The 88,016-nt window shown below is 73.6% G+C and carries 75 protein-coding genes, 8 tRNA genes and 1 riboswitch (1 of these 84 only partly in view); of the genes, 42 read left to right on the top strand and 41 right to left on the bottom strand.

The features are described 5' to 3' along the window. Both L1785_RS13290 and L1785_RS13285 read right to left on the bottom strand, forming a co-directional pair. Positions 1–571, bottom strand: a 571-nt coding sequence (locus tag L1785_RS13290; RefSeq protein WP_236089747.1) for a hypothetical protein, incomplete at its 3' end; no start/stop codon positions are given. Positions 572–691: 120 nt separating this feature from the next. After that, positions 692–1,558 carry an alpha/beta fold hydrolase gene (locus L1785_RS13285; protein WP_236089746.1) on the bottom strand — a complete coding sequence of 289 codons (867 nt, stop codon included), beginning with the start codon at positions 1,556–1,558 and terminating at the stop codon, positions 692–694. A gap of 69 nt (positions 1,559–1,627) precedes the next feature. Here L1785_RS13285 and L1785_RS13280 point away from each other — a divergent pair, with 69 nt between their 5' ends. Continuing rightward, positions 1,628–2,239 carry a TetR/AcrR family transcriptional regulator gene (locus L1785_RS13280; RefSeq protein ID WP_236089745.1) on the top strand — a complete coding sequence of 204 codons (612 nt, stop codon included), beginning with the start codon at positions 1,628–1,630 and terminating at the stop codon, positions 2,237–2,239. Between the two features lie 7 nt (positions 2,240–2,246). Here L1785_RS13280 and L1785_RS13275 read toward each other — a convergent pair whose 3' ends face one another. Beyond that, the gene (locus L1785_RS13275; protein WP_236089744.1) at positions 2,247–3,137 is read right to left on the bottom strand and encodes an aminoglycoside phosphotransferase family protein; all 891 of its coding nucleotides are present in this window, start codon (positions 3,135–3,137) and stop codon (positions 2,247–2,249) included. A 336-nt stretch (positions 3,138–3,473) separates the two neighbouring features. Between L1785_RS13275 and L1785_RS13270 the strand changes: the two genes are divergently transcribed. After that, positions 3,474–3,830 (top strand): helix-turn-helix domain-containing protein, encoded by a 357-nt coding sequence (locus L1785_RS13270; protein ID WP_236089743.1) that lies wholly within the window; start codon positions 3,474–3,476, stop codon positions 3,828–3,830. 209 nt (positions 3,831–4,039) lie between these two features. On the opposite strand, the gene L1785_RS13265 is transcribed toward L1785_RS13270, so the two are convergent. Continuing rightward, a complete protein-coding gene (locus L1785_RS13265; RefSeq protein WP_236089742.1) occupies positions 4,040–4,720 on the bottom strand; it encodes an NUDIX hydrolase in 681 nt (226 codons plus the stop codon). An 85-nt stretch (positions 4,721–4,805) separates the two neighbouring features. Next, positions 4,806–6,263 (bottom strand): GMP reductase, encoded by a 1,458-nt coding sequence (guaB1, locus tag L1785_RS13260; RefSeq protein WP_236089741.1) that lies wholly within the window; start codon positions 6,261–6,263, stop codon positions 4,806–4,808. Between the two features lie 180 nt (positions 6,264–6,443). Here guaB1 and dxs point away from each other — a divergent pair, with 180 nt between their 5' ends. After that, on the top strand, positions 6,444–8,333 hold the full coding sequence (dxs, locus tag L1785_RS13255; RefSeq protein ID WP_236089740.1) for a 1-deoxy-D-xylulose-5-phosphate synthase: 1,890 nt from the start codon (positions 6,444–6,446) through the stop codon (positions 8,331–8,333). A gap of 25 nt (positions 8,334–8,358) precedes the next feature. Here dxs and L1785_RS13250 read toward each other — a convergent pair whose 3' ends face one another. Beyond that, positions 8,359–8,838 carry a MarR family winged helix-turn-helix transcriptional regulator gene (locus L1785_RS13250; RefSeq protein ID WP_236089739.1) on the bottom strand — a complete coding sequence of 160 codons (480 nt, stop codon included), beginning with the start codon at positions 8,836–8,838 and terminating at the stop codon, positions 8,359–8,361. An 84-nt stretch (positions 8,839–8,922) separates the two neighbouring features. Between L1785_RS13250 and L1785_RS13245 the strand changes: the two genes are divergently transcribed. Genes L1785_RS13245 through L1785_RS23235 form a run of 6 tightly spaced genes read left to right on the top strand, consistent with a single transcriptional unit; the run spans position 8,923 to position 16,129 of the window. Beyond that, positions 8,923–10,320: an MFS transporter gene (locus tag L1785_RS13245; RefSeq protein WP_236089738.1), complete on the top strand. Its 1,398-nt coding sequence runs from the start codon at positions 8,923–8,925 to the stop codon at positions 10,318–10,320. Between the two features lie 13 nt (positions 10,321–10,333). Further along, positions 10,334–11,695, top strand: a complete 1,362-nt coding sequence (locus L1785_RS13240; RefSeq protein WP_236089737.1) for a cytochrome ubiquinol oxidase subunit I — start codon at positions 10,334–10,336, stop codon at positions 11,693–11,695. After that, positions 11,692–12,720, top strand: coding sequence for a cytochrome d ubiquinol oxidase subunit II (locus tag L1785_RS13235; RefSeq protein ID WP_236089736.1), 1,029 nt, complete (start codon positions 11,692–11,694; stop codon positions 12,718–12,720). Before L1785_RS13240 ends, L1785_RS13235 begins: the two co-directional genes overlap by 4 nt. Beyond that, complete coding sequence (locus L1785_RS13230; protein WP_236089735.1) at positions 12,698–12,946, top strand: hypothetical protein; 249 nt, start codon at positions 12,698–12,700, stop codon at positions 12,944–12,946. The genes L1785_RS13235 and L1785_RS13230 overlap by 23 nt, the downstream gene beginning before the upstream one ends. Beyond that, the gene (locus L1785_RS13225; protein WP_236089734.1) at positions 12,918–14,600 is read left to right on the top strand and encodes an ATP-binding cassette domain-containing protein; all 1,683 of its coding nucleotides are present in this window, start codon (positions 12,918–12,920) and stop codon (positions 14,598–14,600) included. The genes L1785_RS13230 and L1785_RS13225 overlap by 29 nt, the downstream gene beginning before the upstream one ends. Then, positions 14,597–16,129 (top strand): ATP-binding cassette domain-containing protein, encoded by a 1,533-nt coding sequence (locus L1785_RS23235; protein WP_236089733.1) that lies wholly within the window; start codon positions 14,597–14,599, stop codon positions 16,127–16,129. Before L1785_RS13225 ends, L1785_RS23235 begins: the two co-directional genes overlap by 4 nt. Before the next feature lie 38 nt (positions 16,130–16,167). On the opposite strand, the gene L1785_RS13215 is transcribed toward L1785_RS23235, so the two are convergent. The 3 genes from L1785_RS13215 to L1785_RS13205 all read right to left on the bottom strand — a co-directional run bounded on the left by L1785_RS13215 (position 16,168) and on the right by L1785_RS13205 (position 18,109). Continuing rightward, a complete protein-coding gene (locus L1785_RS13215) occupies positions 16,168–16,572 on the bottom strand; it encodes a type II toxin-antitoxin system VapC family toxin (RefSeq protein ID WP_236089732.1) in 405 nt (134 codons plus the stop codon). A 1-nt stretch (position 16,573) separates the two neighbouring features. After that, a complete protein-coding gene (locus L1785_RS13210; protein WP_236089731.1) occupies positions 16,574–16,849 on the bottom strand; it encodes a type II toxin-antitoxin system Phd/YefM family antitoxin in 276 nt (91 codons plus the stop codon). Between the two features lie 177 nt (positions 16,850–17,026). Then, positions 17,027–18,109, bottom strand: coding sequence for a carboxylate-amine ligase (locus L1785_RS13205; protein WP_236089730.1), 1,083 nt, complete (start codon positions 18,107–18,109; stop codon positions 17,027–17,029). A gap of 257 nt (positions 18,110–18,366) precedes the next feature. Between L1785_RS13205 and L1785_RS13200 the strand changes: the two genes are divergently transcribed. Next, the gene (locus L1785_RS13200; protein WP_236089729.1) at positions 18,367–19,005 is read left to right on the top strand and encodes an HAD family hydrolase; all 639 of its coding nucleotides are present in this window, start codon (positions 18,367–18,369) and stop codon (positions 19,003–19,005) included. A 400-nt stretch (positions 19,006–19,405) separates the two neighbouring features. On the opposite strand, the gene L1785_RS13195 is transcribed toward L1785_RS13200, so the two are convergent. Beyond that, positions 19,406–20,038, bottom strand: a complete 633-nt coding sequence (locus tag L1785_RS13195) for an MSMEG_1061 family FMN-dependent PPOX-type flavoprotein (RefSeq protein ID WP_236089728.1) — start codon at positions 20,036–20,038, stop codon at positions 19,406–19,408. A 126-nt stretch (positions 20,039–20,164) separates the two neighbouring features. Here L1785_RS13195 and L1785_RS13190 point away from each other — a divergent pair, with 126 nt between their 5' ends. The 4 genes from L1785_RS13190 to L1785_RS13175 all read left to right on the top strand — a co-directional run bounded on the left by L1785_RS13190 (position 20,165) and on the right by L1785_RS13175 (position 28,341). Continuing rightward, complete coding sequence (locus L1785_RS13190) at positions 20,165–22,390, top strand: DEAD/DEAH box helicase (protein WP_236089727.1); 2,226 nt, start codon at positions 20,165–20,167, stop codon at positions 22,388–22,390. 68 nt (positions 22,391–22,458) lie between these two features. Next, positions 22,459–25,179: a tetratricopeptide repeat protein gene (locus L1785_RS13185; RefSeq protein WP_236089726.1), complete on the top strand. Its 2,721-nt coding sequence runs from the start codon at positions 22,459–22,461 to the stop codon at positions 25,177–25,179. Between the two features lie 72 nt (positions 25,180–25,251). Beyond that, positions 25,252–25,353: riboswitch (SAM riboswitch) on the top strand. 163 nt (positions 25,354–25,516) lie between these two features. Next, the gene (gene metE / locus L1785_RS13180; RefSeq protein WP_236089725.1) at positions 25,517–27,868 is read left to right on the top strand and encodes a 5-methyltetrahydropteroyltriglutamate--homocysteine S-methyltransferase; all 2,352 of its coding nucleotides are present in this window, start codon (positions 25,517–25,519) and stop codon (positions 27,866–27,868) included. Between the two features lie 248 nt (positions 27,869–28,116). After that, positions 28,117–28,341 (top strand): helix-turn-helix domain-containing protein, encoded by a 225-nt coding sequence (locus L1785_RS13175; RefSeq protein WP_236089724.1) that lies wholly within the window; start codon positions 28,117–28,119, stop codon positions 28,339–28,341. Positions 28,342–28,384: 43 nt separating this feature from the next. On the opposite strand, the gene L1785_RS13170 is transcribed toward L1785_RS13175, so the two are convergent. Further along, positions 28,385–28,969 (bottom strand): TetR/AcrR family transcriptional regulator, encoded by a 585-nt coding sequence (locus L1785_RS13170; protein WP_236089723.1) that lies wholly within the window; start codon positions 28,967–28,969, stop codon positions 28,385–28,387. Between the two features lie 112 nt (positions 28,970–29,081). On the opposite strand from L1785_RS13170, the gene L1785_RS13165 reads away from it, so the two are divergent. Continuing rightward, positions 29,082–29,924: an alpha/beta fold hydrolase gene (locus L1785_RS13165; protein WP_236089722.1), complete on the top strand. Its 843-nt coding sequence runs from the start codon at positions 29,082–29,084 to the stop codon at positions 29,922–29,924. A gap of 114 nt (positions 29,925–30,038) precedes the next feature. Continuing rightward, positions 30,039–31,445 carry a MocR-like pyridoxine biosynthesis transcription factor PdxR gene (gene pdxR / locus L1785_RS13160; RefSeq protein WP_236089721.1) on the top strand — a complete coding sequence of 469 codons (1,407 nt, stop codon included), beginning with the start codon at positions 30,039–30,041 and terminating at the stop codon, positions 31,443–31,445. Here pdxR and L1785_RS13155 read toward each other — a convergent pair. Continuing rightward, the gene (locus L1785_RS13155) at positions 31,390–32,721 is read right to left on the bottom strand and encodes an APC family permease (protein WP_236089720.1); all 1,332 of its coding nucleotides are present in this window, start codon (positions 32,719–32,721) and stop codon (positions 31,390–31,392) included. The two genes, pdxR and L1785_RS13155, sit on opposite strands and share 56 nt — an antisense overlap. Positions 32,722–32,871: 150 nt before the next feature. Then, positions 32,872–33,333: a MarR family winged helix-turn-helix transcriptional regulator gene (locus L1785_RS13150; RefSeq protein ID WP_236089719.1), complete on the bottom strand. Its 462-nt coding sequence runs from the start codon at positions 33,331–33,333 to the stop codon at positions 32,872–32,874. Between the two features lie 110 nt (positions 33,334–33,443). Here L1785_RS13150 and L1785_RS13145 point away from each other — a divergent pair, with 110 nt between their 5' ends. Further along, complete coding sequence (locus L1785_RS13145; protein ID WP_236089718.1) at positions 33,444–34,832, top strand: FAD-binding oxidoreductase; 1,389 nt, start codon at positions 33,444–33,446, stop codon at positions 34,830–34,832. Positions 34,833–34,836: 4 nt separating this feature from the next. Here the strand turns inward: L1785_RS13145 and L1785_RS13140 are convergent, their stop codons facing one another. Together L1785_RS13140 and L1785_RS13135 are read right to left on the bottom strand one after the other, a co-directional pair. Next, entirely contained in the window at positions 34,837–35,475 is a 639-nt protein-coding gene (locus tag L1785_RS13140; protein WP_236089717.1) for a metallophosphoesterase, read from the bottom strand. 55 nt (positions 35,476–35,530) lie between these two features. Continuing rightward, on the bottom strand, positions 35,531–37,063 hold the full coding sequence (locus L1785_RS13135; protein ID WP_236089716.1) for a tetratricopeptide repeat protein: 1,533 nt from the start codon (positions 37,061–37,063) through the stop codon (positions 35,531–35,533). 225 nt (positions 37,064–37,288) lie between these two features. Between L1785_RS13135 and L1785_RS13130 the strand changes: the two genes are divergently transcribed. Continuing rightward, positions 37,289–38,821: a family 43 glycosylhydrolase gene (locus L1785_RS13130; protein WP_236089715.1), complete on the top strand. Its 1,533-nt coding sequence runs from the start codon at positions 37,289–37,291 to the stop codon at positions 38,819–38,821. 23 nt (positions 38,822–38,844) lie between these two features. On the opposite strand, the gene L1785_RS13125 is transcribed toward L1785_RS13130, so the two are convergent. From L1785_RS13125 to L1785_RS13075, 11 genes are all read right to left on the bottom strand, one after another. Continuing rightward, entirely contained in the window at positions 38,845–39,729 is an 885-nt protein-coding gene (locus L1785_RS13125) for a carbohydrate kinase family protein (protein WP_236089714.1), read from the bottom strand. Next, entirely contained in the window at positions 39,726–40,664 is a 939-nt protein-coding gene (locus L1785_RS13120; RefSeq protein WP_236089713.1) for a pseudouridine-5'-phosphate glycosidase, read from the bottom strand. The genes L1785_RS13125 and L1785_RS13120 overlap by 4 nt, the downstream gene beginning before the upstream one ends. Positions 40,665–40,732: 68 nt before the next feature. Next, the gene (locus L1785_RS13115) at positions 40,733–42,625 is read right to left on the bottom strand and encodes a hypothetical protein (protein ID WP_236089712.1); all 1,893 of its coding nucleotides are present in this window, start codon (positions 42,623–42,625) and stop codon (positions 40,733–40,735) included. A 106-nt stretch (positions 42,626–42,731) separates the two neighbouring features. After that, positions 42,732–43,745: a LacI family DNA-binding transcriptional regulator gene (locus tag L1785_RS13110; protein ID WP_236089711.1), complete on the bottom strand. Its 1,014-nt coding sequence runs from the start codon at positions 43,743–43,745 to the stop codon at positions 42,732–42,734. 24 nt (positions 43,746–43,769) lie between these two features. Further along, positions 43,770–45,140 carry a glycoside hydrolase family 16 protein gene (locus tag L1785_RS13105; RefSeq protein ID WP_236089710.1) on the bottom strand — a complete coding sequence of 457 codons (1,371 nt, stop codon included), beginning with the start codon at positions 45,138–45,140 and terminating at the stop codon, positions 43,770–43,772. A gap of 104 nt (positions 45,141–45,244) precedes the next feature. Further along, positions 45,245–46,915 (bottom strand): potassium channel family protein, encoded by a 1,671-nt coding sequence (locus tag L1785_RS13100; RefSeq protein ID WP_236089709.1) that lies wholly within the window; start codon positions 46,913–46,915, stop codon positions 45,245–45,247. A gap of 97 nt (positions 46,916–47,012) precedes the next feature. Continuing rightward, complete coding sequence (locus L1785_RS13095; protein ID WP_236089708.1) at positions 47,013–49,142, bottom strand: 3-hydroxyacyl-CoA dehydrogenase NAD-binding domain-containing protein; 2,130 nt, start codon at positions 49,140–49,142, stop codon at positions 47,013–47,015. Between the two features lie 3 nt (positions 49,143–49,145). After that, positions 49,146–50,390 carry a thiolase family protein gene (locus tag L1785_RS13090; RefSeq protein WP_236089707.1) on the bottom strand — a complete coding sequence of 415 codons (1,245 nt, stop codon included), beginning with the start codon at positions 50,388–50,390 and terminating at the stop codon, positions 49,146–49,148. Positions 50,391–50,619: 229 nt separating this feature from the next. Continuing rightward, positions 50,620–51,699, bottom strand: coding sequence for a lipid II:glycine glycyltransferase FemX (locus tag L1785_RS13085; RefSeq protein WP_236089706.1), 1,080 nt, complete (start codon positions 51,697–51,699; stop codon positions 50,620–50,622). Between the two features lie 10 nt (positions 51,700–51,709). Next, complete coding sequence (locus tag L1785_RS13080) at positions 51,710–52,981, bottom strand: HRDC domain-containing protein (protein WP_236089705.1); 1,272 nt, start codon at positions 52,979–52,981, stop codon at positions 51,710–51,712. Next, positions 52,978–53,625, bottom strand: a complete 648-nt coding sequence (locus L1785_RS13075) for a DUF3000 domain-containing protein (RefSeq protein WP_236089704.1) — start codon at positions 53,623–53,625, stop codon at positions 52,978–52,980. The genes L1785_RS13080 and L1785_RS13075 overlap by 4 nt, the downstream gene beginning before the upstream one ends. Before the next feature lie 195 nt (positions 53,626–53,820). On the opposite strand from L1785_RS13075, the gene gnd reads away from it, so the two are divergent. The 4 genes from gnd (at position 53,821) to zapE (ending at position 58,433) form a co-directional block, all read left to right on the top strand. Further along, positions 53,821–55,257 carry an NADP-dependent phosphogluconate dehydrogenase gene (gene gnd, locus L1785_RS13070; protein WP_236089703.1) on the top strand — a complete coding sequence of 479 codons (1,437 nt, stop codon included), beginning with the start codon at positions 53,821–53,823 and terminating at the stop codon, positions 55,255–55,257. Next, on the top strand, positions 55,254–56,558 hold the full coding sequence (locus L1785_RS13065) for a carboxylate--amine ligase (RefSeq protein WP_236089702.1): 1,305 nt from the start codon (positions 55,254–55,256) through the stop codon (positions 56,556–56,558). Before gnd ends, L1785_RS13065 begins: the two co-directional genes overlap by 4 nt. A gap of 1 nt (position 56,559) precedes the next feature. Beyond that, a complete protein-coding gene (locus L1785_RS13060) occupies positions 56,560–57,279 on the top strand; it encodes an SDR family oxidoreductase (protein ID WP_236089701.1) in 720 nt (239 codons plus the stop codon). 83 nt (positions 57,280–57,362) lie between these two features. Continuing rightward, positions 57,363–58,433, top strand: a complete 1,071-nt coding sequence (zapE, locus tag L1785_RS13055) for a cell division protein ZapE (protein ID WP_372461865.1) — start codon at positions 57,363–57,365, stop codon at positions 58,431–58,433. Positions 58,434–58,444: 11 nt separating this feature from the next. Here the strand turns inward: zapE and L1785_RS13050 are convergent, their stop codons facing one another. Genes L1785_RS13050 through glgX form a run of 3 tightly spaced genes read right to left on the bottom strand, consistent with a single transcriptional unit; the run spans position 58,445 to position 63,382 of the window. Further along, positions 58,445–59,305, bottom strand: a complete 861-nt coding sequence (locus tag L1785_RS13050) for a PPK2 family polyphosphate kinase (RefSeq protein WP_236089700.1) — start codon at positions 59,303–59,305, stop codon at positions 58,445–58,447. Positions 59,306–59,331: 26 nt separating this feature from the next. After that, positions 59,332–61,188 carry an alpha-amylase family protein gene (locus L1785_RS13045; protein WP_236089699.1) on the bottom strand — a complete coding sequence of 619 codons (1,857 nt, stop codon included), beginning with the start codon at positions 61,186–61,188 and terminating at the stop codon, positions 59,332–59,334. A gap of 10 nt (positions 61,189–61,198) precedes the next feature. Continuing rightward, positions 61,199–63,382 carry a glycogen debranching protein GlgX gene (gene glgX / locus L1785_RS13040; protein ID WP_236089698.1) on the bottom strand — a complete coding sequence of 728 codons (2,184 nt, stop codon included), beginning with the start codon at positions 63,380–63,382 and terminating at the stop codon, positions 61,199–61,201. 147 nt (positions 63,383–63,529) lie between these two features. On the opposite strand from glgX, the gene L1785_RS13035 reads away from it, so the two are divergent. Then, positions 63,530–63,772 (top strand): hypothetical protein, encoded by a 243-nt coding sequence (locus L1785_RS13035; RefSeq protein WP_236089697.1) that lies wholly within the window; start codon positions 63,530–63,532, stop codon positions 63,770–63,772. A gap of 24 nt (positions 63,773–63,796) precedes the next feature. Here the strand turns inward: L1785_RS13035 and L1785_RS13030 are convergent, their stop codons facing one another. The 3 genes from L1785_RS13030 to L1785_RS13020 form a co-directional block, all read right to left on the bottom strand. Beyond that, positions 63,797–64,075: a hypothetical protein gene (locus L1785_RS13030; protein WP_236089696.1), complete on the bottom strand. Its 279-nt coding sequence runs from the start codon at positions 64,073–64,075 to the stop codon at positions 63,797–63,799. Between the two features lie 101 nt (positions 64,076–64,176). Then, complete coding sequence (locus L1785_RS13025) at positions 64,177–64,500, bottom strand: DUF2277 domain-containing protein (protein WP_236089695.1); 324 nt, start codon at positions 64,498–64,500, stop codon at positions 64,177–64,179. 47 nt (positions 64,501–64,547) lie between these two features. Beyond that, entirely contained in the window at positions 64,548–65,981 is a 1,434-nt protein-coding gene (locus tag L1785_RS13020) for an aromatic amino acid ammonia-lyase (RefSeq protein ID WP_236089694.1), read from the bottom strand. 179 nt (positions 65,982–66,160) lie between these two features. Between L1785_RS13020 and L1785_RS13015 the strand changes: the two genes are divergently transcribed. Genes L1785_RS13015 through L1785_RS12970 form a run of 10 tightly spaced genes read left to right on the top strand, consistent with a single transcriptional unit; the run spans position 66,161 to position 76,612 of the window. Continuing rightward, the gene (locus L1785_RS13015; RefSeq protein WP_236089693.1) at positions 66,161–66,841 is read left to right on the top strand and encodes an IclR family transcriptional regulator; all 681 of its coding nucleotides are present in this window, start codon (positions 66,161–66,163) and stop codon (positions 66,839–66,841) included. Further along, positions 66,838–67,941, top strand: a complete 1,104-nt coding sequence (locus L1785_RS13010; protein ID WP_236089692.1) for an ABC transporter ATP-binding protein — start codon at positions 66,838–66,840, stop codon at positions 67,939–67,941. Before L1785_RS13015 ends, L1785_RS13010 begins: the two co-directional genes overlap by 4 nt. Continuing rightward, positions 67,938–68,588: an ABC transporter permease gene (locus tag L1785_RS13005; RefSeq protein ID WP_372461864.1), complete on the top strand. Its 651-nt coding sequence runs from the start codon at positions 67,938–67,940 to the stop codon at positions 68,586–68,588. The genes L1785_RS13010 and L1785_RS13005 overlap by 4 nt, the downstream gene beginning before the upstream one ends. Beyond that, on the top strand, positions 68,585–69,337 hold the full coding sequence (locus tag L1785_RS13000; RefSeq protein ID WP_236089691.1) for an ABC transporter permease: 753 nt from the start codon (positions 68,585–68,587) through the stop codon (positions 69,335–69,337). Before L1785_RS13005 ends, L1785_RS13000 begins: the two co-directional genes overlap by 4 nt. After that, the gene (locus L1785_RS12995; protein WP_236089690.1) at positions 69,334–70,248 is read left to right on the top strand and encodes an ABC transporter substrate-binding protein; all 915 of its coding nucleotides are present in this window, start codon (positions 69,334–69,336) and stop codon (positions 70,246–70,248) included. The genes L1785_RS13000 and L1785_RS12995 overlap by 4 nt, the downstream gene beginning before the upstream one ends. A gap of 51 nt (positions 70,249–70,299) precedes the next feature. Then, the gene (hutU, locus tag L1785_RS12990; RefSeq protein ID WP_236089689.1) at positions 70,300–71,958 is read left to right on the top strand and encodes a urocanate hydratase; all 1,659 of its coding nucleotides are present in this window, start codon (positions 70,300–70,302) and stop codon (positions 71,956–71,958) included. Further along, positions 71,955–73,175: an allantoate amidohydrolase gene (locus L1785_RS12985; protein ID WP_236089688.1), complete on the top strand. Its 1,221-nt coding sequence runs from the start codon at positions 71,955–71,957 to the stop codon at positions 73,173–73,175. Before hutU ends, L1785_RS12985 begins: the two co-directional genes overlap by 4 nt. Then, entirely contained in the window at positions 73,172–74,521 is a 1,350-nt protein-coding gene (locus tag L1785_RS12980) for a formimidoylglutamate deiminase (protein ID WP_236089687.1), read from the top strand. The genes L1785_RS12985 and L1785_RS12980 overlap by 4 nt, the downstream gene beginning before the upstream one ends. After that, entirely contained in the window at positions 74,518–75,690 is a 1,173-nt protein-coding gene (hutI, locus tag L1785_RS12975) for an imidazolonepropionase (RefSeq protein WP_236089686.1), read from the top strand. Before L1785_RS12980 ends, hutI begins: the two co-directional genes overlap by 4 nt. A gap of 25 nt (positions 75,691–75,715) precedes the next feature. Next, positions 75,716–76,612 carry a CHAD domain-containing protein gene (locus tag L1785_RS12970; protein ID WP_236089685.1) on the top strand — a complete coding sequence of 299 codons (897 nt, stop codon included), beginning with the start codon at positions 75,716–75,718 and terminating at the stop codon, positions 76,610–76,612. Between the two features lie 87 nt (positions 76,613–76,699). Here the strand turns inward: L1785_RS12970 and L1785_RS12965 are convergent. From L1785_RS12965 to L1785_RS12935, 8 genes are all read right to left on the bottom strand, one after another. Further along, positions 76,700–76,774, bottom strand: a tRNA-Val gene (locus tag L1785_RS12965). A 1-nt stretch (position 76,775) separates the two neighbouring features. Beyond that, positions 76,776–76,846: transfer RNA gene (locus L1785_RS12960), tRNA-Cys, on the bottom strand. 44 nt (positions 76,847–76,890) lie between these two features. Further along, positions 76,891–76,962, bottom strand: a tRNA-Gly gene (locus L1785_RS12955). 155 nt (positions 76,963–77,117) lie between these two features. Then, a tRNA-Val gene (locus L1785_RS12950) sits at positions 77,118–77,191 on the bottom strand. A gap of 91 nt (positions 77,192–77,282) precedes the next feature. Continuing rightward, positions 77,283–78,134, bottom strand: a complete 852-nt coding sequence (locus L1785_RS12945) for an aminotransferase class IV (protein ID WP_236089684.1) — start codon at positions 78,132–78,134, stop codon at positions 77,283–77,285. Positions 78,135–78,198: 64 nt separating this feature from the next. Next, complete coding sequence (locus L1785_RS22850; protein WP_268915231.1) at positions 78,199–78,321, bottom strand: hypothetical protein; 123 nt, start codon at positions 78,319–78,321, stop codon at positions 78,199–78,201. Between the two features lie 44 nt (positions 78,322–78,365). Next, the gene (locus L1785_RS12940; RefSeq protein ID WP_236089683.1) at positions 78,366–78,968 is read right to left on the bottom strand and encodes a dihydrofolate reductase family protein; all 603 of its coding nucleotides are present in this window, start codon (positions 78,966–78,968) and stop codon (positions 78,366–78,368) included. A gap of 107 nt (positions 78,969–79,075) precedes the next feature. After that, a complete protein-coding gene (locus tag L1785_RS12935; RefSeq protein WP_236089682.1) occupies positions 79,076–80,263 on the bottom strand; it encodes a chorismate-binding protein in 1,188 nt (395 codons plus the stop codon). 105 nt (positions 80,264–80,368) lie between these two features. Here L1785_RS12935 and L1785_RS12930 point away from each other — a divergent pair. The 5 genes from L1785_RS12930 (at position 80,369) to L1785_RS12910 (ending at position 82,660) form a co-directional block, all read left to right on the top strand. Continuing rightward, positions 80,369–80,440, top strand: a tRNA-Gly gene (locus L1785_RS12930). A 46-nt stretch (positions 80,441–80,486) separates the two neighbouring features. Further along, positions 80,487–80,557 (top strand) — tRNA-Cys (locus L1785_RS12925). A 10-nt stretch (positions 80,558–80,567) separates the two neighbouring features. Then, a tRNA-Val gene (locus L1785_RS12920) sits at positions 80,568–80,642 on the top strand. Between the two features lie 19 nt (positions 80,643–80,661). Further along, positions 80,662–80,738: transfer RNA gene (locus L1785_RS12915), tRNA-Val, on the top strand. Positions 80,739–80,851: 113 nt separating this feature from the next. Next, on the top strand, positions 80,852–82,660 hold the full coding sequence (locus L1785_RS12910) for a cation:proton antiporter (RefSeq protein ID WP_236089681.1): 1,809 nt from the start codon (positions 80,852–80,854) through the stop codon (positions 82,658–82,660). A 12-nt stretch (positions 82,661–82,672) separates the two neighbouring features. Here L1785_RS12910 and L1785_RS12905 read toward each other — a convergent pair whose 3' ends face one another. Continuing rightward, on the bottom strand, positions 82,673–83,548 hold the full coding sequence (locus L1785_RS12905; protein WP_236089680.1) for a sigma-70 family RNA polymerase sigma factor: 876 nt from the start codon (positions 83,546–83,548) through the stop codon (positions 82,673–82,675). Between the two features lie 87 nt (positions 83,549–83,635). Here L1785_RS12905 and L1785_RS12900 point away from each other — a divergent pair, with 87 nt between their 5' ends. The 4 genes from L1785_RS12900 to L1785_RS12885 all read left to right on the top strand — a co-directional run. Further along, on the top strand, positions 83,636–84,457 hold the full coding sequence (locus L1785_RS12900; protein ID WP_236089679.1) for an SDR family oxidoreductase: 822 nt from the start codon (positions 83,636–83,638) through the stop codon (positions 84,455–84,457). Next, positions 84,454–85,272 carry a tyrosine-protein phosphatase gene (locus tag L1785_RS12895; RefSeq protein ID WP_236089678.1) on the top strand — a complete coding sequence of 273 codons (819 nt, stop codon included), beginning with the start codon at positions 84,454–84,456 and terminating at the stop codon, positions 85,270–85,272. Before L1785_RS12900 ends, L1785_RS12895 begins: the two co-directional genes overlap by 4 nt. Positions 85,273–85,674: 402 nt before the next feature. Beyond that, the gene (gene thrS, locus L1785_RS12890; protein ID WP_372461863.1) at positions 85,675–87,708 is read left to right on the top strand and encodes a threonine--tRNA ligase; all 2,034 of its coding nucleotides are present in this window, start codon (positions 85,675–85,677) and stop codon (positions 87,706–87,708) included. Continuing rightward, positions 87,708–88,016 carry the 5' portion of an HIT family protein gene (locus tag L1785_RS12885; RefSeq protein WP_236089677.1) on the top strand. 240 nt of this gene lie beyond the right edge of the window, so only the first 309 of its 549 coding nucleotides appear in the window; the start codon lies at positions 87,708–87,710; its stop codon lies off the right edge, out of view. The genes thrS and L1785_RS12885 overlap by 1 nt, the downstream gene beginning before the upstream one ends.

Below are 88,016 nucleotides of genomic sequence, written 5' to 3'. Positions count from 1 at the left end.
GGGGGGGGGGCGCCGCGCGGCCCCCGGGGGGCGCCCGGGCGGGGGGGGCGGGGCCCCCGACCAGGAGCGCGACGGCGGTGACCACGAGGACGAGGCCCGTCGCGAGGCCCGTCGCGGCCTGGCCGTCGCCGCGCACGAGGCGGACGACCGGTCCGGCCGTGAGTGCGACCGCCACGCCGGCGATCGCGGCGTGGTAGAGGAGCGGGACCTGCAGCGCCTCCGCGAGGAGGAAGCCGTGCAGGGCGGTCCCCACCGCGACGATCACCGGGACGCTCGTCGCGCGGCCGTTGCGGGAGGCGTACCCCGCGATCAGGCGGAACAGCCCGGCGTGCAGCGCAAGGGCGAGCAGGTAGAAGCTGACGGCCCCGGCGTCGAGCACCGTGGGCCCGGACCATGTGCGCGCGACTGTGCCGCCCGCCACCACCGTGACGACGCCGGCGCCCGCGGTCAGCGCCCAGACGAGCGGCCGCCAGAGCCGGGCCGCGTGCGGCGACGCCCAGGCGAACCAGAGCGTTCCGAGGAAGCCGAGTGCTGTCGCGGCCGTGGCCGCGTCACGAAGGTGCTCCGCCATGTGTCCCCCCTGGACGATCCGGCACGAAACGGACACCATGGTAATGGACTGGCAAAGTAATTTGGCTGCTCTGTGATATTTCGTCCGTGATTCACCCGGTGGGCCCGCGCCCGGCGAGGCTCAGCTCGTGGCCGGGTGGAGCGACGACGTCACGTGCTCCACGATCATCGCGCGAACTTCCGGTGCGTCGAGAACCCGGTTGTGCCCCAGCCCGGACGTGACCACCAGGCGGCTACCCGGGTGTGCCGCATGGAGGCGGTGGGCGTGGGCGTGCGTCACCTCGCGGTCGCCGGCGTCGTGGACGAAGAGGGTGGGCACGGCCTCCGGAGCCGGGTTGAGCAGCAGGTCGAAGCGGGTCCGCGGGTCGGGCTCGCCGGGGAACGCGCCGCTCGAGATCCGGCGGGCGAGCGGTTCGCGAAGCCGGTCGGGCAGGCCGACGGCGCCGGCGAAGCTGCTGGTCAGGTGGTCGAAGCCGGGCACCGCCGCGACGGCGGTGAAGTTGCGCGCCGGCAGGCCTTCGTGCAGGGCGACGCCTGCCGCGAACGCGCCGAACGAGTGGCCCACGACGGCGGCGAGACCAGCGGGCCGGTCGGCGATCCGGTTCAGGATCTCGAGGTGGTCGAGGATCGTGGTCGTCCTGCCCGCGGAGCTGCCGTGGGCCACGCCGTCGAAGGCGAGGACCTGGAGGCCGGCCGCCTCGAGGTCGGCGGTCAGGGCGGCGAACCGTGACGCGCGCGACTTCCAGCCGTGGACCAGAAGCACCGGGGGAGCGGCCGGGTCGCCCCAGGCGTACGTGACGACCTCGTGGCCGCGCACGTGCAGCGTGCCGCGGCGTGCGCGCTCGTGCACGGCGCGGTCCTGATCGCGCACGCGGCCGGGCGGCCCGACCCGGCGGAACGCCGCGAAGGCGGCCTCGACCGCCAGCGGCGGCGCGACAGTGGCGAGCGTGCGGAAACCGGCGCGCACGGCGGCGTGGACGCGGGGCATGGGGACCTCCTTGATCGGAAAACTGTACGACCGTTCGCACACTATACGAACGGTCGTACACTTGTCATCATGTCTTCATCCACCGTCGACGGTCGTCGGGTCCGCGGTGACCGCACCCGCCGCGCCGTCCTCGACCGCGCCGTCCAGGAAGCCTCCGTGCGCGGCCTCGACGCGCTGAGTCTGGGCGGCCTCGCGGCGGCCGCCCCCGTGAACAAGAGCGGAATCGCGGGGCTCTTCGGGAGCAAGGAGAAGCTGCAGCTCGCCGCGGTGGAGCGCGCGTGGGAGATCTACGCGGAGACCGTCGTCGAGCCGGCACGGGCCGCGCCCGCCGGCCTGCCGCGTCTGCTGGCCCTGGTCGAGACCTGGATCGCGTACTCGCGCGGCCGCGTCTTCGAGGGTGGCTGCTTCTTCCGCACCGTCTCCGTGGAGTTCGACGGGCGGCAGGGCCTCGTGCGCGACGCGATCGTCGCGGCCCAGCGCGACTGGGACTCGTACCTGCGGCACCACGTGGAGGTCGCCCTGGCGGACGGCGCACTGCCCGCCGGCACCGACCCCGACCAGGTCGTGTTCGAGGTGACCGCGATGCTGGAGGGGGCGAACGACCGCTCGCTCCTGTACGGCGACGACGCCGTGTACGAGCGGGCGGCGCGCGGGATCCGGGCCGTGCTCGGGCGGTCCTGAACCCCCGTCAGCCGAAGAGCTGCTCCAGCGTGTGCTCGCCCACGCGGGCCATCAGGGGGTGCTCGTCCGGGAACGAGAGGAGCACCGCTGAGTACAGCAGCGCCCAGCCCTCGGCTCGGTCCCACATGCCCGCGTCCCAGCCGCGGCCGTCGCGTGCGACGGCGTCCACCGTCGCGCGGAAGATCTTCCGGCCCTCGGCGTCGAAGGTGAGCCACGCGGTGCCGAGGTCGCTCGCGGGGTCGCCGCTGGTGACGTCGCCGAAGTCGATGATGGCGGCGAGCCGGTCGCCGTCGACCACGAGGTTGCCCGGGTGCGGGTCGCCGTGCAGCCAGACGGGCTCGCCGTCGTACGCGGGGGCCTCGAGCACCTTGGTCCACAGGGCGCGGGCGGGCTCGTGCAGGTGCTCCGGGAGATGGTGGAGCCGCTCCGCGAAGGCCTCCGACCGCACGTACAGCGGGATGCCGCGGAACCGGTTCTCGGGCGCGTCGGCGGGCGCCGGCCGGTGCAGGGCGACGAACGCGTGCGCCAGGTCGGCGGCCCACGGGGTGCGGGCGGCCGCGGGGACGGCCGCGGCGACCGTCCCGCCGACCCACGGCACCACGCTCCAGGCCCAGGGGTAGCCGAGCGCCTCGCTCGGCGCCCCGGTGCGCACCGGCAGCGGTGTCGGCACGGGCAGGCGCGGGGCGAGCACCGGCAGCACGACCTGCTCGTTGACGACGAGCCGGGCTGCGATCTCGCGCCGGGGCAGCCGCAGTGCCAGGTCGTCGCCCGCGCGCACGATGACGTTGTCCCAGCCGTTCGCCACGATCTCGAGCCGGAGACCGGCCAGGTCGGGGTGCTGCTCGGTGAGCAGGGCGCGGGCGAGGTCGACTGTCACGTCGAGGTCAGCGGCAACCACGGGGAACCTCCACAGGGGTTGGGCAAGCGATCGAGCCTACAGCGGCCAGCCGTCGGAGGCCTGGCAGCGGCCCGAAGCCGGAGGCTGAGCGCGTCAGGGCGGTCTTGCGGCGGTCTTGCGGCCGGCCGGCTGGCGGCTGGCTGGCGGCCGGACAAGCGATCCGGCCGCAGGGCCTGGACACGTCTGTTCGGGGGTGCCGCCCCTGACTGGGCACGTTTGCGCCCTCTGATCGTGCGCAACGCAGGCTGAACTGTTCGGGAGCGCCGGTCTGCCGTGCTCCTCCAGCCTTGTGGACGGACCCGAGCGTCGTCGCTCCGGCTGTCCCAGGCTGGACGCATGGTGCGAACGAACTACGACCCGCTGGACCGCGACCCGATCTTCGACGGCGAGACCGATCCAGACCTCGACGACGACCTCCCCGTCATCGTGCCCCGGCCCGCTCCGCGGCTCTACGTCGACGGGCTCGCACGGGTGACTGCCGCGGCGGTCCGGCTCGAGGCGGCGCGGCGCGACCTCAGCCAGGCGCAGCTGGCCACCGAGCTCGGGCTCTCGCGGGCGGCTGTGTCCGACCGGTTCCGGGGCAAGACGGCCTGGACGCTCGACCAGGTCGGACTGCTGGCGCAGCTCTTCGGGTGCGACGCGAAGGTGCTCGTCGAGGAGCCGCGGCGACCACCGGCCGCGCGCGTGTGGTGAACGGTCAGGGAAGCGCGAATCGGCGCGGGCTCCGCCGATCACCCATCGGCTGGGATGCCACCCACGAACAGAAGACATCCGAGGGCAGTCCAGACATCCGACGGCTGTCTCCGGGCGGAGGGCACGAACATCGAGGGCGTCCGCAGGCGCAGGGTGCCGTCCGCGGGCGGACGGCCCGGGGCGCCGACAGGGCATCGGCGCGGCGGAGGTCAGAGCTCCAGCTCGAGCCCGCGGTCCCACGGCTCGGTCCACCCGAGCTGGTCGAACAGCGCGTCGAGGACTCCGGCCGTGAACCCCCACACGAGGTGCTCGGTGCCCTCGGCACGGGCAAGGAACCCCGGACCGCGGTACGTGCGCGCCGAACGCCGCACGACGACGGTGCGGCGGTTTGCGGGGTCGAGCAGGTCGGCCACCGGCTGGCGGAACACGTGCGAGGACTCGGCCACGTCCACCACCCGCACGGGCGTGGGCCGCGCCCACCAGCCGAGAACGGGTGTCACCAGGTGGTTCGACACCGGCATCGGCAGCGGGTCGAACGTGCCGAGCACCTCGACGCCGCCCGCGTCCAGTCCCGTCTCCTCGACCGCCTCGCGCAGCGCGGCCTCGACGGCGTCCTCGCCCGGGTCGGCCCGCCCGCCGGGAAACGCCACCTGCCCGGCGTGGCTGCGCAGGGTGGCTGCCCGGGCCAGGAGCAGGACGTCGAGGTCGTGCGACACCGCCTTGGCCTGCGCCTCGTGGTCGCTCGGCAGCCCGTCGAGCACGCCGAACAGCACGAGCACCGATGCGGGCCGCGCATCGTCGGTGAACGCGCCGCGCGCGTGCTTCCACGGCCCCTCGAAACCGCGAGCCGCCAGGTCGAACAACTGCGAGCGGGCGGAGGATGACGTCACGTCCTGACCTTAGTCGAAGCAGGTTCGCCGACGGCCCGACCGAGCCACCTCAGGGGCGCTACGCACGGCGACCACCACGCACGTGTCACCAGGACGTGGCGACCGGCATGCCCTCCTGGTACCCGGCGGCGGACTGCACTCCGACCACGGCACGGTCGGCGAACTCGGCCAGGGTGCGCGCCCCGGCGTACGTGCAGGAGGACCGCAGGCCGGACATGATCTCGTCGAGCAGGTCCTCGACGCCGGGCCGTTGCGGGTCGAGGTACATCTTCCCGGTGGAGATGCCCTCCTCGTAGAGAGCCTTGCGGGCCCGGTCGAAGGCCGTGCCGGCGCGGGCGGTACGGGCCGCGACGGCACGCGCGGACGCCATGCCGAACGAGTCCTTGTAGAGGCGGCCGGAGCCGTCCTCGCGCAGGTCGCCCGGCGACTCGTGGGTGCCCGCGAACCAGGACCCCACCATCACCTGGGACGCGCCCGCAGCGAGCGCGAGGGCGACGTCGCGGGGGTGGCGGACACCGCCGTCGGCCCACACGTGCTTACCGAGCTCGCGTGCCGCGGCCGCGCACTCGAGCACGGCCGAGAACTGGGGCCGGCCGACCCCGGTCTGCATGCGGGTGGTGCACATGGCGCCCGGGCCCACGCCCACCTTGAGGATGTCGGCGCCGGCGGCGACGAGGTCGCGCACGCCCTCGGCGGTCACGACGTTGCCCGCCACGACCGGCACCTCCGGGTTGACGGAGCGCACGGCGTCGAGCGCCTGCAGCATCTTGGCCTGGTGCCCGTGGGCGGTGTCGACCACGAGCACGTCCACGCCGGCGGCGAGCAGGTCCTTGGTCTTGGCGGCGACGTCGCCGTTGATCCCGACGGCGGCGCCGACCCGCAGCGAGCCCGCCGCGTCGACGGCCGGGGTGTAGATCGAGGAGCGCAACGCGCCCTTGCGCGTCAGGACGCCCGCGAGGCGGCCGTGCCGCACCACGGGCGCCACCGACAGGCGCGCGGCGTGCAGGATGTCGAAGGCGTGCTCCAGGCCCTCGGCCCCGCGCCCGTCCAGGATGTGCGCGTCCAGGACGAGCGGGTCGCTGGACATGACCTGGCGCACCTGGGTGAAGCGGTCGACGTCGAGGCAGTCGGCCTCGGTGACCACACCGACAGGCCGGTCGTCCTCGACGACGACGGCTGCCCCGTGGGCGCGCTTGCCGAGCAGGGTCAGGACGCTGTGCACGGTGTCGTGCGGGGAGACCACGACCGGCGTCTCGATGACGGGGTCCTTCGACTTCACGTCGGCGACCACCGCGGCGACGACCTCGACCGGCACGTCCTGCGGGAGGATCACGATCCCGCCACGGCGGGCCACCGTCTCAGCCATGCGCCGCCCCGCGACGGCCGTCATGTTCGCCACCACGATCGGGATCGTGGTGCCTGTGCCGTCGTCGGTCGAGAGGTCCACGTCGAACCGTGACGTCACGTCGGAGCGGGACGGGACGAGGAAGACGTCTCCGTAGGTGAGGTCGGTGGTGGGGGTCTGCCCCGTCAGAAAACGCACATGTCTCATCCTAGGAAGGTTTTCTGACGAAACATATGGCCTCGGCCACAATCGTGTGGAGGAACCTCCAAGGCGCCGTGACGGTGGCATCCTGAAGTGTGACCCGCCGTTAAGGTGGGCCGACGCGCGCGGGGCGGGCAACCGACGTCGGGCGCACCGGGAACCAGGAAGGACGTAGGCATGGGTCTGCTGAGCGACATCCGCTCGCCCGAGGACGTCCGGGCGCTCACGCCCGGGCAGATGCCCGAGCTGGCGGAGGAGATCCGGCGCTTCCTCGTCGGGAGCGTCTCGCGCACCGGCGGTCACCTCGGGCCGAACCTCGGCGTCGTCGAGCTGACGATCGCGATGCACCGCGTCTTCGAGTCGCCGAAGGACACCTTCGTCTTCGACACCGGCCACCAGTCCTACGTGCACAAGCTGCTCACCGGTCGCCAGGACTTCTCCGCCCTGCGCAAGCGCGGGGGGCTGTCGGGCTACCCCAGCCGCGCCGAGTCCGAGCACGACGTCGTCGAGAACTCCCACGCGTCCACCGCCCTGTCCTGGGCCGACGGCATCGCCAAGGCCAACGTGGTGCGGGGCCGCGACGACCGGCACGTCGTCGCCGTCATCGGTGACGGCGCCCTGACCGGCGGCATGGCCTGGGAGGCCCTCAACAACATCGCCGAGGGGCACGACCGCCGCCTCGTCATCGTCGTCAACGACAACGGCCGTTCCTACTCGCCGACGATCGGCGGCCTCGCGAACCACCTCGACACCCTGCGTACCACGCAGGGCTATGAGGCCTTCCTCGACTGGGGCAAGCGCGCCCTGTTCCGCTCCGGACCGCCCGGGCGCTTCGCGCACCGCTGGCTCCATGGGCTGAAGAAGGGCCTCAAGGACGTCGTCGCGCCGCAGGGCATGTTCGAGGACCTGGGCCTGAAGTACGTCGGCCCCGTCGACGGGCACGACGTCGCCGCGCTCGAGCACGCCCTGAGCCGCGCCAAGTCGTACGGCGCGCCCGTGATCGTGCACGCGATCACCGAGAAGGGCCGCGGCTACACGCCCGCCGAGCAGGACGTCGCCGACCGCTTCCACGCCGTCGGCGTCATCCACCCCGAGACCGGCCTGCCGGTGGCGCCGTCGCGCTTCGGCTGGACGTCCGTCTTCGCGGACGAGATCGTCGCGATCGGCCGTCGTCGGCCCGACGTCGTCGCGATCACCGCGGCGATGCTCCACCCCGTGGGCCTCGCGCCGTTCGCGGAGGAGTTCCCCGAGCGGACGTTCGACGTCGGCATCGCCGAGCAGCACGCCGCCACCTCCGCCGCAGGCATGGCGTTCGCCGGGCTGCACCCCGTCGTCGCCGTCTACGCCACCTTCCTCAACCGCGCCTTCGACCAGGTCCTCATGGACGTCGCCCTGCACCGCGCGGGCGTCACGTTCGTGCTCGACCGCGCCGGCATCACCGGCGAGGACGGCGCCTCCCACAACGGCATGTGGGACATGGCGATGCTGCGCATCGTCCCGGGGCTGCGCCTCGCAGCGCCCCGCGACGAGGCCACGCTCCGCGCGGCACTGCGGACAGCCGTCGACGTCGACGACGCCCCCACCGTCGTGCGCTACCCGAAGGGCGCGCTCGTCTCCGGCATCCCGGCCGTGGAGGAGCTCGACGGCGTCGACGTCATCGCGCGGCACACGGGCAAGAAGTCCGACGGCGGAGCGCGGCGCGTGCTCGTCGTCGGAGTGGGCTCCATGGCGACGACCGCCCTCGAGACCGGCGAGGCGCTCGCGGCGCACGGCGTCGACGTGACGGTCGCGTCGCCGACCTGGGTGCTGCCCGTTCCCGCCGCTCTCGTGAAGCTCGCCGGCGAGCACGACCTCGTCGTGACGGTCGAGGACGGCGTCGTCGACGGCGGCGTCGGGTCCATGATCGCGCAGCGCGCGGGGGAGCAGGGCATCCTGACGCCCCAGGTGCACGTCGGCCTGCCCGTGGAGTTCCTCGACCACGCGAGCATCGACCACATCCGCACCACCCGGCGGATGACGGCCGCAGACGCGACCCGCGACGCGCTGGCGGCGCTCGCGCTGCTCTGATCCCGGGGTGCGGGTGCCGCGCCCGCTACTCCGCCCGTGCGCCTGACCGGCCGGACGTCGCCGGTCGCGCTTCGACGAGCCCGGACTCGATCGCGCGGAGCAAGGAGAGCGCGGCCTCCAGGTCGTCCCCGTCGCCGCCGGCCGCCTCCGACACCGCGCGGCCCCATTCCTGCCGAACGAGCCTGTAGTTACGGTTGCCGCGCTCGGTCGCGCTGACGGTCACGTAGCGGCGATCCCGCGGCGACGTGCTCCGCTCCACCAGGCCCTTGCTCTCCAGGCTACGGAGCACGACCGACAGGTTCGTCCGCTGCAGCCCCGTCTCCGCGGCCAGCTCGGTCGGCGTGGACTCGTCGACGTGCTGCAGGCGGCGCATCACCGTGCCCTCTGACGGCGAGAGGCCGACCGCGTCCGGGTCGGTGTAGCCACGGAACTGGATCTCGCGTGCGATGCGCAGCACGAGGTCGGCGAGCTCGGACCAGGGCTCCGGCGTCGAGTGGGTGGTCATGGCGTCAGCCTACTTGTCATCCCATACTTATGGAGCAATACTTGCCTACTAATACTGATGACACCATAAATGTTAGGAGCTGCCATGAGCTTCGTGTTCGTGCTGCTGGCGGGCGCCTTCCTTCCCATCGCCGACTTCTTCATCGTCAACGTCGCGCTCCCTACCATCGACGTGGACCTGGGAGCGTCACCTGCTTCGCTCGAGCTCGTCGTCTCCGTGTACGGGATCGCCTACGCGGCGATGCTCGTCCTCGGCGGCCGGCTCGGAGACCGCTACGGGCGCCACACGCTGTTCCGGCTCGGCCTGGCGGGCTTCGTCCTCGCTTCCCTCGCGTGCGGCATGGCGCCGACCATCGGCTTCCTCGTCGCGGCCCGGCTCGTCCAGGGTGTGACGGCCGCAGCCCTCGTGCCACAGGTTCTGGCCACCTTCCACACCGCCCTCGAAGGACCGCGGAAGGTTCGCGCTCTCGCGCTCTACGGAGCGACGTCGGGCATCGCCGCGGTCGTCGGACAGCTGGCAGGCGGGCTGCTCGTCAGCGCCGACATCGCAGGGCTGTCCTGGCGCCCGATCTTCCTCGTCAATGTCCCGATCGGGCTCGCCGCGCTGATAGCGGCGCGCATCGTCCCGGCCAACAGGTCTCCGTACCCGGTCGCGATCGACCTCGTCGGCACGACGCTCTTCGCGGCGACGCTCACCGCGCTCCTCCTGCCCCTGACCGAGGGGCAGGCCAGCGGATGGCCGTCCTGGACCTGGCTGTCGCTGGCGGCTGCCGTCTTTCTCGCGGTCGTCACCGTGGCCGTCGCCGAGCGTGCTGAGACCGCCGGGCATGTTCCCCTGCTGCCGCCGTCGCTCCTGAAGCTGCCGTCGATGCGCAAGGGCCTGACGATGATCGGCCTCTACAGCATCGGGTTCGGCGCCTTCATGTTCGTCTTCGCGCTGGTGGTCCAGGACGGACTCCGCAACGACGCGCTGGAGGGCGGGCTCTCGATCCTTCCGATGGCCGTCTTCTTCTTCCTCGGCTCGGTGTTCAGCACGCGGCTGATCGATCGGTTCGGACGCGGCGCGATGGCTGTCGGCGGGACGATCCAGGCCGCTGGTCTGGCCGCGCTCATCCTCGTGGTGACCACTGGATGGCCGGACGTGAGCCTCTGGTCGCTCGCCCTCCCGCTGGTCCTGGTCGGGGGCGGCCAGTCCATGCTGTTCTCCGGCCTGTTCCGTGTCGTCCTGACGGACGTCCCGGCGCACCTGGGTGGGGTGGGCAGCGGCGTGCTCATCACCGTCCAGCAGGCAAGTCTCGCGCTCGGGGTGGCCACCCTCGGGACCGTCTACGTGACGATGTCGACGACAAGCGTTCCGGCCGCGTTCGCCACCGCGATCGGCACCCAGCTGGCGATCGTCGCCCTCCTGGTCGCAACACTGCGCATCCTGCCTCGATTCACCTCGACAACGTCGGCCGCGCAGCCGACGCCCGTCGAGGTCTGAAGGGGGACGGACGATGAGTCTTCTGGATCTCTCACGATGGCAGTTCGCCGTCACGGTCATGTTCCACATGACCTTCCCCGCGATCACGGTCGGACTGTCGATCCTGCTCTCGGTCGTCTACGGGATGTACTGGCGCACGAGGAACCCGGTGCTCCTCCAGGTCTTCCGCTTCTGGCGACGGATCTTCGCTGTCGGCTTCGCGATCGGCGTTGTCGCGGGCGCCGTGGTCACCTTCGAGATGGGGATGAACTGGGGCCAGTACGGAGCGAGGACCGGCGCGATCATCGGCCCCATCATCGGCATGGAGGTCGTGACCGCCTTCTTCGTCGAAGCGGGCTTCATCGGGGTGCTGCTCTACGGGGACGGTCGCGTCAAGGAACGCACCATGTTCATCGCCACCGTCATGGTCTCGGTGGGCACGTTGCTCTCGTCCACGTGGATCATCGCCGCGAACTCGTGGATGCAGACGCCGGCCGGCTACGACCTCGTCGACGGATACTTCGAGCCCGTCGACTGGTGGCGGATCATCTTCAACCCGTCGTTCATCTGGCGGTGGCCGCACATGGTCGTGGCCGTGCTGATCTCGGCAAGCTTCTTCGTGGCGGGCATCTCCGCCTGGTACCTGCGCAGGGGCCGCGCCCTCGAATTCGCACGGCGGTCCTTGTCCGTCGCGCTCGGCATCGCTGCCGTCCTGATGCCGCTGCAGCTGTTCCTCGGCGACTCGGTCTCGGGTGCGGTGCTCGGCACACAGCTCTCGAAGCTCGAGGCGATCGAAGGCAACTGGGAAGGCGGGAACACGGGCTTCGTGCTCTTCGCGATCCCGGACCAGCAGGCCGAGGCGAACATCGCCCAGCTCGACATCCCGTGCCTCGGCAGCTTCATCGCGAAGGACCTGACCTGCCAGACCGGCGTGCCGGGCCTGTCGATGACCGATGCGGCAGACCGGCCCGACATGGCGGCGACCTTCTGGGGCTTCCGCAGCATGTTCCTGGCCGCCGTCCTCATGTTCGCCCTGGCGTTCACCGCCACCGTCCTGAGGTTCCGTGACCGGCTCTGGACCGCGTACAGGTTCCATCGCGTCCTGCTCTGGACGACGCCGGCCGGCATCCTCGCGATCCTGGGCGGATGGGTCACGGCCGAGGCCGGGCGACAGCCCTGGGTGGTGTTCGGGCTGCTCAGGACCGACGACGCCGTGTCGCACCTCGCGCCCGGCGCGGTGCTGTTCTCCGTGGCCGGCTTCATCGTCCTGTACGTCGTCATGCTCGCGGCCTATGTCGCGTACATCGTGCACTGCGTCCGGGTCGGCCCCGAACGCGACGACCCGCGCCTCCTCGTCGACCCGGTCCACGCCGCTGACCACGAGGTCGCACGATGATGCCCACGCTCTGGTTCTGCGTCGTCCTGCTCTGCTTCCTCATGTACCTCGTCCTCGACGGGTACGACCTCGGCCTCGGCATCGCCACGCTCCTCGAGCGGCGCCCGGACCGTCGCCGGGACATGGTCGAGGTGGTCGCCGTCGCCTGGGACGGGAACGAGACCTGGCTGATCCTGCTGGGCGTCTCCCTCTGGGCAGGCTTCCCCGCCGCGTTCGGCACGCTCCTGCCCCACGTGTACCTTCCGCTGGTCGTCATGCTGTTCGGCCTGATCGTGCGCGGCGTCTCCGTCGAGATGGCGTCGCAGCGCCCCGAGTCATCGGGATGGGTGAGTGCCTTCGGATGGGCCTCGCTCGTCACCGCCGGCGCGCAGGGGTTCGCACTGGGGGCACTCGGATCCCCGGTGGAGACGACGAGCCGGGCCCCCACCTGGTTCGCGGTGGTGTGCGCGGTCCTTCTCGCTCTCGTGCACATCGCGGCCGGGTATGCCCACGCGGTGCGGAAGTTCACCGGTGAGCTCCAGGCGTCTGCTGCCGCTCGCGGGCGGACGAGCCTGATCGCGGGTGCTGTCCTGTTCGTCGCCGTCGTCTCGACGATGCAGGCGACTGCGGCTCCGCTGGACCTGGCGACCCCCGCGCGAGCCGCGGCGTTCACCGGCCTCCTCCTGTTCACCGTCGCCGGGGTCGTCACAGCCGTGGTGGCCTTCGGAACGGCGTCCCGGAGCGTGGTCGCGGAGAAGGTGCCCTCCGTCGCGCTCGCGGTTTCGGTCGTCGCCGGCGTACTGGCCTTGCTCGCTGCTCACTACCCGACGGTCGGCGCCGGGTTCGACCTCGCTTCGGCGGCCGGCCCGCACAACACCATGACGTTCCTGCTGGTCGGAGTCGGCCTGAACATCCCGCTCGTCCTGGGCTACAACCTGTTCGCCCACCACGCCTTCAGGGGGAAGGCGGAACGGCACGGTCACCTCCCGACCGGGCACCCGAGTCCGGAAGGACGGCGCGTAAATGAGCACGAAGCCACGCACTGACGACACCACGGCGCCCGCGAGGTTCACGAGGGTGATCCTGACGACCGTGAAGGCCGTCGTCTGCACGGTTCTCTGCATCGTCGCGTACTGCGTCTCGCAGGGCATGCTCGGCGGCTACCCCCAGTTCCACTCGTACCTCCTGACGACGTCGGGCATGGTGGCGCTCTGCATCACGGCGGGCGTCGCGTGGGTCGTCGATGAACGCCGGCACCGTGGCGACGACTGATGCCGACGTCGGTGTCCGGGCTCGGCGGCTCTTCCGGGCGAGCGCGTCGATGCGCGTCATGTCGTCGGTCGCCGCACTGGCACGCTGGGCCGGAGTCGCGCTCGTCGTCAGCGCAATCGTCGCCGGCTCGCCCGGCGAAGCATTCCGCGGCATCCTTGTCGTCGCCATCGCGGCGCTGGTCGTCGTTCTCGCCGACGGTGGGGCCGAGCACTTCCGCGACCTCGGTCGCCGGGAGGTCGCCGACCACGCCCGGTCCCGGCTGAGCGCGACGCTGCTCCCACGCGACTCTCGGCCCAGGACCGTGGCGGCCTCGGACGCTGCCCTGGCGGTGGTGGACCTGGTCGACGACATCGCCGACCATCACGCCTCGATCGGCCCTCTCCGACGTTCCGCACCGGCAGAGATGCTGCTCGTCCTCCTTCTCGCCGCCGCACTCCACTGGCCGGCGGCGATCGTGCTGGCGTTGTCGTCAGCGCTCCTGCCCCTCAACCTGCGTCTGGCCGGTCTCTTCGCACGGGACGGCGCGGACGAACGACAGCAGGCGGCGGCACGGCTGAGCACGACCGTTCTCGACAGCTTCCGCGGCATGAGCACGCTGAGGACTCTCGGCGCGGTCGCTCGTCGGCGACACGCCGTCGAAGCGGCGTCCGACGAGCTCGGGAGGTCGACGACGGACATCCTGCGGCGGGCGTTCCTCTCCGGGCTCGTCATGGACGTGGTCATCACCTTCTCGATCGCGGTCAACGCCACGTACATCGGCGAAACACTGCTGGGGTACCTGCACGTCGGGTCCTCGCAACCGTTGACCCTGTTCTCCGGGCTCCTGATCCTTCTCGCCTGCCCGATGTACTTCACGCCGATGCGAACGCTGGCCGCAAGCTTCCACGACAAGGAACGCGCGGAAGCTGCAGCGCGCGTGCTCGCCGGGTTCTCCGCCGCCGACGCGAACGAGCCGCCGCGCACGGTGCCCCGGGCATCCGTGTCCGGCGCGCCCCGGATCCGGCTGCGTGGGGTGACCTTCCGCTACCCGGACGCTCCCGAGGACGTCGTGGCGGGCGACCTCACCCTTGCCGCGGGCACCTGGTCGGCGATCGTCGGAGCGTCGGGGAGCGGGAAGAGCACGATCCTCTCGCTCGTCGCCGGCACGAAGGCTCCGACGTCGGGGTCGGTGCAGTGGCAGTTCGGCGACACGGCTGTTGATCCACGGCCCGGCGTCCACGTCTGGCTCGGTCAGGCCACCGTGATCGTGGACGGTTCGATCCGCGAGAACATCACGATCGCTGCCCCCACGGCCGGCCAGAGCGACATCGACCATGCCGTCCACGTCTCCGGGCTGGAGCAGGTGATCGCCCGACTGCCCGACGGCCTCGACACGACGCTCGGCGAGCGCGGCCACGGCATCTCCACAGGGGAGGCGCGCCGCGTGGCGATCGCACGCGCAGTGCTGCAGGACTCCCCGCTCTGGATCCTCGACGAGCCGACCGCGCACCTCGACGAGGAATCGGAGCGCCGCGTCATCGACGCCCTCCGCCGCGCCACCCGGGGCCGGACCGTCGTCGTGGCCACGCACTCGGACGGCGTCGTCCACGCCGCCGAGGACGCCTACCGGATCGACGGCGGCACGCTGGCACCCCTCTCGAGGGTGACAGCGTGAGCCGACGTGATCGCCTGGCGGTCCCGGTCGGTCTCGCCGTGGCCGTGGTCGCCGAGCTCTGCTCCAGCGGGCTGATCGCCTACTCCGGCTGGTTCATCACGGCTTGCGCGATCGCGGGGGCGACCACGTTCAGCACCTTCTCGTACGTGGCGCCGAGCGGAGGCATCCGAACCCTCGCGCTCGGTCGGGTCGCCGCCGGGTACGGGCAACGCCTGCTGCTGCACACGGCTGCCCTGCGGCGCGTGACCGAACAGCGACTCGCGTACTTCTCGCGGCTGGGCGCGATGTCGAGCGCAGAGGCCGACGCCTGGTCGGGCGCGTCACTCGACAAGGCCATGGCCGACGCCGACAGCGCCGGGATGGACCTGGTCAGGGGAACCGGCCCGGTCGTCTCCGGTGTGGGCACTCTGATCGCCACGGGCCTCGCAGCCATGGTCGCGGGCTCGCCGGCCGCCGGTCTCATCCTTCTCGGCGGGTACGTCCTCACGCTCACGGTCGCCGTCCTCGTCGCCCGAGCAGCGCACGCCGGGGACGAGGAGGACGCGCGCCGGCAGGTTCGAACCGAGGTCGTGACGATCGTCGACGCCTGGGACGAGATGGTCTCCATCGGAGCGGTGGAGGTGCTGGCCGATCGCTTCCGAGCGCGCGTCGCCAGGCTCGAGTCCGCGCGCCTGCGACGCCGGTCCAGGCGGTCGTCGGCACGTGCCCTGGTCGACCTGCTGGTGGTCGGCACCGTCGTGGCGGTGCTCGCGGCGTGCGCGTCGCGGGGGATGAGCGGGCCCGCCATCGCACTCGTCTCGCTGTGGGCGATCGGGACGATGAGCACGGCGTCCCAGCTCCAGGCGGGAATCGAGGCGCGCGGCGACGGCGCGGCCGCGCGCAGTCGACTGGCTCGGACGGATGCCGAGCCGTCGCTCGTCAGCCCGGTCGAGGTCCATGTGGACGACGCAAGAGTCGCGTTCGACGGATACGCGCTGCCCACCATGCCGTTCCGCCCGGCACGCGAGGTGCGGGGGGAGGTCGGACGCGGTGACGTCATGGTCATCACAGGCCACTCCGGAGCAGGCAAGAGCACGTTGCTCCGTGCCCTCGCGTCACGGGCCGAGGAGCTGCCTGCTGGCCGTCGTCCTCGGACGGTCCTGGTGGCCGCCGACGAGTACATCTTCTCGGGGACGGTCGCAGACAACCTGCGACTCGGCGACCCCGACCTGACCGACAAGGGCATCCGCGTATACCTGGAGTCGCTTGATCTCGTCCGGGCGGGCATCGAGCCGGAGACGACGGTTGGCTCCGGCGGTCGCGAGCTCTCCGGAGGAGAGGTGCATCGGCTCGCCATCGCACGAGCACTTGCCGTGCGCCCGGACATCCTCCTGGTCGACGAGCCGACCGCATCGCTCGACGAGGCGACGGGTGCCCGAGTACTGGATCTCCTGCGGGGACAGCGGGAGACCTTCGTTCTGCTCGCGATGCATTCGCTCCCGAGCACGTGGCGCTCGACGCCCGGAGTCATCGAGCTCCGCCTCGACTGACGGTGGGGTCGGGTCAATGCTGGCGCGGTCCGCGCGCGTCAGGAGGGCGCCACCACCGGCAGGCCGAGCATCGTCGCGGCCTCCGCGAGCCGCTTGTCGTACGTGACGAACGCGTCGAGAGCATCGCCCAGCTCGAGCGCCGAGGCCAGGTGGATCGCGTCCAGCGACCGGAGCTCGGGTGGCCCGAGCCGCGAGGCCGCGGCGAAGGTGTCCTGGCTCACCTCGCCGATCGTGAGCGACCTGATGAGGTGTCGGGCGTCGGCCATCGCTTCCGGGTCCTTGCGGGCGATCGTCCGTAGCAGCTCAGTGCGTGACAGGTCGCAGGTCACGGTCAAGGTGGCACCGTCCTGCTCGCGAATCCACGCGCGGAGCCCCGCGCTCTCAGGCTCCCACACGACGAGCTTGACGAGCGCTGCGGTGTCGAAGTAGGCGCACGTCTGCATCTCAGTACCGCTCCTCGTCGCGCATGGCGAGCAGGATCTCGGTGGCCGTCGGACCGCCGGTCCGGTCGGGCCGCGACGGAGGCAGCTCGCCAAGCCCGCGCATGGTGCCGCGCCGCCGCGCCGCTGCGACGAGACGCTCGAGCGGGTCGTCCGGGATCGGGACGAGCAGCGCGACGGGCCGCCCACGGTCGGTAATCGTGATCGTCTCGCCGGCAGCCGCCTGCGCGACGACAGCCGAGGCATTCTGCTTGAGCGCGCGGATCCCGAGAACGGTCATGTGCTACACCGTAGAACATCGCGATGCCGGCCGCCGGACGAAGTCTCTACCTCGCCGCACGGACCGTCCCGGTGGCCCGACGAAGCGACTACTTCGGCCAGGAAGCCGTGCCGAGGTAGCCACTCCGTCCGGCCACCCCGAGCTCCGTCCGGCCACCAGCAGGTGCCCGTGGGAGTGTCACGCCAGAAGCGCGTCCGCCGCCCGGCGCGCGACGGCGCCGAGGTCGCCGCCGGAGTCCGCGGCCCACGAGCGCTGCCGCGACGCCCCGTCGCCGGAGGACCACAGCGCGCCGAGCAGGTCGGTGACGGCGTCGAGGTCGCCGGCGTCCACGAGGGCGTCGCGGATGTGCTCGACGAGCGCGCCGACGACGTCGTGCGCGGGGGCGAGCCGCCACGTGCGGGGGTCGACCAGGCCGCCGGACAGCCCCGAGCGGCCCGCCCGCCAGTGGGCGGCGCGCAGCAGCTCGGGCGGGGCGTCGGGCAGCGGGGCGCCGTCGGCTGCCGCTCGGGCCGCGGTCTCGACGATCCCGCGGGCGAGCCCGGCCAGCAGCGTCGCGGTGCCGACGGCGAGGCACTCGTCGGCCACGCGGATCTCGACGGTGGGGTACCGGGCGGAGAGCCGGGCGTCGAAGTAGATCATCGCGGGGTCGAGGATGGTGCCCGTCGCGAGGAGTGCGTCGACGGTCGCGTGGTAAGCCTCCGGCGTGCCGAACGTCCGCGTGGGTCCCGTCGTTGGCCAGCGGGCCCAGACCTGGGACCGGAAGCTCGCGTAGCCGGAGTCGTGGCCCTGCCAGAACGGGGAGTTCGCCGACAGGGCGAGCAGCGGCGCCAGCCAGGGCCCGATGCGGTCGAGCACCGCCACGCCCTCGGCGTCGTCGGCGACCGCAACGTGCACGTGGCAGCCGCAGGTGAGCTGCTCGCGGGCCGTGAGCCCGAACTCCGCCCCGATGGCCAGGTAGCGCCGCGTGCTCATCGGGATGCCTACGAACGGCAGGGGGGACGTGGCGAGGGCGGCCACGCGCGCGCCGGCCCGGTTCGCGGCGGCCTGAGCGCCCGCGCGGCCCGCGCGGATCGCCGCGTCGAGGTCGGTGAGCGACGCGTGCGGCGCGGTCGCCGTCTCGATCTGCTCCTCCATGAACTCGGCCACGAGCGGCCCGTCCCCGTCCTGCACCGCGTCCAGGATCACCTGGGCCTTCGTCGTCGGGGCGCCATCGGAGTCGACCAGGAGCAGCTCTTCCTCCACGCCGATCGTCCGCGTCACCACGGCAGTCTCACACGCTCCGTGGGTGCTGGCGCGGGGGCGTGCCGGGCAACCGCACCGCCGTCGGACCGCGCGTCAGAGCGTCCCCGCGCCATGGCGGAGCGGGTCGCAGCGCTGCTCGGCGGCTGAGCGTCAGTGCGTCGTCAGCCCGTAGGCCCGTAACTGGTCGCGGACCTGCTCGTTGCCCGCGCCAGGCGGTGGCAGGCCCGGCCGGACGGCGCTCCCGCCGGACCGGCGGGGCCGCTACTCTCACCCGCGTGATCTGGCTCTTCGACCTTGACAACACGCTCGTCGACCGGGACGGCGCCTTCCGGGCCTGGGCGGTGGAGACGGTCGCGGCTCACGACGGCGGTCCGTCCGACCTCGCCGCGATCCTCGAGGCCGACGGCGGCGGGTTCGCACCGAAGGACGCCGTGGCAGCCACGGTGCGCGACGTGCTCGGCCGTGCCACGCCCGTGGAGCGGCTGATCGAGGAGATGCGCGCCGGGATCCGGCGGCACATCGTGCTCTACCCGGGCGTGACGGACCTCCTCGCCGAGCTGCGTGCGGGCGGCGACCCGGTCGGGATCGTCACGAACGGCGTCAGCCACCAGCAGCGCGGCAAGATCGAGCGGACGGGCCTCGACCGGCTCGTGGACACCGTCGTCGTCTCCGAGGAGGTGGGTGTCGCCAAGCCCGATCCGCGGCCGGTGGAGATCGCGCTCGAGCGCCTCGGCGGGACGGCGGCGGACGCGTGGATGATCGGCGACGCCGCGCACGCGGACGTCGCGGCCGGGCGCGCCGCCGGTACCCGCACGGGATGGGTCGCCCACGGCCGCGCGTGGGCAGGAGAGGGCGCCCCCGACGTCATCGGGCCGACGACGCCCGACGTGGTGGACCAGGCCCGCGCCTCCTGAGGCGCCGGCTCGGGGCGACGCCGGCGCAGGCGTCACTCGATGCCGGTTCACGCCTGAGCCTGCGGTTCCGCTGCGGGCGGGATCCTTGCTTCGCTGCGGACCCACCCTGCGCTGCACCTCCGGCTCACTCGATGCCGGTTCACGCCTGAGCCTGCGGTTCCGCTGCGGGCGGGATCCTTGCTTCGCTGCGGACCCACCCTGCGCTGCACCTCCGGCTCACTCGATGCCGGTTCACGCCTGAGCCTGCGGTTCCGCTGCGGGCGGGATCCTTGCTTCGCTGCGGACCCACCCTGCGCTGCACCTCCGGCTCACTCGATGCCGGTTCACGCCTGAGCCTGCGGTTCCGCTGCGGGCGGGATCCTTGCTTCGCTGCGGACCCACCCTGCGCTGCACCTCCGGCTCACTCGTAGATCTTCTCCGCGTAGGCCGGGCCGTAGTACGCGTCCAGCGTCTCGAGCGTGTCGCCCGGCCGCTCCAGGGTCTGCGAGATGACCGCGCGGCGGGGCGCGGCGTCGGGCTCCCACGCCTCGTGCTCCCAGGCCTTCGACCGCAGGAACGCCTTGGAGCAGTGGTAGAAGACCTCGTCCACGGCGATCTCGAGGCCGATCGCCGGGACGTGCCGGCGCACCTGGAGCTCTCCGAGCCACGGGGCGTCGCGCACGATCCGGGCCCGCCCGTTGACACGCAGCGTGTCGCCGCGGCCGGGAATGAGGAAGATCAGGCCGACGTGCGGGTTCGCGAGCAGGTTGTGGAAGCCGTCGGCGCGGCGGTTGCCGGGGCGCTCGGGGAGGCCGATCGTCGAGTCGTCCAGCACGACGGCGAGCGAGCCGGCCGGGTCGCCCTTCGGCGAGACGTCGAGGTTGCCCTCGGCGTCCGACGTCGCGACGAGGCACAGGGGCGACGCCGCGAGCCACTGCCGGTCGAGCTCGTGCAGCGCCGGGCGCACCTTGCCGCGGGCCGCGGCGAGCGGCCGGCCGACCACCTCCTCGAGCTCGGCGACGGACGTGACGGTCACTCCTCCGTGGCTGGTCATGCCGCCAACCTACCCGTCCGCCGGGCCGCGGCGACGGCCTCGGTCCCGGCCGGGTCATCTCTGTGCAGCCCGGGGCAACCCGCTGGAAACCGGCATGTCAGACGTTCCCGGTACGCTGCCTGGCCGATGACTCCTTCACCCGCCTGGAAGCCCGCCGCGGCGCGCCGCGTGGTCGCCGAGGCGACCGCCCGGCTCGACGACGCCCGGCTCCTGCTGTCCGCCGACGCCCCGTTGCGCGACCGGGTCCGCGACGCGTACGGCGCGACGCGCGAGGTGCGGATCCGGGGCGAGCTGCGGGCCGTCCCGGTCGAGGCGCTCGCCGAGGTGCGCCCGCGGCTGCGGGTCTCCGTCCTTGAGAAGGCGGGCTTCCACACCGTCACGCAGGTCCTCGTCGCGGGCACCGAGCGCCTCACCGCCGCCGGGATCGGGGACGGCACGGCGCGCCAGGCGGTCGCCGCGGCGCGCACCCTGGAGGAGCAGGCGGACCGTGACCTGCGGTTCCGCATCGACGTCGACCCCGACGACCCGTACGCGACCGTACTGGTCCAGGCCCTGTACGCGTTCCGGGTCTCCACCGCGGCGCGGTACCGGTGGTTCGACCTCGCGCAGCGCCTCGTCGACGGCCTCCCGCCGCACCTGGACGCCGCGGGCCTCGCCGCGAGCCGCCTGCGGCGCCTCTTCGCCCCGGCCTCGCGGCGGAGCGAGTCGTTCGCCGCGGTCTCGGCGCTCGCGGCGGTCCTCGGCGAAGACGCAGTGCCGGACGGCGGACGCGCGCCCGCGACCGTCGCCGACGCGGGCACCGCGGGACTTGCCGCGTCCGCGCGCGAGGTGCGCTCCGCCGTCGGCCAGCCTCCCGAGGCCGCCGACGTGTGGGCCGACTTCGAGCGGCGCTCCGCCGAGTACTACGGGCTGCTGAGCCAGGTCGTCGACCTGGGCGACGACCACGAGGCCGCCGAGGGTGGCCTGCCCGCGGACGTGGTGCGACGCGTCGAGGCCCAGCCGCTGGACCGGTCCCTGCTGCGCGCCTCCCTGCGCGGGTACCAGGTGTTCGGCGCGCGGTACGCCCTGGTGCAGCGCCGCACGATCCTCGGCGACGAGATGGGCCTCGGCAAGACGATGCAGTCCATCGCGACCATGGCGCACCTGACGGCGACCACCGAAGGCCCCGCGCACCACCTCGTGGTGTGCCCGGCGAGCGTCGTCACGAACTGGGCGCGCGAGGTGGAGCAGCACTCGGCGCTGCCCGCCGTCGTCATGCACGGCGCCGACCGCGACGACGCCGCCGCGCGCTGGGCCGCCGAGGGCGGCGTGGGCGTGACCACGTTCGAGGTGCTCGGGCGGCTGCCCTTCGACCCGGCGCTGCGGCCCGCGCTGCTCGTGGTCGACGAGGCGCACTACGTGAAGAACCCCGAGACGATCCGGGGCCGGACCGTACGGGCCTGGTCGGACCGGGCCGAGCGCGTCCTGTTCCTGTCCGGCACCCCGATGGAGAACAAGGTCGCGGAGTTCAAGGCGATGGTCGGCTACCTGCAGCCCGAGGTGGCCCGGCAGCTCGACGCGCAGGCAGGGCTGTCGGGCGCCAAGGCGTTCCGGCGGATCGTCGCGCCCGTCTACCTGCGGCGCAACCAGGAGGACGTGCTCACCGAGCTGCCGGGGCTCGTGCAGGTGGAGGAGTGGGAGCAGTTCGGGCCGGCCGACGGCGCCGCCTACCGGGCCGCCGTCGAGGCGGGCAACTTCATGGCGATGCGCCGCGCCGCGTTCGACGTGGCCGACGCCGACGACTCCGCCAAGCTGCGGCGGCTGCGCGAGCTCGTCGAGGAGGCCGTGGCGAACGGGCGGCGCGTCATCGTGTTCTCGTACTTCCTGACCGTGCTCGAGCAGGTCATGGGCGTGCTGGGGGAGCAGGCGGTGGGGCCGCTCACGGGCTCTGTGCCCGTCCCGGAGCGGCAGGCGATGGTCGACCGGCTCGCCGAGCCCGACGGGCCGCGCGTGCTCGTCAGCCAGATCACCGCGGGCGGCGTCGGCCTCAACGTCCAGGCGGCGTCCGTGGTGATCTTCTGCGAGCCGCAGGTCAAGCCCACCATCGAGGCGCAGGCCGTGGCGCGGGCGCACCGCATGGGGCAGACGCGGACCGTGCAGGTGCACCGCCTGCTCGTCGAGCGCTCCGTGGACCAGCGGATGATGGAGATCCTCGGGTCCAAGGCGGCGCTGTTCGAGGAGTTCGCGCGGCAGTCCGAGATCTCCGACACGTCGTCGGCAGCGGTGGACGTCGCCGAGCCGTCGCTCGCCCGGACGATCCTCGCCGAGGAGCAGGAACGGCTCGGGCGCGAGGCGGTCGCGGCGGCGCGATGACCACGGGGCGTGCCCGGTCCCGGACGGCCGATACTTTCGCCCGGTCAAGAGGGCGAAGGGTCTGGTTTATGGGGTCTGGGTACGGTTCACTGTCGCTCGTGGGGCGTCGCGGCGGACCGCACCGTGCCGATCTGTGGTGGACGGTGCGCAGCGTGTGGCGCGCGCCGGTGCCTGACCAGGGCGGCGCGCGCGACGACGGCGCGCCCCGCCCGCCCGCGACGCCCGCAGCCCTCCTCGACCCCGCCCTCGAGGTCGTCCCGTTCACCGGGCGGGAGCCCGAGCTGTCCGACCTTCTCGCCTGGGCCCGCAAGGGGCGCGGCACCGGCGTGCGGCTGGTGACCGGTCCCGGTGGCGTCGGCAAGACGCGGCTCGCCGTCGAGCTGTCCCGCCGCCTCGTCCGGTCCGGCTGGGCCGTCCTCGCCGTGCCCGACGGCGGCGAGGCGGACGCCGTGACCGACGCCCTCGGCCTGCGCGCGCGCCGCGTCCTGATCGTGGTCGACCGCGCCGAGTCCCGCCCCGGCCTCGCGCAGCTCCTGCGCGACGCGGCCGTCGCCCGCGGCACCGTGCGGGTCCTGCTGCTCGCCCGGACAGCCGGCGAGTGGTGGGAACGCCTCGAGACCGACGAGCTGGCCGTGCGGCGCCTGCTCGCCGACGCCCAGGCGGGGACCGACCTCGACCCACGGCTCACGGAGGACCAGGACGACGCCGCCGTCGTCCTGGCGGCCGCCATCGCTCTCGCCGCAGCGCTGGGCCGCCCCGTGCCGGCGTCGCACGTCGTCGGGTCGTCCGGCGCCCGGGTGCTCGATCTGCACGCGACCGCCCTCGCCCGGGTGCTCGGAGGCGGGCCGGGCGGCCTCGGGGATCTCGCCCGACTCCTGTGGCGGGACGACGGCGGGCAGGCCGCCGCGCTCGCGTCGCTGGTCGGCAGCGCGCCCGGTGGGGACCCGTCGGCCGGGCCGCTTCAGCCCGACGCGCTCGCCGAGCACGTGGTGGTGTCGGCGCTCGGCGGTCTGCCACCCGGCACGGTCGGCGCCGCGCTGGACGCGGCACCGACCGCTTCCGTCCACCCCGCCTTCCGCGCAGCCACGTTGCTCGTCCGGGCGGCCGCCGAGCGGTCAGGCCGCCCGGACGAGCTGCGCGCGACCGTCGAGCTGCTGGGGGAGGCCGTCGACCGGCTGCCGGACGACCTGGAGCTGCTGACGACCGTCTTCGGCGCGCTGCCGGGCCGGTCGCTCGCCACCGCACCCCTGCGCGTCTCGGTCCGGGAGCGGACGCTGGGCCTCGTGCCGGAGGGCGTCACGGAGGAGCGGGCGGCCGCGCTGCGCGAGCTCGGCATGGCCCTGGGCAGGTCGGGCCGCGCGGCGGAGGCCGTCCCGGTCAAGACGCAGGCGGTCGAGCTGCTGCGCGAGCTCGCCGACCGCGACTCGTGCCGCTTCCTTCCGCGACTGGCGCTGGCGCTGCGGGACCTCGGCCTGAGCTACCAGGACGTCGGCCGCCTCGAGGACGCCCGCGCGGTGCAGCAGGAGGCCGTCGCGCTGCTGCGCGACCTGGTCGAGCGCGAGCCGGGGGTGCACGAGGGGCACCTGGCGTCGGTCCTGACCTGGCTCGGCGCGACGTACTGGGAGCTCGGGCGCGCGGAGGCGGCCTACGCGCCGTCGCGGGAGGCGGTCGTCCTGCTGCGCACCCAGGTGCAGCGCAGCCCCGGCCGGTTCCTGCCGGAGCTCGGGTACGCGCTCGGCAACCTGGGGATCCGCCTGTCGGGCCTCGGGCGCGTGCACGAGGCGCTGGCGCCGACCGAGGAGTCGGTGCAGATCCTGCGCGCCCTCGCCCGCGACAACCCGGACGCGTACCAGTCGTACCTCGCGGCGGCGCTGGCCCAGCTGGGCGTGCGGCTGGCCCAGGTGGGCCAGGTCGCGCGCGCGGTGCCGCCGACGGAGGAAGCGGTGGCGATCCGGCGTGACCTCGCCCGGAGCAACCCGGGGTACCTGCCCTTCCTGGCCCGGGTGCTGTCGAATCTCGGCGGACTCTACTCGGTGCTGGGCCGCACCGGCGAGGCGCTGTCGGCGGGCCGCGAGGCGGTGGCGACCTGCCGGGACCTGGTGCGGACGATGCCCGAGCGCTTCCGGCCGGAGCTGGCGGACGCCCTGTCGAACCTCGGCGTCACGTACTCGCGGCTCGCTCGGCCCATCGAGGCGCTCGCCGCCGAGCGGGAGGCGCTCTCCGTGCGCCGGGAGCTGGCGGAGCGCAGCCCCGGTCGCCACCTGCCGGACCTGGCGGCGTCCCTGTCCAACCTCGGCGTCCGGTACAGCGAGCTCGGCCGCCCGGAGGACGCCCTGGAGCCCACGATGGAGGCCGTGACGATCCGGCGTCGCCTCGCGGGGCAGGTGCCGGGACGCTTCGGGCCCGACCTCGCGGACGCCCTGCTGAACCTCGGCGCCACGTACGCCGACCTGAACCGGCCGCAGGACGCGCTGGGTCCCACGACGGAGGCGCTGGCGGTGCGCCGCATCCTCGCCTCGAGCAACCCCGGCCGGTTCGGGCCGGACCTGGCGGCGGCCCTCACGAACCAGGCGGCGCAGCTCGCGGACAACCGCCGCTTCGTCGAGGCCCTCGCCCCCGCACGGGAGGCGGTCGAGCTTCGTCGCGAGCTCGTCCGCGCGGGCCACGACCTGCACCGGGCCGGTCTGGCCCGCTCGCTGAGCGTCCTGGCCAGGATCGGGGACGAGCTGGGTCACGCGGACGACGCGCGGCGGGCCCGGGACGAGGCGGAGCGCCTGCAGCCGGCGTGACCGGTGCTCGCCGGGGCGTCTCACACTGCGACCCTTGCTTGGCTCCCGGGCGCGGTGTGCGTAGGGTCGTGTCAACCATCCAGAGCGGCCGAGAGACCTGGCTCGACGACGCCGCAGCAACCTGCCGAGGGAAGCCTCCCGACGTATAGGTGCTACCGCCAGGTGCGATGAATTCCATGGCTCTGACCTGTCCGAGGGCGTGCACCTCGGCGGCGGGACGACCCCGGTGCGCACTGCGCCGGGGCGTGCCCGGCCTGGCCTGAGGGCCGCCGGTCGTGAGCGACTTCTCACCCGATGCTCCCTGCGCGCTGCGCCGGGACCCACCTGAGGAATGCTCATGACGAACAACCCCTTCCCGTCCGGGACGGTTCTCGGCTACCCCCGCATCGGCCGGCGGCGCGAGCTCAAGCGGGCCCTGGAGGCCTTCTGGGCCGGCCGGACCACTGTCGAAGAGCTCGAGGCCACGGCCCGCGACCTGCGGCTCGCCACGGCGCGCCGGCTCGTGGAGCTCGGCCTGGACGCCGGCTCCGGCGCCGTCCCCGGCTCGTTCTCCTTCTACGACCAGGTCCTCGACGTGGTCGCCCTGCTGGGCGCCGTGCCGTCCCGGTTCGGGCGCGACGCAGGCGACCACGCCCGCGGAAGCCGCCTCACGCTCGAGGAGTACTTCACGCTGGCCCGCGGTTCGGGCGAGGACTCCCCGCTCGAGATGACCAAGTGGTTCGACACGAACTACCACTACCTCGTGCCGGAGATCGGGCCCGGGACGCCGGTCCGGTTCAGCGACGACCGCGTCGTGCAGGAGTTCGCCGAGGCCCGCGACGCGGGGATCGTGACCCGTCCCGTCCTCGTCGGTCCCGTCACGTTCCTGCTGCTCAGCAAGGCGGCCGACGGCGCGGCCCCCGACTTCTCCCCGCTGGACCGGCTGCCTGAGGTCGTCGCCGCGTACGGCGAGCTGCTCGCCCGGCTCGCCGCCGCGGGCGCGCCGTGGGTGCAGCTCGACGAGCCGGCGCTCGTCACGGACGGCCACGTGCCGTTCGGAGAGGTCGCAGACGCGGTCCGGTCGGCGTACGGCACGCTCACGGCGCCCGCCGTCGGCTCCGGACGGCCCGCGGTGCTCGTGGCCGCGCCGTACGGCGGGCTGCAGGGCGAGCGCGGGGACGCGCTGGCCCTGCTCGCCGGCACCGGCGTCGAGGGCGTGGCGCTCGACCTGGTCCGCGGGGCGCTGCCGGCGGCGCCCCTCCCGGACCTCGCGTCCAAGCTGGTGGTCGCCGGCGTGATCGACGGCCACAACGTGTGGCGGGCCGACCTGGCCGAGCGGCTCTCGCTGCTCGAGCGGGTGTCGGAGCTCGGCGCGGGCGCGGTGGCGGTCGGTACGTCGACGTCGCTGCTGCACGTGCCGCACGACGTCGACGACGAGACCCGCCTCGACCCGGCCCTGGCCGGCGGCCTGGCGTTCGCGGACCAGAAGGTCCGCGAGGTGGCCGTGCTGGCGCGCGGACTCGCCGGCGGGCGAGCGGCGGTCGCCGACGACCTGGCGGCCTCGGTCGCGGCGGTCGCGGCGCGCCGGGCGGCGGCCGGCGTCGCCGTCCCGGCGGTGCGGGAGCGCCTGGCGGCCCTCACCGGCGCCGACCTGGACCGTGCCCCCTACGCCGAGCGTGCCGCCGTCCAGCGTGAGCGCCTCGGCCTGCCGGTGCTGCCGACCACGACGATCGGGTCGTTCCCGCAGACGGCCGAGATCCGCGCGGCGCGCGCCGCGCACGCGCGCGGCGAGCTGTCCGACGCCGACTACGCGGCGGCGATGCGGGCGGAGGTCGCCCACGTCGTGGCGCTGCAGGAGGAGCTCGGGCTGGACGTGCTCGTGCACGGCGAGCCCGAGCGCAACGACATGGTCCAGTACTTCGCCGAGCGCCTCGACGGGTTCGTGGCGACCCAGCACGGCTGGGTCCAGTCGTACGGGTCGCGGTGCGTGCGCCCGCCGGTCCTGTGGGGCGACGTGTCCCGCCCGGCTCCGATGACGGTCGAGTGGTCCGAGTACGCGGCGTCGCTCACCGCCAAGCCGGTCAAGGGCATGCTCACCGGCCCGGTGACGATCCTCGCGTGGTCGTTCGTCCGCGACGACCAGCCGCTCGCCGACACCGCGGCCCAGGTCGCCCTGGCGCTGCGCGACGAGGTGGCGGACCTCGAGCAGGCGGGGATCGGCGTCGTCCAGGTGGACGAGCCGGCGCTGCGCGAGCTGCTGCCGCTGCGCGAGGCCGACCGGCCCGCGTACCTCGACTGGTCCGTGCGGTCGTTCCGGCTGGCCACGGCCGGCGCGGCGACGGCCACGCAGGTGCACACGCACCTGTGCTACTCGGAGTTCGGCGACGTGATCGGCGCGATCGACGGCCTCGACGCCGACGTGACCTCGATCGAGGCGGCGCGCTCGCGGATGGAGGTCGTGCCCGAGCTCGCGAAGGCGGGCTACGACCGGGGCGTCGGACCGGGCGTCTACGACATCCACTCGCCGCGCGTGCCGTCCGTCGACGAGGTGGCCGAGCTCGTGGCGCTCGCCGCGGGGGCGATCGACCCGCGGCTCGTGTGGGTCAACCCGGACTGCGGGCTCAAGACCCGCCGGTACGAGGAGACGACGCCGGCGCTGCGCCACCTCGTCGAGGCGACGCGCCGGGTGCGCGAGCAGCTGGCCGGCTGACGGCTGACGCAGGGCGGAACGGGATCGCGCGGCACGGATGGTCCGTGCCGCGCGATCCCGCGCATCCGGGAGCCGGTGACACATCGGCATGATCCGTGGGATTTCGGGCATCTTTCAGGCATAGGGATTCTCGCGGTGAATTTGTTCATTCCAGGCGCCTCTTCGAGCCCAGATTTTCAGGTCTCGGATTGCGAGAATCGCAGCGTTTCGACTGGACTCGGGAGCCGCTTTCCCACCAGACTGGATCTGTGACTGAATTCACAGAAGCGCAGAGGCAAGAGCACGAGGACCTCAGCACGCTGGAGGCTGCTCGGCTGCTCGGCTGCTCGACGCTGCACATCATCGACCTGCTCGAAGCCGGCGTCCTCGACTGCCACAGGGACGGCGCCGACCTCCTGTTCGCCGCGGCCGACATCGCGACCTACAAGGCGGACAAGGAGCGTCAGGACGCGGATCACCTCGTAGGAGTCTGACCCTGGGACACCGGCGCGGCGCACTGTTGCGTCCGCGCCGGGCTCATCCCGGAACCAGGTCCCCAGCGTGGTGGATGGCGGCATCGAGCAGCGTCACGGCGGCCGCTCGCGCCTGCCGGGCGGCTTCGGGAGTGCCGGAGATGGCCGCCGTCGTCTGGGCGCCCTCCGCGAGGATCGCGAGCTGCGGCGCGAGGTCCGCCGGGGCGCCGGTCTCGGCGACCAGCCGGGCGAGGTACTCCTGGAAGGTGCTCTTCTGCTCGCGCACCGCCTCCGTCACGGCGGGGGAGGCGGCGCCGAGTTCGCCGAACGCGTTGATGAAGCCGCAGCCGCGGAAGTCCGGCTCGCGGAACCAGGCGTCGAGGAAGTCGAAGATCGCGAGGATCCGGTCGCGGGCGGTCGCGGCCCGCTCGGCCTCGGCGGCGATCCCGGCGTCCCACACCGACATGCGGTGCCGCAGCACGGCGAGGATCAGCTCGTCCTTCGAGCCGAACAGCGCGTAGATGCGCTTGAGCGGCACGCCCGCCGCGGCGCGCACCGCGTCCATTCCCACGGCCTGGACGCCGCGCGTGTAGAACAGCTCGTCCGCTACCCGGACCACGCGGTCCCGCGTCGCCTCGTCCTGCGTCATCGGATCTCCCTCCAGACTTCGTGCGTTCGGCTTGCGCTGAGAACGTGCGTTCTCTAAGGTAACTCACATCGGCATGAGAACGATCGTTCTCAGGACATGAAGGGACCACATCATGGGCTTCATCAAGGTCGGCACGGAGAACAGCACCGACATCGAGCTCTACTACGAGGACCACGGCTCCGGCCAGCCCGTCGTGCTCATCCACGGCTACCCGCTGAACGGCCACAGCTGGGAGCTCCAGTCCCGCGAGCTGATCGACGCCGGCTTCCGCGTCATCACCTACGACCGCCGCGGCTTCGGAGCGTCGAGCAAGGTCGGGACCGGCTACGACTACGACACGTTCGCGGCCGACCTCCACGCCGTCCTGGAGACCCTCGACCTGTTCGACGTCATCCTCGTCGGCTTCTCGATGGGCACCGGCGAGCTCGCCCGCTACGTCGGGACGTACGGCCACGAGCGGGTCGCCAAGCTCGCGTTCCTGGCCTCGCTCCAGCCGTTCCTCGTCGCCGCCGACGACAACCCGAACGGTGTGCCGCAGTCCGTGTTCGACGGCATCGCCGAGGCCGCCCGCACCGACCGGTACGCGTGGTTCACCAACTTCTACAAGGACTTCTACAACCTCGACGAGACCCTGGGCTCCCGGATCAGCCAGGAGGTCGTCACGGCCTCCTGGAACACCGCGACGGTCAGCGCGCCGGTGGCCGCGTACGCGGTGGTCCCGACCTGGATCGAGGACTTCCGGGCCGACGTCGAGGCCGTCCGGGCCGCGGGCAAGCCCTCGCTCATCCTGCACGGGACCTCGGACAACATCCTCCCGATCGACGCGACGGGCCGCCCGTTCCACGAGTCGTTCCCCGAGGCGGAGTACGTCGAGATCGAGGGCGCCCCGCACGGCCTGCTCTGGACCCACGCGGCCGACGTCAACGAGGTTCTTCTCCGCTTCGTCCGGGCCTGACCCAGTCCGACGCGGGGAACGCGCGAGACCGCCTCCAGGTCGCTCTACCGGCGCTCAGAGCGACCTTGAGGTGGTCTCGCGCGCTCTCGCCCGACTCTGGTGCATGATCGCCCCGTGGACCTCGTCGTCGACCTGCCGGCTCGCACCGGGCGCAGCGATGCGCTGTACCGCGCCCTGCGCGAGGCGATGACGCAGGGCCGCGCGGCGGCGGGCGAACGGCTGCCCTCGACGCGCTCCCTGGCCCGCGACCTCGGGGTCTCCCGCGCGAGCGTCGCGACCGCGTACGAGCGGCTCGTGGCGGAGGGTTACCTGGAGTCGCGGACCGGCTCCGGCACGTACGTCACGGCCGAGGCGAGGGGCGAGGCCGGTGCCGCGGGCCGACGTCGGGCAGCCGGGGCGCTGCGACCCCGAGCCTCGTGGCGCTGGGCGCCGCTCCCCGTCTCCGGCGACGCGCCGGTCCCGGAGCACGACTTCCGGGTGGGCCTGCCCGACGCCTCCCTCTTCCCCTTCGACGCGTGGCGGCGCCTGCTGGCGGCGGAGTCGCGCCTGCGCGACCACGCCCCCGGGACGTACGGCAGCCCTGCCGGGTTGCCGCGCCTGCGCGAGGCCGTCGCCCGGTCGGTGGGCTTCGCCCGCGGTGTGCGGGCGGACCCGGACGACGTGATCGTCACGCACGGCGCCCAGCACGCCCTGGACCTGGTGGCGCGCGTGCTGCTCGAGCCGGGGGACACCGTGGCCGTCGAGGACCCCGGCTACCCGGCCGCACGGGACCTCTTCGCCTCCCACGGCGCGCGCGTCGTGCCGGTGCGGGTCGACGAGGAGGGCCTCGTGGTGGACGAGGTCCCCCCTGAGGCGAGGCTCGTGTACACGACCCCTTCGCACCAGTTCCCGCTCGGCCTGCCGCTGTCGCTCGCGCGCCGGCGTGCCCTGCTGGCGCACGCCGCGCGGCACGGCACGGCGATCGTCGAGGACGACTACGACAGCGAGTTCCGCCATGCCCGCCGCCCCCTGGACACGCTGCACGGCCTCGACCGGGACGGGCGGGTCGTGTACGTCGGCACGTTCTCGAAGTCGTTGCTGCCTGCGCTGCGGGTGGGGTACCTGGTCGCGCCGGCCTCGCTGCGCGGCGCCCTGCTCGCCGCCCGGCAGCTCGGCGACGGGTACGGGCCGGTGCACGTGCAGGCCGCCCTCGCGGGCTTCGTCGACGACGGCCTGCTCGCCCGGCACGTCCGCCGCGCGTCGGCGGTCTACGCGGAGCGGCACGCGATCCTCCTCGACGCCCTCGCCGGGCTGCCGCTCGAGCCTGTGCCGTCGGCGGCCGGCCTGCACGTGGCCGCCTACTTCGACGGGGACGCCCGGGCGGTCGCCGCCCGTGCCCGACGGCGGTCGGTCGCCCTCGACGCGCTCGCGGACTATGCGGTCCGGCCGTGCCGGGAGGGGTTCGTGTTCGGGTACGGCGCCGCCGTCACGTCGTCGATCCGGCCCGGGATCGAGAAGCTGGCCCGGCTGCTGGAGCGGTGAGCGCGGGCTCGGGTGCTGCAGGCGCGGGCTCGCGTGCTGCCGGCGGCGCGGGCCGCCGCAGCACCGTCCACACGACGCCCGCGAGGGCGAGCCCGAGCGGCGCGAGCACGTGCGCGCCCGTCGCGGCGAGCAGGGCGAGCGCTGCGGCGAGCGACACCGCGGCGCACCACCACGCGGCGGTCCCGCGCGGCAGGAGCCGCAGGGCGGCGGCCGTGCCCGCGACGTAGAGCAGGGCGAACGTGCCGGTCGCGAGTGGCAGCACGGCGTCGGTCGGCAGGTCCAGCAGGGCGAGGGCGGCCGTGACGCCCAGGGCGATCGTCACGATCACGACGAGCGACCGGCGCGGCACCTCGCCGGAGCCCGAGCCGCGGGCGAGCCACACGGGCATCGCCCCGTCGCGGGCGAGCGCCGCGCCCATCCGGGAGCCGCCGGCGAAGTACACGTTGATCGCGCCGATCGTGAGCAGGAGCGCGACGACGGCGGTCACCGGGCGGGCGGCCTCGCCGAAGCCGCGGACGAGCAGGTCCGACAGCGGCGCCGGGCCGGGCCGCGGGCCGAGCACGGCGACCGTCGCGAAGGCGACGCCGAGGTACAGCACGCCCACCACGCCGACGGCGACCGCCGTCGCGCGCGGGATGTCCCGCTGCGGGTCGCGGTACTCCGCCGCGAGCGAGCCCAGCACCTCCCAGCCGGCGAACGCCCAGACCAGGAGTGCCGCCGCCGACCCGACGGCCGCCCAGCCGTGCGGGGCGAACGGCGCAAGGTACGTGAGCTGCACGTGGGGCAGGGCCACGGCCACGGCGACCGCGAGGAGGAGCGCGATCACGCCCGCGACGGCGAGCTGCACCGTCCCGGACAGCCGCAGGTCGTACCAGTTGAGCACCGCGCACAGGGCGATGACCGCGACCGTGACGCCGAGCGCGGTGCGCGGGCCGCCACCCGTCGCGTCCGCGACGTAGGCGGCCGCGAACCCGGCCGCCGCCGGCGCGCCCACGGGGATGGTGAGGTAGAACGCCCAGCCCACGGCGGTCGACGCCCGGTCGCCGAACGCGAGCCGCGCATACGTCGCGATGCCGCCCCCGTCCGGGTGGCGCGCGCCGAGCGCGGCGAAGGTCACGGCGAGCGGTACGGAGAGCGCGACCAGCGCTGCCCACGCGACCAGTGACGCCGGGCCGGCCGTGCGGGTGGCCAGCGCCGGGAGCGAGATGACGCCGGTGCCGAGCACCGCGCCGACCATCAGGGCGGCACCCTGGGAGACGGAGAGGCCGTTCTTCATGCCACGAAACTAGGTGCCCGGTGGCCTGGCGAACGGGCCGGTCGCGGGCCGGTCGAACAGGCCACCTGCACGAGCGGCCTGCTCGACCGGTCGCCCATTGGCACGGTGCTCCGGCGAGCCGTGACCTAGCCTCGGAGGGATGGAAGGCGGCTACTCGAACGGGACCGTCGCGGGGCCGCCGGGCACCGTGCCGGTCAGGCGGCGCAGCGCCCCGCGGAAGGCGACCACGTCCTCGCGGGAGCCGAGCGCGTGCCGCAGGCGGGAGTCGAAGTCGACGGCGGCCTCCTTGAGCTCCGCGAAGAGGCGCAGGCCCTCGGGCGTCACCTCGATCTGCTGGACGCGACGGTTCGCCGGGTCGCGGTGCCGGGTCACCAGGCCGCGGTCCTCCATGGCACGCAGGTGGTGCGTGAGCGTCGCCTCCCGGATGCCGACCGCGGCCGCGAGCTGGCGCTGCGTGGCGGGTCTGCCGGTGCCGAGCGCCAGCAGGATGAACCAGACGGGGCGGGTGCCGCCGTGCTCGGCGAGCACGCGGTCGAAGGTCCGCGTCACACGCTGCACCGCGTCCCAGAGCTCGATCGCGATCGCGGTCCGCTCGCCCGCACCGTCTTCCATGGGGTGAGCGTAGCCGAACCTCTTGACGGCAGAACATTCGATGTCTAAGGATTAGCCATCGAAGGAAGTGCACCACCACATCGCACGAACCTGCACGACGAAGGGGAAGCATGACCACGCACGGCACCACCCACAGCCACGCCACCCCCGTGTCCCGGGCTCTCGACGGGCTCCAGGCCGTCCTGGGGGAGCGGCTCGTCCTACCCGACGCCCCCGGCTTCGCCGAGGCGGCCGCCGTCGTCTTCACGGGCGAGCCCCGCACGCCCGCCGCCGTCGCGCGGCCGGGGAACACCGCGGAGGTCGCGGCGGCCGTCCGGGCAGCTCGCGACGCGGGCCTTCCGGTCACCGTCCGCAGCGGCGGCCACAGCTACGCGCGGCTCGGTACGGCCGACGGCGCGCTCGTCATCGACACCCGCCTCCTGGCGGACGTCACGATCGACCCGGCCGCCCGGGTCGCCTCGGCCGGCGGGGGAGTCTCCGCGATCGCCTACACGCAGGCCGCGGCGGAGCACGGCCTCGCCACCGGGTTCGGCGACACCGGGGGAGTCGGCGTCGCAGGGCTCACGCTCGGCGGCGGCGTCGGCCACCTCGGGCGCCGCGACGGGCTGACCATCGACAACCTCGTCGGGGCGGAGGTGGTTCTCGCGGACGGTTCCGTGGTCCGCGCCGACGCCGACGAGAACCCCGACCTGTTCTGGGCGCTGCGCGGCGGGGGCGGCGGCCTCGGCGTCGTCACCCGGCTCGATCTGCGCCTGCACCCCACCGCGACGGTGACGGGCGGCATGCTGATACTGCCCGCGACGCCGGCCGCGCTCGCGGGCGCGCTCGAGGCGGTGCTGGCCGGGCCCGACGAGGTGTCCGCCATCATCAACGTCATGAAGGCGCCGCCGATGCCGGCGATCCCGGCGGAGCTGCACGGCACGCCGATCGTCCTGGTCCTTCCCTGCTGGTCCGGCGAGCCGGACCGGGCCGAGGCGGGCCTCGCGCCGCTGCGGGCGCTCGGCCCGGTCGTCGACGGTCTGGCCGCGATGCCCTACCCGGCGCTGTTCGCCGGCGGCCCCGACCTCGGGCCGGCCGTCCCGGTGGTGGGCACCGGGTTCCGCGACGTGGTCGACGAGGCGTGGGCGGCGACGGTGATCGAGCGGGTGGTCGGCGCCCCGGGGTTCGCGGTCGTCAACCTGCGGCCCCTCGGCGGGGCGATCGCGCGGGTCGCGCCCGACGCGACGGCGTTCGCGCACCGCGACCGGCGCGTGATGGTCACTGCCGCGATGCCGGTCCCGGAGGCAGTCGCGGCGGCGTCGCCGGAGGCCGTGCCCGGGGCGCGCGCGTGGCTGGCGGCGACCGAGCAGGCGATCGGCCTGGGGGACGCGGGGTACGTCAACTTCATGGGCTCGCTCACGGGCGCCGACCTGGCCCGCGCCTACCCGTCGGCCACGCTCGACCGCCTGGGCACGGTCCACGCGGCGTACGACCCGGACGGGTTCTTCGCGGTGCGCTGAACCGTCACCCGTACCAGGGCAGACGCTCGAGATCCTGCTCGCCGGCCTCGATCAGGCCGGCGAGCGTCTCGAGCGGCACGGGGCGTCCGGCCCACACGTCGACGCCGACGTTGAGCATCCGGCCCCGCTGGCGCCACTTGTCGTGGACGTGGCCGTGGACCAGCCAGCCGCCCTCGTCGGCGGGCCGGTGCTCGACGTGGCGGTCGGCCTCCTTCGAGTCGCCGACGTACGGGAAGTGCGAGAGCTTCGCCGTCGAGCCGCCGACGGCGATCGGGGCGGGGTCGTCGGCGATCTCGGCGAAGCCCGCGTCGAGGTAGCGCGCGCGGGCCGCGGCGAGGCGGCGCGCGACGTCGTCGGCGGAGCCCTTGCGGAAGCTGCGCTCGCCGAGCCAGCAGCGGTCGTGGTTGCCGGGCACGAGGATCTTGTGCCCGGCAAGCAGCCCGACCAGGCCGAGCGACTCGTCCAGGTCGCCGAGCGCGACGTCGCCCAGCACCCACACCGTGTCCTGCGGCCCGACCGTCTCGTTCCAGAGATCGACGAGCCGCTCGTCCATGGCCGCCACCCCTGCGAACGGCCGGCCGCAGTACCTGATGATGTTGGCGTGCCCGAAGTGCAGGTCGGACGTGGCGAAGATCCTGGTCATGAGCCCCATCCAACCGGCCGGGCGCGCGCGTGTCCCGGCCTTTGCCGGTCCCGCCTCATCCGGCGACGCAGACCCAGTAGGAGGCCCCGGGCTCCAGCTCGAAGGGGACCCAGTCCACCGGGCGGTTCGTGATCGACAGCGAGCCCGACGCCTGGAGGAAGTAGTAGGACCCGGCGGGCAGCGTGAGCGTGGCGCTCGGGTAGTCGGCCGAGAGGTCCGTGCACCCGTCGGCCGCGGCCCACGGGTCCGGGAACGTGCAGGCGTCACATCCCGCGAGCTCGACCGAGCCGGTGTCAGGCCCGGTGAAGTAGTACTTCGCCGGCCATGGGCTGTAGTTGTAGATCCTGAAGACGCTGACGGGACCGCCGGCCGGGACGGCGGACGGCCGCTCCCGGCCCGACTCGGGGTAGACCCTGGCGATGATCGCGGCTGTCCGGACCCGCTCGGCGTACGCCAGCTCCGGAAGGTCCGGATACCTCTCGACGAAGCGCTCCATGACGTTCTCGGCGGACGGGAACTCGCCCGCGTCGAAGTGTGCGAGGCCGCAGCGGTACATGCCGTCGGGCAGCCGGTCCGCGACGCCGTCGGCGAGGGCCGCGAGCGGCCCCATGGCGGCTTCGAAGAACGAGGCGACCTTCTCGGTGCCGTCGAGCGCCGAGCACGGGTCGTCCTCGAGCCCGGACAGGTTCTCGTCACGCCACGCGGTGAGCTCCGGGACGACCCGCTCCGCGGCACCCGACCCGGCGTGGTCGGCGAGCAGCTCGTCGAGGAGCGGCACCGCGATCGCCGGCTCGGCCCCGTCCAGGTGAGCGCCGGCGCAGGCGAGGACCCCGTCCGGCAGCTCGTCGGTGGCGCGCCGGTGGATCGGCTGGATCTTGCCGACGTCGGACGTCATGGACGAGAACCACCGGATCGTCTCCAGCGACTCGCACTCCGTGGGCCCCTGCGCGGACCGGTAGAGGTCGCTCAGGTGGTCGGGGACGCCGGCAGCAGTGCGCGTGCGCGGATACCGAGCCGTGACGTCGACGAGGTCCGCGTACGACGCCTGCACGGTCTCGCCGGCGCTGCCCCACCCGAGGTCGTCCACCGCGGCGGCGTCTGCCATGGCAGACGCGACGACCTGTTCCAGGTGCCGTTCCAGCAGCTCGTGCTGCACGATCGCGTAGGTCGCGATGCCGGCCGGCACCAGCGCCAGCAGCGGCCAGGCCGCGGCGGGCGCGATCGCAGGCCCCCCGACGCGACCGCGCCGTGCCCGGCGGCGCGCGGTGAACCACCCGTCGACGGCGAGCCCGGCGAGCACCGTCAGGTACGCGACGAACCACCACGGGCTCGTGCCCTGCCAGGTGACGGGGAGGACGACGAGCAGCAGCCCGGCGGTGACGAGCAGCGCTGCGGCGAGCCGCAGCCAGGCACCGAGCGCCAGGTACCCCAGGCCGAGGCCGGTCAGGTTGAGCAGGGCGGCGGTGCGCGCGGCGCCCGGGCCGGGAGCTGCGGGCGCGGCGGACTCGTCGGCCGGACCGGCTTCCGGGCCGTCGTCGACTCCCGGCTCGTCGGCGGTCACGATCTCGTCGGCGGGGGCGCCGCTCATGGGAATCCTTCCGTCGGGGCGCACACGCCGTCGGTGCGCCGCGCGGATCGTACCGGTTCGTCCCTACCCCCGTTTCCCCGTGGTTCCCGAGCCCGAATGTGCGCGCTAACATTTCGCACCGACCCTGGCCCGGCACCGACGCCGGCACCGGGGCGGTCGTGTCCACGCGCGCCGGGCAGAGGAGCCCGGCCGCACCACCGCCACACGAAGCTCCTGGGAGAGCACATGCGCACAACCCTGCACGACGGCGTGATCGCCGCACCCGGTCGTCTGCGAGCCCTGCTCGCCGCCGCGCTCGCCGCACCCGGTCGTCTGCGAGCCCTGCTCGCCGCCGCGCTCGCCGCGGTCACGGCTGCGGCGGTCCTGGTGGCGTTACCCGCCACCCCCGCCGACGCCACGCCGAGCGCCGGCCAGTGGTACGTCATCACCAGCGTCCACTCGGGCATGGCGCTGCAGATCTCCGGCAGCTCCACCACGACAGGCGCCGAGCTGGTGCAGCAGCCCCGCACCGATGCGACGAGTCAGCAGTTCCGGCTCCTGGACTCCGGCGGCGGCTACTTCCGCCTCCAGGTCCGCCACTCGAACCAGGTGCTCGACGTCCTCGGCCGCAACGCCGCCGACGGCGCCACCATCGGCCAGTGGACGGACCTGAACGGCACGAACCAGCAGTGGTCCGTCACCGAGCAGTCGGACGGGACCTACAGCTTCATCAACCGGTTCTCGGGCAAGGCCCTGGACCTGTGGAACTTCTCGACCACAGCAGGCAGCCGCATCTCGCAGTTCACGTACAACGGGCTGGCCGTGCAGCGCTGGATCCTCAACCCGATCGGCACTCCCGCGCTGTCCAACCCGATCCGCTCCAACGGGGCCGACCCGTGGATCGAGTACTGGGACGGCTTCTACTACATGTCGACGACCACGTGGGACTCGACGGTGATCATGCGCCGCGCGACCACCCTGGCCGGCCTGAAGACGGCGACCGACACCGTGGTGTGGGACGACTCCGGCGTCGCGAACCGGTGCTGCAGCCACTGGGCTCCCGAGTTCCACCGGATCAACGGCACCTGGTACCTCATGTACACGTCGGGGAACTCGCAGACGGACTTCGGCGGCCAGAGGATGCACGTGCTCCGCTCCACCAGCAGCACGCCGATGGGCCCGTACGAGTTCATGGGCACCCCGCTGCCGAACCAGTGGAACATCGACGGCACCTACCTCGAGCTGAACAACAACCTCTACCTGCTGTGGTCCGAGTGGATCGGCGAGAACCAGTCGATCCGCATCGCGCAGATGTCGAACCCGTGGACCGTCTCGAGCAACCAGTACACGATCTCCCAGCCCAGCTACTCGTGGGAGACCGTGGGCGCGCGCGTCAACGAGGCCCCCGTGGTGCTGCAGCGAAACGGGCGCACGTTCATCACGTACTCCGCGTCCTCGTGCACCACGCCCGACTACAAGCTCGGCCTGCTCGACCTGACCGGTAGCAACCCGCTGCTGGCCGCGTCGTGGACCAAGCGGTCCACGCCGGTGTTCCAGCAGGGCAACGGCACCTACGGGCCCGGGCACAACGGGTTCTTCACGTCGCCGGACGGCACGGAGAGCTGGATCGTCTACCACGGCAACACCTCGTCCAGCCAGGGCTGCGGCTCGACCCGCGAGACGCGCGTGCAGGAGTTCACCTGGAACGCGGACGGCACGCCGAACTTCGGGACGCCGGTCTCGCGCGGGGTGACGCTCACGCCGCCGTCGGGCGAGTAGCAGGGAGGCGAGGCGGGCCCCGGTCAGCGCGTGCGGAGCAGCTCCGCCGCGGCCCGGTGGCCCGCCTCGCAGGCGCGGACCAGGTCGGTGACGTCCGTCGTCGGGCAGCGCAGGAGGGACGCCAGGAAGCCCGCGGCGAAGGCGTCGCCGGCGCCGGTCGTGTCCGCGACCTGGCCGACGCTCATGGCAGCGACCCGGGCGACGCGCGCTCCGTCGCAGACGACCTCCGCCGGGTCGGGGCCCCGCTTGACGACCATCACGGGCGCGACGTCCGGCGGCAGCAGCGCCGCCTCGTCGGCGTTCGCCAGCACGACGGCGGGGGCGACCTCCCGCACGAGGCGGAGGAACGACGCGCGCCCCAGCTCCTCGATCAGTCCCGTCGACGACGCGTCGAGCGACACCCGCACCCCGCGCCCGCGGGCGAGCGCCGCGAGACCCAGGACCGCCTCGCGCGTCCGGCCCGCGCCCAGCCCGTACGCCGGCACATGGAGCCAGGCCGCGCCGTCGAGCCACGCCGGCTCTGCCGGGCCGAGCTGGGCCGACGCGCCCCGGTCGGGGAACATCGTGCGCTCGCCCGCGGCGTCGACCAGGCAGACGACGGCGCCGGTGGTGCCGCGGCGTGCGACGCGCGTCTCGACCCCGGCCGCCGCGAGACCGGCGACCAGGGCGTCCCCCGCTGCATCGGGCCCGACACAGCCCACGAATCTGGTAGGGACGAGCGGTGCGGCCGCGGCGGCGGTGTTCGCCGCGCTGCCACCCCGGCGCCGGATGATCGCGGCGGCGTTGTCCGTCGCGTGGCGCAGCGGCCCGGCCAGGCGGACGACGACGTCCTCCACGAGATCGCCGACGACGACCAGCACTCCGTCGGCCCCCGGCGCGCCCGGGCCGACGTCGGCTCCCGCGCTCATCCGCGCGCCGCGACCGCGACCGCGATGCGCGCCCCGAGCTCGACGTTCCCGCGGTAGACCTCCAGGTTGACCTCGAGGCTCGCGCCACCGGTCGCGCGCTGGAAGAAGTCGAGCAGGAACGGCGTGATGTCGTGTCCGGTGACGCCGGCGGCGTCGGCCGCGGCGAGGGCGTCCGCGAGGGTGCGCTCGTGCAGTGCGGGGTCGAGCTGGCGGTGCGTGGCGACGGGGTTCGCGACGAGCACCGCGGCCTCGAGCCCGTGGGCGTCCCGCGCGGCGGCGAGCGCGGCCGCCTGCTCGGGCGAGTCGACGCGGTAGTCGAGGCGGAAGCCGGAGTCCGCGACGTAGAAGCCGGGGTATCTGGTGGTGCCGTAGCCGACGACGGGCACGTTGAGCGTCTCGAGACGCTCCAGCGTGGCCCGGATGTCGAGGATGGACTTGACGCCCGCGCTGACGAGCGTGATCGGGGTCCGGGCGAGCGTCGGCAGGTCGGCCGACTCGTCGAACGTCTCGCCCGCCCCGCGGTGGACGCCGCCGAGCCCGCCCGTCGACATGACGCGGATGCCCGCGCGGTGCGCGAGCCAGGCGGTCGCGGCGACGGTGGTGCCGCCGTCGAGCCCGAGCGCGGTCGCGACGGGCAGGTCGCGCACGCTCACCTTGACGACGTCGCCGGCCGTGCAGAGGTGCTCGATCTCGCCGGGGCTCAGCCCGACGACGGCCGTGCCGCCCACGACCCCGATCGTCGCCGGGACCGCCCCGGCCGCGCGGACCGTCTCCTCGGCCGCCAGCCCGACCTCGATGCTGCGCGGCGCGGGCAGGCCGTGGCTGAGGATGGTCGACTCGAGCGCGAGCACCGGCCTGCCCTCCGCGAGGGCGGCCGTGACCTCGTCGGACACGCGGACGGCGGAGGGCGGCGGAGCGGACGTGGCGTCGGTCACGGGCCCACCGTAGCGCCCGCGTCTCTCTGACCTGTGCCGACCACTCGGCACAGGTCAGAGAGACGGGGTCAGGGGATCGGGTTGGACGTGTCGAACGCGATCGGCTCCTCGATCACGTAGGCGCAGTCCCAGTAGTAGTAGTCGGCGTCGATCGGGTAGGCGCCCGTCCCGTCCTCCGGGTCGTTGAGGGTCCCGTCGGAGCCGCGGAGCGCCATGAAGTAGGACCCCTCGGGCAGGGACAGCACCACGCTCGGGTACCCGGGCGAGCTCTCCAGGCACTCGGGGGCGGACTCGAGGTCGGACACGGTCGCGCACGACGCGCACGGCTCGAGATGGACCGACCCAGTGTCGGCGCCCGTGTACAGCCAGTCGACGGCGTCGGGCCCGTAGTTGTAGATCGTGATCTCGGTGCGGGCCCCGCCCGCGGCGGACTCGCCGGGGCGCTGCGCCCCGGCCTCCGGGTACACCGTCGCGACGTCTGCCGTGACGATCACGCGCTCCGCGTAGGCGACGCGCGGGTCGCCGGCGTGGTCCTCGACCAGCTCGGTGAGGGTCTCGCGCGCCAGCGTGAACTCCTTGTCGTCGAAGTACCGCAGCCCGCACAGGTAGATGCCCTCCGGGACCCGCTCCGCGGCGGCGCCCCCGAGCGTGGCGAGCGACTCGGCCGCGACCAGGTCGAAGAGCTGCGCCACCCCTCGGGTGCTCTCCAGCGCCCCGCACGGGTCGTCGCCGGTGATGGTGGCGAGGATCTCGTCGCGCCACGTGGCCATCTCGCCGGGGAGCGCCGTCGCCTCGGCGGAGGAGCCGTGGTCGGCGAGCAGCCGGTCGAGGTACGGCGCCGCGTCGCTGGGGTTGGCGGTCTCGAGATAGGTGCCGGCGCAGCCCCGCAGGCTCGCGGGGAGCGCCTCGGCGGCGCGCGGCTGCAGCGACACCTCGTCCGGGACCACGGTGTGGGGCTCCGCGAACCAGTCGACCGCCTCCAGGACGCTGCACGGCGCCCCGTTCGTCGCCTGGGCGTACAGCGTGTCGAGGTGCTCGGGCACGGTCGCGGCGGCGCGGCTGTCCGGGTGGTCGACGGCGACCTCGGCGAGCGCCACGTAGGAGTCCTCGAACGTCGCCGACCTCGCGCTCCAGCTCTCCTCGGTGACCGACCGGAGCTCGGTCATCGCGGTCGCCACGACCTCCTCGAGGTGCTGCTCCAGCTCCTCCGCCTGGACGCCTGCGTACGCGACGGCGGCCACGGGGACGACGGCGAGCAGCGGCCACGCGGCGATGCGCGCGCCGGGGACGGGCATCGCCGCGAGGCCGCGCCGGGCCCGGCGGCGGGCCAGGAACCAGGCGTCGGCCGCGAGGCCCACCAGGACGATCACGTAGGCGACGAGCCACCCCGCGCTGACGCCCTGCCACGTCACGGGCAGGACGATGACGAGGAACACGATCGAGATCACCGCGGCGGCGGCCGCACGTGCCCAGGCGCGCAGCAGGACGTACCCCAGGCCGAGCCCGGAGAGGTTGAGCAGCCCGGCCGTGAGGGCGCCACGGTCCTCGCGCCACGGGGTCGCGGGCAGCAGCGCCTGCTCCGGCGCGGGCGGCGGGGCGAGGTGGTACGGGTCGGCGGTCGTGAGCGCCGGCGCGGCCTCGCTCGCGGCGGGCGCAGCGGCGGCGGGCGCCGGTGCGGCAGGTGCCGGCGCGGCGCCGGGTGCGGCGAACAGCGCGTCGGGCTCCGGCTCGGTCGCGGCCACGGGGGCTGCGGGGCTGACTTCCGCGGGCGCGGGCGCGGGCTCGGCCTCGGCCTCGGCCTCGGCGGCGGGGGCCTCGGCCGGCTCGGCCTCGGCGGCGGTGGCCTCCTCGGCGCCGGCTTCCGCGGGCGCCGCCTCGGGGGCTGTCTCCGCGGGTACCGCCTCGGTCGGCTCGGCCTCAGGCCGGTTGACGGCCTCGTCGGCCGCGTCGGTCCCGGTCATGTTCCTCCTCCTGCGGCGCGGGCGCGCCCTAGCGGCGCCGAGCCGTCTCGGCGTGCCGCGCGGATCGTACCTTTTTCGATGACTCGCACCTTCTGCGACGCGCGGCTCATGCCGACTCACGGAGCACGAGCTCGGTGGGCAGCACCAGCGCGGGCTCGATGTCCTCCCCGGCCGCGCGGCGCAGCACCTGGCGCGCGAGGCGACGGCCGATCTCGGCGATCGGCTGCCGCACCGTCGTGAGGGTTGGCTCGGTGAACCGCGCGATCTCCACGTCGTCGAACCCGATCACGGCGACGTCGTCGGGCACCCGGCGGCCTGCCTGGCGCAGGGCGCGCAGCGCGCCGTCGGCCATGAGGTCGGACGCGACGAAGACCGCGTCGAGCCCCGGCTCCTCCTGCAGGAGCCGGCGCATGGCGACCATGCCCGACTCGCGGGTGAAGTCGCCGACGGCGACGAGTGGCTCCTGGTCCGTCCCGGCGAGCGCGGCCCGGTATCCGGCGAGGCGGTCGATGCCGGCGACCATGTCCTGCGGACCGGCGATCGTGGCGATGCGGGCGCGGCCACGCTGGAGCAGGTACCGGACGGCGGCCTCGACGCCGCCCGCGTGGTCCACGTCGATGTACGGGAACGTGGCCGGGCCGAGCGGTCGCCCGCTCGCCACGACGGGGACCCCGAGCGCCTCGAGCGAGGCAGGCAGCGGGTCGGCGCCGTGCAGGGAGGCGAGCACGACGCCGTCGACGGTGCGGCCGTGGACGTACCGCAGGATGCGCTCGTGGCTCGACGGCGCGGAGGCGAGGAGCAGGAGGAGCTGCTTGTCGGCGGCCTCGAGCTCCTCGCCGACGCCGCGCAGGACGCCGGGGAAGAACGCGTCGTCGGAGAACACGCGCGTGGCGGGCTCGGGGAGCACGAACGCCACGACGTCGGTGCGCTGCGTCACGAGGCTGCGCGCGGCGGGGTTCGGTACGTATCCGAGCTCCCGCACCGCCCGGGCGACGGCCTCGCGCACGCCGGGCTTGACGGCCGTGGAGCCGTTGACCACCCGCGAGACCGTCGCGCGGGACACCCCGGCCAGGCGCGCGACCGTCTCGAGCGTCGGTCGTCCGGGCGGGGTGTCCTGCATCGAGCCTCCTGGTTCGAGGGGGAGTCAGTGCCTGAAGGTGAGCCAGTTGACGTTCACGAAGTCGGCGGGCTGGCCGCTCGTGAACCTGAGGAACACCGTGTGGGTGCCGGTGACCGCGGCGATGTCGCCGGGGACGGTGGTCCACGTCTGCCAGCCGCCCGTGTTCGCGACGGCGAAGCTGCCGATCGGCGCGCTGTTCACGTCGTCGAGCCGGACCTCGACCAGCCCGCTGACTCCGGCTGCGGCGCCGGATGCGACGCGCGCGGTGAACGAGCGCGCGGGCGTCGACCCGAAGCTCACCCCGTCGAACCGGACCCAGTCGCCGTTCGCGAGCCAGCCGATGTTCTGCCCGCCGCCCGAGTCCGTGGTGGTCTCGACGGAGACGCCGCTCTGGGCGTTGTACGACTCCGCCTGGATGGTGGAGTAGGCGTCCCGCGAGCCCGTCGGCGGGGTCGGGGTGGGCGTCGGGGTCGGCGTCGGCGTCGAGCCGCCGGCGCGCTGCCACACCGCCACGTAGTCGACGAGCATGGGCACGCCGGAGACGGTCTGCGCCGTCGGGTTGCCCGGCCAGCTGCCGCCGATGGCGACGTTGAGGATGATGAAGAAGCCGTGGTTCGTGGCGTTCTCCCACGTGGTCGCGTCGACCTGGTTCGCGTTCACGGTGTGGAAGAGCGCGCCGTCGAGATACCACCGCATCTGGTTCGGGGTGACGCTGCGGTCCCACTCGACGCGGTACGTGTGGAACCCGGCCTGGCACGTGGTGCCGGAGCAGGTCGTGGAGCCGCCCAGGCCCGTCGTCTCGTTGCAGGGACCGCCGGGGGACGTGCCGCAGTGCAGCGTGCCCCACACCTTGTTGACGCCGTTGACGTTCTCCATGATGTCGATCTCGCCGATGCCGGGCCAGTTCCAGTAGTTGCCGCGGAACGGCGTGCCGAGCATCCAGAACGCGGGCCAGTAGCCCTGGGCGGCGGCGCCGGTGACGTCGGGCATCTGGATGCGGGACTCGACGCGCAGGACGCCGCCGGCGGGCGGCTGGAAGTCGGAGCGCTGGGTCTCGATGCGCCCGGACGTCCAGCTGCCGGCGGCGTCGCGCAGCGGCCTGATCGCGAGGTTGCCGTTGCCGTCGTGGTAGACGTTCTGGGTGCTGCTGGTGTGGTACGCGATCTCGCCGGTGCCCCAGTTGGGGGCGCCGCCGGGGTAGGAGCTGCCGATGTCGTAGATCCAGCTCGACGTGTTGACACCGGTACCGGCGGCACCGGTGAAGTCGTCGCTCCAGACGTGCGACCAGCCGGCCGGGGTGGTGGGGACGGCGGCCAGCGCGGCGAGGGCTACGACCGGGCCGAGCGTGGCGGCCAGGATGCCGGCGACCAAGGCGCCGGCAAGGCGGGTTCTCATGGGGTGACTCGCTTTCCGTGATCGACGGTGATCGGACGGGTGGTGCGGTCAGTGCGTTTTGAGAGCGCTCTCAATCCCCTTTGTACGCCTATGTCCCCTGCTGGTCAACGGGTCTGCTGCCGCAGCCGCCGCAGCCCGTCGGTCGTGGCGATCACGTACAGGGTGTCGCGGGGGCGCAGCGGCCGGGCGGTGAGCCCCGGGTCGATCGTCCGGCCGCCCCCGCCGCCGTCGAGCTGCGCGGTGTGCAGGGCGAGCACCTTGACCGCGCCCGGCTCCTCCAGGTCGCGCGCGAACCGGCGCGCGAGCCCGTCGTCGGTCACCTCGATGCCCGCGACGAGCAGCACGCGGTCGAGGTAGGGGATCGTGTCGATGACGTCCTGGCCGAGCGTGGCCGCCGCGAAGCGTGGCGCCGCCAGGTGCGAGGCGCTGACGCAGCGGAAGTGCGGCGCCTTGCGCTGCAGGCGCGTGCGCAGCCCCTCGTCGAAGACCCGCAGGACCACGCGCAGCTCGCCCGCGCCGTCGGTACGGTCCACGGCGTCGGCGGCGAAGCCGATGCCGATCGTCGTGGCGGTGCCGCCCGTCACGACGACGACGGCGCGGGCGTCGCCCGTGTACGCCGCGCGCAGCGTCGCGGACACCCGGGCGTCACCGATGACGACCGGCACCTGGAGCTCGCGCGCGACGGCGACGCCGCGCGCCTGCTCGTCCCGGTCGACGGCGACCACGTCGACGCCTCGCGCGGCCAGCGCGGACACGACGCGCGCGCCGAGGTCGCCCAGGCCCACCACGACGACGTGGCCGGACATGGGCTCGGTGAGCTCGCCCCGGTCGAGCAGGAGGCGGGCCCGCACGACGCCGTCGACGAGCGCCGCCGTGACCAGCGGCACCACGGCGACGCCGACGACGGTGAGGAGCACGTGCGTCGTGCGCCCGAGGAGGCCGAGCGTGCCGTCGGGGTCGGTCCCGCCCAGCGCGGTGAGGATCGAGACGTACATGGCCCACGGCCAGTCGCCGCCCGTGCTCTGCGCGATCGCGGCCGTCCCGAGCACCACGAGCACGACGACGACGGCGAGCGCGATCCGCAGGTTCCGGCCGGCCACCATGCCGATGGTGCGCAGCGTCGTGCGGCGCGGGCGGCGCGGGGCCGGCGGGGCGGTGTCCTCGGGGGGAGCGGCGGCCAGGACGCGGACCGGGAGGTCGTCCCCCGCGGGCAGCGGTCGGACGGGGTCGCTCCGGTGGCCCGACCCGGCGAACAGGGGCGCGATCACCGGGAGCGGGGTGTGCGGGTGGGTGATGACCAGGTTCCGGTCAGGTACGTGGAGGCGGGTCGGCTCGCGCAGCGCGAGGGCCACGATCTCGGGCGCCGCGAAGCCCGACGACGACATCGCCTGGCAGCCGGGAATGTGCTTCTCGAGCGACGCGCCGAGGTCGTCGTCGAAGATCCGCACCACGAGCCGCGTTCCCGGCCAGCGCTCGTCGACGAGCAGCGCCGTGTCCACGTTCCCGCCGTCGTCCTGCTGGAGCAGCGCGACGGCGTCGGCGTGAGCGGCGCCGGCTCGCTCCAGCGCGGCCGCGTCCGCCCGCTCCGCCGCGACGACCTCGACGTGGGGGAGTCCCGCCATCAGCACGGCGTAGGTGCTCGCCGGGTCCGCGAGCACCACGCGGACGGTGCCCTCGTACCGGGTGCAGAGCGCGAGCGTCACCCGGTAGGCGAGGGGGTTGTCGCCGCACACCACGAAGTGCCGGCGGGGGGCGTCCGAGCTGTCGCCGACCATGCCGGGATGATGTCACAGTCCGGACAAACGGTCTCGCAGGGCCTGCCGAGGTAGTAGGTCCGTCCGGACGGACCTACTACCTCGGCATCACCGAGCGTCAGGAGGGGACGTTCGCCACGCCGTCCGGCAGCAGCCGGCGGCCCAGGACCTTCTCGGAGTAACCCGTGCGGTCCAGGTAGGGGGTGATGCCGCCCGTGTGGAAGCCCCAGCCGGCACCCAGGATCATGCAGAGGTCGATCTGCGGCGGGCCGGCGACCACGCCCTCCTCGAGCATGTGCCCGACCTCGACCGTGAGGGCCGTCAGCACCGAGTCGAGGACGCCGGGGCCGTCGAGCACGCCGGGCCGGCCCGCGCGGGCGGGGCCGAAGGCCTCCTGGATCGCCGGGTCGACCGGCTTGTGCAGGCCCCTCGCCGGGGCGTCGAGCACGACACGCGTGCCCTCGGCGACGATCTTCTCCAGGCCGGCCGACCTCGGGAACCGGTCGCCCAGGTCCTCGCGCAGCGACGTGAGGACGTGCAGGCCCACGGCCGGGCCGACGAGGTCGAACAGCTCGAACGTCGGCATCGGGAAGCCGAGGGGGTAGAGCGCCTCGTCGGCAACCTCGACCGGCGTGCCGTTCTCGATGGCCTCGACGACCTTGCCCATGACGAGCACGAGCAGGCGGTTCACCACGAAGCCCGGGCGGTCCTTGACGAGGACGGCCGTCTTGCGAAGCTTCTTCGTGACCGCGAACGCGGTGGCGAGCGCCTCGTCGGCGGTCTTCTCCGCGTGGATGACCTCGACGAGCGGCATCTGCGCGACCGGGTTGAAGAAGTGGATGCCCACGACCCGCTCCGGGTGCTCCAGGTCCGCGGCCATCTCGGTGATGGAGAGGGCGGAGGTGTTCGTCGCGAGGATCGTCTCGGGAGAGATGATGCCCTCGAGCTCGGCGAAGACCTTCTTCTTCAGGCCCATGACCTCGGTGACGGCCTCGATCACGAAGTCGCACGACGCGAGGTCGCCGATCTCGGTGGTGCCGTGCACCGAGCCGACGATGCGGGCGGCCGTACCGGCGGACATCCGTCCGCGGGCGACCAGCTTCTCCACCTGCTCGCGCACGAAGCCGAGGCCCTTGTCGACGCGCTCCTGGTCGAGGTCGCGCATGACCACCGGCACCTGGAGGCGCTGGGCGAACAGCAGCGCGATCTGCGCGGCCATGAGTCCGGCGCCGACGATGCCGACGCGCGTCACCGGGCGGGCGAGCTTCGAGTCGGGTGCGCCGGCGGGCTTCTTGCCGCCGGACACCAGGCCGAACGCGTAGACGCTCGCGCGCATCTCGTCGCTCATGATGAGGTCCGCGAGGGCCTCGTCCTCGGCGGCGAACGCCTCCTCGCGCGTGGCCGTGCGGGCCGCGGCGATCAGGTCGAGCGCGCGGTACGGCGCGGGGCGGGAGCCGTGGACGGTGGCGTCCAGGAGCCGCCGGGTGCCGGCCACGACGGCGTCCCACACCGGGGCGGGGTCGAGCTCGCGGCGCGGCACCTGGACCTCGCCGGTGACGACCTTCGCCGCCCACACGATGGACTGCTCGAGGAAGTCGGACGCCTCGAGCAGTGCGTCGACGAGGCCGATCTCGAGCGCCTCGGCCGGCTTGTACGGCTTCTGCTGCGCCGGGCGGGCGAGGATGACCTCCATGGCCTTCTCGACGCCCACGAGGCGCGGCACCAGGTAGGCGCCGCCCCAACCGGGAACCAGGCCCAGGCCGGTCTCCGGCAGACCGAGCGCGGCGGCGTCGGAGGCGACCGTGCGGTAGTCGCAGTTCAGTGCGATCTCCAGGCCGCCGCCGAGCGCGAGGCCGTTGACGAACGCGAACGTCGGCACGCCCGTGGTGGCCGAGAGGTCACCGAGGATCGAGTACGCGCGGTGGCCGGAGAGGCCCAGCTCGAGCGCCTGCTCGCGGTCCGTCACCTGGGCGACGCCGAGCAGGTCGGCGCCCGCGGCGAGGAAGTACGGCTTGCCCGTGACGGCGACGGCGGCGATCTCGCCGGCGGCCGCGCGCTCGCGGACCCGCTCCAGCGCGGCGGTGATCTCCGCCATGCCCTGCGGGCCGAGCGTGTTCGGCTTGGTGTGGTCGAGGCCGTTGTCCAGCGTGATCAGCGCGAGCGTGCCCGCGGCCCCGGGTAGGGTCACGTCGCGGACGAGGGCGTGCGTCACGCGCTCGGCGCGCGCTGCGGTGGTGTTCTCGGTCACAGGTCAGTTCTCCCCGTCGGTGCTCGTGTGGCCGGAGTAGTCGGCGTGGTGCGGGTTCTCCCAGACGACGGTGCCGCCCTGGCCGAGGCCCACGCACATCGACGTGATGCCGTAGCGCACCTCGGGGTGCTGCTCGAACTGGCGGGCGAGCTGGGTCATCAGCCGCACGCCCGACGACGCGAGGGGGTGACCCATCGCGATGGCGCCGCCGTAGGGGTTGACGCGCGGGTCGTCGTCGGCGATGCCGTAGTGGTCCAGGAAGGACAGGACCTGCACGGCGAAGGCCTCGTTGATCTCGAACAGGCCGATGTCCTCGATGGTCAGGCCCGCCTGCTTGAGGGCCTTGTCCGTGGCCGGGACCGGGCCGTAGCCCATGATCTCCGGGGCGACGCCGGCGAAGGCGTAGGAGACGAGGCGCATCCGGACCGGCAGGCCCAGCTCCGCGGCGACGTCGCCGGCCGCGACGATCGACGCGGTGGCGCCGTCCGTGAGCGGCGAGGCGTTGCCTGCGGTCACGCGGCCGCCCGGTCGGAACGGCGTCTTGAGGTCCTTGATGGCCTCGACCGTGGTGCCGGGCCGGGGCAGCTCGTCGGCGGTGGCCAGGCCCCAGCCCTGCGTGGCGGAGCGGACGGCCACGGGGACCAGCTCGGGGCCGACGTCGCCGTTGGCGACGGCCTTCGCGTACTTGGCCTGGCTGTCGACGGCGTAGGCGTCGGCGCGCTCCTTGGTCAGGTGCGGGAACTTGTCGTGCAGGTTCTCCGCCGTCACGCCCATGTTGAGGGCCTGGGCGTCGACGAGGCGCTCCGAGACGAAGCGGGGGTTCACGTCCGCGTCGAAGCCCATCGGGTGGCGGCCCATGTGCTCCACGCCGCCCGCGATCGCGATGTCCGCGGCGCCCATCGCGATGCCGGCCGCCGTGCTGGTCACCGCGGTCATGCCGCCGGCACACATGCGGTCGATCGCGTAGCCGGGGACGCTGCGCGGGAGGCCGGCGAGCACGCCGACCGTCCGGCCCAGGGTGAGGCCCTGGTCGCCCTGCTGCGTGGTGGCCGCGATCGCGACCTCGTCGATGCGCTCCGGCGGCAGCTCGGGGTTGCGGCGCAGCAGCTCGCGCACCAGCTTCACCATCAGGTCGTCGGCGCGGGTCTCGGCGTAGATGCCGTCCGGCTTCGCCTTGCCGAAGGGCGTGCGGACGCCCTCGACGAAGACGACGTCGCGTACGGCACGCCGCCGGGGGGACTCGGTCATGGCAGCTCCTGGGTAGGGACGGCGGCGTCCGTGAGCGACGCCGCTCTCACGCGTTACACGCTACCGCGGGTATCGGTAAAAAGCACGCACTTGGTGAGACGGGGTCCGCGCAAATGCGGTCCGAGCATGATACGCAGTATCACGTCGAGGGTCGCGCCGCCCTGGGTTGTCAGAAGATCCCCGGTGCATGGACAGGGGATCTTCTGACAACCGGACGGCAAGGGGGCGGTCAGTGCCCGCGGAGCTTGCGGACGACCTTCTTCGCCGTCGGCAGCGCGCTGTTCCAGGTGGAGTACCAGCGCGAGAACGGCACGTCGATGGAGCCGACGAGCTCGTCCGTATGCTGCGCGAAGCTGCGCTTGAACTCGCTGATCCCGTCGTTGAGCAGGCCGTTCATGTCGTACCGGACGAGGCCGGCCTCCTGGGCGATCTCGATGGTGCGCCAGTAGGTCGGCGCGGTGGCCGTGGCCTTGCGGCCGGCGTCGTTGCCGCCGCCGTACAGCAGGAACGATGTGCTGGCCGAGTTCACGCACCACGCGAAGCACGCGGGCACGTCGTCGACGTAAGTGGCCACCAGCACGGACTTGTCGCCCAGCGACCGGTGGACGTCGAGGTAGTACTCGTCGGAGTGGATGGCGAAGCCGGCCCGCTCGGCGGTCTCCTTGTAGACGTCGAGCACGCGCAGCACCTCCTTGTCGTCCGTGACCCGGCGGATGTCGAGGCCCGCGCGGCTGCCCTTGCGGATCTCGTACCGGGTGGACTTGCGCATGCCCGCGAGGAGCTCGTCGGCGGGCTTGGTGAGGTCCAGGATCAGCGTGCTCGGGATCAGGATCTGGTTCGGCGCGTACCGGCGCCCGGGCAGCTCCAGGCGGGTGCCGGCGGGCCAGTCGGGCTCGAGGGTGATGCCGACCCCACCCACGTTCTCGCGGCACCAGTCCGTGACGGCCTGGCTGACGGCCGCGCGCGTGTCGTCGTCACCGACGCCGTAGACCACCTTCGCCGTCTCGCCGCCGTAGCGGTGGGCGACGACCGGTCCGCGCGGCACGTAGGAGAGCGCCCTGAACTGCGCCGGCAGCGGCCGGACCAGCACCTGCGCGAGCCCCGCCGTCGCCCCGCCGGGGAGCATCACCCGCAGCCGGTGCGCCCTCCAGGCGCCCGCCGCCTTGACCTCGCCCCAGCCCCAGAGCTGGAGCGGGTGGCCGCCGAGCGCCAGGACCTCGCGGTCCCAGGCGACGCGGTCGGTGACGATGTCGACGGCGAGGGGGCCGGTGAGCGGACCGGAAGGCAGCACAGGGGGCAGAACGGACATGGCACAAACTCTATCCGGAGTGCCCGAACGCCTCCGCGATCGGCTCCGCCAGGAGGCCGACCTGCCACTCGCGCGCGCCGCGGTCGCGCAGGAACGCGGCGACGGACTCGGTGTCGGTCGGCTGCGGCGGGGTCCAGCACAGCCGGCGCAGGGCGTCGGGCTGCAGGAGGTTCTCCACGGGTACGGCGAGCTTCTCCGAGAGCGCGGTCACGATGTCGCGCGAGACGGTCAGGCGCCGGGCGGCGGCAGGGTCGCGGTCGGCCCAGCCGCGCGGCGGCGGCGGCGCGTCGGTGCGCGGGCCGCGCACCGACGGCAGGGTCTCGGCCGGCAGGGCGAGCGCCTCGTCGATGGCGTGCTGCCAGTAGGCGGCGCGCCGGCGGGTGCCCTTGCCCGCGAACTCCGGGATGGCGACGAGCTGCGGGACCGACCGGGGCAGGGTGCGGGCGGCGGCGACGATCGCGCGGTCGGGCAGGACGCGGCCGGGGGAGACGTCGCGCGCGCGGGCGCTCGCGTCGCGGGCGCGCCAGAGGGACCGGACGACGGCCATCTGGCGCGCCTCGCGCAGCACGTGCATGCCGGAGGTGCGGCGCCAGGGGTCCACCCGGGGCGCGGGCGGGGGCGCGAGGCGCACGGCCTCGAACTCCTGCGCGGCCCAGTCCGCCTTGCCCGCGACCTCCAGCCGCTCGGCGAGCCGGTCGCGCAGCTCCACGAGCACCTCGACGTCCAGGGCGGCGTAGCGCAGCCAGTCCTCGGGCAGCGGCCGGGTGGACCAGTCGACGGCGGAGTGCTCCTTGGCCAGGCCCAGCCCCAGCACGTCGGCGACGACGGCGGCGAGCCCCACCCGCTCCATCCCCAGGAGCCGGGCGGCGAGCTCGGTGTCGAAGATCCGCGCCGGACGGATCCCGTGCTCGGCGAGGCCGGGCAGGTCCTGGGACGCGGCGTGCAGCACGAGCTCGGCGTCACCCAGGGCCTCGCCGAGCGCGGAGAGGTCCGGCACGCGGACCGGGTCGACGAGCGCGGTGCCCGCACCGGCGCGCCGCAGCTGCACGAGGTACGTCGCCTGGCCGTAGCGGTAGCCGGACGCCCGCTCGGCGTCGGCGGCCACGGGGCCGGTGCCCGCGGCGAACGCCTCCACGACGAGCGCGAGGGCGGCGGGCGTCTCGACGACGGGCGGCAGCCCGTCGGCAGGTTCGGTCAGGGGGACGACGTCGGCGCTCACCCCGCCCGCCGCGTCACCCGGGACCTGCGTCGGCTCGGGCAAGGCGGACTGGGTGGTGCTCATGGACCCACCGTAGGGCGGCGGGGTGCACGGCTGGCAAAGCGCCTGGTCAGCGTCGTGACGCCGACCGGGAGCGGGGGCAGCCCGGCGGCCGTGGACAGGAGCGCGGCCCACGCGGCGAGGTGGGCGCCGAGGTTCAGGTCGGTCGGCGTCCACGACGCGCGGATCTCGAGGTCGACGGCGTCGGGCGTGCCGGCGAGCGCCCCGAACGAGCGGGAGAGCACGCGTGTGACGGTGCCGCCCTCGGCGCGGACGTCCAGCCCGAGGTCGAGGCCCGCCCCCTCCAGGCACTCGGTGACCCAGGCCCAGGCGATGTCTGCGAGGAGCGGGTCGGCAGCCATCTCCGGCTCGAGCGTCGCCCGCACGAGCGTCACCACCCGGAAGGTGCCGTGCCAGGCCTCCTGGCCCGCCGGATCGTGCAGCAGGACGAAGCGGCCGGTGGCGAGCGCCTCGTCGTCGTCGTGGAAGTGCGACCCCTCGGGGGCGCCCGGTACGACGTCGGCGCTGAGCGCCACGCTGTACGGGGCGACGCGCACCGGGGCGGGAATCTCGGTGAGGTGGACCTCGGGGCGCAGCGCCTGGCTGCGCAGGGCGTCGAGCGCTGCGACGAAGTCGGCAGGGACGCCGGCGGGCGGGCCACTGGTCACGTCAGCACGGTACGCGCACGGCGCGTCGCGACGACACACCACGCGCCGGTGTCGCCGGATCGTGACCTCTCGGCGCCCCGGCGGACGGCCTGTGGACGCCCGAGGTGAGCTCCGGCGTCGGGCCACTAGGCTGACCACGGGCCCATGGCGCGGCCGCGCCGCACGCCCGTACCGACTCGAAGGAGCAGGCAAGTCATGTCAGCACGCGCACAGATCGGCGTCACCGGGCTCGCGGTCATGGGCCGCAACCTCGCCCGGAACTTCGCGCGCCACGGGTACACGGTCGCGGTGCACAACCGCTCGTACGCCAAGACCGAGTCGCTGATCGCGGAGGCGGGTCACGAGGGCGACTTCGTGCCGTCCGAGTCGATGGCGGACTTCGTGGCGTCGCTCGAGCGCCCCCGCAAGGTCGTGATCATGGTCAAGGCCGGTGGGCCGACGGACGCGGTGATCGACGAGCTGGTGCCGCTCCTCGAGGAGGGCGACATCGTCGTCGACGCCGGGAACGCCCACTTCCCGGACACGATCCGCCGCGAGAACGCGCTGCGGGCCCAGGGCCTGCACTTCGTCGGCACGGGCGTGTCCGGCGGCGAGGAGGGCGCGCTGAACGGCCCGTCGATCATGCCGGGCGGAACGCGGGAGTCCTACGAGTCCCTCGGGCCGATCCTCGAGGACATCTCCGCGAAGGTCGACGGCGTGCCGTGCGCGACGTACGTGGGCCCCGACGGCGCCGGGCACTTCGTCAAGATGGTGCACAACGGCATCGAGTACGCCGACATGCAGCTCATCGCCGAGGCGTACGACCTGCTGCGCCAGGGGCTGGGTGCCTCCGCGCGGGAGATCGGCGAGATCTTCGCGCAGTGGAACACGGGCGACCTCGAGTCGTTCCTCATCGAGATCACCGCCGACGTGCTGCAGCACGTGGACGCGGAGACGGGCCGGGCGTTCGTCGACATCGTGCTCGACCAGGCGGAGCAGAAGGGGACCGGCCGCTGGACGGTGCAGAACGGCCTCGACCTGGGTGTGCCGATCACCGGTATCGCCGAGGCGACGTTCGCCCGCGCGCTGTCCGGCTCCGTGCCGCAGCGCGAGGCCGGGCGCGCCGCCCTGCCCGCGCACGCGCAGGCCTGGGAGGTCAAGGACCGCGACGCGTTCATCGAGGACGTGCGCCTGGCGCTGTACGCCAGCAAGGTCGTGGCGTACTCGCAGGGCTTCGACCAGATCGCGGCGGCGTCGCTGGAGAACAGCTGGGACATCGACCGCGGTGCCATGGCCCGCATCTGGCGCGGCGGCTGCATCATCCGTGCCCGCTTCCTCAACCGCATCACGGAGGCGTACGAGCGCGACGCGAACCTGCCGCTGCTCCTTGCCGACCCGTACTTCACGGACGCGGTGGGCAACGGGCTCGCGGCCTGGCGCCGCATCGTCGCCGGCGCCGCGCAGAACGGCGTGCCCGCGCCGGCGTTCTCGTCCTCGCTCGCGTACTACGACGGCGTGCGGGCCGAGCGACTGCCGGCCGCCCTGGTGCAGGCCCAGCGCGACTTCTTCGGCGCGCACACCTACAAGCGGGTCGACCGCGACGGTACGTTCCACACGCAGTGGTCGGGCGACCGCACGGAGGTCGAGGCGTGAGGGGCTTCCCCCGCGACATGACCCCCGGCGGCAGCCCGTCCGTGCTGGACGGCGACAATCTCATGGTGGTGGGCATCGGTGGCGACATCGGGATGTACGCCCTGTGCCGCGCCTTCCACGAGCAGTACGGCGCGACGGCGGTGGTCATCTCCACGGTCGCCACGCGCCCGATGCAGGACTCGGCGATCGTCACGAACCTCGTCGTGCCCGACATGGACGACACCGAGACGTTCCTGACCTCCCTGGAGAAGGTGGCGGTCGAGAACCCCGGCAAGCACAAGGTGCTCCTCACCAACGCCGACTGGTTCGTGCGGACGGTCATCCAGAACCGCGACCGGCTGGAGGCGGCGGGCTACGTCACGCCGTACCCGTCGCTCGAGGTGCTGGAGCAGGTCAGCACCAAGGAGGGCTTCGCGAACGTCTGCGACCAGCTCGGCATCCCCACGCCGCGCACCGTCGTGGTGAACGTGCCGATGGTCGTGTCGACCGGTGGCCGGGCGTCCGTGCCGGCCATGCAGTTCGACCTGGACTTCCCGGTCGTGGCCAAGCCGTCCAGCTCGGCCGACTGGCATCACGTGAGCTTCCCGGGCAAGGCGAAGATCCACCACGTGGAGACCCGCGCCGAGCTCGACGAGCTCATCGGCCACCTGGTCGACGCCGGCTACCCGAGCGCCCTCCTCGTCCAGGAGTTCATCCCGGGTGACGAGACCCAGATGCGCTCCCTGACGGCGTACCGCGACACCACGGGCACCGTCACGCTGCTCGCGACGGGCCGGGTCCTGCTCGAGGAGCACACGCCCGGCACGCTCGGCATCCCGGCGGCGATCCTCGTCGAGCCGTACGACGACGCCATGGAGGCTGCCACCCGCTTCCTCGACGCGACCGGCTACGTGGGCTTCGCGAACTTCGACTACAAGCTCGACCCCCGTACGGGCCGTCACGTGTACTTCGAGGTGAACCCCCGCATCGGCCGGAACAACTACTACGTCACGGCGGGCGGCGCCAACGTGGCGCGCGTCCTCATCGAGGACCAGGTGCTGGGCCGCCCCATCCTGCCCGTGCGCGCGGTGCAGGAGATCCTGTACACCGTGGTGCCGTTCGGGCTGCTGCTCAAGTACGTGCTCGACCCGGCCCTGCGGGACCGGCTCAAGGGCCTCAAGGCGTCCGGCCGCGTGGTCAACCCCCTCAAGTACGACGGCGACAGCGGCCTCAAGCGCCGCCTCATCGTCGAGGGCGTCACGCAGAACTACCGGCGCAAGTACGCCCAGTACTACCCGGAGCCCACCTCCACGGGGACGTGACATGGGCGAGCCCCTGGGAACTCCGGTCCTCGTCGTCGGTGCGGGCGGGTTCGTCGGCAGCCGGGTCGCGCGCGGCCTGGCTGCGGGCGGCCGGCCCGTCCTGGCCGCCTCGCGCGGCCCGCTGCCCGACGCCGGACGGTCGCCTGGGGTGCACCACTGCCGGTACACGGACCTCGCATCCCTGCCCGCGGCCGTGCAGGAGACCTGCACGGCCGCGGGGCTGGCCCTGCCGGGCGGCGTCGTCGCGTCCGTCGGGGGCTGGCACAAGGGGCCGGGCCTGCTCGAGCTCGACCCCGTCGTGTGGCGCGAGACGCTCGAGAGCCACCTGACCGCGCACCTGCTCGCCGCGCGCGCCCTCGTACCGCTCCTTGCCCAGGCCCGGGCCCAGGCCCAGGCGAGGGCGGCCACCGGCGGCCCACGGCCGTACATCGTGCTGAACGGCGCCGCCTCCCACGAGGCGATGTCCGGTTCCGGAGCGATCAGCGTGACCGGAGCAGGCCTGTCCATGCTCGTGCGGGTGCTGCGCACCGAGGCGGCCGAGCGCGGCACCCCCGTCCGGTTCCACGAGCTCGTCATCGACGACGCCGTCGCCGCCGACGACCGCAACGAGACCCCAGCCCGCACGGTCGACCCCGCCCGCGTGGTCGCCGCCCTCGGTGAGATGCTGGACCGGAGCGACGCGGACGCCGTCGTGCACCTTGCGGGCGAGCCGCCCGCCTGAGCCGGTCCGGGCCACGAGGAGCCGAGGCGTGTGACGCACGTGACACGCGAGGCAGCGTCCGGCCGCCGGTAACCTAGATCCTCATGACGATTGCCGAGAACGACGTGACGACGCCCCGGATGCCTGCCGCAGCCGCCGTGCGCGCTCTCGCCGCCGTACGACCCAGCGTCCCGGCGGACCGGCTCGTCACCGACCTCGTGCCCCCGCGCCACTTCGCGCGGGCCCGGTTCTCGACCTACCGCGCCAACCCCGCCTATCCGAGCCAGGCACGCACCGTCGCGCGGCTCGAGGAGGTCGCCGCCGAGGTCTCGACCTCCCGGCGCAGCCTGTTCGGCCGCCGCAAGGCTGCCCCCGCGGTCTACCTCGACGGCGGCTTCGGCGTCGGCAAGACGCACCTGCTCACGTCGCTCGCGCACACGGTCGGCGAGCGGCTCGGCACCGACGCCGCCGCGTACGGCACGTTCGTGGAGTACACGAACCTCGTCGGCGCCCTGGGCTTCCTGCCCACGGTCGAGGCGCTCGCGGCAAAGAAGCTCGTCTGCATCGACGAGTTCGAGCTCGACGACCCGGGCGACACCGTCCTCATGTCCCGCCTCCTGCGCGAGCTCGCCGACCGCGGCGTGGCGCTCGCGGCCACCTCCAACACGCTGCCCGAGGCGCTGGGCGAGGGCCGCTTCGCCGCCGAGGACTTCCTCCGGGAGATCCAGGCCCTCGCGGCGCGCTTCGAGGTCATGCGGGTGGACGGCGAGGACTACCGGCACCGCGCGGTCGTCACGGACGCGGCCCCGCTCGACGAGGCGGCCGTGACCGCGACAGCGGCCGCCCGCCCGGGCGCCACCCTCGACCGGTTCGACGACCTGCTCGCGCACCTCGCCACCGTGCACCCCAGCCGCTACGGCGCGCTGCTCGACGGCGTGGAGCTGGTCGCCCTCACCGGTGTGCACGCCGTGGCCCGTCAGGACGTCGCGCTGCGCCTCGTCGTGCTGGTCGACCGGCTCTACGACCGCGACGTGCCGGTGCTGCTCGGGGGCGAGGGCTCGACCGGGATCTTCACGGACGAGATGCTCCGCGGCGGCTACCGCAAGAAGTACTACCGTGCGCTGTCGCGTCTCGGCGCGCTCGCGGAGGACGGCCGCGGCCTGGCCCAGCGCTGAGCGCGACCGCGTCAGCTCGCCGCGAGGCGCGCCTTCTCCGCCTCGACGTCGAAGGTCGCCGGCGGCCAGCCCAGGCCGAGCGACCGGAGCGCGCCGAGCAGCAGCTCCGTGACGGCGAGCCGCGCGAACCACTTTCGGTCGGCGGGCACCAGGTGCCACGGCGACTGCTCGGTGGACGTGCGGTCCAGCATCTCCTGGTAGGCCCCGACGTACTGCGGGTACCGGCGCACCGTGTCGATGTCGCCAGGGCTGTACTTCCAGTACTTGTCCCGCCGCTCGAGCCGCTCCGCGAGGCGTGCCTTCTGCTCCTCGGGGGACACCATGAGCGCGACCTTGACGATCGTGGTGCCCACGCCGCGGACCTCCTGCTCGAACGCGAGGATCTCGTCGTAGTGCGCCCGCCACAGCGCCTCGGGCTCAAGGCCCTCGACGCGCACGACGAGCACCTGCTCGTAGTGCGACCGGTCGAAGACGCCCAGGTAGCCGGGCCGGGGGAGCGCCTCGCGGACGCGCCAGAGGTACCCGTGCGCAGCCTCCTCGGCCGTCGGCGCAGCGAAGCTTCGGTGCATGACGCCCTGCGGGTCGACGAGCCCCACGACGTGCCGCACGATCCCGCCCTTGCCGGCCGTGTCGAGGCCCTGCAGCACGAGCAGGACGGACCGGTTGCCGCCGGAGCGGCCGTCGGCGAAGAGGCGCTCCTGCAGGTCGGCGAGCTCGCCGGCCCGGCTCGCGACGAGCTGCTCGCCCTCGGGCTTGGTGCCGGCCCAGCCGGGCGTGCCCGCGCAGTCGAGCGCCGCGAGGTCTGTCCCGGGGACCCACCGCAGCGCCCTTGCCGGAGGCTCGTCCCAGAGCCGTTCGAGCGTGGTCGTCATGAGGGGCGAGCCTAGCGGCGGGGGATTCAGTCCGCGCGGAGGACGGCGACCATCCGGCCGGGGACCGTGAGGGTGTCGCCGACGAGCCGCGTGGCCCCCGGCTCCCAGGCCGCTACCAGCCGGAACGCGGCGGGCGGGGGTGCCTGGAGGTCGCTCTCGGCGGGTCGCAGCACGTTCCCCAGGCGCAGCGCGGCGAGCCCGGTGCCGGCGTTCAGCACGAGGGCGCCGTTGCCGCGCCGGATGATCAGGACCGTGCTGTCAGGGGTGGCGCGGATCTCGAGCGGCAGGTCGAGCTCGTCGGACATGTCGTGCCGGAGCTTGATCAGGTCGCGCGCCCACGACGCCAGCCGCCGGTCCCGCTCGGTGCGGCACACCACGGGCACGTGCAGCGTGTCGAGGACGAGCGGCGTGCCCGCGAGCACGGCGCACGCGAGGAGGCTCGCCTTGGCGTCGAGGTCGTCCATCTCGAGAAGTCCACGCGCGGGGCTGTCGTCGGCGGGCCACGGGATGGCGAGGGTCGCAGCCGGCAGGCGGGTGATGTTCTCCACGACCGCGGCACCGGGCCGCGGGCCGCCGCGCCGGCCCACGTGCTGCGCCCGCCGCCCCGCGGGCGTCTGGCGGACGTTGCGCCGCACCGCCGGCTGCATGATCTCGGCGAGCACGCGCAGGTCGTCCACGTCGCGCGGGTTGCCCGGCGTGGTCAGCAGGCGGTGCACGAGGGACGTCAGGCGGTCGCTGCGGCCCGGCCCGTCGATGAGCAGGGACAGGCGACGGCGCGTGCTCTCGCCGACCATCACGACGGAGTCGGCGAGATCGCCGAGGAACGGCACCTGGGAGCGGTCGGTCAGCGCGTCGACGTCGAGCACCACGCCGTCCAGGTGGTACTCGGTGAACCAGTGCTTCGCGTCGTCCACGAGGAACTCGCGCGGGCCGCGGCTGCCGCTGCCGTCCAGATTGATCCGCGGCGTCGACGCGTCCGTGCGCACCGTCGGCGCGGACGGCACGGAGGGCGTGCGGCCCCGGACCACGGGGAGCTGGCCCGTCCGGGGCCGCACGAGCGGCACCTGCCCGGTGCGCGGCCGCATCGCCGCGACGCTGTCCGACCGGACGGCCAGCGGGCTGCGGCGGTCCCGCACCTGGGACGGCGAGCCGACGGCGTAGGGGCCGAACTGGTGCAGGCCCAGGTCACGGGTCACCGCCCAGCGGTACGGCACGTCCAGGACGACGGCGAGGCCGGCACCGTGGGCGGCGTCGACGAACCGCTGCAGGGCGCGGGGGCCGCCGTAGGGCTCGTGCACCGAGTAGAGGCGCACGCCGTTCGCGGGGCCCTGGTCGGGGTCGAACGACGCGACCGGCGCGAGCTCGACTCCCTGGATGCCCAGGTCGGCGACGGAGGGCAGCAGCCCGGCGGCGGCGTCGAGCGTGCCCTCCGGGGTGAACGTCGCGACGTCGACGTGCAGCAGCACGCCGGAGCCGAGGTCCGGCGGGGTCCACGCGCCGTCGGACCAGTCGAACCCGGGATCGAAGACGCGGGTCGGGCCGTGGACGCCGGCGGGCAGCCACACGCCGCGCGGGTCCGGCAGCAGCTCGCCCCCGTCGATCGAGTAACCGTAGTCCGTCCCGGCCGGCAGCTCGCCGTCGGCGGCCCAGTACCCGGGCAGCGTGGAGCCCATGAGCCGCAGCGGGAGACGCTCCTCGCCGCCGTCGTCCTGCGGGAGCACCACCTCGATGATGCGGGCGTGCGGCGCCCACACCACAGGCCGTGGCCCCGGCACGGGGATCTCGGGTCCCGGTGCGGGCGGCGGCGTGGATCCTGAGGGTCGGGCGCGGTTGGTGCTCGTCCGGCTCGGGAGTCCTCCGGTGCCGTTCCTCGGTCCGGTCACGGCGGACAGCCTAGCCGGGTACGCCCGCGGGGCGAGTCAGCACGACGACGCTGCGGCCGCACACCGTGAGCTCCTTGCCGGCACCGAGCGAGGAGCCGGGTTCCGCGCTGCCGTCCGTGTCGAGCACCACCGTCCAGCGCGGCGCGTACCTGGCGGGCGGCAGCGTGAAGTCGAGGGGCTCGGAGTGGGCGTTGAGCAGCAGGAGGAACGAGTCGTCGACGACGGGGCCGCCGCGGCCATCCTTCTCCGGGATGGCGTCGCCGTTGAGGAACACCATGACCGAGCGGGCGTATCTCTGCAGCCAGTCCGCGGCGTCCATCCGGGCGCCCGTGTTGTCGAGCCAGTCGATGTCGGGCAGCGGCCCCCCGGCCAGGCCAGCGCCCGCAGCGGTCCATCCGGCGTCGGGCTGCGGCAGACGACCCTCGAAGAAGCGGCGCCGGTGCAGGATCGGGTGGTCGCGGCGCAGCCGGACCGCCCGCCGGGCGAAGTCGAGCAGGTCCAGCCGCTCGGCGTCGAGCTCCCAGTCCATCCAGGTGAGCGAGTTGTCCTGACAGTAGGCGTTGTTGTTGCCGTGCTGCGTGCGGCCGATCTCGTCCCCGTGCGACAGCATGGGCACGCCCTGCGAGAGCAGGAGCGTGACCAGGAGGTTGCGGCGCTGCCGGGCGCGCAGCCGGTTCACGACCGGGTCGTCGGTGGGGCCCTCCGCGCCGCAGTTCCACGACCGGTTGTGGCTCTCGCCGTCCTTGTTGCTCTCGCCGTTGGAGGCGTTGTGCTTCTGGTCGTAGGCCGTGAGGTCGGCGAGCGTGAATCCGTCGTGGGCGGTGACGAAGTTGATCGATGCGAACGGCTTGCGGCCCGTGTGCTCGTAGAGGTCGCTCGAGCCAGTCAGGCGTGATGCGAACTCGGGCAGGGTCGCCGGCTCGCCGCGCCAGAAGTCGCGGACGGTGTCGCGGTAGCGGCCGTTCCACTCCGTCCACAGCGACGGGAACCCGCCGACCTGGTAGCCGCCGTCGCCCAGGTCCCACGGCTCCGCGATGAGCTTGACCTGGGAGATCACCGGGTCCTGGTGCACGATGTCGAAGAACGCCGACAGGCGGTCCACCTCGTGGAACTGGCGGGCCAGCGTCGCGGCGAGGTCGAAGCGGAAGCCGTCGACGTGCATCTCCTCGACCCAGTACCGCAGCGAGTCCATGATGAGCTGGAGCACCGCGGGGGAGCGCATGAGCAGCGAGTTCCCCGTGCCCGTCGTGTCGAAGTAGTGCGCCTCGTCGCCGTCGACCAGGCGGTAGTAGGCGGCGTTGTCGATTCCGCGGAAGCCCAGGGTCGGCCCCAGGTGGTTGCCCTCGGCCGTGTGGTTGTAGACCACGTCGAGGATCACCTCGATCCCCGCCTCGTGCATGGCCTTGACCATGGCCTTGAACTCCATGACCTGCTGACCTCGCGTGCCGTACGCGGCGTAGCCGTTGTGCGGCGCGAAGAAGCCGATCGTGTTGTATCCCCAGTAGTTGCTCAGGCCGCGCGGGCGCAGGCTCGGGTCGGTGACGAACTGGTGCACCGGCATGAGCTCCACCGCGGTGACCCCGAGGCCGGTGAGGTGGTCGAGCATCGCCGGGTGCGCCAGCCCCGCATAGGTGCCGCGCAGCTCCTCCGGGACGTCCGGGTGGCGCATCGTCATGCCCTTGACGTGGGCCTCGTAGATCACGCTGTCGTGGTAGTCGGTGGCCGGCGGGCGGTCGTGACCCCAGTCGAAGAAGGGGTTCACCACGACCGATGTCATGGTGTGCCCGGCCGAGTCCTTGACGTTCAGGCCCTCGGGCCGGGACGGGGAGCGGGTGGCTGCCCCCGGGTCGGTGAACGGGTACGAGAAGAGGGACTCGTCGGAGTCGATGTCGCCGTCGACAGCCTTCGCGTACGGGTCGAGCAGGAGCTTCGCGGGGTTGCAGCGGTGGCCCCGGGACGGGTCGTACGGGCCGTGGACCCGGTAGCCGTAGCGCATCCCCGGCCCGACGCCCGGCAGGTAGACGTGCCAGACGTCCGCATCGGTCTCGCCGACGTCGATCCTCGTCTCGGAGCCGTCGTCCGCGACGAGGCAGAGCTCCACCCGCTCGGCCACAGCCGAGTAGAGGGCGAAGTTCGTTCCCGCGCCGTCGAACACCGCTCCGAGTGGGTAAGCGCGCCCGGGCCAGGTCTGCATGCCGAGCATCATCACACTCCCGGCTGGGCAGCGCCCGCAAGGCCGCGCGGCGGGCCGGATTCTTCACGCGATCACTACCCGACTCCCTCGCAGAATAGTGTGCCAAGCGCAGGCGTCGGATCGATTCACCTGCAAGAATCTGTGTGCATGATCACCGAGCAGGGGGAGCCCCCCGCGAGTACCGCCGACCGGTCCGACCTGATCGACGAGTCCATCGCCTCCTACGCCCGCCTCGCCCCGCCGCGTCACGCGCGGGGCATCTCGCCTCGTGGGGCCGTCCTGGGCGGGGGAGACGCCACCAAGGCGCCGCGCCGGCTCTCCGCGGGTCAGCTCGAGCCCATCGAGGGCGCCTCGAGCGGGGTCTCCTGGGACGACCCGGAGGAGCTCTGAGAGCGGCGGTCCTCGGGGGCCGCGTCAGCGGGGCACGCGGCGCGCGTCGACCGCGATGAGCCGCGGCATCCCCGCGGGCGCGACCTTGCTCAAGGCGAGATAGCGCGCTTCCGCCCGGTGCAGCCGGATGTGCTCGTCGAGCGACCAGTCCGGCCCGTTCGTCAGGACCATGCCGCACGAGCAGTCGATCTCGACCCGTCCGCCCTGCAGGTGCCGGACCTGGCCCACCGTGACGTGCGCCGCGCGGGCGTCCGCCTTCGCGCGGTGCATCGCGGCGCTGACCGGGGCCTGGGAGTCGCTCACGTGCCCAAGGCTACGTGCCCGCCGCACGCCGACGCCGCCCTGGGAGGGGCCTTGCCGGCGTGACGTGGTGCACCCGGGCCTGGCGGCCGCCGTCGACCGGTTCAGTGCGTGTGCGCGATGCCGAGCTCGTGCATCCGCTCGTGCTCGTCGCGCGCGGCCTGACGCGCGGCGATGCGCGCACGGACGTCCTCCCGGCGCAGGGGCGGCACGGTGGGCGGCGGCTGACGCCGGGCTGGCAGGTCCTCCAGCAGCCGCGCCACGATCTGCGCGATCTCGTCCGTGGCCTGCTCGACGGGCTCGCGCGTCGCGTCGCTGACCTTCGACACACCCGTCACCTTCCGCACGAACTGCAGCGCGGCGGCCTGGATCTCCTCGTCGGTCGCGGGCGGCTCGAGCCCGCGCAGGGTCGTGATGTTCCGGCACATGCCGTCCACGCTACGCCGGACCCCGCCGACAGGATCACCCCGGCGCGCTACACCCGCGCGAGCCCGTCGAGCAGGGCCCGGGCGATCTCGAGGTCGCCCCGCAGGTCACGGTCGGTGTCCTCGGCGGGCAGCGCACCGGCCAGGTCGAGCGCGTCGCGCAGCGGTCCGGCGGGCAGGCCGACGCCCCGCTGCCGGAGCAGCCGCACGGCTCCGACGAGCTCGCAGGCGAGCAGCGACCGGTAGGCCGCGACGGCTCGCTCGCCCTGGACGACGGCCTGGGACGCGAAGCTGGCGTCCTCCTCGGCGCCTCGGGAGAGCACCACGGAACCGAGGGAGGCCGGCTGCGCGGACGCCCGGAGCTCGGCGAGGGCGCCGGCCGCGACGTACTCGATCATCATCAGGCCGGAGGCGCCCTCCTGCCCCGCCGCGAGGAACGGCCGGAGCCCGGTGAACCGAGGCTCGTTGAGCATCCCGATCCGGGACATCACGAGTGGTCCCGTCTGGGCGAGGGCGAGAGCGCACCCGTCGAGGGCCAGCCCGAGCGCCACCTGGTGGAAGGCGCCGTGGTGGACCACGGCCTCGCCCGCCAGGTCGAACAGCGGGTTCTCCTGGGCGGTGCCGAGCAACCTTCCGGCCTGCTCGTTCAGCGCACCGAGCGCGTGCGTGAAGGCCCCCTGGCTGATCGGGAACGCGCGGAGGCCGTAGGCGTCCTGGATCCGGGCCGCCGGTGCGGCCGCCGGACCGGCCGGGCCGGCGGCCGCACCGAGCAGGCGCCTCGTGCGCTCGGCCACCGCGCCGACGCCGGGCGCGGCCACGGCGCGCACGGCGGCGGGGGAGAGGACCGAGGGGTTCCCGTCGAGCCCTCGGAAGCTGAGCGCGTACACGACCGCCGCGGCGCGGTCGAGGCGGTCCAGGGCGTCGACGACGAGGCACGTGCGGCCGATCGTGAGGGCGCTGGAGCTCATGAACGGCAGCGCGCTGTCCCGGCTCCACGGTGCCATGGGCTCGAGCGGTCCGGTGGCCGGGCGCTCGCCCATGAGGGTCAGGGCGGTGCCGGCGAGCGCCCCGAGGTCCCCGGTCCCGATGGAGGCGAACGCGCGGACGGTGGGGAGGGCGTTCTCGTTCAGCATCCGCTCCAGCGCGCGCAGGACCGCCGGGGCCACGCCCGATCCGGTCACGCACAGCTGGTTCAGCCGCACGGCGAGCATCGCCCGCACCGCCCGTGCGGGCAGCTCCTCGCCAGCGTCGACCGCGTGGCTGCGCAGGAGCCTGAGGCCGTGGGCGTCGTCGTCCACGACGGCGGACTTGTTCGCGCCCACGCCGGTCGTCCGACCGTAGGTCGGCACCTCCTGGCTGAGCCGGTGCGCTGCGGCGTGCGCCCGGCCCACCGCCTCGACCACGGCGTCGGGCACGCGCACGGCCGCGCCGTCGGCGACGGCCACCACGTCCGCCAGGCTCGCAGTGCCGGCGAGCTCGATCATCGGCGTACCCCTTCCCTCGTGCCGCATCTGTCTGCCATTGTTGCCGGTCAGCGTAGTGCCACACAGTGGCAAGCGGGTTTTACACGATGGCAATAGCCCGGCGACGTGCCGAAAACCTCCGGCCCTTACGTTCGCTGCAGGCACACGAGCAGGCACACGACCCGTGGAGGGAACGAGAGATGGCCGAGACCGGGACCAGGACAGCCGAGCGGACGCTCGCTCTCCTCGCGGTGATCTGCGAGAGGGGGCGCGCCACCCTCTCCGAGGCCTCCCGAGCCACCGACCTCGCCCCGAGCACGGCCCTGCGGCTCCTGCGCACGCTCGAGGGCGCCGGATTCGTCCGCCGGGACGAGGACGCCTCGTACACCCCGGGCGGGCGGATCATCCAGCTCGGCGCGCAGGCGCTGAGCAACGAGTCCCTCGTCGACCTCACGTTTCCCGCGATGAAGCGCCTCGCGGACGCCACGGGCGAGTCGGTCTACCTCAGCATCGTCGGCCACCACGAGACGGCGCTGTACATCGCCATCGTGGAGGGCACGCACTCCATCCGGCACCGGAGCTGGGTGGGCGGCACCATCCCCCTCGACGGCACGGCGGCGGGCCAGGCCCTCACCGGCGCGACCCCGGCCGGATCCTGGGCGCTCGTCAAGAGCGGCGTGGAGAGCGACGTCACCGCCATCGCCGCACCGATCCGGGTCGGCCGGCGCGTGGTCGCGGCCCTGAGTCTCGTCGTCCCGAGCTACCGGCTCGGCGAGGACGACGCGTCCCGCTACGGCGACCTGCTCGTCGGGGAGGTCGCCACCCTCTCGTCGGAGCTCGGTGGCCCGGCGGGCCACGAGCTGGAAGGAGCGACCGCATGATCACGTTCGAGCACGTCTCCAAGGTGTACCCCGACGGCACGCACGCGGTGCACGACCTCACCTTCGGGGCCCCGAGCGGCCGCCTGACGGTGCTCGTCGGTCCCTCGGGCTGCGGCAAGACGACGTCGATGCGGATGATCAACCGCCTGATCGACCCGACCGAGGGCGTCGTCAGCCTCGACGGCCAGGACACCCGGTCGGTCGACGCGATCGACCTGCGGCGCAAGATCGGCTACGTCATCCAGAGCGCCGGCCTGTTCCCGCACCGCACCGTGGTCGACAACGTCGCCGCGCTGCCCCGCCTGCTCGGCGTGGGCAAGAAGGAGGCGCGGGCCCGCGCGCTGGAGCTCCTGGCGAAGGTCGGGCTCGACGAGCGCTTCGCCCTGCGCTACCCCTACCAGCTCTCCGGCGGGCAGCAGCAGCGCGTGGGCGTCGCCCGGGCGCTCGCCACGGACCCGCCCTTCCTGCTCATGGACGAGCCCTTCAGCGCCGTCGACCCCGTCGTGCGCACCCAGCTCCAGGACTCCTTCCTGCAGCTCCAGCGCGACATCGGCAAGACGATCGTGATGGTCACCCACGACATCGACGAGGCGCTCAAGCTCGGCGACCAGGTCGCCGTCTTCCGTGAGGGCGGGACGCTGGCCCAGGTCGCCTCACCGGCCGAGCTGCTCGCCCACCCCGCCGACCCCTTCGTCGCGGACTTCGTCGGCGCCTCCCGCGGTTACCGCGCCCTGGGCTTCGTCGAGGCGACGGCGACCGTGCAGCTCGCCGACGAGGCGATGGTCCGGCTCGGCGCCCGTCCCGCCGACCTCGGCGAGGTCGACGGCGGCTGGTGCGTCGTCGTGGACGACGCCGAGGCGCCGCTCGGGTGGGTGGACCTCCGGACGGCGGGTGACGTCGTCGAGGAGCGCCACATCGACTTCTCGGGGACTGTCGCCCGCGCCGACGGCAGCCTGCGCGACCTTCTCGACGCCGCCCTGTCGAGCCCCACCGGGCGCGGCCTGGTGGCCGGCCCCGACGGCCGGCTGCGCGGCAGCGTCGGCGCGGCCGAGGTGCTCCGGCACCTGGGCCGCGGGCGGGAAGCGGAGGTCGCCTCGTGACGCTGGACTGGATCTGGGACAACGCCGCCCGCATCGGCGAGCTCACCGCGTGGCACGCGGCGCTCAGCGTCATCCCGACGGTGCTCGGCCTTCTCCTCGCCGTCCCCCTGGGCTGGTGGGCGTCGCGCTCCGCGCGCATCTACCCGCTCGTCATCGGCGGCTCGGGCCTGCTCTACACGATCCCGTCGATCGCGCTGTTCGTCCTGCTTCCCCAGGTCCTCGGCACCAAGATCCTGGACCCGCTCAACGTCGTCGTCGCGCTGACCGTCTACAGCATCGCGCTGCTGGTCCGGGTCATCGCCGACGGCCTGGCCTCCGTCCCGCACGACACGGTCCAGGCCGCGACGGCGATGGGCTACCGCCCCTGGCAGCGGCTCTGGCACGTGGAGCTGCCGGTGGCCGTGCCGGCGATCGGCGGCGGGCTGCGCGTGGCCGTCGTCTCGAACGTGAGCATCGTGACGATGGCGGCCCTGCTCGGCATCCCGCAGCTCGGGTCGCTCTTCACCCAGGGGTTCTCGCTGCGGCTCACCGTGCCGATCGTGGCCGGGATCGTGATGTGCCTGGTGCTGTCGGTGGTGCTCGACGTGCTCGTCCACGCGGTCACCCGCGCCCTGACCCCGTGGCAGCAGAAGGCGGAGACGGCATGACCATCCTCGACTGGTTCCTCGACCCCGCCCAGTGGGCCGGCGCGGACTCGATCCCCGTCCAGGTCGGCTACCACCTCCTGTACTCGGGCACCGCGCTGCTCATCGCGCTCGCGATCGCCGTCCCGCTGGGCGTCTACATCGGCTACACCGGACGCGGGGAGCTCCTCGTCGCCGGCGTCGCCAACGCGCTCCGGGCGCTGCCGACCTTCGGCCTGCTGGTCCTCGTGGTCATGCTCGTCGCGCCGCACATCGGCTCCCGGCTCGCGTTCGTCGGGCCGACCATCGTCGTCCTCGTGCTGCTCGCGGCGCCCCCGATCCTGTCGGGGACCGTCGCAGGCATCCAGGGTGCTGACCCGGGTGCCGTCGGCGCGGCTCGCGCGACGGGCTACACCCGCCCGCAGATCCTGTGGCACGTCCAGGTCCCGTGCGCGCTGCCGCTCTTCCTGTCCGGCGTACGCAACGCCACGCTGCAGATCGTCTCCACGGCGACCGTCGCGGCCTACGTCTCCCTCAAGGGCCTCGGCCGGTACATCATCGACGGCCGTGCCTCGTCGGACTACACGCAGATGGCCGCCGGCGCGATCCTCGTCGCCGTCGTCGCCCTCGCGCTCGAGCTGGCGTTCCTCGGCCTGGAGCGCGCCGTCGTCTCGCCGGGCCTGACCAGGGCCCAGCTCCCCATCCTCCGGCGGACCAGCAGGGTCCGTCCGGGCGTCGTTCCCCCCGCATCCCCCAGAGAGGCAACACCATGAAGCGATCCCCCCTCCGCGTCGGCCTGGCGGGCCTCAGCGGTATCGCCCTGCTCACCCTCACCGCCTGTGCCGCCGGCGACCCGCTCAGCGCGGACGCCGCCGGCGGCTCGGGCTCCGGCGTCGTCATCGGCTCCGCGGACTTCTCCGAGAGCCAGCTGATCGCGACCATCTACTCCCTCGCCCTGCAGGACGCCGGTGTGGAGGTCGAGGAGAAGTTCAACATCGGGAGCCGCGAGGTCTACATCGCCGCGGTGCAGGACGGCTCGATCGACCTGGTCCCGGACTACGCCGGCGCCCTGCTCAAGTACCTCGACACCGAGTCCACCGCGACCAGCACCGAGGACGTGATCGCCGAGCTCGGCGAGGTCCTGCCCGACGACCTCGCCATGCTCGAGGCCTCCGCCGCGCAGGACAAGGACGTGCTCGCCGTGACGCGGGAGACGGCCGAGAAGTACGGCCTCGAGACCATCTCCGACCTCCAGCCGGTGGCCGGCGAGATCTCCCTCGGCGCACCGCCGGAGTGGAAGACACGCGTCAACGGCGTGCTCGGCCTCGAGGACGTCTACGGCCTGACGTTCAAGGAGTTCGTCAGCCTGGACGCCGGTGGCCCGCTCACCCTGGCGGCACTGACCTCCGGACAGGTCCAGGCGGCCGACGTCTTCAGCACGGACCCCGCCATCGCCGAGAACGACCTCGTGTCGCTCGAGGACGACAAGTTCCTGTTCGCCGCTGAGAACGTCGTGCCGATCGTCCGCTCGGACAAGGTGAGCGACACGATCACCGAGGCGCTGAACGAGGTGTCCGGGGCACTGACCACGGAGGACCTCATCGCGATGAACGGCCGGGCCGCCACCGGCGAGTCCCTCGAGGACATCGCGTCCGACTGGCTGACCGAGGCCGGCCTCCTCTGACCGGGCCGGTCCGGCGCCCGCAACCCACCGAACGAAGCTAAGGAAGACCCCATGTCACGGCAGACCCAGATCCGTTCTCCCCGAGGCACGGCGCTGACGGCCAAGAGCTGGCAGACCGAGGCCGCGCTGCGGATGCTCATGAACAACCTCGACCCCGAGGTGGCCGAGCGCCCGGAGGATCTCGTCGTCTATGGCGGCACCGGCAGGGCGGCGCGGAGCTGGGAGGCGTTCGACGCGATCGTCCGGACGCTGACCGGCCTCGAGGCCGACGAGACCCTGCTCGTCCAGTCGGGCAAGCCGGTAGGGGTCTTCCGGACCCACGAGTGGGCGCCCCGCGTGCTCATCGCGAACTCCAACCTCGTCGGGGACTGGGCCACCTGGCCCGAGTTCCGGCGCCTGGAGGCGGAGGGCCTGACGATGTACGGCCAGATGACCGCGGGCTCGTGGATCTACATCGGGACCCAGGGCATCCTGCAGGGCACGTTCGAGACGTTCGCCGCGGTCGCCCGCAAGCGGTTCGGCGGCACCCTGGCAGGCACGCTCACCCTGACGGGGGGCTGCGGCGGCATGGGCGGCGCGCAGCCGCTCGCGGTGACGCTCAACGGCGGGGCGGTGCTCATCGTGGACGTCGACGAGTCCCGCCTCGCCCGCCGCGTCGAGCACGGCTACCTCGACGAGCACACCACCGACCTGGACACCGCCCTGGAGCGGGTGCTCGCCGCGCGGGCCGAGCGCCGGCCGCTGTCGGTGGGGCTCGTCGGCAACGCCGCGACAGTCTTCGCCGAGATCCTCGCCCGCGGCGTGCCCGTCGACGTCGTCACGGACCAGACGAGCGCCCACGACCCCCTCAGCTACCTGCCCGAGGGCGTCACGGTCGAGGAGTGGCACGAGGCCGCCGCCGCGGACCCGGCCGGGTTCACCGACCGGGCCCGAGCCTCGATGGCCGCGCAGGTCAAGGCCATGGTGGGCTTCCAGGACGCCGGTGCCGAGGTCTTCGACTACGGCAACTCGCTGCGCACCGAGGCCCAGCTCGGCGGGTACGAGCGCGCCTTCGAGTTCCCCGGGTTCGTCCCGGCCTACATCCGCCCGCTCTTCGCCGAGGGCAAAGGCCCGTTCCGGTGGGCGGCGCTGTCGGGAGACCCCGCGGACATCGCCGCCACCGACCGGGCCGTGCTCGAGCTCTTCCCCGAGGACGAGCACCTGCGGCGGTGGATCCAGGCCGCCCAGGAGAAGGTCCAGTTTCAGGGGCTCCCTGCCCGCATCTGCTGGCTCGGGTACAAGGAGCGCCACCTCGCAGGGCTGCGGTTCAACGAGATGGTCGCCTCCGGCGAGCTCAGCGCCCCCGTCGCCATCGGGCGCGACCACCTCGACTCCGGCTCCGTGGCCTCCCCGTACCGGGAGACCGAGGCCATGGCGGACGGGTCCGACGCGATCGCGGACTGGCCGCTGCTCAATGCCCTGCTCAACACCGCCAGCGGTGCCACCTGGGTCTCGATCCACCACGGCGGCGGCGTCGGCATCGGCCGGTCGATCCACGCCGGCCAGGTGATCGTCGCCGACGGCACCGAGCTGGCCGCGCAGAAGCTCGAGCGCGTGCTCGTCAACGACCCGGGCACCGGCGTCATGCGGCACGTCGACGCCGGCTACGAGCGGGCCGCGGAGGTGGCTCGCGACCGCGGGCTGCGCGTCCCGATGTGGGAGACGGCATGACGCGCGGCGCCACACAGGACGTCACGGTCACGGGGCTGCTGGCCGAGATCGCCGACGTCGGGCGCGACGCCGTCCGCGGCGGCTACTCCCGGCACGTCTTCGACGACGCCGACCGCGCCCTGCGCGAGTGGTTCACGACCCGCGCGACGGGCCTCGGTCTCGACGTCGTCCCCGACGCCGACGGCAACCTCTGGGCCTGGTGGGGCGCACCCGGCCCCGATGCCGTCGTGACCGGCAGCCACCTGGACTCCGTGCCCGGTGGCGGCGCGCTCGACGGGCCGCTGGGGGTGGCGAGCGCGCTCGCCGCCGTCGCCCGGCTCAAGGCCACGGGGCTCACGCCGGCCCGGCCGTTCGCGGTCGTGGTCTTCGCCGAGGAGGAGGGGTCCCGGTTCGGGGTGGCGTGCCTCGGCTCGGGGCTCCTGACCGGCGCGGTGGCCCCGGACCGGGCCCGGGCGCTGACCGACGCCGCGGGCACCACGCTCGCCGAGGTCTGGGCCGCCAACGGCCTCGACCCGCAGCGGCTCGGCCCTGACGACCGGGCCCTCGGGCGGATCGGCTGCTTCGTCGAGCTGCACGTCGAGCAGGGCGCCGACCTCGTCCACCGCGGCGCCCCGGTCGCGCTCGCCACCGCGATCCTCGCGCACGGCCGGTGGCGCGTCCGCGCCGTCGGACAGGGCAACCACGCCGGGGCCACGCCGATGGGGTCCCGCCACGACCCGGTGATCGTTGCCGCCCGGACGGTCCTCGCCGCGCGGGAGGCCGCCCTGGCGACGCCCGGCGCGCGGGCCACGGTGGGCCGTGTGACCGTGGTCCCCGGCGGGACGAACGTCATCGCGTCCGTCGCGGAGGCCTTCCTCGACGTCCGCGCCGCGGACGACGGCACCGTGCGCGCGGTCGTCGCCGAGATCGCCGGGGCGGTGCGCGCCGCCGGGGAGGCCGAGGGGTGCACGGTGGAGATCGTGGAGGAGTCGTTCGCGCCGGCCGTCGTCTTCGACGCCGGCCTGCGCCGCCGGCTCGCCGCCGTGCTGGGCGACCCGCCGGCCATCCCCACGGGGGCGGGCCACGACGCCGGGGTCCTCGCCACCCACGTGCCGACGGCGATGCTCTTCGTCCGCAACCCGACCGGCGTCTCGCACGCCCCGGAGGAGGGGGCCGCCGCGGAGGACTGCGAGCGCGGCGTGGACGCCCTCGTCCGCGTCCTGGAGGAGCTGGTGTGAGCGTGACCTGGTGCCGCCGGGCGCTCGTCGGCGGGCGGTTCGAGGCCGGCGTCCGGATCGAGGCGGACGCGTCCGGAAGGGTGACGCGCCTGACGGTCGGCGCCCCCGACGACGGCGCCGGCCTGCGGCTCGGCACCGTCGTGCCCGGGTTCGGCAACGCCCACTCCCACCTCTTCCACCGGGCGCTGCGGGGACGCACCCATGGCGACGGAGGGGACTTCTGGAGCTGGCGCGAGCAGATGTACGCCGTCGCGGGCGCCCTCGACCCGGACCGCTACCGCGCCCTGGCCGCTGCCGTGTTCGCCGAGATGCTCGCCGCCGGGTACACGGCGGTGGGGGAGTTCCACTACGTCCACCACCGCCCCGGCGGCGCGCCCTACCCCGACCACGACATGGAGCTGGCGCTCGCGGACGCGGCCGAGGAGATCGGTCTGCGGCTCACCCTCCTGGACACCTGCTACCTGCGCGGCGGCCTGGACCGGCCGCTCGAGCCTGCCCAGCGGCGCTTCGGCGACGGCAGCGCCGAGGCGTGGCTCGAGCGCTGGCACCGCCTCCGCGACCGCCTCGGGCACCGCCGGCTCGTCACGCTGGGCGCGGCCGTGCACAGCGTCCGCGCGGTGACCGAGGCGGACGTCGCCGCGGTCGTCGCCGGTCTTCCTGCGGGCACCCCGCTGCACGCCCACGTCTCCGAGCAGCCCCGGGAGAACGAGGAGTGCCTCGCGCGCACCGGCCTCACGCCCACGGGCCTCCTGGCCCGCGCCGGCGCGCTGAGCCCGCACTTCACCGCGGTCCACGCCACGCATCTCACCGGCGCCGACGTCGGCCTGCTCGGCGGTGCCGGGGCGAGCGTCGCGCTCTGCCCGACCACCGAGGCCGACCTCGCCGACGGCATCGGCCCGGCCCGCACGCTGGCCGACGCCGGAGTCCGGGTGGCGATCGGCTCGGACCAGAACGCCGTCGTCGACCCGGTGCTCGAGCTGCGCGCCGCCGAGGCGCACGAGCGGCTCGCGTCGGGACGCCGCGGCGTCTTCGACCCGGCCGAGCTCTGGCTGATGGGGACCGCGAACGGCTACGCCTCGCTCGGCCTCGCCGACCCTCGGGCCGTGCCCGGGCTCGCGGTCGGGGACCTCTGCGACCTCGTCGAGCTCGACGACGCCTCGGCCCGCACGGTCGGGTCCCGGCCCGAGCAGCTCGTGCTCGCCGCGACGGCCGCGGACGTGCGGACCGTCGTCGTCGGCGGGCGGGTGCGGCCGGTTCCGGACGTCGCCGCCCTGCTCGCGGACGCGCTGGGCGCCCTCGGCACGCCGAGCACGCTGAGCTCGCCGGGCGCGGTGAGCGCATCATGACCGCGCACGTCGTCACCGGCATCGGTCAGCTCGTCACGAACGACCCGACCGCGGGCGACGGGCCCCTCGGGGTCGTCACCGACGCAGCCGTGGTCGTCGAGGGCGGGCGGGTGGCGTGGGTCGGCGCCGCCCGTGAGGCACCCGCGGCGGACACGGTCTCCGACGTCGGTGGCGCCTGCGTCCTGCCCGGGTTCGTCGACAGCCACAGCCACATCGTCTTCGCCGGGGACCGCACCGCCGAGTTCGAGGCGCGGATGGAGGGCCGGGCCTACTCCGCGGGTGGCATCCGGACGACGGTTGCGGCCACCCGGGCCGCCGACGACGCCACGCTGGCCGCGCGCGGGCGCCGGCTCGCGGGCGAGATGCTCGCCCAGGGCACGACGACGCTCGAGGTCAAGAGCGGGTACGGGCTCACGGTGGCGGACGAGCAGCGGATCCTCGAGGTGGCCGCCGGGCTCACCGACGAGGTGACCTTCCTCGGCGCGCACGTCGTCCCGGCGGAGTACGCCGGGCGGACCGACGACTACGTCGACCTGGTGGTGGGGGAGATGCTGGACGCCTGCGCGCCGCACGCGCGGTGGGTGGACGTCTTCTGCGAGGACGGCGCGTTCGACACCACCCAGGGCCGCCGGATCCTCGAGGCCGGCGCCGCCCGGGGTCTCGGCGTGCGCGTCCATGCCGCGCAGCTCGGCCCCAGCGACGGGGTGGCCATGGCGGTCGAGCTGGGCGCCGCGAGCGTCGACCACTGCACCTTCCTCACGGGGGCCGACGTCGAGCTCCTCGCCGGCTCGCGCACCGTCGCGACCCTGCTGCCGGGAGCCGAGTTCTCCACGCGCCAGCCCTACCCGGACGCCCGCAGGCTGCTCGACGCCGGTGCGACGGTCGCGCTCGCGACCGACTGCAACCCCGGCTCGTCGTTCACGAGCTCGATGCCGTTCTGCGTCGCGGTGGCCGTGCGGGAGATGGGCATGACGCCCGCCGAGGCGGTGTGGGCCGCGACCGCGGGCGGCGCGCGGGCGCTGCGCCGCGACGACGTCGGACGGCTGGTGCCGGGCGCGAGGGCGGACTTCGTCGAGCTCGACGCGCCGTCCTACGTCCATCTCGCCTACCGGCCCGGCGTGCCGCTCGTGCGACGGGTGTGGAAGGCCGGAGCGGTGGTCGCCGGGTAGGTCTCGCGTCCGTGCATCATGAGGTGTGAGCAAGTACTCCCGCAGCTCGCCCGCCGTGCAGGTCGTGATGGAGCGCGTGACCCGGCAGGTCGAGCAGATCCGCAGCCAGGACGGGCCGGTGCGCCAGGACGCTCCGGACAGCGTCCATGCCATGCGGGTGGCGGCCAGGCGGCTGCGCAGCGCGCTGCAGACGTTCTCGCGGTTGTTCGACAAGGCCGCGACCCGGCCGGTGCGGGACGAGCTGAAGTGGCTCGGCGGGGTGCTCGGTGAGGCGCGGGACGCCGAGGTCTTCCGCGACCGGGTGATCGGGGTCGTCGAGACGCACCTGGGCGGGCGCCTGGGCGAGGGCGGCGAGGAGGTTCGTGCCGAGCTCGAAGGCGGCTACCGGGCGGCGCACGACCGCGTGCTGAACGAGCTCGACTCGCCGCGCTACCGGGCGCTCCTGGAGAGCCTCGCCGCCCTGGTGGAGCAGCCGCCGCTGCGGGGCAGGGCGCACCGGAGAGCCGACAAGGTGCTGCCGCGCCTGGTGGCGCGCACCTATTCGGCGGTCGCCTCGGCGATGGAGGTCGCCGCCGCCGCGCCGCCGGGAGATGCGCGCGCGGAGCTGCTGCACGAGGCGCGGAAGAAGGCCAAGCGGGCCCGGTACGCGGGAGAGACCGTCGCGCCGACTTTCGGCAAGAAGGCCGAGCGGTTCGCGGCGGCCATGGAGGCGCTGCAGGACGCTCTGGGTGAACACCTCGACGCCCGCAACGCCGGCGAGCGGGTCGCGGACCTCGCGTCCAGGACGTCCCGGCCGGGCACCGCGTTCGAGTACGGCCGCCTGCACGCCCTCGAGGAGGTCCGGGCCCAGCGCGCACGGGACGACGTCGACGCAGCATGGTCCGCGGCGCGCCGCAGGCGGCTGCGGCGCTGGCTGCCCTGACGCTCCCCGGCCGCCGGTCCCCGGGGCTCTCGGAGCAGCAGAAAGGCCGCTCCGGAATGCTCCGGAACGGCCTTGGGACCTGCCTGCTGGTGGGCGATACTGGGATCGAACCAGTGACCTCTTCCGTGTCAGGGAAGCGCGCTACCGCTGCGCCAATCGCCCGAGGTGGGTACGGGATTCGAACCCGTGTGTACGGCTTTGCAGGCCGCTGCCTCGCCTCTCGGCCAACCCACCACCGTGAGACGTGCCCTCCTCGGGTGAGGAGAGCTGGGCCTCCGAGCGGATGACGGGATTCGAACCCGCGACCCTCACCTTGGCAAGGTGATGCTCTACCACTGAGCCACATCCGCGTTGCCGGAGCTTCTTCCAGGGTTTCCCCCGGCGTTCCGGCGCTCCGAAAGACTAAGGGACGGACCGGGCAAAGGTCCAATCGAAACGCAGGGGGCCACGCCGACCGCCGGGAACGGCGAAGGCCGCCCCGGATTCCGGGGCGGCCTTTCAACGGTGGGCGATACAGGACTCGAACCTGTGACCTCTTCGGTGTGAACGAAGCGCGCTAACCAACTGCGCCAATCGCCCGTCGTGGTGCGTGCTCGATAGTAGCCGAGTCCTGCACGGATGCGAAAACGGAAATCCGCCCCGCACGCCCGTCCACGCCCACGTCACGCGCTCACGGGTCGAGTCGCTCCCGGCACACGCGCTCGAACAGCTCGCGGGCGGCGAGCGAGACCTCGCCGGCCTCGATGTCGACCCCGTCGAGCCAGGTCACGGGCTGCACGTTGCGCACGGACCCCGTCAGCAGCAGGCGGGCCGATCCGGCCGTGACCTCGTCCAGGACGGTGAACGGGAGCTCGTCGGCCGCGGCCTGGCGCACCGGCAGACCCTCCTCGGCCGCCCACTCCAGCAGCAGCTCGCGCGTGATGCCGGCGAGGCACCCGGACGACAGGGGCGGCGTGACGAGCTCTCCGCCGCGTTCGAGGAACACGTTGGATCCGGTGCCCTCGCACAGCTCGCCGCGGGTGTTGGCGAGCACGGCCTCGTCGCCGCCCTTGGCGACCGCGTCGGCGAGCGCCACGACGTTCTCCGCGTAGGAGGTGGTCTTCAGCCCGGCGACGGCGGAGCGCTCGTTGCGCGACCACGGTGAGCGCGCGGCACGCCCGGTGGGGCTGATCACGGTGGGTCCGGCGGCAACGACCACGGTCTGCGGCCCGGGCTCCCGACCGGAGCCGAGCGGTCCGATACCGGCGGTGACCGTGATGCGCAGCCGGCCCGCGGTCGGGCCGGCCTCCGCGAGCACCGTCTTGACCCCCTCGAGGATCAGCCCTTCGTCGGGCGCGTCGAGCCCGAGGCCGGCGGCAGAGCGAGCCAGTCGGCGCAGGTGGCGGGTCATCGCGAACGGCTTGCCGCCGAACACGGCGAGCGTCTCGAAGACGCCGTCTCCGACCGTGAGTCCGTGGTCCACGGCGCTCAGGGCGCCCTCGTGCGGGGCGACGAGGCGCCCGCCAGTCCAGATCACCGTCATGGCACCCAGTCTGCCCGACGCCGGACGGGTCACCCGGGTGAACACGGCACCCGGGCGTGGCGGCTCAGACGGGCCGGTGGTCGCCGAAGGACCAGAGGGTGCCCTCGGTGAAGCCGACGGCACGCAGCCAGGCGAGCTCGGCGGCGGCATCGTCGCACCGGAGGCTGATCCAGGTGCCGACAGCCATGGCGGACTTCCTTCCGTCGAGGCCGCCGGAGGCGGCCGGTTCCTTCAGGCTCGGCGGTACGTGAGGTGCGTGACGTGCGGCGTGTGCCGGGCGGAGACGGGGACGAAGGAGGTGAGCGGGACGCCGTCGAACAGCCGGACGCCGGTGGTGCCGAGGACGACGGGCGCGACATGCAGGCGCAGCTCGTCGATGTGGCCCGCGGCGAGGTACTCGCCGACGGTGGTGGCGCCGCCGCAGATCGAGACGTTCTGGTCGCCGGCCGCGTCGCGGGCGCGCGCGAGGGCGTTCTCGATCCCGTCGGTGACGAAGTGGAACGTGGTCCCGCCGGCCATCGGCTGCGGCTCGCGGGCTTGGTGCGTGAGGACGAAGACGGGTGCGTGGTACGGCGGCTCGTCGCCCCACCAGCCGGTCCAGTCGGGGTCGTGGACGCCGCTGCCCGGGCCGAACATGTTGTGCCCCATGATGAAGGCGCCCGCTGCCAGGATGGCGGCGATCTCGTCGGTGTTCTCGTCGGCGTGGTCGAACATCCAGCTGTGCAGGAGCTCGGCGTCGCCGACGCCGTCGCCGAACGGCTGGTCGGGGCGCTGGTTGAACCCGGCGGAGAACCCGTCGAGCGAGATGCCGATGTCGCAGGTGACGATGCTCATGCGAGGTGGACGGCCCCGGGCGCCGAGACTCATCGCGACGCCTCCCGACGAGGCGCATCACGACGCCTCCCGACGAGGCGCATCACGACGCCTCCCGACGAGGCGCATCACGACGAGGCAAGGCCGATCAGCCGCTCGGCCTTGAGCTCGGTCTCGTGCCACTCGGCGGCGGGGTCCGAGCCCCAGGTGATGCCGGCGCCGGTGCCGAAGCGGAGCACGCCGCCGCCGTCGGGAGTCCACCAGAAGGTGCGGATGCCGACGGCGAGGGACGCGGTGCCTGCGTCGCCGTCCACCCAGCCGACGGCCCCGCAGTAGGGACCGCGCGGGACGGGTTCGAGCTCGCCGATGATCCGCAGCGCGGAGGACTTCGGTGCGCCCGACACGGACCCGGGCGGGAAGGTCGCCTCGAAGAGGTGGCGCCACAGGTCCGGCCCGGTGATGTCCTCGCGGAGGACGCCCTGCACGCGGGAGACCAGGTGGACGAGCCCCGGGTGCCGCTCCAGGGCGAGGAGCGAGGTGACCTCGACGGTGCCGGGCCGGCAGGCGCGCTGCAGGTCGTTGCGGACGAGGTCCGTGATCATGATGTTCTCGGCGCGGTCCTTGTCGGTCAGCCCGTCGGGCGTGCGCGCGGTCCCCTTGATGGGGCCGGACGCGGCGACGGGTCCGTCAGGGCCCGGGTCGACCGACAGGTACAGCTCGGGGGAGGCGCTCACCACCCACACCGGCTCGACGCCGCTGCTCGCGGGCACATGCACCGCGGCGGCGTGCGGGGCAGGATTCCCCGCGGCAAGTCGGGCGGTGAGCGCCTGGGCGTCGGGCTCGCCGCCGCCCTCGCCCCCACGGGCGGGCAGCGGGGCTGACAGGACGCGGCAGATGTTCGCCTGGTAGACGTCGCCGTCGCGCACGTGCTCCCGCACCCGCGCCACGGCCGCCTCGTAGCCTGCCCGGTCGAGCGAGCTGCGCCAGGACCCGGCAGCGGGTCCGTGCCAGCCGCCGTCCGACGCCGGTCGCCCGCCCACCGTCTCGCCCGCAGCGGGGGCGGGCAGCACCTCCGTGAAGCGCCACGCGCGGGCGCGGCCCTCGAAGTCCGCGACGATGAACCAGGTGCCCGTCGCGAGCCGCTCGGGCTCGGCGAGGACGTCGACGCACTCGGCGACGCCGGTCGCGACGCGGCCGGCGAAGGACGCCCAGCCCGCCGTGGATGCCGGGGCGGCGGTCGGGTCCTGCGGGAGAGCGCCGCCACGGGGTTCCTGGGGCGGAACGGGGGCGGTCGCCGGGAGGGTGTTGCGTGGCACGTCACAACGCTAGACGGGGGTAGGCGATTGGACGTGCCGGGCGTCGGTCGATTAGTGTTCAGTACGCGCCGGACGCCGGGAGAAACCCCCGGGGATGTCGGCCGTGCGGATGTGGCTCAGTGGTAGAGCATCACCTTGCCAAGGTGAGGGTCGCGGGTTCGAATCCCGTCATCCGCTCGGAGGCCCACCCCCTGCCGTCACGAGGCGGGGGAGCATGTCTCAAGGTGGGTTGGCCGAGAGGCGAGGCAGCGGCCTGCAAAGCCGTACACACGGGTTCGAATCCCGTACCCACCTCGCAGCACCCGGGCGATTGGCGCAGCGGTAGCGCGCTTCCCTGACACGGAAGAGGTCACTGGTTCGATCCCAGTATCGCCCACCAGCAGAACCCGCAGTCCAGCGGGCGATTGGCGCAGTTGGTTAGCGCGCTTCGTTCACACCGAAGAGGTCACAGGTTCGAGTCCTGTATCGCCCACCATTGGCGAAGGCCGCCCCGGGATTCCGGGGCGGCCTTCGCCGTTCCCCCTGGGTACCGTGAGGTCGTCGCACGACGGGATACGGGCGCCCCCCGTGTGCAGGACGAGGAGGGCCGTGGACTACCTGATCATCGTCGTCGTCGCCGCCATCGTGGTGATCGCGGTGAGCGCGCTCGCGCCGCGGGCCGGGGTCGCCGCCCCGCTCGTGCTCGTGGTGCTGGGCGCGGGGGTGAGTCTGCTGCCGCAGGTGCCGGCCATCGACGTCCCGCCCGAGCTGATCCTGGCCGGCGTGCTGCCCCCGCTGCTGTACTCGGCGGCCGTCAGCCTGCCCGCGATGGACTTCCGGCGCGACTTCACGGCGATCGGCGGGCTGTCGGTCGTCCTCGTGGTCATCAGCTCGGTGCTGCTCGGACTGGTGTTCGTCTGGCTGGTGCCGGGCATCGGCCTGGCGACGGGCATCGCGCTCGGCGCGATCGTCAGCCCGACGGACGCGGTGGCGACCTCCATCGTGAAGCGGCTCGGGGCGTCGCCCCGAGTGGTCACGGTGCTGGAGGGCGAGTCCCTCCTCAACGACGCGTCCGCGCTGGTGCTGCTCCGGTCCGCCGTCGCGGCGACGGCGGCGTCCGTGTCGCTGTGGGGCGTCGTCGGCGACTTCCTCTACGCGGTCGTGGTCGCGGTCGTGATCGGCGCGCCGATCGGCTGGGTGGGCCTCAGGATCCGGTCGCGCCTCGGCAACGCCGCCCTGTCGACCGCCGTGTCCTTCGTCGTGCCGTTCCTCGCCTACCTGCCCGCCGAGGAGCTGGGCGCCTCCGGGCTGGTGGCGGTCGTCGCGGCCGGGTTGGTCACGGGCAACGGCGCCGCCCGTCACCTGCGACCGCAGGACCGGATGGCCGAGCGGGCCAACTGGCGCACCGTCGAGCTGCTGCTCGAGGGCGGCGTCTTCCTGCTCATGGGGCTGGAGCTCTTCGCCCTCGTGGAGGACGTCGGGGAGCAGGGGCGCAGCGTCGTGCACGCCGCCAGGGTCGCCGGCGTCGCCGCCCTCGCGGTGCTCCTGGTGCGGGCCGCCTACGTCGCGCCGCTCCTCGCGCTGCTGGGCCGCCGCGCCCGGCGCAGCGAGCAGCTGCGCGGCGTCTTCGCCGGGATGCAGCAGCGGCTCGACGAGCACCTGGCGGAGCAGGGGCCTGCCTCGCCGCCTCCGGCCGAGGGCGACGTGACTGCCCGGCGCGGGCTCCGGCGTGGGATCTACGGGCTGCGCCGTCGCGGCGGGCCTCCGCCCGACCCCGCCCGCGCCGAGCGCATCCGAGGCACCCTCGTGCGCCGCACAGCCGACATCGACTACCTGCTGGCGAAGCCGCTCGGACCGCGTGAGGGCGTGCTGCTGGTGTGGGCGGGCATGCGCGGCGTGGTGACGCTCGCCGCGGCGCAGTCGCTCCCCGCGGACACGCCGCACCGGTCGTTCCTCGTTCTCGTGGCGTTCGGCGTGGCGGCGGGCACGCTGCTCGTCCAGGGCAGCACCCTGCCGTGGGTGGTGCGGCGGCTCGGGCTCACCGGGGCGCCGGCGGGCGACGACGACTTCAACGCGCTGCGGGCGCAGGTCCAGGGCGCGGCGCGCGCCATGCTCGTCTCGCCGGGCCCGCGCCGCGCGGACGGCAGCCCGTACGACGAGGCCGTGCTCGCGCGGGTGCGCGCCGACATGCTGCGCGAGACGGAGACGCACGACGAGGACGCCGCGATCCCCGCCGACGCGTTCGCCCAGTACAAGGAGCTGCGCCTCGCCACCATCGCCGCGGAGCGTGCCGCGCTCCTCGAGGCGCGGTCCTCCGGCGTGTACGGGTCGGCGCAGCTCGGCCACGCGCTCGACCTGCTCGACGCGGACGAGATCGCGGTGGAGATGCGCCGGGTCCCGGGCACGGCCGATGAATAGGCTGCGCCCGGCTCAGGCCGTGAACGCCGCCAGGTCGAGGCGAGCCAGACGCTCCGGGTCGGACCAGGCATGCGCGGCGACGATCTTCCCGTCCACGACGGTGAAGGACATCACCGACAGCACGCGGCCGTGCTGGACCACCACCGCACCGGCGGCGCCGTTGATCGTCGCCGGGCGGACGTAGGGCGCAAGGCCGCCCCACAGCACGGCCTGGCTCGAGACGGTCACCGCTCCGCGATGCACCACGGAGAGGCCCGCGCCGGCCGCGCCCTGCGCCTGGATGACCACGTCGGGGTGGAGCACGCGCACGAGCCCGTCGAGGTCACCGGCCCGCGCGGCGGCGAAGAACGCGTCCACCACCTCACGCTGCGCGGCGAGGTCGGCGTCTGGCACGGGCGCCTCGCCCTGGACGCGTCGCCGGGCCCGGCTCGCGAGCTGCCGTACCGCGGCGGGCGAGCGCTCCAGCAGTACGGCGATCTCGTCGAACGGCACGGAGAAGAGGTCGTGCAGCACGAACGCGACCCGTTCGGCCGGGGCAAGGGCGTGGAGCACCACCTGCAGCGCCATGCCCACCTGGTCGGCGAGGACCGCCCGGTGCTCCGGGTCGTCGTCCGACGCCGGGCCGACGACCGGGTCCGGCAGGCGCACCTCGAGCGGGTCCTCGCGCCGGGTGTCCCGCGCCCGCAGCATGTTGAGGCACACGCGGGCCGTGATCGTCGTCAGCCAGGCCGGCACGTTCACCACGCCGTCCGTGCCCGCGGCGCTGGCCCGCAGCCACGCCTCCTGCACCGCGTCGTCGGCGTCGCTCAGCGACCCGAGGATCCGGTACGCCACCGCGCGCAGCCTGCCGCGCTGCTCCGTGAACGTGACTTCCAGCACACCCGTCACCCTGTCACACCTTTCCGCCGGGCCGTGTCGACATGACGACACCTCGGAACCGGCGGACGTGACCGGCAGGACGGACGGAGCGACGACATGAGCGGACTCATCCTGGTGACGGGCGGCACGGGCACCCTCGGGCGGCACGTCGTGGAGCTGCTGCGGGCGGGCGGGCACCCGGTGCGGGTGCTCAGCCGGCACGGGGCCACGGCCGGTAGCACGGCCGACGGCACGGCCGACCCCGGCGTCCGGTACGTCGCCGCCGACCTGGCCACGGGAGACGGCGTCGCCGCGGCGGTGGCAGGCGCGAGCACGGTGCTGCACCTGGCGGGCAGCACCACCGGCGACGACGTGAAGACGGCGCACCTCATCGAGGCGGCGCGCGACACCGTGGACCACCTGGTCTACATCTCGGTGGTCGGGGCGGACCTGGTGCCGGTCACCAGCGCGGTCGACCGGGCGATGTTCGGGTACTACGCGGCGAAGCGGGCGTCGGAGCTGCTGGTGGAGCGCTCGGGCCTGCCGTGGACCACGCTGCGGGCGACGCAGTTCCACGAGCTGGTGCACACCACGGTCGCGGCGCTCGCGCGCATGCCCGTCGTGCCGTACTTCAGGGGCGCGCAGTTCCAGCCGGTGGCGGCGCGCGACGTCGCGAAGCGGCTCGTCGAGCTGGCGCTCGCGGCACCGGCCGGGCTCGTGCCCGACGTCGGCGGCCCCCGCGCCTACCCGATGGAGCACCTCGTCCGCGACTACCTGCGGGCCGTGGGCCTGCGCCGGCCGCTGCTGCCGATGGCGCCGCCCGGGGGCGCGTTCCGCGCGATCCGGGACGGCGCCAACCTCGCTCCCGAGCACGCCGTGGGACGAATCACGTGGGAGGAGTTCCTCGCCGAGCGGTACCCAGCTACGGTCGGGGCGTGACGTCGACGACACCTCTGCACCTGCACTGGCCCGACTGCCTCAACGCCCGTGACCTGGGCGGACTCCCGCTCGCGGACGGTGGCACCGTCCGCGAGCGGGCGCTCGTCCGCGCCGACTCGCTGACCTTTCTCACGCCCGAGGGCGTGGCAGCGGTGCGCGGCTACGGCGTGGCCCGCATCATCGACCTGCGCCGCCCGTTCGAGACCGTCCGGTACCCGCACGCCTTCGCCGACGACCCCATCTACCATCCCTCGCCCGTCCAGGAGCCCGAGGACTGGGAGGAAGGTCCCTGGGCCGACCTGTACTGCGGCATGCTCGCCCGCCGCCCCACCCTGTTCGCGCGGGCGGTCGGGGCGATCGCCGACGCGCCGGCCGGCGCGGTCGTGGTGCACTGTGCCGCCGGGAAGGACCGCACGGGCCTCGTCGTCGCCATGGCGCTCACGCTCGCGGGCGTCCCCGAGGAGGCCGTGGTCGCGGACTACGTGCTCACCAACGAGCGTCTCGCGCCGCGGTACACGGCGGAGCGCGCGGCGGCCGCGCTGCCCGACGACGCCCCGGCTGCCCCGGCCGGGCCCGTCTCCGCGGGCGAGGGGCCGGGAGCGGCGACCGGAACGTCGTCGGACATCGACCCGGCGACGGGCGAGCCGGTGCGCCCGCCGCGCCACCCGGCCCGGAGCGTGCCGCCGGGCGAGGAGGTGATGGCCGAGACGCTGGCGTACCTGCGCGACCGCTACGGTTCGGTGCACGGCTACCTGACCGCGGGCGGCCTGACGCAGCAGCAGCACGACGCGCTGGTGACCCGCCTGACCGTGTGAGGCCGACGATGCCGGAGCCGATGCTGTGGGACGTGCTGAACCGCTACCTGGCGGTCAGCCCGGCGCGTCGGTGGGGCACCGAGCTGGTCGCGGGAGCGGTCGGCCGACAAGTCCGGTTCGATCACGCGGTTGTGCACCGTGGGGCGGCCACACCGGTGCGCAACCGCGTGGTCGAACCGGACCTTCGGCCGGGTACACGCCGCGCCCTACCTCGGGGGGCTGACCGCCTTGCATCTGTGGCAGGCCCGGGCACCGGTCGGTAGGTTCGTGCGCGGTGCCGGTCGCTGCTGGTAAGGCGTGGATGCTCCGCATCGGTACGATCGAGGGGCGCCGCCGGTGCGGCGCCCCTCGTCCGTCCCGGACGACAGCCCAGCAACGAACCTCCAGCAAGGAGCCACGCACGTGTCCGACGTCGCATCGCCGCCCAGCCCTCTCGACCTGACCGGGACCGCCACCTCGGGCACGACGGCGACGACGACCACGGAGCCCACCACGGGCGCCGCGCTGTTCGCCGCCCGCCGCGACGTGGTCGTCGTGCGGGTCGACGGCGCGCTGTGGGACCTGGACCGCGAGATCCCGGCCGGCGCCTCGGTCGAGCCTGTCACGATCAGCGAGCCGGACGGCCTGGCCGTGCTGCGCCACTCGGCCGCGCACGTGCTGGCCCAGGCGGTGCAGCAGGTGAACCCGGACGCGAAGCTGGGCATCGGCCCGCCCGTGAAGGACGGCTTCTACTACGACTTCGACGTCGAGATCCCGTTCACGCCGGAGGACCTCAAGGCGCTCGACAAGGCGATGGCCCGCATCGCGAAGGAGGGGCAGACCTTCCGCCGTCGTGTCGTCACCGAGGAGGAGGCCCGCGCCGAGCTCGCGAACGAGCCGTACAAGCTGGAGCTGATCGGCCTCAAGGGGTCGTCGGCCGAGGCAGCCGAGGGGGCCGACGTCGAGGTCGGCGCCGGCGAGCTCACCATCTACGACAACGTGCGCCGCGGCGGCGAGGTGGCCTGGAAGGACCTGTGCCGCGGCCCGCACCTGCCGAACACGCGCCTGCTCGGCAACGGCTTCCAGCTCATGCGCTCGGCCGCCGCGTACTGGCGGGGCTCGGAGAAGAACCCGCAGCTGCAGCGCATCTACGGCACGGCGTGGCAGACCAAGGACGAGCTGAGGTCGTACCTGGAGCGCCTCGCGGAGGCGGAGCGGCGCGACCACCGTCGCCTCGGCTCGGAGCTGGACCTGTTCAGCTTCCCCGACGAGATCGGGTCGGGCCTGGCGGTGTTCCACCCGAAGGGCGGCGTGATCCGCACCGCGATGGAGGAGTACTCCCGCAAGCGGCACACGGAGGCGGGCTACGAGTTCGTGTACAGCCCCCACATCACGAAGTCGCGGCTGTACGAGGTCTCGGGCCACCTCGACTGGTACGCGGAGGGCATGTACCCGGCGATGCACCTCGACGAGGAGCTCGACGACGAAGGCATGGTCCGCAAGCCGGGCCAGGACTACTACCTCAAGCCCATGAACTGCCCGATGCACAACCTGATCTTCGACGCGCGCGGCCGCTCCTACCGCGAGCTGCCGATGCGCCTGTTCGAGTTCGGCACGGTGTACCGGTACGAGAAGTCGGGCGTGATCCACGGCCTGACGCGCGCCCGCGGCTTCACGCAGGACGACGCGCACATCTACTGCACCCGCGAGCAGATGCGCGACGAGCTGACCTCGCTCCTGACGTTCGTGCTGGACCTGCTCAAGGACTACGGCCTCGACGACTTCTACCTGGAGCTGTCGACCCGTAACCCCGACAAGTCGGTCGGCTCGGAGGAGGCGTGGGAGGAGGCGACCGCGACCCTCGCCGAGGTGGCCGCGGCGTCGGGCCTCGAGCTCGTGCCGGACCCGGGCGGCGCCGCGTTCTACGGCCCGAAGATCTCTGTCCAGGCGCGTGACGCGATCGGCCGCACCTGGCAGATGTCGACGATCCAGCTCGACTTCAACCTGCCCGAGCGGTTCGACCTCGAGTACACGGCCGCCGACGGCACCCGCCAGCGCCCGGTCATGATCCACCGCGCGCTGTTCGGCTCGATCGAGCGCTTCTTCGCGGTCCTCCTGGAGCACTACGCGGGCGCCTTCCCGGCGTGGCTCGCCCCGGTGCAGGTGCTCGCCGTCCCGGTCGCCGACGCGTTCGACGACTACCTCAAGGACGTCGTCGCCCAGCTCCGCGCCCAGGGCATCCGCGCCGAGATCGACCTGTCCGACGACCGCTTCGGCAAGAAGATCCGCAACGCCGCCACGCAGAAGGTGCCGTTCGTGCTCATCGCCGGCGGTGAGGACGCCGAGGCCGGCGCAGTGTCGTTCCGGTACCGCGACGGGCGCCAGGAGAACGGCGTCCCGGTCGCGGAGGCGATCGAGCGGGTCGTGGCGGCGGTGCACGACCGCGTGCAGGTGTGATGGAGGTGGATCCCGCGTCGGCCTTCGGCCCGCGGGAGGACGGCATGGAGCGTCTGTGGACCCCGCACCGGATGGTCTACATCGGCGGGGAGGCCAAGCCGGCCGACTCGACCGTGGGGGCGTGCCCGTTCTGCCGCATCCCGCAGGGCGACGACGAGCAGGGCCTCGTCGTCGCCCGCGGGGAGCGGTGCTTCGTCATCCTCAACCTGTACCCGTACAACTCGGGCCATCTCATGGTGCTGCCATACCGGCACGTCTCGGACTATACGGACCTCGACGAGGCGGAGACGGTGGAGCTGGCGGTGCTC

Origin of the sequence: Antribacter soli (assembly GCF_021568775.1) — a bacterium.
Lineage (GTDB): Bacteria > Actinomycetota > Actinomycetes > Actinomycetales > Cellulomonadaceae > Antribacter > Antribacter soli.
This window is presented reverse-complemented; position numbering and strand designations above follow the sequence as displayed.

Coding starts and splice junctions, on each gene's coding strand:
- L1785_RS13285 (WP_236089746.1), bottom strand. CDS start 1,558: ATGCCCCGCGTCCACGCCGCCGTGCGCGCCGGTTTCCGCACGCTCGCC.
- L1785_RS13280 (WP_236089745.1), top strand. CDS start 1,628: ATGTCTTCATCCACCGTCGACGGTCGTCGGGTCCGCGGTGACCGCACC.
- L1785_RS13270 (WP_236089743.1), top strand. CDS start 3,474: ATGGTGCGAACGAACTACGACCCGCTGGACCGCGACCCGATCTTCGAC.
- dxs (WP_236089740.1), top strand. CDS start 6,444: ATGGGTCTGCTGAGCGACATCCGCTCGCCCGAGGACGTCCGGGCGCTC.
- L1785_RS13250 (WP_236089739.1), bottom strand. CDS start 8,838: ATGACCACCCACTCGACGCCGGAGCCCTGGTCCGAGCTCGCCGACCTC.
- L1785_RS13245 (WP_236089738.1), top strand. CDS start 8,923: ATGAGCTTCGTGTTCGTGCTGCTGGCGGGCGCCTTCCTTCCCATCGCC.
- L1785_RS13240 (WP_236089737.1), top strand. CDS start 10,334: ATGAGTCTTCTGGATCTCTCACGATGGCAGTTCGCCGTCACGGTCATG.
- L1785_RS13235 (WP_236089736.1), top strand. CDS start 11,692: ATGATGCCCACGCTCTGGTTCTGCGTCGTCCTGCTCTGCTTCCTCATG.
- L1785_RS13230 (WP_236089735.1), top strand. CDS start 12,698: ATGAGCACGAAGCCACGCACTGACGACACCACGGCGCCCGCGAGGTTC.
- L1785_RS13225 (WP_236089734.1), top strand. CDS start 12,918: ATGAACGCCGGCACCGTGGCGACGACTGATGCCGACGTCGGTGTCCGG.
- L1785_RS13215 (WP_236089732.1), bottom strand. CDS start 16,572: ATGCAGACGTGCGCCTACTTCGACACCGCAGCGCTCGTCAAGCTCGTC.
- L1785_RS13210 (WP_236089731.1), bottom strand. CDS start 16,849: ATGACCGTTCTCGGGATCCGCGCGCTCAAGCAGAATGCCTCGGCTGTC.
- L1785_RS13195 (WP_236089728.1), bottom strand. CDS start 20,038: ATGACCAGCCACGGAGGAGTGACCGTCACGTCCGTCGCCGAGCTCGAG.
- L1785_RS13190 (WP_236089727.1), top strand. CDS start 20,165: ATGACTCCTTCACCCGCCTGGAAGCCCGCCGCGGCGCGCCGCGTGGTC.
- L1785_RS13185 (WP_236089726.1), top strand. CDS start 22,459: ATGGGGTCTGGGTACGGTTCACTGTCGCTCGTGGGGCGTCGCGGCGGA.
- metE (WP_236089725.1), top strand. CDS start 25,517: ATGACGAACAACCCCTTCCCGTCCGGGACGGTTCTCGGCTACCCCCGC.
- L1785_RS13170 (WP_236089723.1), bottom strand. CDS start 28,969: ATGACGCAGGACGAGGCGACGCGGGACCGCGTGGTCCGGGTAGCGGAC.
- L1785_RS13165 (WP_236089722.1), top strand. CDS start 29,082: ATGGGCTTCATCAAGGTCGGCACGGAGAACAGCACCGACATCGAGCTC.
- L1785_RS13155 (WP_236089720.1), bottom strand. CDS start 32,721: ATGAAGAACGGCCTCTCCGTCTCCCAGGGTGCCGCCCTGATGGTCGGC.
- L1785_RS13150 (WP_236089719.1), bottom strand. CDS start 33,333: ATGGAAGACGGTGCGGGCGAGCGGACCGCGATCGCGATCGAGCTCTGG.
- L1785_RS13145 (WP_236089718.1), top strand. CDS start 33,444: ATGACCACGCACGGCACCACCCACAGCCACGCCACCCCCGTGTCCCGG.
- L1785_RS13140 (WP_236089717.1), bottom strand. CDS start 35,475: ATGACCAGGATCTTCGCCACGTCCGACCTGCACTTCGGGCACGCCAAC.
- L1785_RS13135 (WP_236089716.1), bottom strand. CDS start 37,063: ATGAGCGGCGCCCCCGCCGACGAGATCGTGACCGCCGACGAGCCGGGA.
- L1785_RS13130 (WP_236089715.1), top strand. CDS start 37,289: ATGCGCACAACCCTGCACGACGGCGTGATCGCCGCACCCGGTCGTCTG.
- L1785_RS13125 (WP_236089714.1), bottom strand. CDS start 39,729: ATGAGCGCGGGAGCCGACGTCGGCCCGGGCGCGCCGGGGGCCGACGGA.
- L1785_RS13115 (WP_236089712.1), bottom strand. CDS start 42,625: ATGACCGGGACCGACGCGGCCGACGAGGCCGTCAACCGGCCTGAGGCC.
- L1785_RS13110 (WP_236089711.1), bottom strand. CDS start 43,745: ATGCAGGACACCCCGCCCGGACGACCGACGCTCGAGACGGTCGCGCGC.
- L1785_RS13105 (WP_236089710.1), bottom strand. CDS start 45,140: ATGAGAACCCGCCTTGCCGGCGCCTTGGTCGCCGGCATCCTGGCCGCC.
- L1785_RS13100 (WP_236089709.1), bottom strand. CDS start 46,915: ATGGTCGGCGACAGCTCGGACGCCCCCCGCCGGCACTTCGTGGTGTGC.
- L1785_RS13090 (WP_236089707.1), bottom strand. CDS start 50,390: ATGACCGAGTCCCCCCGGCGGCGTGCCGTACGCGACGTCGTCTTCGTC.
- L1785_RS13085 (WP_236089706.1), bottom strand. CDS start 51,699: ATGTCCGTTCTGCCCCCTGTGCTGCCTTCCGGTCCGCTCACCGGCCCC.
- L1785_RS13080 (WP_236089705.1), bottom strand. CDS start 52,981: ATGAGCACCACCCAGTCCGCCTTGCCCGAGCCGACGCAGGTCCCGGGT.
- gnd (WP_236089703.1), top strand. CDS start 53,821: ATGTCAGCACGCGCACAGATCGGCGTCACCGGGCTCGCGGTCATGGGC.
- L1785_RS13060 (WP_236089701.1), top strand. CDS start 56,560: ATGGGCGAGCCCCTGGGAACTCCGGTCCTCGTCGTCGGTGCGGGCGGG.
- zapE (WP_372461865.1), top strand. CDS start 57,363: ATGACGATTGCCGAGAACGACGTGACGACGCCCCGGATGCCTGCCGCA.
- L1785_RS13050 (WP_236089700.1), bottom strand. CDS start 59,305: ATGACGACCACGCTCGAACGGCTCTGGGACGAGCCTCCGGCAAGGGCG.
- glgX (WP_236089698.1), bottom strand. CDS start 63,382: ATGCAGACCTGGCCCGGGCGCGCTTACCCACTCGGAGCGGTGTTCGAC.
- L1785_RS13035 (WP_236089697.1), top strand. CDS start 63,530: ATGATCACCGAGCAGGGGGAGCCCCCCGCGAGTACCGCCGACCGGTCC.
- L1785_RS13025 (WP_236089695.1), bottom strand. CDS start 64,500: ATGTGCCGGAACATCACGACCCTGCGCGGGCTCGAGCCGCCCGCGACC.
- L1785_RS13020 (WP_236089694.1), bottom strand. CDS start 65,981: ATGATCGAGCTCGCCGGCACTGCGAGCCTGGCGGACGTGGTGGCCGTC.
- L1785_RS13015 (WP_236089693.1), top strand. CDS start 66,161: ATGGCCGAGACCGGGACCAGGACAGCCGAGCGGACGCTCGCTCTCCTC.
- L1785_RS13010 (WP_236089692.1), top strand. CDS start 66,838: ATGATCACGTTCGAGCACGTCTCCAAGGTGTACCCCGACGGCACGCAC.
- L1785_RS13000 (WP_236089691.1), top strand. CDS start 68,585: ATGACCATCCTCGACTGGTTCCTCGACCCCGCCCAGTGGGCCGGCGCG.
- L1785_RS12995 (WP_236089690.1), top strand. CDS start 69,334: ATGAAGCGATCCCCCCTCCGCGTCGGCCTGGCGGGCCTCAGCGGTATC.
- hutU (WP_236089689.1), top strand. CDS start 70,300: ATGTCACGGCAGACCCAGATCCGTTCTCCCCGAGGCACGGCGCTGACG.
- L1785_RS12985 (WP_236089688.1), top strand. CDS start 71,955: ATGACGCGCGGCGCCACACAGGACGTCACGGTCACGGGGCTGCTGGCC.
- hutI (WP_236089686.1), top strand. CDS start 74,518: ATGACCGCGCACGTCGTCACCGGCATCGGTCAGCTCGTCACGAACGAC.
- L1785_RS12945 (WP_236089684.1), bottom strand. CDS start 78,134: ATGACGGTGATCTGGACTGGCGGGCGCCTCGTCGCCCCGCACGAGGGC.
- L1785_RS22850 (WP_268915231.1), bottom strand. CDS start 78,321: ATGGCTGTCGGCACCTGGATCAGCCTCCGGTGCGACGATGCCGCCGCC.
- L1785_RS12940 (WP_236089683.1), bottom strand. CDS start 78,968: ATGAGCATCGTCACCTGCGACATCGGCATCTCGCTCGACGGGTTCTCC.
- L1785_RS12900 (WP_236089679.1), top strand. CDS start 83,636: ATGAGCGGACTCATCCTGGTGACGGGCGGCACGGGCACCCTCGGGCGG.